Here is a 115,343-nt window from a genome sequence, read left to right on the forward strand (position 1 = left end):
GAGCCAAAGCCTGTGATCTGCCGGACACAGGTGATCTATCAGCCGGTTAAAATTGATGACAAGCTCACTATTGGTGAAGTTGAAACCATCGTTCTTCCGGGTATTGATAACCTTGCCCTGAAAGCCCGGATCGATACGGGTGCAGAAACCTCCTCCCTGCATATCACCAGCAGCCGCCTGTTTGAGCGGGATGGTAAGCGCTGGGTTGCGTTTACTGTTCCCCTGAATGAAAACGACAGTGTGACTCTGGAGCGTCCGCTATCCAGGACTGTGTTGATCAAACAGAAAGAGAATATGGAATCCATGCGTCGCATGGTTGTAGTACTCAGTGTTCGTCTGGGTACGCTGGAACGGAATGTAGAGTTTACCCTTGCTGATCGGGAGGGTTTTGAATTTCCTGCCCTGATTGGTCGCAACTTTCTCAAAGACATGGCTATTGTTGATGTGGGCCATGAGTTCCTTGCTACAGGATCCGGTGTTTCACCACAGTCCTGATCCGGTAGTTTATTCTCCTTGTTAATCTGAACGAGTTTCATGAAAAGTAACAAAAGCCAGGTGATGCTGGTGGTACTGTTTTTGGTACTGCTTGGCCTCACCGTTGCAGGCTATAAGCATTTTGTTTTGGGGTTCCCCCTGTTCCCCGGTGAGAAAGCGGAGATCTGGGATGTCGAAGCCCAGATACAGTTCCGTGGAGACAGTGGCCCGGTCAGCGTTTCTTTGGCGATGCCCGAGCCCGGCAGCAAGTTCAGCGTGTTGGATACTATGTATGCTGCTCCCGGTTATGGTTTTCGTACCATCGGGCAGGATGGCATAGAGCGTGCCGAATGGACCAGAAGGGAAGCTTCCGGTCGGCAGACCATCTATTACAAGATCAAGGTTGAAGACACTCTTCCCGAGCTTGCGCGGGTTGAGGATGAAGATACGCTGTCCGAACCGACAGAGAATACCGACGCTGTCTTTTTCTCTCCGAGTCTTGAAGGGGCATACAAGGCCGCAGCTGATGGCATTGTGGCTAATGCACAGGCGGAATCTTCGGACCAGTTGAGCTTTGTCGCCTTGCTGATTCGTGGACTGAATGAAGTGGAGTTCAGCCCGGAAGCCCGTTTTCTGGAAGACCTGTTAAGCGGTAACTCGGATTACACCCGGATCGACGTCACCATGCGTCTGCTTCAGGATGCCGGAGTGCCAGTACGCAAGGTACGTGGTGTGTTGTTGGAAGACACCCGTCGTAACCAGCCGCTGGTGGATATGGTGGAGGTGCATGTTGATGGGCACTGGACCATGTTTAATCCGGAAACCGGTGAGGAAGGTGCGCCAGGTAACTTCCTGCCCTGGCAGCGCGGAGGCGTTTCTCTGCTGGATGTGACTGGTGGCTATAACTCACGAGTGACCTTCTCTGCCATTTCCCGTTCTGTACCGTTGGAAGAGCTGGCGGTTGAGCAGGGGCGTCAGGCACGCACTGCATTGGTGGATTTCTCTCTCTACGCGCTGCCGATTGAAGAACAGAATGCCTACCGCTATATCCTGCTGGTGCCTATCGGTACCTTGATTGTGGTGTTGATGCGTATTCTGGTGGGCCTGAAAACCAGTGGTACCTTTATGCCGGTACTGATTGCCCTGGCCTTCCTGCAAACAAAACTGCTCCCGGGGCTGGTGATCTTCCTGACCATTATTGCCATTGGTCTATGGATTCGCTTTATTCTCAGCCGACTTAACCTGTTGCTTGTGGCTCGAATATCCTCGGTGGTGATTGTGGTTGTTGGCATTATGGGAGCCATGAGCCTGCTCAGTTATAAGCTGGGTATCCAGCAGGCTATGAGCGTGACTTTCTTCCCGATGATTATTCTGGCCTGGACCATCGAGCGGATGTCGATCCTTTGGGAGGAAGAAGGTCCAAAGGATGTGTTCGTCAGCGGTGGTGGCAGTCTGGCGGTTGCGGTTCTTAGCTACTTCGCCATGACTAACGGATTTGTTGAACATCTGACGTTTAACTTCCCGGAGCTGCTGCTGGTGATTCTGGGCTTTACTCTGCTGCTGGGTCAGTACACAGGTTATCGTCTGCTGGAACTGAAACGCTTTCGACCGATGATTGAGGAGCGCTGATTATGTGGCTCCTCGATATGCTGGAGCGGCGCAGAAAGCTCAAGGAACGTGGAGTGCTGGGTATGAACCGGCGCAATCATGCCTACATCGGGCGGTACAATGATCGTTCCCTGTATCCGGTGGTGGATGACAAGGTCACCAGCAAGAAGATGGCTATTGCTGCTGGTGTGGCTGTGCCCAAGCTTCTGCATATCATCGAGAGTATCCATGAGCTGGCGCTGTACCGTTCCGAACTGGAAAAACTCACCGAGTTTGTTCTGAAGCCGGCCAAGGGTAGTGGCGGCAAAGGCATCATGGTCATCACCGGGCGCGATGATAAAGGCTGGATCAAAGCCAGCGGCGGACGGGTGACCTACTCCGATCTTGAACGACACATCTCTAATAGTCTGGGTGGTCTGTACAGTCTGGGCGGGAAAAGCGATGTGGTGATGATTGAGGGGTTGATCAAGGCCGATCCGGTTTTTGATCGTTTCAGCTTTGAAGGGGTTCCTGATATCCGCACCATCGTATTTCAGGGCTATCCGGTTATGGCGATGATGCGCCTTGCGACGCGTCGCTCTGATGGCAAGGCTAACCTGCATCAGGGCGCCGTGGGTGTTGGACTGGATCTGGCAACCGGCCGGAGTCTCAAAGCCGTTCAGTTTGGCCGACCTGTGGTGAAACATCCTGACACCGGCCATGCCTTTGATGATCTGAAAGTACCGCACTGGCGACGTTTACTGGAGCTTTCCTCCGCCTGTTATGACATGACCGGACTGGGCTACCTCGGGGTGGATATTGTTCTCGACCGGGATCATGGACCACTGATTCTGGAGCTGAATGCGCGTCCGGGGCTGGCTATACAGATGGCCAATGGTCAGGGCTTGCTGCCAAGGCTGCAGACTGTTGAAGGGATTCCCCGTCACCACCCTTCCGTGGCAGAGCGGGTCGATTTCTCACAGACGACGTTTGCCCAGTATCGAACTGTCAGTCACGTTCACACGGATAGCGTACAGCCAGAGCTTCCAGGATGATTTTTGCCGGGTTCTCGGACTGGGTTTCGGGAACCTTGCTGGCATACTTTATCGCAACATCCATAGCGTACTCAGGGCTGACATTGTTTGGCAGGCAGAACTGCTTGAAGGCTGCGGTACGTTCGAGATCGTGGAGGGTGGCAAGGGTTGCTGCTGTATAGGTGTAGCAACGCTGCCAGCCTCTGGCGATTCTTTGCTGGGACAGATCCTGATTAATTTTCTGGTAGTTACCGCAGGCCTTGATGTAATCCTTCATGGTGACCATTGGACGGAAATGACTGGATGCAACATTGTTGATATTGGTCGGTGGAGCGGAATACGCGCCGGGAATGGTCAGCGGTCGTTCTGCCTGTACTGGTAAAGAGAATAAAACTGCCAGGCTGATTATCACTCGCAACGAGCTCATAGCGGACCTCCTCGTTATATTTATTGTTTCTGAAGCCGGCTGCTGCTCGATAAAACGCTCCTTGCATGGAGTGGCTTTTGCTTCATTGAGTCATGTCAAAAGGCTCTTATTTTATTAATAAATAACACCATTTCTTATCCCATAAATAAAGTGGGTGATTGTGTACTTCTCGTCTGAATTTTGAGTCTCAACCCCTCTGGAATAGGCTCTTTGGCAATGTTGGCTTGAACATCAGATCTTTTTAAACACCACCAGATTGGCCAGAATAAAATTAAAAATCAGGCCGATACTGATACCCGCCACCATCGCCAGAACAGGTTGCGCCGCCATAATGGGGACGAAGCTGACCAGCAGGGTAAAAACACCCCAGTTCGGGCAGAAGGCCAGAAGAGATACGCCCAGATAGCTGACCCATTGGGAGAGCGGGTGGTGGTGATCTCTGTCTTCAAAGGTAAACAGGCGATTGCAGAACCAGTTCCAGCTGGCAGCTCCCCAGAATGCCAGCGCACGGGCCGGAACCGGAGCAATATCCAGCCAGTGCGTCAGTGACAGAAACAGTACAAGGTCTACGATAAAGCCGCTCGCTCCCACCAGGCAGAAGCGAAGGAACCTGTCTCTCCCCGGTCTGATCTGAGAAACTTGAAGGGCGTGGGGAGTAAGACGTATGGACATAACGATGACTGTTTACAGCGGGGAAAGGGGCGGAAGTATAGGAGCCGGATTTTGATCGCTCCACTTCACCTGCTCTGGGGTTTGCTATACAGTCTGCGCCCATAATTCACCCAAAATACAAGCTGAGAAAAGCATGAAGCGAGAATTGGCAATCGAATTTTCCCGGGTTACTGAAGCTGCCGCGCTCGCAGCTTACAAGTGGCTTGGTCGTGGCGATAAGAACAAGGCTGACGGTGCGGCGGTACAGACCATGCGCACCATGCTGAACAAAGTCGCGATTGATGGCGAAATTGTGATTGGCGAAGGCGAGATCGACGAAGCACCGATGCTGTATATCGGTGAGAAGGTCGGTATTGGTGAAGGTGATCAGGTTGATATCGCAGTAGACCCGATTGAAGGTACCCGCATGACCGCTATGGGCCAGCCTAATGCGATTGCTGTTATGGCTGTAGCTTCCAAAGGTGGCTTCCTGAAAGCTCCAGATATGTATATGGAGAAGCTGGCTGTTGGTCCGGGTGCTAAAGGTGTTATCGATTTGGATCGCCCCCTGGAAGAGAACCTGCACGCTATTGCCGAAGCATTGGGCAAGCCGCTGGAGAATCTAACGGTTATTACTCTGGCCAAGCCTCGTCACGATGGTGTGATTGAGAAGATGCAGGATATGGGTATTCGGGTATTTGCCATTCCTGATGGTGATGTGGCTGCGTCCATCCTGACCTGTATGCCGGACAGTGAAGTGGATGCCATGTACTGCATCGGCGGCGCACCGGAAGGTGTGGTGTCTGCGGCAGTTATTCGTGCTCTGAATGGTGATTTCCAGGGCCGTCTGATGCTGCGTAATGAAGCCAAGGGTGATACCCCTGAAAATATCGAAGCCGGCAAGCTGGAACTGGCTCGCTGTGAAGAGATGGGTATAGAAGTTGGTAAGAAACTGGCTCTGGAAGAGCTGGTGTCTACCGATGATCTGACCTTCTCCGCAACCGGTATTACCAAGGGTGATCTTCTGCAGGGCATAAACCGGAAGGGCAATATGGCCACTACCGAGACTCTGCTGATCCGTGGTAAGTCCCGCACTATTCGCCGTATTCAGTCTATCCATTACCTGGATCGTAAGGATCCGGAAGTTTGCGCGCAAATCTTGTAACTGGTAATTCGTGTAACAGACCGCGTAACAGCTTCAGCCTGACCAGTTTCTCTGGTCAGGCTACTTTCCCCTCTTGTTCACTATCCGGCACCACTTCTTCTCTGCTGCTATTTTTACCGGTCTGGTTTTGATCCACTCCACAAGCAGTGAATGCAGAAGAATAATTTCACCGAGATCTATCTGGCTGACCGGCAAGGGTTGATGCCGGTGCAGGCAACTCTCCGACAGGGTGGTTTCTGGCCATTGTTCGCCCTGTTTTGTAACAGCATGATGAATCCGGCCACGCTGGTGACTTCCGGGCTGATGATCCAGACCGGCCTTCCTCTCGCATTAGTGGCTCTGGTGCAGACGCTGGGTGTCTGCGTAGGGATGTGGCCGTTTATTATTGTGGCGCGGGTCGGCAGCCAATACGGTGTGCCGGGGCAGGTGTTTTGTCGAGCCGTCTTTGGTTACCAGGGCAGTCGATGGCTGACCTCGTTGCTGCGCGTGATTACATCCGTATATTGGTATGCCTTCCAGACATTGGCCGCGATGATGGCTGTGGATGCCATTTTGGGGAGCTTGGGATTCTCTATACCTCTGGCCTGGCTGGGAGCCGGGTTTGTGATTTTGCAGGGCGGGATTGCGTTGTCAGGCTATGCCGGATTGACCGTTCTTTCTGGCTTAACCCTGCCGTTGAAGCTGGTGATTTTCATAGGTCTGACAATCTGGCTGATGCTTCATGTTCCTGATGGAGGTGCCTTGCCGGAACGGGTCTTCGCTTTTCAGGCTGGCAGCTGGTCATGGGCTATTGTGCTGTTCTGGATGAATGGTCTTGCTTCCAGCATGATGAGCCTGATGACAGATGCTGCGGACTTCAGCCGGTTTACCCATCAGAATCGCCGCTTTGGTTTTGGTGTGTTAGCCGGGGTAGCCTGTGGCACGGCTTTGGGAGCTCTGTTCGGCGGCTGGTGTATTGTGGCTGGTGGCGGCAATACGATTAATCCGTTTGATGTCATTGTGGCTTTAAATCCCGGCTCACCGGTTCTGCTGATGGTGTTGCTGGTGACAGTCTTTGATGCCTGGACGATCAATGTCATCAATCTTTATACCGGTGGTTTCTCGCTGGCGAATGCTTTCCCTCGGCTGGGGCGTCAGACAGCCACCCTGTTCATTATTGCTGGTGCCACTTTGTTGGCTTTTTTTCCCGCCATCATTGATCGCTATCTGGAAACCTTGTCGGCAGTGGGTGTTGTCTATGCTGCGACTTCCGGTGTGCTGCTGGGTTGGTGCCTGCGCTACGGGCAGTCGCTGGATGTTGATGCTCTCTATGAGCAAGAGGGACGTTATCGGTATTTTCGGGGCTGGAATCTGTTGGCGGTGGGTATCTTTGTATTCTGCATGTCTGTTACCAGTCTGATCGCTCCAGCCTGGTTGCCATCGATTATTGCCCTGCTTGGTGCCACGGGGTTGATGCTGATCTTTTCGCAATCCTCTCAGTGCCTACAATCAAAAGGTAAGAACTGAAATCTTGAGAGCAGGGATGCGCCGGAATCTGCGTTGGCTATTAATCTTTTTACTATCCAGTCTGGTGCTGCTGGGCGTACCGGCGGTGTTGCTGTTTTCCTGGAGTGTGCAGATTAATGAAACCCGGCAGTGGGCTGAACTGACCAGATTTGTATTAATGATTATGTTGCCGGTTCTGCCGCTGGTACTCTGGTACTCTAAACGCTGATAAAAAAACACCGCACAGTTGTTGGCGGTGTTTTTGTCTTAGACAGCAGTCGGAATTGCATCTTGTGGGGGAGGCGTCTGGCTGGAAACTGTCTGGTTCCGACCTCTCATTTTGGCCTGATAGAGGCACTCATCCGCCAGAGCTATTTCCTGTTCCAGAGTGGTTTGCATATCGGTGGTATGAATGCCAACGCTGACCGTGACCGTAAACGAGTGTTCGCCATATTTAACCGGGGTCTTACTCAAGACCGTGCGGATGCGTTCGGCAACATCTTTGGCGTCTTTGCTCTTTGTGCTGCCAAGCATGATCAGAAACTCTTCACCGCCCCAGCGGGCAATAAAGTCTTTTCTTCTCAAGTGGCGATTGAAGAGGTTTGATATCATAACCAGTGCCGCATCACCACCCGGATGGCCATAGGTATCATTGATCAGTTTGAAGTGATCAAGGTCGGCAATCAGGATGGTGTAGGGCTGATTGGTACGCAGGGCTCTGGATCTTTCCCGCTCCATCTGCTGATACATCAGGCGACGGTTGGCGAGCCCTGTCAGAGGATCGCAGCCAGCCTGGTTTTCCAGCTGATCGGTCAGCAGACGCATACGGTCATACGTCTGTTCCCAGATGTAATAGGCCGCAGATGACAGGGCGATTGAACCACCAAAGGCAAAGATTTCCCGAATCCGTCCCAGTACGTTGTAAACACCTGCAACAGAGTTGGTCACATTAAATATGCTCAAACAGGCTACGACCAGAATGGCGATCATTACCGGCAGGCCCCATTTCAGGCCCATGGAAAAGATCACGATAGGGGATATAAACAGCATCCATATCGTTGAGCCCAGAAAAGCATGGTTGACCAGCAGTCCATACACGGCAATGCAGGATAGCGAGAGTGCCATGGTGATGGAGCTGAATGTGTGCTTTCTGGTGATGAGGAAGTGGGTCATGCAGAAGGTTGTTATCCCCAGGCATGAAACCATAAGAGTGATAATTTCTTTGTCACCGGCAAAGCTGTGGATTGCCAGTAGAACCATTTCCAGGATGATAGCGATGACATAGCAGGAGACAAGCGCCATGAAAACTCGAGGGTCTTGAACCCCGGTGCTTTTCCATTCGCGAGGGTCGGAACTGGTAAGAGGCGGAATAATTTCACGCGTCGGTTTGGTACTGATTTCCGTCATAGATAGTCGACGAATCTAAGGCATCGATTTCCGTAGTGCTTATGAGGGGAGGTGGTACGATGGTGACTGCGGAGGAAAAATTGTAAAGAGTCCGTAGTTCGAGCGGATAATACTTCTTTTTCCCTACGGAGAGAAGCATTACCGCTAGGCAAAACCGCAGATTAAATGATGTTTCTCTGCGCCCTGAATGTGAGTGATACGTGGAATGTATTTTCTACAAGAGCGGGCTGAGAAGCTGGGCAACATTTTCACGTAACTTTTCCAGAAAACGGCGTTCTTTCCAGTCTTTTATCGACACCTTTTTCGATCGGCTGATGTATTCCTCAATCAGAGCTGCCATATGCTGGCCAAAGGCCTGATCATAAATAATCAGGGTCAGCTCAAAATTCAGCCAGACACTGCGCATATCCAGATTAACCGTGCCAAAGAGAACGGTCTCCTGATCCACCAGAACACACTTGGTATGCAGCAGGCCTTCAGTGAAGTGCATGATGGTGATACCGGCATCCAGAAGATCCTCGTAATAGGAGCGACTGGCATAGTGCACCATGCGGGAATCATTTTTTTCTGGCGTGATCAACGTGACCTGCACCCCTCTCAAGGCTGCAGCACAAAGCGCAGTGACCAGAGCTTCATCAGGAACCAGATAAGGCGTGGTAATAATCAGCTCTTTCTGGCTCTGGTAGATGGCTGCGAGTAAAACCATATGAATATTGGCTCGGTCGATGCCGGGGCCGGACGGCAGAACGTGCAGTGAAGCACTGTTGGGCGCGAAAGATTCCTGATATTCAAATGGCTGGTGATAGCGGGGAATAGTCTCTCCAGTTTCCATTGCCCAGTCATAGTGAAAGACAGCGCCATTCACGTGGGCGGCAGGGCCTTCAATCCGCACCATTGCATCCACCCACTGGCCAACACCGGCATCCTGTTTAAACAGCCCAGGGTCGGCCAGGTTCTGGCTGCCGGTCCAGGCGATGGCATCATCAATAATAACCAGCTTGCGATGGTTGCGAAGGTCCATGCGCTCAAACAGCATCCGAATCGGGCCTACAGGCAGTGAAGCTCGTACTTTTACCCCGGCTTCTTTAAGGCGGGCTGCGGCTTCGCTGCGAAAAAAGCTACTGCTGCCCACGGCATCCAAGAGAACCCGACAGGTTACGCCTCTCTGAGCTGCAGCCTCCAGTGCGGTGATCACATCATCAACCAACCCGCCAGCCTCACAGATATAAAACTCGAGGTGAATGCTGTCCTGTGCCTGTTCAATATCCTGAATCAGACCGCTGAATATGTCTGCCGTATTGTGGAACAGCATGAGCTGATTGCCCGGGATCGCGGGTATTCGGGTGGTGTGTTCGGTCAGGTTATAAATGCGGTTGAGATGGTGGGTGTTCTCCTGTCCATCTCTCAGGTCAGGCGTTAGCACCTGCTGCAGATGTTGTATCCACTCTGCGTAAGACGGGGCAAGTTCTTCGGCGCGCCTGAGTCGTTTGGTGCCAAGGCGTCGGGTGCCGAACATCAGGAACAGGATGATTCCGGCCACAGGCAGAGCAAACAGCAGTAAAAGCCAGGACAGAGATACGCCGACCGGACGACGACGCATAATGATAATCAGAATGAACAGAATAATCAGGGCAATATAGGCTGTACCCGCCAATGCACTGATAAGTGAAAACTGATCACTGTCTGTCACAAACTGTTCTCTGTTCTGGTCGTAAGTTGGTTCGATTATATCTGCAAAAACGCAGGATGCCCCAGCGGGTTGCTGCCAGTAGCAAGAAAGCCCACAATAGGCTCGGCATATTAGGGGCTAGCCTCTATTCATAATAACAAGATGAGAAGAATAATGAGCAGAGTCCGAGGTCGGTTGTTTTTTTGGCTACTGCTTGCCCTGACCCTTCTTTCTACATTCGCATCCCAAGCATGGGCGGCTGTTGTGCCGTCTGCGATTCTTCAGGTTTCCGAAGAGCAGCCTTACCAGCCTTTGGCCCGATATATGGATATCTTTCGGGTATCGGACCATGACCTGACCATTAATGACATTATTGCAAACCACGGCGATGATTTTTCCCGGGTCTCCGTGGATGAGCTAAATCTGTCTTATACCCGGGATGCGGTCTGGCTGCGCTTTACCCTAGAAAATCCTTCCGACGATCCCCTCAAGCTGTTTATTGAATCCGGTTTTTCCCGTTTGGATCATGTCTCTCTGTTTGAGAAAGACAAAGCCGGGCAGTGGCAGGAAAGCCGGGGTGGGGATCGTATTCCCTGGTATCAATGGCCCATGCAGACCCGATTGCTGACCTTTCCCATTTCGCTTGAAGCACAAGAGCAGCGTATCTGGTATGTGCGGGTCAGTAGTACCAGTTCAGTGATGATTCCTTTGGCGGTGATCAGTGACCGGGTCATGCTGGAAAATATCGAACAGCGCTTCTTGGCGGATGGTGTGTTTTACGGGCTGTGTCTGGCGGTGTTCTTTGTTGCCCTGATGGCGGCTCTGGTTATGCGGGAAGACCTGTATGTGTTCTATCTGTTCCATGTCGTAGCCAGCACATTTACGGTTATGGCATTGGATGGCTCAGGTTTTATCTTTTGGCCGGATGCGCTGGATTTTCAGGAATACTCGGTTGTTGTCTTCGAGTGTTTAAGTGGTGCTTTCCTCACGCTGTTTACCCGGCGCTATCTGCGCCTGCGGATGAATCTGCCGCGAGTGGATCGTATTAACCGCATCTTTATTTTCTATATGCTGGCCATGGTGCCGATAGCGCCACTGTTCCCCTATGGAATGGCATCTTTCCTGGCGTTGATTCCTATCTCTCTGATGGTGGTCGGACTATTTATGCAGGGGCTTTATCGGTCATTTATGGGGGATACTACCGCGATCATCTTCACCATGGCCTGGTCACTGGGACTGTTTATCTGTGTCTTTGTGACAGTTGCCAACTTGGGTGTCGTATACAGTTTTGAAACCTCAATTTATGGTTTGAAAATGACGTTTGTCACCAGTTACGTGTTCCTGCTGGGCGGTCTTGGGTACCGACTCTATATGCTGCGGCAGGGTGAGGAGATTAGCAAAATTCGTGCACTGACGGAGCAGGCGGAAAACACGGCCAAAAGTGAAGTTATGGCCCGGATCAGCCATGAGATCCGTACTCCTTTAAACGGTATTCTCGGGATTACCGACCTGCTTAGACGTACGACGTTGGACGATAAGCAGACACGTTATGTTGCCACGGTTTCTGATGCCGGCAAATCATTGATGACCATTATCGGGGATGTGCTGGATCATGCCCGGATTCGCTCGGGGCAGATTAATCTTGAACATATCCCTTTCTCTCTCGCTGATCTTCTGGAGCGTATTGTTGATATGTTTCGGCTGGAAGCGGAGCGTAACAGGCAGTTGCTGAATATCGAAATTGACCCTGAACTGCCTGATGAGGTTATTGGTGATCCAACTCGGTTCCGGCAGATCGTGGTGAATCTGCTTGGCAATGCCTGCAAATTTACCGGGAAGGGCGGAACGATCACCCTGCGCGTGCGTTGTGACTGGACTGATGATGATTTTGTCCGGATAAGAGTGGAGGTTGAGGATACGGGCATTGGCATTGCTCCCGAAATGCGTCCTGTGTTGTTTAAATCCTTTACCCAGGGCGGCACAGATACGGCCCGGCGCTATGGTGGCTCAGGTCTGGGGCTTACGATTTCCCGCCAGCTGGTTGAGTTGATGGGCGGGTCTATCGACTTTGAAAGTGAGCCGGGGGAAGGCAGTCGGTTCTGGTTCCAGCTAACCCTGGATCGGAGTATGGACGACCGGGATACCGACTGGCAGCAGGATTTTGATATCTCCGATTTCCGTTTCTATGGCCGGACCATTCTGGTGGCTGAGGATAATGATGCCAACTGGATGGTGATGTCGGCCTATCTTATGGAACTTGGGGCAATACCTATCCGGGCGTGTAATGGCAAGGAAGCTCTGGGGCTTTACAGGGCTCGAACTTTCGATCTGATCTTTATGGATTGCGCCATGCCGGATATTAGTGGCTTTGAGGTGGCAGAGACGATCAGAGCCATGGAGGATGGTAACGACAGCTTTATACCGATCATTGCCGTGAGTGCCCATGTCTCATCGGCTGTGAAAAATCGCTGCCTGTTGGTCGGGATGGATGACTTTATGTCCAAGCCCTTCAGTCAGGAGCAGCTGGCCCTGACATTGAAACGCTATCTTCTGCCTTTTGATGAGCCGGACTCACTCGCCGGTGAGACTGGCTCAGCAAAACGGGCAGCCACTCCGGAGAACGTTGCCTGAGATTAGGATAGTTGCCTGATAACAAGAAAGAGAACGGGCTTTCCATGAAAAAGTTGCTCCAAACACTTGGGTTGGCTGTGTTGGTTAGTGGCTGTGCCACCAATGTTGATCATCTTCCTTTGGTTCCTGCGCAACCAGTCACGCCTGAGATTCCAGACGACAATATCAGCGTGCAATATCTTGGTGTTGGCGGGTTCTTGATGCGTTATCAGGATGCAGCTGTTTTAACTGGACCTTCGTTTACCAATCCGGACTTTCTGGGAATGCCTCCCGCCCCTTTTCAGACGATCGAACCTGATAAAGAGCGTATTGATCGTCTTATGCCTGCAGCGGCTGATGCCTCGGTGATGTTGGTGGGGCACGCCCATTACGATCACCTGCTTGATGTTCCCCATGTGTTGAATAACCAGGCCCCCAATGCCCGTGTCTATGGTTCCGTAACCATGCAACATACGATTGCCTCTGAAGTTGATCTTGACCGTATCGTGGCAGTCAATGGGCGAGCGGCTGTTGGTAATACTGCCGGGGATTGGTTGTACGATGATCAGCGTCGGGTGCGGGTTATGGCCATTCGCTCAGAGCATTCCCCTCATTTTATGGGTATCAAGTTCCTGCAGGGCACTTACCAGCAGGAGCTTCAGGCTCTGCCAAAAAATGCCTTTGACTGGATTGAGGGGCAGACCTTTGCCTGGTTGATTGATTTTCTGGATGCGGAGGGCAGACCGGTCTATCGGGTTCACTATCAGGATGCAGCCTGTAATGCAGATAAAGGTATTCCGCCTGAGTTAAACGATGGCAAGCGTGTTGATCTTTCTCTGCAAACTGTGGGGGCGTATCAGGAAGTAGATGATTACCCGGAAGGTCTGGTGTCTGAAATTCAGCCGCGAGTCAGCATTCTTGGCCACTGGGAGGACTTCTTTGGTAATAATCCGGAAGGGCCTCACCGTGGTGTGCGGCTGGCAGATATTGATGCTTACATCGAAAGGCTCGAAGGTGCCCTGCCTGAAGATGGCGAGTGGCTGATTCCGGAGCCGCTGGCTACCATGCTGTTACCTGTGACCGATATTCAATCCGATTAATAATAAGGAGTCGTGTAATGGTGAGAGCGTTTGTTGCACCGAGTGCCATGACGGAAAATCAGGATTGGGAAGAAGCTTGGGAGTACGGGTTCTTTGCCTGGCATCGTCCGTCATGGAATCCCAGTCTGCTGCGGTTCTTTCCATTATTGAATCACGATGCCGGTACCAAGGTTCTGGTGCCTTTGTGCGGCAAGAGTCGGGATATGGAGTGGCTTTTGCGTCAGGGCTATCAGGTTGTCGGGCTAGAAATCTCTGGTGCAGCTATTGAAGACTTCTTTCGTGAGCGTGGGCTTGAGTACAGCAAAACGATTCGCTCCGGTGTAACGGTCTGGCTGGGCGATAATATTGAAATCTGGGAGGCTGATCTGTTTGCACTTCCGGACGCAATGACTGATGCAACTGCCTTTTATGATTGCGGAGCCTTTATTGCTCTCCCTCCTGCGCAGCATGGAGCCTATGTTGAAAACCTGATGAGACTGGCGCCACAGCTGCAATCTGGTCTGGTTATGGGGCTGGAGTATGATCAGTCGCTGGTCGCCGGGCCACCGTGGAGTATCAATCCAGAGTATGTCCGTGAGAAATGGGGGAGCTGGTTTGAATCGGCAGAGCTTGAAAGAGATTGGGATTCCAGCGAGTCGGCCCGGATGAATGATAAAGGTGAGCGTTATGCCCACCTTACGATCCGGCTGGACAGACGTTAATTGACTTAGATAGCTGTCTGACGCTTTTTACTGCCGCCTGGTGCACTGAGAATACTGCTCAGACGTGTGCGCCAAGCAACACGATCTTCACGTCCCATCTTGTTCAGAGTGTCCTGCATTACCAACAGGCATGCCTCCAGAACGGTCTCATTGGGGAAATCCAGATTTTCCATCTGACGAATCATATCGACGGCGAGTTGCACATGTTCTGGGGCATTATCGTAGGACATAGGTTTCTCCGGACTGTCATGTTCTTTTTACCATGAAACCTCGAATGTTCAGACTCTAAATCAATCAGAACATAGTGTTTCATGCAGGATGACTGCCCTATCGGCGAAGAAAGAAAGGCCTTTAGTTCTCTGGGGGGGTGAACGAGTGATAGCGATCACGAAGCTCTAGTATTTTTCCTGTTGAAAGCAGAGGTTCAAACCAATGATAATCGTTACCGATTCCCACAATAACTCGTAAAAAGCTTCTGCGCCTCTGGCTACCTCTCAGCCGTCAGGCTCTCTATTTGGATGCTCGTTTGATGTATGACCTTGATTCTACCCGGGGCCGGCAAATGCTGGTTGTTGTCCTGGGTATTCTGACCTGCCTTGGTCCCATGGCAATTGATCTGTACCTGCCGGCTTTGCCTGCCATTGCGAAAGCAATGGGTGAGCCGCTGGGCCGGATTCAGCTGACTCTCAGTGCCTACACTGTCGGTTTTGCCCTGGGCCAGATTGTGTTTGGTCCACTGTCCGATCGCTTTGGACGTATGAAGGTTATGCTGCCCGGTATTATTGGCTATGTGCTGACCAACTTCCTTGCGTCTCTGGCTGATACAGCTGTTGAGCTGATCGCTATTCGTGTTCTGCAGGCCTTCTCTGGTGCAGCCATTATGGTGTGTATCCCAGCGATGGTGCGGGATATGTTTCCCCGCAAGGAGTGTGCGCGGATTCTGTCATCGATTCTGCTGGTGATGACGGTTGCCCCGCTGGTAGCTCCGATTCTCGGTGGACAGATCCTGAAGTTCTTCGGCTGGCCAAGCCTGTTTTTGTTTCTGTCTCTGCTCGGGGGGCTGGCGTTTATTCTGGCCTTTACCCGTCTGCGTGAATCCCTGCCAGAAGATAACCGTTCACCGATGAAGCCGGCAGATCTGGGTCGGGCTTACTGGAATATTGTGAGCCATCGCAAAGCGATGAGTTACATTCTGGCTCATGGCTTCTTCTTTGGTGGTATGTTCGCGTTTATCAGTGGCTCACCTTTTGTGTATATCGAACTGTTTGGTGTGTCGGCAGACAACTATGGTTATCTGTTTGCCCTGAACGTGGTCATGCTGGGTATCTGCAACATGATTAACCTGCGCATGATGGGACGCTTTGAGCTGAAAAGCCTGTTGCTGTTTGGTTGCGGCATGGCCTGTCTGGCGGGTGTGATTCTCCTGCTCAATGCCTGGACTGGCTTTGGTGGTCTTTTCGGTATTGTGGTGCCGTGTATGTTGTTTATGGGCATGATCGGTTTTACCGGCCCTAACTCCAACGCGCTGGCTCTGGAGTATTTCCCTAAAACCGCAGGCACAGCGAATGCTGCGGCAGGCGTTATCCGCTTTGGCATCGGCGGTATTACTGCAGGACTGGCGGGGATGCTCCATGACGGAACTGCGGTGCCTATGACGGCGATTATGGCGGGCTGTGGTGTACTTTCTCTGGCGGTACTGGTGCTGATGGGCGGCCTGCGCAACGATGGCAGTGAAGAAACACCGGATGATCATGAAGGTGAACATACCGCTGAGCCTTTAAAGGCTGCCTGAGTTTCTAATTTTAAAGGTCATAAAAAAAGCCGCTTCAGTTTTGCTGAAGCGGCTTTCTTTTAACCGGATCTAATTGACCAGGCTAACGAATCAGAATCAAGCGATCAGGGCAGCAGTGTCCTGAGCGATCATCAGTTCTTCGTTAGTGGAAACAACCAGAGCAGTCGCGCGGGAACCGTCGGTGGAGATCACACCTTCGTTACCGAAACGGTTAGCCAGGTTCTTCTCTTCGTCCAGATCGAAGCCCAGGAAGCTCAGAGCTTTAACAACCTTGGCACGGATCAGATCGGAGTTTTCGCCGATACCGCCAGTGAATGCCAGAGCATCAACACCGCCAGTCGCAACAGCCATACCAGCCAGCTGCTTGGCCAGAACGTAGCAGAATACGTCCAGAGCCAGAGTCGCCTGCTTGTGGCCTTCTGCAGCAGCTTCTTCAACTACACGGCAGTCGTTAGACAGTTCGGAAATACCCAGCAGACCGGACTTCTTGTTCAGAATGTCGGTGATCTCGTCCAGAGAGTAGCCGTATTCCTTGTTCAGGAAGGAGAATACGTTAGGGTCAACGTTACCGGAACGGGTACCCATAACCAGACCTTCCAGTGGAGTCAGACCCATAGTGGTGTCTACAGACTCACCGTTCAGAACGGCTGCACAGCTTGCGCCGTTACCCAGGTGGGCGATAACGATCTTGCTGTTGCTGATTTCCATGCCCAGCATTTCACAAACGCGCTGGGAAACGAAACGGTAGCTGGTACCGTGCATGCCGTAGCGACGCAGACCTTTTTCGCTGTAGAACTTGTAAGGTACAGCGTAGGTGTAGGCTTCAGCCGGCATGGTCTGGTGGAAAGAGGTGTCGAAAACAACACTCATTGGCAGCTCTGGGAAGTGCTTCTGAGCAGCTTCGATACCAGTCAGGTTGGCTGGGTTGTGCAGAGGAGCCAGGTGGATGCAGTCCTTGATACCCTGGATCACTTCTTCAGTGATCAGACAGGATTCCTGGAAGGTCTCACCACCGTGAACAACACGGTGACCAACAGCTGCGATACCTTCTTTCAGGCCTTTCTCTTCCAGCATGTGCAGCAGAGCAGCAACAGCTGCGTCGTGTGCGCCACCATCCAGAGTGATGCTTTCCTTGTTGCCTTCAAACTTCCAGCGAATGAAGGACTCCTTCTCACCCAGACGCTCAGCGATGCCGCTGATGATCTCATCACCATTGCTTGGGTTGATTACGGCGAACTTCAGGGAAGAGCTGCCGCAGTTGATGATCAGGATATTTTCTTTGCTCATGGCCGTATCAACACTGAAATCTGCCCGAAGGCATAAAGGGGAAACAATACCAACAGGTCTAGTTGTGAATGCTGGCTTTTGCCAGAATTCGCTCTTTCCCTGTCAGCTTATAAAAAAACCGATGCAAATTATCAACATGTGTTGATTGCGGCAATGCGTAATTTCTGCAGTTATCAAACTTTACAGCTGATTGACATTGTTCGTCGATGTTCGCTGGTAAACAGACTTGGCGCATTAGTGGGGCGATGACTACTTTTGAGTCAATTCCCGTCTTCCACACAAGCCATCCGGCAGGAGCATGTCATGGGATACCACACCTCTGAAACCTTACCCACAAATGTTAAAGACGCTTCCGCACAGGAGCTGCAGAAGCTGGTTTACTGCGGGATTGATCTGAACATGCAGATCAAGGAATCCCACTGGACAATGGCAGGTCGGGAATTCCTCAGTATTCACCGGTTATTTGATGAGGTGTCTGAAGCCATAGAAGACACTGTTGATGATTATGCCGAGCGAGTATCCCAGTTGGGGCATAAACCGAACGGTGTGCTGCAGGTGGTGGCTGATAAAAGCCCACTGACGCCTTATCCAAAAGAGATAAAGGATATTGATGAGCATGTGGAGGTGATTGCTCATCGGCTGGCCTTCTTCTCGGACCTTGCCTATCAGGCAATCAATAAGATGGATGAGCATGGGGATGTGATCTCTGTGGATCTTGTGACATCACGCACCCGCGATATCGATAAGTTGATCTGGCTGGTGGAATCTCATCTGCCCAAGAAGCGTTGAGGGTTTGGAAAATCTGGCTCAATAGTACCAATTTATTAGTTGTAGGCTTATAGAAAGCATTTATTTATCGTAAAGCCACAGGACGTCTACTTTCTATTGCACATCATTAAATCAGATGAAGGTGTAATGGGTAATGCTGCGGATTACGCAACGGGTTCTGCTGGTGTTTTGCTGTGTTCTTTCTTTTGGTGTCTTGGCGGCGGGTGGTTTAAAGCAATATAAGCTGCCTGCCGGTTTGAGTTTGCCGGACGGGACAGAAGGGAAACTTTTACGACCGGATATCGTTTCACATTTTGTCGGTGCGTGGCCTGATACGCCCTCTCACTTCTTTTTTCTAAACCTTAAAGACAATGCCGGAGGAGTCGCTCGGGGTGTTGTCTATGCCTCCACCAAGAAGACGATCAATACTCAAGAGTCTGATTCAGCGACAAGTAATTCTGCTTCATACATTACTGCTGCGAATACCAAGGGGTATGCCGCTCTTGTCCATGGTGACGGTAACTCCTTTGCCACTCTGACCGATATTCAGCTGTATCGCCCGTTATCCGGAAAGGATACCCACGACGTTAGCAGCATTGAAATACCACCGGGAAAATATACAACCCTGCCCCTGGCGATCAGTGATGATGGGGAGGTGATCTTTGGTTTGCGCTATGACTTCAGCAAGGAAGGACATCCGGCGACCGGAGAGTATGTAATTTGGTTGAATGATGGGAGCGAAACCTATCACCTGTATAGCGGCAAGATGGAGCCAGCGCAGAAGAGTACAACGGATTACCGGCTGGTAGGCATGGATACGCTCTCGGATGGACGTATATCTGTGACCTTGGGAGGCTTTGATCCCAAAGCCAACCCTTCCGAGGGACCTGAAGAAACCATTTTGCTAACTCAGGAAAAGAAAGGCTCCGGAGTTTTTATTCAGAAACCACCGGAACGTCAGGGATATACCTTCGCCTCTTGCCCTGAATTATCTCTGAATACGACTTACCACTCTTTTGAGTTTCTCCGACCGACGACATCAACGACTCACGACAGCGAAGACGAGATGATGGAAACATCACTTTCGATGATCAGTATGGTTTCAACCAATAACTATGTAGCAGTGAAGCCGGGGCTGCGCTTTCCTGATGGCTTGATCCCTCCTGATTTTGTCGGACGAACCCTGAAGATGGGTAAGAGCAGTCACTCATTTGATGGTGGGCAGGCACCCATAGTCACGGCTCCTCCAGAGGTTATTAAAGGCTGGCCGGGAACCAGCTTTATGCATGGTATTGACCCGCCCTATGTGATGCCTTTCCAGAAATATATGGCGAATGAGCTGAGTATCGAGGAAGCGAAGGATTGGGATGAAAAGAGAGTTGCCTCGCAGTTCAGTACAAAGGATGAAGACGGTTACACCACATTTTATGGCATCAACTACGGGGCTAAGGATGGTGAATACCTGTTTATGGTCAATGATCGTCAGATGGACGCGATGCGTCGTGAGCAGCGGCGAAAGTACTTTGCTTTTCAGCAACCGACCTATCAGTACTCAGGCGATATTAAACGACAACCACTCGAAGAGGTTGAGGGTACAGTTTTCCGGCAGCTGAATATTGGCGACAAGATTGATCCCTCATCTCTGCCTATTCCGGCTCGCTGGTTTCGGCCAGTTTTACATGTCAGTGGTGATACCTTTGTTATCAACCGGGAAAGCCATGGTGTTTTGCAACCCATTCTTGCTCAGTATGACAAGTCAGCAACTCCCTTTCAGGTTCCAGATGACTTGGGCAAATGCCACATCCTGGTGACGGCCTACTCGATATCGGGTGATTCAGATCAGGGAGCGGGTTTTGTTGGGCTGGCATTCCCGATTGAGGAGGATGAGATATCTGATCAAGCCATGCAGGGTGAAAAGAAGGATATCAAAGTTATTCTTTGGGAGTCGCCTGACAAGCCCAAGGTTATTGATACGGCAGAAAAGTTCAATGATTCGGTTTTGGTACCTCAGGGGCTCTTTTATCATGGTCCGACCTGGTATTTGACTGCTGCTTTGGAGATCAGCAAGAAAACCGGAGAGGAGAGAAATGGTCTGGCCATCTGGCAGGATAACTATGAGTCTCCTCCGTTCCTATATACAAAGCTGGATGATGAAAAGGAACATATCATTAGTGGTATGGATAATCTGGGTTCACCCATCTACGTCAATACTGCCAAAAATGATGATGGCAGAACTGTGTATGGTCTGGATGTTTATGAAGTCGTTAAAGACAACCATGACCATCAATCCATAATGAAGCTGAATAAGGAGGACAATGGGCAGGGAGTGATGATTGGCTATGCCAATATCAGTAATGATGACCCAACTTTCCTGTTTATAACGCCGAACCTGTCTCATCAACCCGCTGTTTATACCCGCCAGCATTTCAATACGAGTGACAGACAGTTTGAAAATAAAGATCAACTGTTTACGCAAGCCTTTGACTCAGGAAAAACGCCTGGCCTGCTTCTACCCAATGGCGACTTGACCGACACCTTGGATATTCTTGGAGGCGCAAGTTTTATTGCATCTCAGGATGGTTCCTATGAGCCTGTAGGTTTCGTCTTTTCTCCACTAAGACAAGAGCTCCAGACAGTCGATGAGTTTATTGCTGATATTGGCATTCAGGAGCAGCTTAAAGGCTGCAAGGGCGTGCTTATCACCGGTATTACACAGTTGTCCGGCAGTTATGTTGTTTCCGGCTGGGCTGAAGATAATGGTTCCGATGCCAGCATTGTATTTACTGCTCAGGTCGATATGCCGAAGTCTGCGTCACCAGAGTTTGATGACACGATGTCTCACGAGGCAGTAGGTGTTCCGAGTGAAATTATGGACGACTGGGAAAATCCGCCACCGACTTATTCTGAAGTGGTTGAGCCTGCAAACACTCTAAGTCTGAAAGATGTGCTGGAGCCTGCGGCAAGAGTCATGTCGAAGAGTGAGTTGTTGAAGCAGGGTCTTGAAGACAAGGACTTCCGCTATATCGAACATGGCCTTGCCGTAAAATTAAATGAGCGTGCCTGGCAGGGGAGTGACGGACGATTTGTCACCACGATTGATGTGAATGCCCAGAAAGATCGAGCCGCTCCACGGGCCGTTATCATTACCCCTTCGTCTGATTACCCCGGGTATGCTGGAAACAGGGTGGTGCTTCCTGTGGTTGGGACAATGGATGGTCATATGGCGATAACCGCATCCGCTGACCTGAGATATATTCTGGGCGTTCAATTCAAACGGCGTGATGACCATACACTGATTTCCAGCGAATATGGTTTATGGCAGCAAGACCAGAATAGGCAGTGGATATGGGAGCCTGTGGCTGGAGGTCATTTTCCAAACGATCTTCAGACAAATGGTAAATCTGTCATGATGCCGGATCGTTATACCAGCGGTGACCCTTATATTACTCTGCGACCAGTCACTTTTCAGTATGACGGGCAGGAGCACAGCTTACATGGCCAGGATGTTAAGACTATGGGGCTTTACGGTCGTTTTCCGGAGGCTTATTTAGTCTGCGGCAAAAACGGCAGTGGCTGCTTACCTGTGCCTTCGCAGGCTGTTTATGGAGGGAAACGCCCCAGAGAGATAGGCGGCCTTCAGCAGTTGGTGACCAAAGCGGTGCATGGGATTGAAAGGTACAACTATAGGAGTGCCCAGAGTGAGGGATATTCTGAATATGTACGAATGCGCCTGGGGCGTTTGTCGCTAAAGGCAGAGTCGGAACAGGTTATGGCTGTTCTTCCACCAGTCAGTCATCAAACAAAAGGTATGGCTAAAGGCCTGCCTATTGTTCAGTCCTTACCTTTGAAAGGTTTGAAATAGAAAGGAAGGAGTCCGGTGTTGCACCGGACTCCTTCAAAGTGGAACAGAAAGCTATCTCTTACAACGATACCTGTCCGCAGGACACTTTGTGTTCGGCTGAACCTTGCAGGATCGGCTTATTCTTCGCACATTCCGGCTGTACTTTTGGGCAGCGCGTGCGAAACACGCAGCCTGATGGAGGGTTGATTGGCGAAGGCAGATCTCCTTCCAGCAGCTGGATGGTCTTGTTGCGCTCGAGGTCAGGATCCGGAATTGGTACCGCAGACAACAGTGCCTGAGTATAAGGGTGCGTAGGGTTGGCATAGAGTGAATCAGAAGTTGCCAGCTCCGCTTCGTTACCCAGATACATCACCAGAATCCGGTCACTGATATGTTTCACCACCGACAGATCGTGGGCGATAAACACCAGCGACAGGCCCATTTCAGCCTGCAACTCTTTGAGCAGGTTCACCACCTGAGCCTGAATGGAAACGTCCAGTGCGCTGACCGGTTCATCACAGATAATCAGTTTGGGCTTGAGAATCAGAGCCCGGGCAATACCCACACGCTGACACTGACCACCAGAGAACTCGTGAGGGTAACGGTTGATCACGTTTGGCAGCAGGCCAACGCGATCCATCATTTCCCGTACGCGCTTTCTCACCTCATCCTTGCTCAGATCAGGCTCGTAGTTACGCAGAGGCTCGGCAATGATATCGCCGATGGTCATGCGTGGATTCAGGGAAGCCAGAGGATCCTGGAATATCATCTGGATATCACGGCGCACGTCGTGGAAACCCTTGTCGTTCAGGCCGGCCAGGTTCTTACCATCCCAGATGATCTCACCGGAATGCGCTGTTACCAGACCGATCAGGGCTCGGGCCAGGGTGGACTTGCCACAGCCGGATTCTCCCACGACACCCAGAGTTTCACCCGGATAGAGATCAAAGCTGACACCATCCACAGCCTTCAGCATCGGGATCGGCTGCCATGGCCAGTCACGGGCTTTCGGAATAGGGAACTGCACCTTAACATCGCGAACGCTTAGCAGCGGCTCCTGCTGCTCCAGAGGAATCTGTTCAGACATCAGGCATTTCCTCCAGTAGCAATCAGTTCATCAGGTGTCCAGAAGCAGGCACGCTGGCGTTTATCAGCCAGAACATCCAGCGCCGGAGCCTCCTGGCGGCATTTATCCATAACGTGCGGGCAGCGTTCCTGGAACGGACAGCCAACCGGCAGGCTCATCAGGTTTGGTGGGTTGCCGGGAATGGTTGGCAACGCCTGAGTGTCGTCTGTATCCAGTCGTGGAATCGATTCCAGCAAACCAATACTGTACGGATGACTTGGCTTGTAGAAAATGTCGTTGGTCGTGCCATATTCCATGGTCCGACCGGCATACATCACCAGTACCTTGTCACAGATACCAGCAACAACACCCAGATCGTGGGTGATCATGATGATCGCGGTATTGAAGTCCCGCTTCAGCTCGTTGAGCAGTTCCATGATCTGAGCCTGAACGGTTACGTCCAGTGCTGTGGTCGGCTCGTCGGCAATCAGCAGCTTTGGACGACACATCAGTGCCATTGCGATCATGACCCGCTGACGCATACCGCCGGAAAATTCGTGAGGATACATATCCATACGCTTTTTGGACTCCGGCATTTTTACCGCGTCCAGCATACGGATAGATTCCTTGTACGCTTCTTCCTTGCCCATACCCTTGTGCAGCATCAGCACTTCCATCAGCTGCTTGCCGACTTTCATATAAGGGTTCAGGGACGTCATCGGGTCCTGGAAGATCATGGAGATCTTCTCGGCCCTGATTTTGTTCAGCTCTTTTTCTGGCAGGTTCAGAACCTGTTTGCCTTCAAACAGGGCTTCACCGTAGGTTTTGCCGTTCTTGGCCAGCAATCCCATGATTGAAAACGCAGTCTGGCTCTTACCGGAACCGGACTCACCCACAATGCCGAGGGTTTGCCCAGCCTCAAGAGAAAAGTTCAGATTGTTAACTGCGGTCACTTCACCGTCGGGGGTATCGAAGCGAACCTGCAGGTCTTTAACTTCAAGAAGACTCATCGTTTGGTCGCTCCCTTAACGGTCTTTCGGGTCGAGGGCATCACGCAAACCATCGCCCACATAGTTGAAGCAGAACAGGGTGACAACCAGGAAAGCAACCGGGAATGCCAGCTGCCATACAGCGACTTCCATGGTCTGTGCGCCTTCATTCACCAGTGCGCCCCAGCTGGTCATCGGTTCCTGCACACCCAGACCCAGGAAGCTCAGGAAAGATTCAAACAGAATCATGCCCGGTACCAGCAGGGAGGCGTACACGACAACGATACCCAAAACGTTAGGAACAATGTGACGCAGGATAATAGAAGAAGGTTTTGTGCCGGAGACCCGTGCCGCTTCAATAAATTCACGACCTTTCAGGCTGATAGTCTGACCGCGAACGATACGGGCCATATCCAGCCAGGATACTGCACCGATAGCGAGAAAGATCAGCATGATTGAGCGGCCGAACATGGTGACCAGCAGGATCACCAGGAACATGAACGGGAAGGATTGCAGGATCTCGAGAATACGCATCATGATGCTGTCTGTCCGACCACCTACATAGCCGGCCGCAGCTCCATAAAGAGTACCGATGATTACGGCAACCAGTGCGCCCATAATGCCGACCATAAAGGAAATACGGCCACCCATCAGGGTACGTACAAACAGGTCTCGACCCAGAGAGTCGGTACCGAACCAGTGGCTGTTCTCCATATTGGGAGCGCCAGCCATATAGCCCCAGTCGATGGCATCAAACTCATGGGGAGAGAGCCATGGGCCAATGATCACCAGGATGCCAACAAAGGCGAGAATGATCAGACTGGCGACAGCGGCACGGTTGCGGAAGAAGCGGGTCCGGGCATCGGCCCAGAGGCTGCGGCCTTCGATTTCCAGCCCCGGCTTCTCCAGTGCTTCGGCGAAATTTTTAACAGCGGACTTCTTATCCGCATCAGGGGTAATGGATGTCATTACTCACTCCTTACTGATAACGGATTTTCGGGTCGATCACCGCATACAGGATGTCGACGATGGCGGTAAACAGAATGGTCAGGCTGCCAATAATGATGGTCAGACCAAGAACCAGAGAGTAGTCACGGTTCAGCGCGCCATTCACAAAGTGCTGGCCAATACCGGGCAGACCAAACACAGTCTCGACAACAACGGAGCCGGTGATAATGCCGACAAACGCAGGGCCGAGATAGGAGACAACCGGCAACAGAGAAGGGCGCATGGCATGGCGGGTAATAATGATGCGCCATGGCAGGCCTTTGGCTCGGGCTGTACGGATATAGTTACTGTTCAGCACTTCGATCATGCTGCCCCGCTGGATACGGGCAATGGAGGCCATATACATAATGGCCATGGCCGTAACCGGCAGCACCATATGTTGCCACTCGCCACCATTCCAACCACCTGCCGGGAACCAGCCAAGGCCGATGGCAAATGTCAGAACCAGCAGTGGTGCGATAACAAACGACGGTAGCACGACACCCGTCATGGCCAGTGCCATGATGAAGTAATCAAGGAACGTATTCTGCTTCAATGCGGCTATTGTACCGATGGTCACACCAACCAGAACGGTCAGTACAAAAGCGACAGCACCAATCTGCAGGGATACAGGGAAACTTTGTTCAACCAGATCATTAACCGAGTAATCACGGTATTTGAAAGACGGACCAAGATCGCCCTGGCTCAGGTCTCTCAGGTAGTAAAGGTATTGCTGCCAAAGCGGCTTATCGAGGTTGTACTTGGCCTCGATGTTTTTCATGATTTCCGGGGGCAGATTTCGTTCACCTGTGAAAGGGCTACCCGGTGCAGCCTGCATCAGGAAAAAAGAGATTGTAATCAGAACCAGCAGGGTGGGAATCGCCACTGCCAGCCTTTTAATTATAAATTTCAGCATGAAGACCTCTGTCCCAAAGGCCGCTGCCGTCAAAGACGACAGCGGCAGTCAGACACATCAGCAACCGTAGTCAGGCGGCTTTAGTGCTTGATGATATAAATGTCGCGGGAGAACACATTGTCTTCTGGGTTATTCAGCGGATAACCACCCACATAAGGCTTCACCAGACGGCTGGAAACGTACTGATAGATTGGCGCCGCAGGCATATCCTTGGCGTAAACCTGTTCAGCCTTTTCGTAAACCAGACCACGCTTGCCTTCATCGATAGTGGTTTTGGCCTTTTCCAGCAGGGCGTCATACTCTGAGTTTTTCCACTTGGCATCGTTCAGGTCGCTGTAGCTGGCCCACAGGCTGAGCATGGTAGATGCTTCGTTGTAGTCGCCCAGCCAGCCGGCACGGGTAATGTCGAAGTCGCCCTGACGACGGGTGTCGAGGAAGGTCTTCCACTCTTCGTTACGCAGGGTGACTTTCACACCCAGAGCCTGTTTCCACATCTGGGAGATGGCGATAGCCACTTTTTTGTGGGATTCGCTGGTGTTGTACAGCAGCTCAACTTCCAGAGGGTTGCCCTTGTCGAAACCGGCTTCAGACAGCAGACGCTTGGCTTCGGTTTCACGCTCTTTCTGGTTCATCTTTTCCCAGGCCAGGTTTGGCTTAACAAAGCCATTCACGGAATCCGGGGTAAAGCTGTAAGTTGGTTTTTCGCCCTGGCCAACAACGAAGTTGGCAATCGCGTCACGGTTGATGGCATAGGCCAGAGCCTTACGCACACGAACGTCATTGAATGGTGCACGCTCAGTGTTGAAGGTGTAGTAGTAGGTACCAATCTGTGGAGTGATCTTCACTTCACCAGGGATATCCTTCTTGAGGCTCTTGAAGTGCTCCAGAGGAATCTCGTTGGTCATATCCACTTCACCAGCCTTGTAGCGGTTCAGCTCAGAGGTCTGGGAAACGATTGGCAGATAGTGAACTTCGTCAACAACAGTCTTGTCGTTGTTCCAGTAGTGCGGGTTACGCTTGGCGATAATGCGCTCGTTCACCACCCACTCTTCCATGGTGTAGGCACCGTTGGAAACAATGTTCTCGGCACGGGTCCACTGATCACCATGCTTCTCGATCACTTTTTGTGGAGTCGGGAAGGTAGTGTAGTGAGCCAGCAGTTTAGGGAAGAATGGCACAGGTGCTTTCAGGGTTACCTGGAAGGTTTTGTCATCAACAGCCTTTACACCCAGCTCGGATGGGTCCATATCGCCGGCAACGACTTCATCAGCATTCACGATGCCTGGGATCTGCATGTACCAGGAGTACTTGGAAGCTGTGGCCGGGTTAACAGCGCGCTGGAAAGCGTATACGAAATCACCGGCTGTTACAGGATCACCGTTGGACCAGCGAGCGCTTTCACGCAGCTTGAAGGTGTATACCAGACCATCGTCGGAGATAGTCCAGCTTTCAGCGGTACCTGGAATGGTATTGCCGTTACCATCCTGAGTTACCAGACCTTCAAAAAGGTCACGGGCAACATAGCCGCCAGGAGTACCTTCGATTTTTTGAGGGTCGAGAGAGGCCGGCTCGGAGCCAATGCCACGACGGAATACCTGATCTTCTGCCAGCTGGGTGCCCGCAGGTACTTCTGCGGCCTGAGCAGGCAGAGTTGCACTAATAGCCATCGCCAGACTGGCGAACGCAATCATTTTTTTCATTCTGCGCCTTACTTATCAATTTAGTTATATTCCCCACACACTGGTCTCTCGAAAACGCTGAGAGTAGGTAATGGGAGGTAGTTGGCTGCAGTGCGGCAATTCACGTGGTCCACACTTGCGTATCAAGTCATGAACAATCCCTGTTTCTCTAGACGCAGCATCTCGCAATACAACTGTTACAACAGAGGTGTATAGTCGCAGTGCGGAGCGCTGCGAAAAGGATGCAATTTGCGTCTGTACTACACACTATATCTTCAGAAAACTCTTACGAGCAAGCGGAAAATCTTGATAAAAATCAAAAAGCTGCATGTTTTCAGGGGATATTTTTGTAGTGGGGTTTTTATTGGCGCATTTTTCCGGTTTGATTGCTGTTTTTAGATAAAAGACGGCGTTTATCTATTGGGAAGGAGAAGGCTTGTATATGGATATTACTGATAATCAGCGATGTGGATGGTGTCACAGTGATGAGTTGTATCGTATATATCACGATAATGAGTGGGGTGTCCCCTGCCGGGATGACCAGACTCTGTTCGAGTTTCTGATCCTTGAGGGAGCGCAGGCGGGTCTTTCCTGGATTACCGTTTTGAGAAAGCGGGAACATTACCGTGAAGTCTTTGATCAGTTTGATCCGGTCAAAATTGCGGCCTATGGTCCAGAGAAAGTTGAAGAGCTGCTGCAGGATCCCGGCATTATTCGCAACAAGCTGAAAGTGAACAGTGCCATCCGCAATGCCAAAGCATTCCTGAAAATTCAGGAAAAGCATGGCTCATTCGCTGAATACATCTGGTCTTTTGTGGACGGAAAACCTATCCAGAACAATTTTGAGACTCTGGCTGATGTTCCGGCGTCTACCGAGATATCCGACAGAATGAGCAAGGCGTTGAAGAAAGACGGCTTTAACTTTGTCGGCTCAACCATCTGCTATGCCTTTATGCAGGCGACAGGAATGGTGAATGACCATATTCAATCCTGTCACCGTTATCAGGCATGCAAGGATTTGGCAGAGTCTTAAGCCGGCTCAACGTTGACGTGATTTTCACCCACGCTGAAGGCTATAAGACGACTAAGTTCACACAGGCTGCGGCCGCTTTGCTGCTGCAGCTCGTTAAAGAAAGCCTGAATTGCTTTCAGGCTGCGCTGACTGGTCAAACCGCCCTCAATCACTTCTTGCTCGCGCAGGTAAGCTTCTACATCTCGGCTCAGCAGGAAGGTATCTTTGCCGAGGAAGCGCAGGGCATAAGGGCCAATATTGCCCCCTAGGCGGCTACCGTGCTTTTTCAGGTAACTCCAGAGGCCAATGATGTCTGACTCCGGCCACTGGGCAATAAACTCGGCAAAGCTGCCTTCCCGTTCACGGACATCGTGAATAAAAAAGGCATTGTCCCGAATGCTCCAGACCTTTTTCAGGTTTCGGATAATGCGCGGGTCGGTGGCTTTTCGCTCCAGCATCTCGTCCGGCATCATCAGCAGTTTATCCACATCAAAGCCCCAGAATACTTCTTCAAAGGCGGGCCACTTGTTATCCACCACTCTCCAGACAAAACCGGACTGAAACACCTTGCGGGTAAACTCTGCCAGAAACCGGTCTTCAGGCAGTTTATTTAGCTGAGGGTCAGGAAGTGAGATGGTCAGCAGAGCTTCCAGATTGTCATCCCCGCCTTTGCGAATGGAGGCAAGCTGGTAGATCTTTTGAAAGTTGGTCAGTGGCATGATGGCGGCAATTGTTTGATGGTATACCGTTGATCATACCCGCAAATGAGGTAATAAAAAGCCGGTCGTGATGACCGGCTTTATGACACAGGAGACAGCGGTTTACTTCTTGCCGTTGTACTTCATGGAATCAAGAGCCACCGCGAATACGATGATGCCGCCTTTGATGATGTACTGCCAGTATGGGCTTACGCCGATGTAAGTCATACCGTAGTTGATGATGGTGAAGATAAATACACCGGTCACAACACCGGATACACGGCCTACACCACCGGCAAAGGATACACCGCCGACCACACAGGCTGCGATGGCATCAAGCTCGTACAGGAAGCCCAGGTTGTTGGTCGCAGAGCCGACACGGCCAGCTTCCAGCATACCTGCGAAAGCGTAGAACACGCCGGACAGGGCATACACAATCAGCAGAGTACGGGCAACGTTAACACCGGAAACCTTGGCGGCTTCAGGGTTGCCGCCAACAGCGAACAGGTTTTTACCGAAGGTGGTTTTATTCCACAGCACCCAGGTAAATACGATGGCAATAGCTGCGTAGAAGGTGATGTAGGAGAGGCGGAAGCCACCAATCCGGATAAAGCCCTGGGTAAATTCAGAGAACGCTGGATCAAAGCCGGCAATCGGTGATGCACCGACATAGTCAAAGTACAGAGAGTTGATACCGTAAACGATGATCATGGTGCCAAGGGTGGCAATAAACGGCACAACCTTGAGCTTGGCAACGATCAGGCCGTTTACCAGACCAATCAGAGCACCAATGGAACAAACGATCAGAATCACCACAGGAATGGGCACTACGCCCAGTTCCGGGAACACCTTGTTTACGTTGGACATCGCCTGCAGCAGGGTTGCGGAGATAACCGCAGCCAGACCCACCTGACGACCTGCAGAAAGGTCTGTACCCTGGGTCACAATCAAGCCGGCAACACCCAGTGCGATAATGATACGCACAGACGACTGAGTCAGGATGTTACTCAGGTTACGCAGGCTCAGGAAGGAAGGTTCCTGGATAATAATCACGGCCAGCAGGATCAGCAGTACCGCATAGATACCGCCTTTCTTTAGTAGCTCAAGCGGCTGATTTCTTTTTACAGCGTCCATAGCTTATCTACGCTCTTGGTAATTGAAATTAGAGGAAGCGAGAGGCGAGGTTCAGAATCTCGCTCTGGCTGGTTTCCCTGGTGTTCACAATGCCGGCAACACGACCGTTACTCATAACCAGAATGCGGTCGGTTACCCCAAGAAGCTCTGGCATTTCAGACGACACCATGATGATACCTTTGCCCTTGTTGGCGAGATCCAGCATCAGCTGATAGATCTCGAACTTGGCACCTACGTCGATACCGCGGGTTGGTTCATCCATCATCAGAATATCGGGCTGGGTCAGCAGGCTGCGGCCGATAACCACTTTCTGCTGGTTACCGCCGGAGAGAGAGCCGATAGGTGTGTGCTTACCCGGTGTTTTTACGCGCATAGAATCGATTACCCACTGGGTATCGGAATCCATCTTTTTGTTACTCAGCAGGCCGAACTTTTCCTTGTAGGCGGAAATGTTATTGATCAGCGAGTTAAAGGTGATGTCCAGCGTGGCGTAGATACCTGTCGCCCGGCGTTCCTCGGTAATCAGGGCAAAGCCGTTCTGCATGGCTTCGTGAGGATTGTCGTTTTTAACAACCTTGCCGTTATGGCTGATGCTGCCAGCGTTGGTGCCGCGCAAGCCAAACAAGGCTTCAACAACATCGGTACGGCGAGCGCCTACCAGACCGGCGATACCAAGAATCTCGCCATGACGCAGGTCGAAAGTCACATCCTGAATAGATGGCTGGTTGGACGCGGTCAGACCTTTGACTTCAAGTGCGATGTCGCCTGGCGTATTGGTCTTGGCCGGGAAGCGCTGCGTGAGTTCACGTCCCACCATCATATTAATAATTTTATCCATATCCAGTTCAGCGAGCGGGCGGGTATCTACCCACTGGCCGTCACGGAGGATGGTAATTTCGTCACACAGCTCAAAGATCTCTTCCATCTTGTGGGAGATATAAACGATGCCGCAGCCGCGATCTTTAAGCTTGTTGATAATGGTGAAGAGGTGCTTCACCTCTTTCTCTGTCAGGGATGAGGTTGGTTCATCCATGATCACAATCTTGGCGTTGTAGGAAAACGCTTTCGCAATCTCGACCATCTGTCGCTGAGAGACAGACAGGTCTGCGACTTTATCCTTCGGATCGACCCGGATATCCAGCTCATCAAAGATTGCTTTGGTGTCGTCGTACATCTTCTGCTGATCGACGAACAGACCTTTGAGCGGGTAACGACCCAGCCACACGTTATCCATAACGGTGGTCTGCAGTACCTGGTTCAGCTCCTGGTGCACCATGGATATACCGTTATCCAAAGCCTCTTTGGATGTATTGAAATTGACGGGTTTGTCCAGGAAAAGGATTTCACCTTCGTCTTTTTCATAAATGCCAAACAGGCATTTGAGCAAGGTTGATTTACCGGCGCCATTCTCCCCCATCAGAGCATGAACGGAATGGGGTCTTATTCGCAGGTTAACCTTATCGAGGGCTTTTACGCCTGGGAATGACTTACTGACGTTTGTCATTTCCAGCAGCCACTCGGACTTCATTTGTTTATCCATAGGGGGGAACCCTTGGTGTGCTTATCCAGGTCAGGCAGAAGGTCTGGGCTCTGGATAATAATCCAGAAGCCCAGAATCGGCAGGTCAGGTCGCTATGAGGTCAACTCTTAGAGAGAGCTCTTTTCAACGGCAACATAAGGAACGCGAACAATCTTGTTCTCGATCTTCCACTCGGTGCCTTCAGCGGCAGGTTTGCCGTTGGCCAGGTTACGGGTCAGTTCAACAGTGGCGCGCGCCTGGTTGTCACCGTCGTTCAGTACGGTACCGGCCATTTCGCCGCTCTTGATCATGGCGATAGCTTCAGGAAGAGCGTCTACACCGTAAACAGGGATGGAGGTCTTGCCAACAGCCTTCATGGCTTCAACAGCACCCATTGCCATACCATCGTTGTTGGAGATAACCACTTCGATTTTCGCTGCGTTAGGGCCGGAGAACCATGCGTCTACCTTATCCTTGGCCATGGCGGTATCCCACATACCGGTATCCATGTGCAGTTCTTCGGTAGCGAAGCCTTTATCGTTCAGGGTCTTGGTTACGTACGTGGTACGTGCTTCGGCATCTGGATGGCCTGGCTCACCTTTCAGCAGAACGTACTGGATCTTGCCGTCTTTGTTCAGGTCCCACTGTGGGTTGGCTGCCCACTGTTTGGCGATCATTTCGCCCTGGATGATGCCGGACTCCTTGGAGTCGGTACCTACGTAGTAAGCTTTTTCATAGCTGGCCAGTACGTCTGCGGAAGGTTCCTTGTTGAAGAACACAACAGGAACGTCGTCGTACTTGGCTTTCTGGATAATGGTTGGAGCAGCAGCCGGGTCAACCAGGTTGATTGCCATGGCCTTCACACCACGTGCCAGCATAACGTCCACCTGGTCGTTCTGCATGGACTGGCTGTTCTGGGAGTCGTTCATCAGCAGTTTGAGGCTGTCGTCCTTGGCGGCTTCAGCTTCAATGGCCTGACGCACGATAGACATGAAGTTATCGTCGTACTTGTAGATGGTAACACCAAGGGTGGTCGCTTGAGCGGAGCCTGCCAGCATCATACCGGCGGACAGGGCGGCCATAGCAAAGACTTTTTTCATTTTTTTGTTCCCAAAGTAATGACAGTTCTTAGTTGCTGCTCGTTGATTGACGGGATTTATCTTAAATGTTGGTGTTTTCCGAAATCCTGATGCAAATCAAAGGGCTGTGTGCGTTTTTATTGCTTTGTGTCAGCTTTTGCAGGATTTATGAAAACGTTTGCTTAATTGATACCACTTTTTCCTCTGTCCGACCAGAAGTGATCGTGATCGAACAGAGTACGTCATTTTTTTATGAGAGATATGCCTTATTTTGCGATCAGGCTCAGACCATATTGGTAATGGGTTTTCGTGAGCAGATAGGCGTCATGAACCGACTTGCTCCATGAATCATCACCACCAAGACCCATATGGAAACCATCAATCCATAACCAGGTTTTTCCTTCCGGCTTCAGCTCATGAATATGCAGAGCTTTGTCCAGAGTTTTCGTGGAATAAGGGCTGAGGGTCATCACCAATGGTTGCTTGCCAACAAAGGAAAGACGTTGGTTGTCGTTAAGCAGAGTCATTTCACGAACATCGCTGCGGGCACCGTTTTCCTGAGGAACAACGTATGTCGTTTGCATCTCGGAAAATGGCAGCTGGTAACAATCAATCAAAGCGCCACGACAGCGGTCAGGATAGTTCTCCCATGGCCCCCGGCCAAACCAGTCAACGGTATCAACGTTTTGGGTCAGAACCAGTTGGAGGCCCACTCTCGGGAGCGGTGGCAGGTCAGCACGCACCTCAACGTTGACAGCGATTTCACAGCGACCGTCCGCATAAATGCGATACTGGTGCTGGGTGTGAATTATGTTGCGGTCGGTGTCCGTGCCATAGGCTCTCCGGGTCTCAACCAGCACCTGCTGATTACCCAAAGGCCAGCATTGAATGCTGACGCCACGACCCTGCAGAGTGTTCAAACCGGCTTCCAGCCAGTCTTTGCCATACACGTCCGGAGTGAGCACTTCAAATGGCGCCAGATCGTTATCGGTCATGGCTCGGTAGAAGTGATCTGTCAGCGGTTGTGCCAGCTGATTCTGGTGATTGCAGTGCCACTGCTCCAGTGTTGCGGATGATCGGTTAAAGATGAAGCTAAAGTCCTTTCCGCTAATGGTGATGTGCTGTTCATCATCCTGCACTTTCAGCGTATCTGTGTTTGCCGGCGCAGTGATGGACAAAGGAACAGGCCAGTTAAGAGCAAACTGAGAGTGGGCGGTGATATGCCCGGCATCAGCCCAGTCGGTGGCTGTTTTTAGCTGCACTTCACAATGAACAAAATATTCTATGTCCGGCAGGAGTTTCGGTTGCTGAATAGTGAGTTCAAAAGCTCGCTCACATCCCGGCTTTGTGAAAATGTTTTCAATGACACCTGCTTGAAGTGTTTCACCATTGCTTTTCAAGCTCCAGTGCAGCGCCATATTGCTCAGATCATCAAAGTTATAACCGTTCGACAATGTCAGAGTATGGCTGTTCAGAGCGAACTGCAGATACTGATGAACATATTTCGCTTCCAGCAGTTGTGGGCGAGCAGTACGATCCGGTGACACAATGCCGTTGATGCAGAACTGCCGATCATTGATGTATTTGCCATCGCCCTGATCCGGGAAGTCACCGCCATAGGCCCAATAGGCTTGATCATTGTCGTCTGTGCGCAGAAAGCCCTGATCAACCCAATCCCAGACAAAGCCGCCCTGCAGTCGTGGCAGCTTGTGGAACGCGTCCCAGTATTCACCATAACCGCCAAGGCTATTGCCCATGGCATGGCTGTACTCGCAAAGAATCAGCGGGCGGGTTTCCCCGGGCTGGCTCAGATATTTATCCAGCGACCATTTATGCACAGTGCCCTGCCAGAGATCTTTGTGTGTCCGGGCATACATGGGGCAGAGAATATCGGTAATGTCGGTATCGGAGCCGCCGGCTTCATATTGGACGGGGCGGGTTTTATCGGTGTTCTTGATCCAGTGGTAAGCCGACTGAAGGTTGCGGCCATAGCCGGATTCATTCCCCAGAGACCAGATAATCACAGAGGCGTGATTGCGAGTGCGGGGCACCATGCGGGTGCTGCGCTCTACCACAGCCTGATGCCAGGCAGTATCGTTGGTAAAGCGGTTAAAAGGTTCGGCGCCGTGGGTTTCGAGGTTAGCCTCATCCATCATATACAGGCCAAGACGGTCACACAGTCGATACCAGAGCGGTGCATTGGGATAGTGGGCATTACGCACAGCATTAAAGTTATGCTGCTTCATCAGTCGGATATCCTGCTCCATGCTGTTCCTGCTCAGGGTATGACCGGTGAGCTGGTCATGCTCATGACGATTGACGCCGCGCAGCAGCAGTGGCTGGCCGTTCAGGCACAGCAGACCGTCTTTGATAACGATTTCGCGAAAACCCACTTCACAGCTTTCAATATCTGTTATTTGCCCTTCGTCGTTTTCCAGCCAGAGCAGGAGGCGATAAAGGTTAGGATATTCAGCAGACCAAAGCTGGATATCCCGAATCTGGACAGATGCCTTGAAAACCGGCTCGGCAAAATTGCGCTCATCTCGGTAGCGACTGGCTTCAACTGGAAGTCGCTCAAGAATGGTTGAGCTATTACCATCCACCAAAGACGCAAACACCTTCTGCTCTGGCACAAAAGTGTTCAGTTGCAGGGAGATGGAGAGTTCACCGTCACGGTAGCTGTGTACCGGTAAGGCTTCGATCTGAAAATCAGCAATATGGGTTTTGGCTTTGGGCAGGATATAGACATCCCGGAAGATCCCTGACAGCCACCACATATCCTGGTCTTCCAGATAGCTGCCATCACTCCAGCGTATCACCATCACAGCCAGAGTATTTTCACCATCAGCCAAAGCATGGTTCAGGGAGAACTCGGCGGGCAGTCGGCTGTCCTGCGAATAACCCAGATAATGGCCATTTAGCCAGCAATGAAAGGCCGAGTTCACGCCATCAAAAACAATCCGGGTATCTTGTTCCTGCCAGTTGTCCGGTGCAGTAAAGCTGACCCGATAACACCCCGTTGGGTTATCTGCTGGAACATGTGGAGGATTAAACGGAAACGGATAAACAACGTTGGTATAAACCGGGCAGTCATGGCCATGCATCTGCCAGTTGGAAGGAACGGGGATCTTGTTCCATCCGATGGTTTGAAAATCAGGTTTAATAAAGCTTTCAGGAACAGACTCTGGCTGATCAAACAGGCAGAAGTCCCAGTCGCCATTCAGATAAGTACGACCACTGTCTGTTTCCGGTTCGACTGTCAGGGCTGTGGCAAGATCATTCCACCCGGCTAGAGGCGCGTGAGCAGGCAGGCGGTGGAGGCCGGTGACGGACTGGTTTTCCCAGTCACGTCTTTGCAGGATGGCAGGAATATCCAGATTGGAAATCATAACTCTCACTATTGGCTGCGGCAGCCGAAGATCCAACAGGTATGGTGCTGATAGATTTCACCCGGTTGCAGGGTGATGGCAGGGAAGTTTGGCTGGTTGGAGGCATCGGGCCACCCCTGGGTTTCCAGACAGAAGCCTTCCTGGTTGTGCCAGACCTTGCCTTCCGGCGCAGGTGTACCTTCCAGATAGTTACCGGTGTAAAGCTGAACGCCGGGCTGGTTGGTATAGATGGTTAAGGTGCGGCCTGAAGATGGTTCCCACACTTCGCCCATACGTCGGGTTTCCGATTGGCCGTCATAAGGCAGACAGAAGGTGTGGTCGTAACCATTGGCCAGTGCCAGTTGCTGCTGACACAAACCGCTGCTGCTGATGCCGGCGATATCCTGCCCTATGGCCTTCGGGTGAATAAAATCAAAAGCACTGCTTTGTACCGGTTGAATCTGCCCGGTTGGGATAGCGTTTTCATCAATGGGCAGATATTCCGGCGCATCAAGCTGCAGAACATGATTGTGAATCGTTCCCGAGCCGGCCAGGTTGAAGTAGCTGTGCTGGGTCAGATTAACGACGGTGGTTTTGTTCGTTGTGGCACTAAAGCGAATATCAAGAATGTTGTCACTGGTCAGGGTGTAGATCACGCGAGCCTGAACATGGCCCGGGTAACCATCTTCACCATCAGGGCTGGTGCAGGTCATAGTGACAGAGATCGCATCATCATATTCCTCGATGCTCTGTTCCCAGACCTTGGTGTGAAAACCGTTCTCCCCACCGTGTAAATGGTTTGGATCGTTATTAATGGTCAGCTGGTAGGTTTGCCCTTCTAACTCCAGACGACCTTTGGCAATTCGATTGGCACAACGTCCAACGACGGCACCCAGATAAACACTCTGGCGTTCATAGTCTTCCAGGGAGTCGCAGGAGAGAACAATATTCTCCGACTGGCCATTCTGGTCCGGACAATGGATAGCCTGGATTGTGGCGCCATAGTCAATCAGGGCAACTTTCATGCCCTGATCATTGGTCAGAACGGTGCGGGTGACATCCTCACCCGCAGTCGTGCGGCCGAACAGGGACTGTTCGACCTTCATGGAAAGGCTGGACATTAACGGATAGCACCTTCCAGCTTGCTGGCGCCATCACAGGCCACACAGACATACATATCCGCTTTCAGCCCTGTACGGTCTTCGTAATGTTCTTCAACAGCCTGACGTACGGTTTCCACATCACTTTCAGGAACCAGCGCAACGATACAGCCACCAAAGCCACCGCCGGTCATGCGCACACCGCCATTGGAGATGGCAGCACCAACAATTTCAACCAGAGCATCAATCGCCGAAACGGTGATTTCAAAGTCATCGCGCATGGAAATGTGGGAGGCCGCCATCAGACGACCCATGTCAGCCAGGTTTCCGGAAGCCAAAGCTTCAGTGGCTGCCAGAGTACGGTCATTCTCGGTGATGACATGGCGTGCACGGCGGAAGGTGACATCATCCATCTGTGTGGAGTGCTGCTCCAACAGTGCCATATCGGCATCCCGCAGAGCTTTCACGCCCATAACCTGTGCAGCCTGCTCACACTGCTGACGACGAGTGTTGTATTCACTATCAACCAGGCCGCGCTTCACATTAGAGTTGATGATGACCACAGCGGAGCCGGCAGGAATGCTGATCGCTTTGGTTTCCAGAGAGCGGCAGTCCAGCAACAGCGCGTGACCTTCTTCGCCGGAGGCGGAGATCATCTGATCCATGATGCCGGTGTTGCTGCCGACGAAATTGTTTTCAGAGCACTGTCCGGCCAGTGCCAGCTCGCTGTTGCTGATAGCAATATCGCTCAGTGTACAGAGCGTCAGGCCGGTGACTGTCTCCAGTGAGGCCGATGAGCTGAGGCCGGTACCCTGTGGTACATTGCCGGCAATCACCAGATTCATGCCCCGCAGCTTGTAACCACTTTTGTGGAAAGCCTGTACCATGCCGCGCACATAGTTGCTCCAGAATTGGTCACCGGCCATCTTTTCCAGCGGCTGGTTCAGATCGAACTCGCTGCGACTGTTGTCGTAATCCGCAGCAACCAGAATAATTTTGTCGTCTTCCCGCAGGGACGCAGCTACGACAGTGCCGTAATCAATCGCACATGGCAGCACAAAGCCATCGTTGTAGTCGGTGTGCTCACCAATTAGATTGACTCGGCCTGGCGCCTGAAAAAAATGCTCAGCGGGCTTGCCGAAGGTCTCTTCAAAGGCTTTGGCTGTCTTTGCGATCAGCTGTTGATAACCAGCATTCATTGTTATTGCTTCCAGAAAAGTAAAATCAGGCGTCCAGATAATGTTGGTCAGGCAGATTGCGCAGACGTTCTGCGGCTTGCTCTGGTGTCAAATCCCGCTGCAGTTCGGCCAGCATCTCAAAGCCCACCATAAATTTGCGGACCGTGGCGGAACGCAGCAGCGGCGGATAGAAGTGCGCGTGCAGCTGCCAGGCTTCTTCATTGGCACCGTCGGTAAATGGCATGCCGTGCCAGCCCATGGAATAAGGGAAGGAGGTCTGGAACAGATTGTCGTAACGGGTGGTCAGGGCTTTGATAATCTCGGCCAGATTGTCGCGCTGGCTGTCGTCCAGTTTGTTGAGATGGGTAACTTTGAACTTGGGCAACAGCAGCGTCTCGAAAGGCCAGGCTGCCCACCAGGGCACCACGGCAATCCAGTCGTTGTTCTCAACTACGGTACGTTCACCGCTTGCAGACTCTTTCAGAGCGTAATCAAGCAGCAGACAGGAGCCTTTCTCTTCCAGCCACTGTGTCTGACTTTCGTTTTCTTTACGGGCTTCATTGGGGAGGAAACTGGTGGCCCAGACCTGACCGTGTGGATGCGGGTTAGAGCAACCCATGGCTGCGCCTTTGTTCTCGAAAACCTGCACCCATGCATGATTGTCACAAAGCTCTTCAACCTGTGCCGTCCAGGTATCGACGACATGACGAATCTCCTGGCTGGTCAGTTGCGGCAATGTCTTGCTGTGGTCTGGGGAGAAACAGATAACCCGTGCGACACCGGTTGCCGATGACATACGAAACATGTCGTCTTTGGTTTCCGCATCCGGGGTATCGGTCATCAAGGCCGGGAAATCATTCGGGAAAACATAGGTGGAGGCATAGTCTGGGTTGTTATCACCGGTTACCCGCTCATTACGTGGGCACAGATAGCACTCCGGGTCATGGGTGACCTTTTCCGGTTGCACAGGCTTTTCCTGAGCACCCTGCCAGGGACGCTTGGCGCGATGGGGAGATACCAGAATCCAGTCGCCGTTCAGCAGGTTCTGGCGGCGGTGAGGATGATCGACAGGATCAAACGCAGACGATGACATGTTCAACACCTGAGTGAGTAGTTGTTCGTATTCGGGTTCGAAGTGAAACAATCTTAAACGTCGTTTGTGATTGTGTTTGTTGATCTATGCCATTATTTGAATGTTTTTTGAAATCGTTTTCAAAGGTTTTTGTTGATGCATATTTGCGGGCAGGTGACATTTGGCCTGCGTCGGTGTTTTTGCTGTGAAATATGACAAAATATATGGATGCCGACGTATTCCTCTGCGGTATTGATTAAGTGACGGGCCAAGGATTTGTAGTGGTTACCATAAAAGATGTTGCTGAGGTGGCTCAGGTTTCCATCTCAACTGTGTCCCGGGTCTTGAATGGGACAGCCAAGGTTGCGCCAGGAAAAAAAGAAGCGGTGATGAAAGCGGTTGCCGATCTGGGTTACCAGCCCAGCACCGTAGCCCGGGCTCTGGTCGGCCATCGAACGGGTATGATAGGTCTGTTGGTTGGTTGTCTAGCAGACCCTTTCTTTGGCACCCTCATGCAGGGGGTTGAACGACAGGCTTGCGCCTATGGCCTGCAGGTTATTGCCGCGGAAGGCCATCATGATGCCCAGCGGGAAGAGGCTTCTTTGCGCTCTTTGATTGCCAGACGCTGTGACGCTTTGATCATCCATGCTCTTCAGCTTACCGATCAACAGATCAATGATATTATCGGTGATCTTCCGGTGGTGGTGGTCAATCGCCAGGTGGCCGGTATGGAAGACAGGTGTCTCTGGTTTGATAATTTTGAAGCCGGTTACCTGGCAGCCAAGCATCTTTTGAGCTGCGGTCATACCCGGCTCGGCTGGATCGGTCGTGATCAGGATATTGAAGATAACCATGATCGTTTTGCCGGATTCTGTCGGGCAATACGTGAACACGGCATCGCCCGCTCGTCCATCGCTATCAAGGAAGCTCCGGGAACAGCCGCAGGTGGTTATAAGGTTGCCAAAGCCCTGTTTGAGGAGCATCCGGATCTGACCGCGGTGCTGGCCTATAACGATGCCACTGCTGCCGGCTGCCTGCGCGCGCTTCATGAACGAGGTTGCCCGCTGCCACAGACTTGCTCTGTAATGGGGGTGGACGATGTCTATCTGGCTGAGTATCTGCACCCGCCGCTGACCACGATTCACTATCCCATCGAAACCATTGGTCAGACGGCCGTGAAAATGGTGAACAGCTTTTTCACCGATGAGCCGCTGGATATTGGACACTGCTTCAAGCCACACCTGGTTGAGCGGGGCTCTGTCGCCCAGCTCTCATAAAGCACCTTTCTTTCTGGCTGGCCAACCCTGTGCAGGATTTGGCCGGCCCGCCGATTTCCTTCCTGATATCCGCCGTTTGTGGTTTTGCTGGCCTATGCCCGGCATTTCTCCGACACAGGCAGCGGCTGGCGGCAAACAACAGGGCTGGAAGTCAATCTCATGTCGAAAAACAAGGATGTTTCGCAAAGCACGGAAAGCAAGCTCGGGTTTGGCCTGTCCCGTACACTGTTCAGCTGGTTTCTGGCTCTCTCCCTGATACCGCTCATTGCTGTGGGCATCATCGAATACAACAATGCCCGTAAAAATATTATTGAGAACCGCCATGAAGAACTCTCCACCATCAACCTGATGCTGAGCCGGCAGATCGGGGATTATTTTGATGACATTCTGGTTAACCTGCACTTTCGCAGCGGTAAGGCTGTTGAGCTGTTGACCAGTCTGCAGCGGCTCAGGGACGAAAAATATCCCGATGTGCAAGAGATGACGCGAAGCCCGGAGTATTACGAAATCATCGATAAGCAGGGAATCGAGTTTATCGACCTGATGCGATTCTATGATTACTCCGATGTGCTGATAGGCGACGCTGACGGTAATATCGTTTACTCGGTAGGCCGTTATAGTGATTTTGGAGAAAACCTGTTTACAGGCTCCTTGTCGGATACCAAGTTCGCTAAAACGGTCAGGAAGGCAATAGATACCAATGCTCGCCTGTATGCCGACCAGCACCTCTATCCACCGGCTGGTGATGAAAAAATCAGCTTCTTTGTGCTTCCTCTGGTGAATGATCGTGAACAGATCATCGGCTTTATGGCTGCTCAGATCTGGGCAGTTGACGATATCGGCTCCATCCTCAACCGAAGTCTGGATTTAAGTAAACATATTGAAGCCTATGTGATAGGCCAGGATAAGCTCGTTCGTTTCAGCCCCACCGGGGAACACAGTCACGAAGGGGAAATGCTCGATACCAAGCCAGTGAATGAATGGCTGGGGCATCTGACCTCAGATGGGCAGTACGTAGCAGAGTATGAAGACGAAAAGTCTGGTGCTAATGGCGGGAGTCATGATAACAATCAGTATGTAGAGCAGGCTGAGCTGGCTCAGGATAGCTCCTCTCACATCAGGGTTTATCCCTGCGTGGATGGTGACATTGTGATCGGTGTCTCCAGAAATCTGGAAATTGCCGGTACCAGTATGCTGATCCTTACCGAGATGGACTACGACAAGGCCCTTGCACCGGCGATCTGGTTTCGTAATCAGCTGATCCTGATTCTGAGTGTGACCAGTTTACTGGTACTTGTGATCGCAGGGCTGATTACCCGCCGTATCGTCAACCCGATCAGAACAATAACCAGCTGGGTGAATCAGGTAGCATCGGGTAATTATGTTGATGGGGAAGTGATCAACGAACGTAATGAAATCGGTGTGCTTTCCAGAAGCTTCCAGTCGATGACCGAACGACTGCGTAAGGTTAGCTCAGATAATCGCTCCCGCAGCTGGCATCAGGAAGGGCAGGCGCAGCTGAATAATGCGGTGCGTGGTGAGCAGGCTATGGCTGAACTGTGCCGCAATATTATCACTACCATCTGCCGCTATATGGATATCCCCATGGGGGCGATGTATGTCCTGAAAGACGGTCGTCGTTTACAGATGATGGGCAGCTTCTCTTTATCCATGCGTAAAAAGATGGGCAGTGCCTTTGCCTTGGGGGAAGGGCTTCCTGGTCAGGCGGCATTGGAAAAACAGTCCATCACCTTGTTGGTTCCTGAAGATTACTTTGCCATTGAATCCGGTCTTGGCAGCAGTGGGCCGGATCGAGTCTTTGTGATGCCGGTTATCTACGAAGGGGAAGTTCGTGGCGTGCTGGAGTTTGCTCTGCTGGGAGAGCTGGAAGAGTTGCATCAGGAGTTCCTTGAAGCGGCCAAAGAGAGTATCGCCATAGCCATAAACTCAGCTCTGGCTCGGGAAAGGGTGCAGGAACTGCTGGATAAAACCACTCATCAGGCGGAAACCCTGCAGCAACAGCAGGAAGATTTGCGTACAGCCAATGAAGAGCTGGAGCATCAAACCAAGATCCTTAAAGAATCGGAAGAAGAACTGAAAACGCAGTCGGATGAGCTGCAACGGGCTAATGTGGAACTGGAAGAGAAGAGTGAATCTCTGTTTCACCAGAAGGAAGAGATCGAGCTTAAAAACGAAGAGATTGAAAAGGCTCGTGAGGCCATAGAACGTAAGGCGGATGAGCTGGAGCAGGTCAGTAAATACAAATCCGAGTTTCTGGCCAATATGTCCCATGAATTGCGCACGCCGCTCAACAGTATGCTGATATTGGCGCGGATGTTGTCGGATAACGAAGAGGGCAATCTGGATGGCGATCAGGTCGAATCTGCTCAGGTTATCCACAAGGTGGGCCATGATCTGCTGGATCTGATCAACGATATTCTTGATCTCTCGAAGGTCGAGGCCGGCAAGCTGGAAGTGAATATCGAGCCGGTCTCCCTGCAGGATATGCTGGATCAGCTGCGTACACAGTTCACCCCGATAGCCGGTGACAAGAAGCTCGATTTTGAAGTGGTGGCCGCTACTGATACCCAGGTCAATCTTGAAACTGACGGCCAGCGGGTCATGCAGATTATCAAGAATCTGTTGTCTAACGCGTTCAAATTTACCGAGAAGGGTGGGGTTAAGCTGCGGGTCAGCCAGCAGCCACCATCACCGGCGTTTGCTTCCGATGCCTTGCGCCAGCATGGCGCTGTGTGTCTGGCGGTAGAAGACAGTGGTATTGGTATTCCCAGAGACAAGCAGGATGCCATCTTCAGTGCTTTCCAGCAGGCCGATGGTTCGACCAGCCGCAAGTATGGAGGTACTGGTCTGGGGCTTTCCATTGCAAGGGAGATGGCGGTACTGCTGGGCGGGGAGATGATCCTGACCAGCGAGGAAGGTAAGGGCTCAGTCTTTAGCCTGTTACTGCCGGCGAAGCTTTCTACATTCTCTTCTGCGCAGGCTGATGCCATGACCACGGTTACGCATACGGCAGCAAGACCCCAAACATCATCACCAGAAAAGGCCAGTGTCTGTATTCCTGATGATCGGGAAAAGCTGGAGGGCAGTCGTCCGATTCTGATTGTGGAAGATGATGCCGAGTTTGCCCGGGTACTCTATCGACTGGCCACCCATCATGGCTGCAAGGGTGTTGTCGCCTCGACAGGTGCGGATGCTCTGAGTTGCTCAGAACGTTATAACCCTCAGGCCATTATCCTCGATCTTGGGCTTCCGGATATGGATGGCCGGGATATTCTGCAGGCTCTCAAGCAGAATGCCGCCGCGGCTGAGATACCGGTGCATATTATTTCCGGGCGGGATAATGATGGCTCTCTGCTCACACTTGGAGCCTCGGAATATCTAACTAAACCGGTCAGCAGTGAAAAACTCGAAGGTCTGTTCAGTGGCTTTGAGAAAGACAATAGCGGTGGTGTACTTGTCGTCGATCCTGATAGTGAAACGGCAGCCGTCGTGCATGAGGTGCTTAATGATCGCCGCGAAGTGTTCCATGCATCAACAGCCGCAGAAGCCAGGGAAATTATTGGCTCCAACCATATCAGCCACCTGATCCTTGAACTGGCTCTTCCCGATGAGAAGGGCGATGAGTTGCTGGCAGCCCTGAAGTTCGAGCTGGGTGATGCCATGCCTTCGGTCATTATCAACACGTCCGAGGAGATAGACCGGGAGCGTTATAAATCTCTGGGTTCTGTATCCGGCACCATGGTTGTGAAGGGTGAAAACTCCTCGGCCCAGCGTTTGCAGGATGAAGTCGCCATGTTCCTGAACAGTGTGGCCCGACCAGCCAGTAAACGCAGCAAACCAGCAGCCATGCCAAGGAATGGTGATGGTGCGTTGAAGGGGCGCAAGATTCTGCTGGTGGATGATGACCTTCGTAATACCTTCGCGCTCTCCAAGGCTTTGCAGAAATATGAGCTGGATATTGTTCTGGCTGATAACGGGGAGCTGGCTCTTAAACAGCTTGAAGATGAAGGCGACGTTGAGCTGGTATTAATGGACATCATGATGCCGGTCATGGATGGCTATGAAGCCATGAAACGTATACGACAGATGGAGCGTTTCAAGGAGTTGCCGGTTATTGCTCTCACAGCTAAAGCGATGGCTGAAGATCGCGACAAGTGTATCAAGGCTGGCGCATCCGACTATCTCACCAAGCCGGTGGATGTAGAAAAGCTGGTGGCTATGTTGAGGGTCTGGCTGCAGGTTTAGGCTGGGCTAATACAAGAATCACAACCATGACCAGCCCACTGCCTCATCAACCGCAGGATACTGATCAGCTTTTGAAAACCATGGCTGATCAGTACGGCTACGACTTCAGGGATTACGCGCCGGCATCACTGAACCGGCGTATACGACAGCATGTGGAGCAACATCGCTTTCAAAACATCGGCGCACTGAATCAGGCCATAACGGATGATACGCAGGCCTTTGCTAACCTGCTTCGCAGCCTGTCTGTTCCCGTGACGGAGATGTTTCGTGACCCTTTGTTCTTCCATTATCTCCGTGAGCAGATTATTCCCTGGCTGGCGACCTTTCCCTTTATCCGGATCTGGCATGCCGGATGTGCGACCGGTGAGGAAGCCTGGTCCATGGCTATTTTGCTGCAACAGGCTGGCCTGCTGGATCGAACCCAGATCTATGCGACGGATTACAACGAAGAAGCCTTGGCAACCGCGCGCAGCGGTATCTACAGCAGTGGTCTTCTATCTCTATGGGAGCGTAATTATCAGGACAGTGGGTGTACTGGAAAGCTGGCGGACTATTGCCTGCAAAAGTACCGATCGCTACGGATGAGCAGAGAGCTGCAGAAGTCGATTATCTTCGCCAACCACAATCTGGTTACCGACAGCGTGTTTGGAGAGATGCATCTGATCCTGTGTCGCAATGTGCTGATCTACTTCAACCGTCATTTGCAGGATCGGGTCTTGAAGTTGTTCCGAGAAAGCCTTCATGCGGGGGGGCGGCTTTGTCTTGGCCCGAGAGAGAGTATGCGTTTCTCATCGACTGCGGGGGACTTTGACACTCTCCATGACGAGTGGCGGGTGTTTCGGCGCAAGGGTGGAAGCCAGTGAGGGTGATAGCCATAGGGGCTTCGGCCGGAGGCAGTCAGGCATTGGTTAAGCTGCTGGGTGATCTTTCTGCCAGCTATCCGTTGCCGATTCTTTTGGTGAAACACCACTCTGCCCGGGAAGGGCAGGGAACGGGTAAGGATATGGTGAGTTGGCTTGGCAGTCGTATTGCTCTGGATGTCCAGCTGGCTGACGACAAGTGTTTATTAAGCCCGGGCACTGTTTATGTTGCGCCGCCGGACTATCACCTGCTTCTTAATCGTGATGGTTCGTTAAGCCTGTCCCAGGATGAACCGGTTATTCATGCCCGTCCCTCGGTGGATGTTTTGTTTGAGTCGGTCGCCGATGCGGCTGGTTCGCAGGCAACAGGCATTATTCTTACCGGCGCCAGTACGGATGGTGCGGTGGGAGCGCAGGCGATTCGCAGAGGCGATGGTCAGGTGATGATTCAGCATCCTGAAACTGCAGAAGTGCCGGTAATGCCCAAAGCAGCCCTGAAGAAAGGCGACAGCAGCGAAGCCATGGAATTGGAATGTCTGACAGCCCGGCTGTTGGATCTGGCAAGGAAGGAGCCTGGCCAATGAGTGCAGAACAAATTAAGCCCAAGGTATTGATCGTTGATGACAAGCCGGAAAACCTTCTGGCGCTGGGTAAACTGCTCAAGCCGCTGGATATTGAGGTTATTAAGGCCGGATCTGGTGAAGAAGCCTTGTCTCAGGTCTTACGTCATCGTTTTGCGGTTGTGTTGCTGGATGTACAGATGCCAGTAATGGATGGCTTTGAAACGGCCCAGCTCATGCGAGCGAACAAAGCCACCGCCACCATTCCCATTATCTTTGTCACCGCGATCAGTAAGGAAGATAAACATGTGACCATGGGTTATGAGTCGGGTGCCGTTGATTATCTCTACAAGCCCATTAACCCGGATATTCTGCTGGGGAAGGTAAAGGTCTTTCTGCAGCTGGAAGAGCAACGTCTTGAGATGCAGGCCATGACCGAGAACCTGCGCGAGCTGAGTGAAAAAAACCAGCTTCTTCTGGATAGTGCCGGTGAAGGTATTATCGGTCTGACTCCCCAAGGGAATGTTGAGTTTATTAATCCCGCTGCGGTTGAACTGCTGCATGCGGAAGAACAAAAGTTACAGGGAGAGCCGGTATTCCCATGGTTTTATGATCCCGGTGTGGATGACTTTGTGAAAAAGTGGAGTCAGCCCGATGAGCAAGACAACCACAAGGCTATCTATCGTCAGACCAGCCGGATGAAGCGGTTTACCGGAGACAGTAAGCCGGTGGAGTTCAACCTTTCTCCCATGCATAACAAGCAAGGCGAGATTAACGGCGGCGTCCTGGTATTTCGGGATATTACCGAGCGCGTGCAGCTGGAAGAGCATCTGACCCAACTGGCCAAGTATGACAATCTGACCGGACTGGCGAACCGCAGCCTGTTTATGGAGTTTCTGCAAACCTCCCTGGCCCGCAGTGAACGACGGGAGCGCAGTACAGCAGTGCTCTTTCTCGATCTTGATCACTTTAAACAGATCAACGACACCCTGGGGCATGATGTCGGTGATGATCTGCTCTCCAGTGTTGCTGAACGTCTGCATGAGTGTGTCAGGGATGGTGATCTGGTGGCTCGGTTGGGAGGCGATGAGTTTGCCATTGTTCTTGATGATGTCGCCCGCACCGATGATGTAAAGCTGGTGGCCGAGAAGATTGTTGAATCCATCTCTAAACCCCATCAGCTGGCGGGGCGCGATCTGCATGTCAGTACCAGTGTTGGCGTGGCAACCTGGCCGGAGTGTGGGCAAGATCCAACCTCTCTGATCAAGGCAGCGGATACCGCCATGTATGTCACCAAGAAGGCTGGACGACACGGTTATCGCTTCTTTAGTTCGGATATGCAGGCAGAAGGTCAGCGTCGTGCAACTCAGGAACATGCACTGAAAGAAGCCATCCGACATGGCAGCTTCGATATTGTTTATCAGCCCATGGTGGCGCTGGATACCGGCAAGGTAGCGGGTTATGAAGCCCAGCTGCGATGGAAGCATGATGGCAAGGTTCTGCTGCCGGATGAGTTTCTACCGCTGGTGGAATCATTGCGGTTAATGAATGAGCTGGGCAGCTGGACGTTGAATGCCGTCTGTAAAGAGATGTCCCAGTGGCGCGGCAGTGATGAGCAGAGAAAGGACGTAATCTTTTCCGTTAATCTGGCTTTGAGTCAGTGTCGGGATACCGATGTGCAGCAGCTGGTGGAACAAGCTCTGGATAAACATAAGGTACTGCCGGAACAGCTGGAGCTGGCTGTCTCTGAACGTATCGTTGGGGATATGCCGGGTAAATTGATTGCCTCGCTACAGGCACTGCGGGAGAAGGGTGTTCATATTGCACTGGATAACTTTGGCAGTGGGGCTTCGTCGTTAAATTATCTGCGTAAGCTGCCGGTGGATGTGGTGAAGGTTGATCAGCTCTATATCCGGGAAATTGGTCGTGACAAGCGGGTCGAAGGTATTCTGAAAGCCATGACCAGGCTGGCTCACGATATGGGCATCCGAGCCGTTGCTGAAGGTGTTGAGTCACAGGAACAGCTGCAGTTTCTGTGTGAACTGGGCTATGACCGGGCGCAGGGCATGTTAATGGGCCGACCGGAAAGTATTGTGCGTATCGAACAGGATACGTTTGACCTGCCAGCGATGGTGCAGAACAGTACTTACAACGCTCCACCTTCTCTCTCTCCCTGAAAAGAAAAAGGCCGTGGACGAACATCCTGTTCATCCACGGCCTTTGTCAGAAAGCGATCTTAGTTTTTAGACGCTTCACGCTCGCAGGTAATACGAACGATATCCACAACCACCTTGCTGGCGGCTTTCAGAGAATCCACCGGCATGTACTCGTACACAGAATGGAAGTTGTGCGCACCGGTAAAGATATTCGGGCATGGCAGACCGTTCTGGGACAGGATGGAACCGTCGTAGCCACCGCGCATCGGGATGACGTTCGGCTCAATACCGTTGTGACGATAGGCTTCAAAAGCGATATCAATCGGGAAGCTGGCATCGCCCTGCAGGCTGTTGGAAACGTTCTCGTAGGAGTCGACCAGTTTGATAGTCACACTGCCTTCACCCCACAGCAGGGAACAGCTGTCGGACAGCTTCTGCAGGAAGTCCTTGCGGCTCAGGTAACCTGACTTGGTGAAGTCACGGATGTCGAGGTTCAGAATGGTCTGGGCGCTGTTGCCGGACATCTGCTTCACCCAGTAGTAGCCTTCGCGCTCGAAGGTGTACTCTGGCGCTTCACCGCCTGGCAGCATGCTGATGAATTTGTGGGCCATCAGCAGGGAGTTTTTCAACTTGCCCTTGGCAGACATAGGGTGCGCAGACTGGCCTTTAAAGGTCACTACCGCGTGGCCTGCGTTCCAGTTCTCACAAACAAACTCACCGATGCCACAGCAGTCCAGGGTGTAGCCGAAGTCGGCACCAAACTCTTTGGTATCAAAGGCCTTGCTGCCCAGCATGCCTTGCTCTTCATCAGGAACAAAAGCCACTTTAACAGGGCCGTGCTTGATTTCCGGGTTGTTCTTCAGGAACAGGATTGCATCGAGAATAGCGGCGATTGCGGCCTTGTCGTCTGCACCCAGCAGGCTGGTGCCGTCGGTATGGATAATGTCCTGACCGATGTAGTTTTCGATTTCCGGGAATTCGGAAGCACGCAGAATAACTTCCAGCTCTTTATTCAGAACGATATCACCGCCTTCGTAGCGGGTGATTTGTGCGTTGGTATCGGTTTTCAGCTCAGCACTGGTATCCAGGTGACCGAAGAAAGATACGACAGGCACATCGTAATCAACGTTGGCAGGCAGGGTAGCGGTCAGGATGGCATTGTCGCGTACCTTGATATCAACCAGACCCAGCTCTTCCAGCTCACGGGCTACAAAGCGGGCAAGTTCCATCTGGCCTTCAGAGGAAGGAACGATACCAGCCTGGCCTTTGGCGATGTCTGTAGTGGTGTTGATTCGGGTGTAGGCGAGAAAGCGTTCAATAATATCCATTAGCGGATTTCACTAGCCGTGAGATAAAGGGGAAAAGCGATGGTATCAACGGCAAAACCGAAATCTATTGATAAGGGTCACAAGAGCATATCAGTCACTTTTTGGACATTGTTGGCTTTTTAATCAAATGAAAACTGTCGTTGTATTAAAGAGCTATTGATTTTATTGGGCTCGAGCGAAGTGAAATGCTGGAATGCCCTTTGCGAACAAAGTGATTTGCGTGTTTTGCAAATCTCATCATTACATTTTGCATACAAAGCGACTGGATTTTTTTTACTGTTCTTTTTGTAGTCAATGGTCCAGATACCGGCACAAATCAACAAAATGGCTTCAGGGTTTCAGTACATTTCCGATCACGGATTTTTGGATGTTACCTCCCCTTCTGTTGGAGACCCCCCCTGTGACCGGAACCCTAGCTCTAATCGCGGGCATGCTGTGCGTGGCCGGGACCATTTATGGTCTGATTAAACGTTTGGAAACAAGACTTGTGCTGTTCCTGGCTGGTCTTGTTATGTGTACTCTGGCCTTCAACCCAATGGGCGCACTTGATGCCTTCGCGGGTCGAATGGTGACTGCTGGCCTGATTCAGGCAATCTGTTCTGTAATGGGTTTTGCATTCGTTATGCAATACACCAAGTGTGACCAGCAGCTGGTAAACCTGTTTACCGGCATGATGGGTAAACTGGGCATTTTCATCATCCCGGCTTCTACTCTGATCACTTTCGCAATCAACATTCCACTGACTTCTGCTGCTGGCTGTGCGGCTGCAGTAGGTGCGGTTCTGGTTCCTCTGATGATGTCCCGTGGTGTTCATCCTGCAACTGCCGCTGCTGCTGTTGCTCTGGGTACCTACGGTTCTGCGATGTCTCCAGGTAACTCCCACAACCCATTCGTTGCCAACCTGGCCAACATGGAACTGATGGAAGTTATCGCAATCCACGCTCCATACACCGCTATCTCTGGTGTGATCGGTGCGGTTGTGATCACCATCGTTGCTCTGGTAACCAAGACTCATACTGGTTACGTTTACGAAGGCGCTGCTGAAGCAGGTGAAGGCAAGCAGAAGGTCAACCTTCTGATGGCTATCGCTCCAGTATTCCCAATCGTCCTGCTGATCGGTTCCAACAGCGGCTGGTTCGGCGATATCAAGATCGGTGTTGCTCAGGCTATGCTGGTGGGTGCGGTTTACGCAGTAGCGATTACTCGCAGCAACCCTGCTGAAGTGACCAAGAAGTTCTTCGACGGTATGGGTAAGGCATACGGCGACGTTATCGGTATCATCATCGCTGCTGCTGTTTTCGTAGCGGGTATGAAATCCCTGGGCGTTATCGATGCGGCTATCACTTCTCTGATCGCTAACCCTGAAATTGCTGCATTCGGTGGTACTTTTGGTCCTATGCTGCTGGCTATCATCACTGGTTCCGGCGACGCTGCGGCCTTCGCATTCAACGAAGCTGTAACTCCTTTCGCTCCTCAGATGGGTATGGAAATTGCCAACCTGGGTTCTGCGGTACAGCTGTCTGGCGCTATGGGTCGTACCATGTCTCCTCTGTCCGGTGCTCTGATCGTACTGGCAGGTCTGGCCAAGGTCGACACCATGGAAGTTGCCAAGAAGACTGCTCTGCCAATGCTGGCGACTGTTGTCTTCCTGCTGGTGTTCTTCATCTAAACCCGCAGTGGTCTAGATACCAGAATAAAGATCCCCGCCTTGTGCGGGGATTTTTATGGAAGAGAGAAATACAAAAACACCGGCGGCTGCCGGTGTTTTTGTATAAATATTATTACCGTTTTATCAGGCGATCTGACCGCCGACTTCAGCGATATCGCTATCTACTGTCACGGCAGTTTCAGCACAGACACGCAAGCCTTTCACGATAGCTTCCAGCATCATGGATGGACGCTCGCCCTTGATGCTCTGCTCTGGAATCAGAGGGATGTGGATAAAGCCAGCTTTGATATTGGTATCTCTCAGGGCGTGCATCACACCGTAGAACAGGTGGTTGCAGACAAAAGTACCGGCCGTGTTGGAAACAGAAGAGGTTACACCGGCTTCGCCCATAGCTTTAACCATGGCTTTAATCGGCAGAGTCGTGAAGTAAGCCGCAGGGCCGCCTTCAACAACCGGTAAATCGATAGCCTGATTACCTTCGTTATCCGGAATTCGGAAGTCATCAACGTTAATGGCGATACGCTCCGGCATAACACCAATGCGACCAGCTGCCTGACCGACCAGAATAACGATATCCGGCTTAATTTCTTCGACGGCATTTAATACGCAATCAACGGCTTTGCCACGGACAACAGGTACGGTAACCGTGCGAATAACACCCCCCGGAATTTCCAGACCACTCAGTTGTTGGGCTGCTTCAAGGGAAGGATTGATTGCAGCGCCATCGAATGGCTCGAATCCGGTGATAAGAACAGTTTTCATGGAATTCTCAGATATTAAGAACGATACAGGGGATGAAAGCGGGATGCGATTGATCCCGATCTTTATAGGTATGTTCTTACGCTGTGAACATGGGGTAATTGATACGCATCAAGTGAACAGTTAATTGTTTTTTTACTGAATCGCAATAGCTTGTATATGGCTTTTTCAGCACCATAATGTGCCGATTTTGATAGCGTTCTGCGGGTTAATTCAGGAGTACCTGCGTTGGAAAAAAAGCATCTTGTAGGGGCAATTATTTTCCTTACCTACACTCTTTTCTCTATGTCCTGGGTCGCCGGTTCGATAATGACCGAAGACATCATGCGCTCCTATAATATTAACTCTCTGGCTTCGGCAGCCTGGATGACCAACGCCATTACTATTGCCAAGATTCTAGGCAACCTGTTGGCGGCGCGGGTGTTGATCTCTCTGGGGTTAAAGAAGGCAGTGACTTTGGCTTCGGTACTTTTGGCTGCCGGTGGTTTTGCCGCATTCAGCGAGAGCTATCCTGTTTATCTGTTCTTCCGTTTGATGATGGGCTTTGGCGGCGCATTTATTGTTGTTTACTTTAACCCCGTCGTTATTAATTACTTCAAACCTTCTGAGCGTCCACTTGTTAACGGCATTAATGCCAGTGCTTTTAACTTTGGTAATCTGCTGGCCATTCTCAGTACTGGCACGTTGTTGTCGATATTCCATAGCTGGCAGAATGTCTTGATGGTGATTTCTAGCATCAGTTTTATTTTGCTGGTGGCCTGGTGGTTGTTTAGTGATGACTTCAAACAGGCTGCACAATCATCTGATGCAAAAGCCAAAACGGATTACACACTGCGTGATGGTATGAAAGATCCGGTGAACTGGATTCTGCCTATTTGTTATTCGGGCTGGCTGTTCTGCTATCTGTCTATTTTCTCCCTGTTCCCGCTGGTACCGGACTTTGCGGTAGATAGTTCTATTATTGGTTCCATTATTCCGGTGGCAGCGATGATGGGTTCTGTTGTCGGTATTGTTATTGCCAAGCGTTTCCCACGCCGGGTGCTGGTGATTCGTTACAGTGGTCTGGTGATTACCCTGTGTGCGGCACTGATGATCAGCACCGGCAACAGTATGCTGGCCTGCGCAGCAGCGTTTCTGACCGGCTTCTTTATGTTTGTGCCGATTACCAGTCTGATGACGTTGCCTCAGGAGCTGCCGGGCGTTACGGCTGCGCGTGTCACGGTGATCTTCAGTATGTTCTGGTCCATCTCTTACGGAATTGAGACCGTATTAATGTTCCTGGCGGGCGTGCTGGCGGATATGACCGGTAATGTGTTCTACGCAGCGGCCTTTGCTGTGGCTTGCTCCGTAACCTTCTTTATCTCCAGCTTCTTCCTGCCGGAAACCGGTGTGCAGAAGGTGTCAGTAGAGGCAGTGCCTGCCAGGGCATAAAAGCCGCATCTGAGGATTGGGAATGGGCCAGAGGATAGAGATCCTCTGGCCCATTCTTTTATGACGTCTGGATTCGTAAAGCCATGCCGCTAAACAGCTTAACGGCCAGAACCATATCGGACTCATCGATATCGAAATGCGGTTTATGGTGACCCATTCCACCAAGGGAACCATAAGTCATATAGGTGGCTTTGCCGCCCTGCTGCTTAACCCGGTTCATCAGATAGGTGGCATCCTCGCTGCCGACCATCTCGAAGTTATCAACAACCTGGATATATTCAGGAATCTCCAGCGCGACCTGTCGTGCAATATCGGCCAGTTCGTCATCACATTCACAGCTCTCGGCAGAGCCTTGGTAGCTGATGGAAAGCTCACAGTCGTACATCTCTGCCGCAGCTTTCAGGATACGCAGGGTGTTGGCTTCCAGATAATCATTGATCGCAGTGCTGTGACCGCGGGTTTCAATCAAGAGAGTTGCGTCAGAACAGATACCATTGCGCATGGTGCCAGCGGTCACCTTGCCGACATTGGCAACGGAGTAGCCGCCAGCATGGCGGGGGATGGCATGGATATTCAGTATCGCAGTGGATGCCGCCAGCAGGGCATTCTTTCCATCCTGAGGTGCTGCTCCCGCATGGGCGGACTTTCCGGTAAACACGGCATCAAGTTTGGTGGTGGCCAGAATTTCACGGCTTTTTACTGATAAGTAGCCATTGTCACCTTCTTTGGAAGACAGGTGTCCGGCAATCAAATATTGGATGCCTTCCAGCTCGCCTGAGCTGGCCATGGCCTTGCCTCCGCGCACCCCTTCTTCTGCCGGCTGGAAGAATATTTTAACGGGAGCTTTAAGCTGCTCTTCAAAGTGTTTAAGGGTTTTACAAACACCTAGGCCAATAGCGGCATGACCATCATGGCCGCAGGAGTGCATGATGCCCTGATTTTCAGAGGCAAAGCCCTGTGCGGTGGGGAAATGGTCTGAGGCGGTGGATTCTTCAATAGGCAGGGCATCAATATCAAAGCGCAGGGCAATGGTGGGACCGTCACCGCTGCCAATGGTTGCGACGATGCCGGTAAACCCGTCTTTGAAGAGTGGTGCATACTCTGGATCAGCACCTTGCACCAAAGCCCGCTGGTAATTGGCATCCATCTCCTGCTGGGAAGGCAGGCCCATGCGGTCGTCTTCTTTAAAAACTTCCCGCCCGAGCTTGAAGGGAATGCCATCGGCTGCCAGTTGTCTGGCAATCAGTGAGGCGGTTCTGATCTCATGCCAGCCCAGTTCGGGATAGCGATGAAAGTTACGCCGATGGGCGATGACATCCGCCTCGATGCTATCAACAAAAGCATTTACTCGATTTTGCATAATCCTTTCCAGAACGGCTGCATGAATCCATACGAAAAGCCCCCGCACAATGCGAGGGCTTTAAGTCTTAAACGACTGTGACTTAAGCGGCTATAACTTAAGCGACTATGACTTAGTGAGTCAGGTAGTGCTTCAGCACTTCAGACACTTTCACCATGTCGTCAATCGCGATGAACTCTTCAGTGGTGTGAACCTTGGACATACCAGTGGAGATATTCAGGGTGGTCAGACCCTTGGCGTTGAAGTTGTTGGCATCGCTGCCGCCGCCAGTGCCCTTGGTGAATGGCTCGTGGCCCATGGCCTTGAAGGAAGCCATCAGACCGGCAACGTGTGGATGGTCGTCAGCAATAACGAACGCGTCGTATGCACGGGTGGATTCGATTTCAACTTCTGCGCCGAAAGCTTCTGCAGCGGCTTCAAAAGTGGAGATCATGTGAGCAACCTGCGCTTCCAGCTTCTCGGTGTTCAGAGAGCGGGCTTCAGCCACAACAGTCAGTTCTGGCATTACGATGTTGGTAGCCATACCGCCGTTTACGAAACCGATGTTAGCGGTGGTTTCTTCGTCGATACGCAGCAGCTGCATCTTGGTGATCGCTTCAGCAGCAACCTGAGCAGCGCTGATGCCGGCTTCTGGAGTCAGACCAGCGTGAGCAGCCCGGCCTTTGATCTTGGCGGAGATCTTCTGCTGGCCTGGAGCCGCAGTGATGATGGTGCCGATCGGGCCACCAGTGTCCAGAACGATGCCCTTGTCAGACTTGATGTAGGACATGTCGTAAATCTTGGAACCCTTCAGGCCGCCTTCTTCGTGAACGGTGAAAGCCAGCTCGATGGTTTTGTGTTCCAGGTTCTCTTCCTTGATGGTACGAACCGCTTCCATGATGGCAGCGATACCGGACTTGTCGTCACCGCCCAGAATGGTGTTGCCCTTGGAGCGGATGATGCCGTCTTCAATGATTGGCTCGATACCAACGCCAGGAACAACAGTATCCATGTGGCAGCTCAGTACGATGCTGTCATCAATGGTGCCTTCCATACGGGCATAGATGTTGTAACCGTTGGAGAGTTCTTCAGGAACTGGCAGGCTGTGAACGGTAAAGCCCATCATGCCCAGTTGTTCAGTCAGGGTCTCAGCGATGCGCTTTTCGTTACGGGATTCGCTGTCGATCTGGATCAGTTCGAGGAAATGCTCAACCAGACGTTCACTGTTAATTTGGCTCACTGTCGCTCCTTGGCAAGGATCAGTAACTGAGGGGCGGACCGAGGGGATCCATGGTCCGGAAAATGCGATTATAAAGTGTCCGATTTAGGTGCCACAGAAGCCAAAGTGGCTATCTCACGTTTCTTTGATGTAAGCCAAAAGAGGCTATTATCAATTGAAAATGTTGTGCAAATTAACACCGGTCCGGACAGGGTTTTCCGAGCTGTACCGTTTGGTACAGCTCGGAAAATGATTACTTCTGACTAATACGAATAGCCATGCCAGACACCAGTTTTACTGCACTGGCGATGGAGACTTCGTTAAAGTCAAAGCGTGGGTGGTGATGGTTCTCGGCAATCTCGGAACCGAACATCATGTAACCGGCTTTGCCGCCCTGCTTCTGCACCTTACTCATCAGGAAGGTGGCATCTTCACTGCCGTTGAAGTTCGGGTCTTCACTGATTTCGGTGTATTCCGTAATCTCGGCCGCGACTTCACGGGCAACATCAGCAACTTCGGAGTCGGAGTCACCGCTGGCTGCAGAACCTTCAAAGGTGATGTCCACTTCACAGTCGTACATATCGGCGGCAGCCTTGAGAATGCGCTGGGCCTTCTCTTCCATGTACTCGTTGATCGCACTGTCGTAACCGCGGGTTTCGATCAGCAGGGTAGCATCGGCACAGATACCGTTACGCATGGTACCGGCATTCATCTTGCCTACGTTGATCTGGGAGAAACCACCGGCATGGCGAGGAATTGCGTGCAGGTTCAGTACCGCAGTAGCAGCCGCGAGCAGAGCGTTCTTACCATCCTGTGGTGCAGCACCGGCGTGAGCTGACTTACCCTTGAATACGGCGTCCAGCTTGGAAGTGGCCAGGAAACCATCGGTGCTGACGATCAGAGTGTTGCTGCTCTTGGCCTTGAAGGCGATGTGGCCGGTCAGCAGGTAATCAATGTTATCCAGCTCACCGGAGTTGGACATGGCCTTGGCACCACGCACGCCTTCTTCTGCCGGCTGGAAGAAGATCTTCACCGGAGCTTTCAGCTCGCTCTCAAAATGCTTGAGGGTTTTGCAGACACCCAGACCGATAGCCGCGTGACCATCGTGACCACAGGAGTGCATAACACCGTCGTTTACAGAGCGGAAACCGCCAGCCTGAGGTACGTGATCCGCTTCATCGGATTCCATAATAGGCAGCGCGTCGATATCAAAACGCAGAGCCACGGCCGGGCCAGAGCCTTCACCGATAGTGGCAACAATACCGGTGAAACCATCTTTCAGCAGTGGTGCATATTCAGGATCGGCACCCTGTTCCAGCGCGCGCTGGTAGTTCTCATCCATTTCTGCCTGGCTAGGCAGACCCATACGGTCTTCAACCTTGAAGACCTCTTTGCCTAGTTTAAAAGCGATGTTGTTGCGTGCCAGTTCGGCAGCAATCAGGGATGCGGTACGAATCTCGTGCCAGCCCAGCTCAGGATACTGGTGGAAGTCGCGGCGCAGGGTAATCAGCTGATCTTCGAGGGTGCTGACGTAAGCATTAATATCGGATTGCATGGTCTTGGTTCCTTGGCTTATTCAGCGAGTCGCTCGATGGCGCGGGTCAGAATCTGAGAGGCATTCCAGATATCCTGGAACGGGGTGAACTCTTCAGGGTTGTGGCTGATACCATTGTTGGATGGCACAAAGATCATCGCAGTTGGCATGATCTTGGCCATGTACATGGCATCGTGGCCAGCACCGCTCAGCATGGAGCGATGGGTGATGTTTTCATCGATGCAGGCATCGGTCAGAACGCCGGCAATATCACGGTCCAGCTGAACCGGCTTCTCGGCAGACAGTGGAGTGACTTTGACGTCTACACCCTGAATGCTTTCAACGTGCGCCAGCAGGCCATCAACTACGCGCTGGATGCTCTCTTCCTGAACGCCGCGGATATCCACGCTCATGGTGACCAGACCAGGAATAACGTTCATGCTGTTCGGGGTTACGTCCAGCTGGCCAACAGTACCCACAGTGCCATGGCTTGCTTCGCTGGAAGCCAGAGCGTTCAGAGTGGTGACGATGGACGCGGCAGATACCAGCGCATCGTGACGCAGGCCCATCGGAGTTGCGCCGGAGTGGTCGGCAACGCCGTTCAGCTGAATACGGAAACGGGTAGGAGCAGCAATACCGGTCACAACACCGATGCTGATCTTCTCTTCTTCCAGTACACGACCCTGCTCGATATGGCACTCGAGGAAGGCTTTGTACTGGGAAGGATCAATACGGGCTTCGTCCAGACGATCCGGGCCGAAACCATTATCTGCCAGTGCATCAAAAACAGTTTTGCCTTCCGCATCCGGGCTTTGCTTCCACTTTTCCAGATCGGCAAAGCCGGTCATCAGCTTGCTGGCCATACAGGAGTGGCCGAAGCGGCTGGATTCTTCGGCACGGAAAGCGATCAGCTCAACCGGATGGCGCAGGCCTTTGTCTTTCAGGGTGATCAGGGTTTGCAGGCCGGCGAGAACACCAATGGTGCCGTCGTACTTACCACCATTAGGAACGGTGTCCAGGTGGGAACCGGTAGCGATGGCCGGAGCCTGCGGATCGGTACCTTCAATACGGGCAAAGAGGTTGCCGAAGGCATCAGTGCGGTGAGAGATATTCTCGGCATCGAGAATGGATTTTACGTAGTCGTAGGCTTGCTGTTCCAGATTGGTAAACGCGAGGCGCTGCATACCGGTAGCAGTTTCACCGATACGACCAAGATCCTGGAAAATTGCCTCAAGTCTGGAGGGGGATAAACCGGGCATTTTCTCTACTCTCAAAACAAAAAATATAGTGCTGCGAGAGAAAGGGAATCTTGATGTGGGTCACCCGAAACGTATGGTTTACCAATGATTTATAAAGTGTTTACAAAATGACCTGAAACTGTTGTTTAGACAGGTTTTCTGCAGAGGTGTTGGCAAATATAAATAACTGAAAAATGACTATTGATCTGCATCATTTTTGAGCCATTAGTAAGTCTGTATCTTTAGCCGCCCTCTCGCCGAGAGGCCTGCACTTTCTCTTCTTTACTCTTTATTGGATGGAGTCTCTATGCCCGTTGTTCAGGCCAGGGATGTTGCCCGCCTGTTGGTTGATATTGGCGTTTTGCTGTTACGTTCCGGGGCGCATACCGAGCGCACAATTCGTAACCTCAAACGCTTTGCTGCATCGTTTGGTTATCAGACAGAAATCTTTGTCGCTTTCTCTGGCGTAACCATTACCGTGCAGAACGAGGAAGGTGAAGAGTATACGACTCTGTTCGGGCGGGTTGAGAACCACGGTGTGCATCTGGCGACAGTGGCAGCCATCAGCCAGTTAAGCTGGCGGGTAGCGGATGAACCATGCGCCATTTCCGAGCTGCGTTCGGAAATTCGCCGTATCAAGGCTTTACCTCATTACCCCAAGTGGCTGATTGTGCTGATGATTGGCATCAGTTGCGGTGCTCTGGCTCGTATTGCCGGTGCTGACTGGCCGGTCGTGGGACTTACAGCTCTGGCTTCTTCAATCGCTTTGCTGGTACGCATGAAACTCCAGCAATGGCGGGTTAACAATCTGTTGGTGGTTCTGGCTTCGGCCATGGTGGCCAGTATGGTGGGCAGCACGGCACATATACTGGAACTGGGTTCGACCAGCGGTCTGGCGACAGCGGCTTCGGTACTGTTTCTGATTCCCGGTGTGCCATTAATTAATGCGGTGATTGATATGATCAACGGCCATATGACCACAGGAATAGGCCGTGGCGCGATGGGGTTGGCGATCTCTTTCTCACTGGCCGGTGGAATGCTGATTGGCATGCAGATGATGGGAGCCCCGGCACTGTGATTACTGATGCAACTTATATGCTGGAGCTGTTTGAACCTGTTGTTATGGCGGGTATTGTTTCGGCTGGCTTTGGTATTTTGTTCAGTCTGCCGATGCGTACTCTGTTGGCGACCGTCTTGCTGGGCGCAGTGGGGGTCTTTGTCCGCATTAGCCTGATCAATCTGGGCTGGAGCATTATTGGCGGCTCGTTTATGGCTGCGTGCACCATTGGCTTGCTGAGTATGTTTCTGTCATGGCGTTTTCATGCGCCCTGCGTGGTGTTTTCCATGCCGGCGGTGATTCCTCTGGTGCCAGGGGTTTTTGCCTACCGAACCATGCTGGGTATTCTGGCCTTTACCGAGAAAGGGGCTCTGGATATGCAGCTGATGACAAGCATTTCCAGTAACGGTTTGAATACAGCGTTTATGTTCCTGTGTCTGGCTGTGGGAGTGTCTCTGCCCAACCTGTTGTTGCGGGGTTCCAGTATTCGTAGTGTTCTGGGGCTGTATCGTTTGCGGTCTGATCAGAACAATAATCAGAACTAAAGGCTGTTCAGGTCCTTCAGCAGGGCATTGGCGTGTTTAATAATGCCCTGCTTTTCAGCGTTCTCTCTTTTATCCCAGCCTTTAAACAGCATTGAGATGCGGGGATTGTTCTCCAGCCGTTTGCGGTGTCGGTTCATAAAGTGCCAGTACAGACTGTTAAAAGGACAGGCGGTTTCGCCGGTTTTGAGTTTGACGTTGTACTGACAGCCTGAGCAGTAGTCACTCATCTTCTGGATATAGTTGCCACTGGCCGTATAAGGCTTGGAGGCAATCAGCCCGCCATCGGCAAACTGACTCATTCCCCGGGTATTGGGCATCTCCACCCATTCGATGGCATCGATATAAATGCCCAGATACCACTCATCGACCTGTTCCGGAGCAATGCCGGTCAGCAGACAGAAATTCCCAGTAACCATAAGTCGCTGAATGTGGTGGGCATAGGCGTATTCAAGAGACTGATCGATGGCCTGCTTCATACAGTTCATTCGAGTGTTGCCGTCCCAAAAAAAGGCAGGCAGTTTGTTGCTGGCTTTGAGTTCGTTCTTGTTGGCATAGTCCGGCATATTAGCCCAGTACATTCCCCGCATATATTCCCGCCAGCCCAGAATCTGACGAACAAACCCTTCTATCTGCGCCAGTGAAATATCTTTGGGGTTGTCCTGCCAGGCCTTGATGGCTTTGTTGATCACATCTCCAGGAGAGAGCATTTTGCTGTTCATGGCAAAGGACAGACGGGAGTGATAAAGGCTCCAGCTGTGAGGGCTGTTTGCGGTCATGGCATCCTGATAGGTACCAAACTGGCTCAGGCAATAATCGCAAAAGAACTTCAGCAGCTTAAGGGATTGCTGGCGGGTGGTAGGCCAGAGCAATGTGTCGGAACATTGACCAATGGTTTTTACCTTGTGTTTCTTGATGCGGTCGAGAATGGGACGAATATCGTTCTTAAAAATCAGCGGTTGAGGAATGTTCCTAAGCTCGGATGCAGGAATCTTTTTGCGGTTCTCGGTATCAAAGTTCCAGCGATTGCCAACCGGCTCATCGCCTTCCATAAGAATATTGAAGCGCTTACGCATTTTCCGATAAAAGCTCTCCATACGGATCGCTTTATTTGCCGGAAACAGCTTGCTGATCTCCTCCTCTGGCACAAGAAAGTGCTCAGTTTCGTAAGCTGTTATTTCCACCTTGCCTAAAGATAGAGCTTTCAGCTGTTTGCGCAGGCGATACTCATCAGGCAGCTGATACTCAAAATGTGCAACCTTGTGCTTTTTGCAGAGTTGCGCGAGCAGGTCAGGCAGATCTTGATAATCCGAGGTTTGATCCAGTGTGAGATGAATAACCTGATGTCCGGCTTTCTGCAGCGCTGTGGCAAAGTTATCCATAGCCTGAAAGAACGCCGCAACTTTCTGAACATGATGGCGGACATAGTCGGTTTCCTGCCGCAGCTCAGCAATGAGGTAGAGGCAGTTTTTATCTTTCTTCTTAAACCAGCTGTGGGACGCATTGAGCTGGTCGCCCAGTATCAGGCGTAGAGTCTGATAACCAGCCATTCCTTTTATCTGCCTGTTTTATTCATTATTAATGCAGATTAATCCGGCATGGCAGAGTTGTCATGCCGGGTTCGAAGTGGAGTGTTCGTGGCTTGGTGTTAGTGCGTCAGATAATGCTTCAGCGCTTCAGTAATCTTTTCCATATCACTGATCGCAATAAACTCATCAACGGTGTGAACCTTGGACATACCGGTCGACAGGTTAACAGTCACCAGACCTTTCTCGTTGAAGTTGTTGGCATCGCTGCCGCCGCCAGTGCTCTTCAGTTCTGGCTGCATGTCCAGAGCCTTGAAGGTTTCCATCACTTCCAGTACGTGCGGGTGGCCATCGGCAATCACAAACGCGTTATAGGCGCGGCTGGTTTCGATAACGATCTCGGCACCATGCTGTGCGCCGGCTTCTTCAAAGGTTTTCACCATATGTTCAACCTGAGCCGCCAGCTTATCGTCGTTCAGGGAACGGGCTTCGGCTTCCAGAGTCATTTCCGGCATCACGATATTGGTGGCCATACCGCCTTTCACCACACCAATATTGGCGGTGGTTTCTGCATCAATACGCAGCAGGTTCATATTGTTTACAGCATCGGCTGCAACCTGAATGGCACTGATACCCTGCTCAGGCGCCAGACCGGCGTGAGCTGCGCGGCCTTTGATGGTGCAGTGGATGGACTGCTGGCCCGGGGCGGAAGTGATAATGGTGCCGATAGGGCCGCCGGAATCCAGAACGATCGCTTTGTTGGAGGTGATGCAGGACATATCGTAATGCTTTGAGCCCAGCAGACCGCCTTCTTCATAAACGGTAAAGGCCAGCTCGATGGTCTTGTGCTCAAGGTTCTCTTCCTTGATGCAGCGCACCGCTTCCATAATCGCAGCGATACCGGATTTGTCGTCACCACCCAGGATGGTATTGCCTTTGGAACGGATGATGCCGTCTTCAATCACAGGCTCAATACCGATGCCCGGAGTCACGGTATCCATATGGCAGCTCAGTACAACGCTGTCGTCCAGCTGGCCTTCCAGGCGTGCGTAGATATTGAAACCGTTGGTGATCTCTGCGGATACCGGCAGCTTCTGAACGGAGAAGCCCATCATGCCGAGCTGCTCAGCTAGAGTCTCGGCAATACGCTTTTCATTGCCGCTCTCACTGTCGATTTTTACCAGTTCGATAAAGTGTTGTACCAGACGATCACTGTTGATTTGAGCCACTGCGTATCCTTGGTTGGTGCACAAAAAAATGACCCGGTGATTATAAGGAGGACGGTTGGTGCGCCCCATAAAGACAGGTACGGATACAAGGAAGGTGAGTTATCTGATTGGCCGCAGGGCGATGCGTTTTATAGCCTGGAGAGTGGGGGATTACGGATGGTTGCTGGAGGAACCGGATCAGCCCTTGAGCTGATCCGGTTTGCGGAAAGATTTAGATTTCCGGAGTCCAGGTTACGGAAGCCATTACGCCACGGGATGGTTCGTTGTAGCCAAGAACGGTTTCATACTTCTTGTTCAGCAGGTTAGTCAGCTTAACTTCAGTCTTGATCGTCTTGGTTGCCTGCCATGCACCGCGCAGGTCAACAACAGCAAAGCCGTCAATGCGTTCCTTATTAGCAGCATCATCATAGGAATGACTTTGTGCTCTCAGGCTACCGCCGAGGGTAAATTGCGCAATCTTCTTGTCGATATCGACGTTGAGATTCTGCTTGGCACGACGATACAGAACATTGTCAGTTTTCTTATCTTTAGGGTCGAGCAGAGTCAGGTTTGCAGCAACAGTCCAGTCGTTAAGTGCTGCGCTGATTGCCATTTCAACACCACGGATACGGGCAGAGTCCACATTCATTGGCTGGGACAGAGTCGAGCCCGGCTTTTTCGCCCAGGCAATCATATCGTCGATATCATTCTGGAAGGCGGCAACAGACCACTGACCCAGACTGTATTTGCCGCGCAGTTCCAACTCCGCATTTTTGGAAGTTTCCGGTTTTACATCCGGGTTACCACTGCCTGGCCAGTAAAGGTCATTAAAGGTCGGAGCACGGAATGCAGTACCGTAACTGGCAATAAGGCGCATATCAGCCGGGAGATTGTAGCCATAGGCAATGTTGCCGGTGGTCTTGTCACCGTAATCTTCATTTTTGTCACGACGAACAGCCAACTGCAGATCACTGCTGGAGAAGGTGGTCAGACTTTGCAGGAAGACTGCTTTATTGGTGCGGGAGGTTGCGGTGTAATTCTTGGCACTGTCGATCTCATCTTTGGAGTAGTCGAAGCCTGCTGTCAGCAAGGTATCCTCGGTCACAGAGATATCGTTCTGCCAGGTAGCCAGATGACGAGTGGTTTTATAGGTGCTCGGGTAATCCGTCTGCAGGGTTTCACTTTCATCAATAGTGCGGGACAGGCTCAGGCTGCTCTGCCAGATATCGTTAACATCGTAGCTGCCTTTGGCCGCAAGGGTTTGAACCTTGAAGTTGTAGTGAGGATCGAAGCCCGCTTTGTTGACGTCATATTCCGTTTTGCCTTCACCCTGATAAAAGCTCACACCGGCGTTCAGTTTTTGTGAGAACTTGTGGTCCAGCTTCAGGCTGACCGTAGTGTTGTCGTAAGCATCACGGTCATCGTTGTCTTTTGGGGTGTCGTTGGTGCGGTCGTAGCCATCAGTGATAAAGCGTGAAACACCAATGTGGTAGCTGGTGGTTTCGTTACCCGCACCGAAGTTGGCATTCAAAATACGAGTCTTGTCGCTACCATACCCGGCCTGCACGGACATGTGCTGGGCGCCTTTGCCTTTGCGGGTAATGATATTAACAACGCCACCGATCGCATCGGCGCCGTAAAGGCTCGCTTTAGGACCACGAACTACTTCGATACGCTCAATCTGATCCGGGTTCAGGTACTGAAGGGCAGGGGAGCCATTGGTTGCACTGCCAATACGCTGACCATCCATCAGTACAATAGACTGGGATGGTGAGGTGCCACGAATCAGCATGTCAGTATTGGAGCCGGGGCCGCCATTGGAACGGATCTGAACGCCAGGCAGTTTCGCCAGCAACTCAGGCACACTCTGAGCCTGAGACTGTTCAATATCCTTGCGAGTAATCACAGAAACCGAAGCCAGAGTCTGGTCAACAGTCTGTGCAGTACGGGCTGCGGTAACAACCACTTCGTCCATCTTGTAGACGTTATCTGTCGCGTGAGCGGAAACCGCTACCGCCAATGGCAGCAGGGTAATGGAAAACTTTTTAAGGTACATATGTGTCCGTCTGGTGTCGTGTGTGATTGCGACTAACGGGCAGGGGAAGGGGCGGTCAGACCTTCTTTCTTATCGAAGCAAGTCATCCCGGAAACCATGGTTATCCCGCCTGGCCACCGTTGGCATTTAAAGGCAGGTCTCCTGGCTCCAGGTTAAGCATCTCTACCTTCCTTCCCGGTTTCCCAGTGGATGACTCCGGCGTGTGTGTACCGGATAGATAGAGACTGGCCTGTTACAGTTGCGGGTACAGCTCAGGTCTTACACCTGATTCCCTCTTGCCGCTTCACAGAATAGTGCCAATTGGCAAAGTGAAGCAGACACCTTTAGCTGAGGAGGAATGTAAGGGAAGAATGATAGGCAAGTATATAAATTGTTTATGCGTCTATCCGTGTTGTGTGTAGGTGTTTTGCGCATGGTTGGTGGGTTGAAAAAAGCCCGCCCATTCATTTCTGAACAGGCGGGCTCTGTTGTGCTCAAGACGGGGAGTTAGCTGGTAAAGCTGGTCTCGATTTTGTGCTGAATCATCAGATCGCGGGCGGCAGGGGTGATCAGTGCGCCCCGACGAATAGTGATGGTGCAGGCGCCGCCGTGCAGAACCTTGCGGATATCGGCTTCGGAGATCAGCTTCTGGCCGCTGAAGTCGGCACCACCGTCAACAGTCTCCGCAGCTTGTGGCGCAGTCTGCTGGGCAGATGCAGGTGCTACAACAGTTGGCTCAGCCTTCGCAGTCTTGGTCAGGCTGGCACCCAGAATGGTGTTCAAACGGTTGCCTGCTGCCTTGTTCACCAGAATCTGGTGAGTACGCTCGGCAACCAGTGCGCCGGCTTCGATGGGTGGAATGCCGCCGTAGTAGATGTTGTTAACGACAGTGTCCTCAAAACCGATGGTGCTGTCGCCGGAGTATTCCACAGCCTTGCTACGGGTCTCTTCATCGTTGATGTTGTACACCATATAGGCGGACATGGAACGGGAAGAGCGGGCGTCGCCCCCTGGGCGTTCACCCAGCAGCATGATCACGACTTTGGCATTGATGGCTTCGGCAATGGATTCAGACAGCTTCACCCGGCCGTGTGGCACAACAATGGTCTGACCCAGAGTGTAACCACGGGCACGCAGACCATCTTCCAGAACCGGCAGCATATCCGGCACGCTGTGGTGAACCGCTTCTGCGGACAGACCATCGGTGACTACGATCTGGATATCCCTATTCTCGTGGGAGAGCTTGGCCAGACTTTCCGCGTTCAGGCGGGCACCCATATCCGGAGCGTTGTGGTGCTCTTCAATACAACCCGCTTCGGAATCCAGACGACGGAAGTTCAGTGCTGCAAACTCATCCATACGAATGGTGGAGCGAGCAGCTTCACGGGCGATAGCAATGTTGCTGCGCAGTTCACGGGCTACGGAGTTTTTCATCCGTGGGCCGGCAGTCGGTACACGCTTAACGGTCTTGTCAGTGTTGCTGAAGCCATAGTTCTGCGGCACGGATTCCATAAGTGCCTGGAACTCTTCGTCAGACTTACAGAACATGCGCGGGTTACCCCAGTTCTCACCGCGGGTGATGTTGCCTTCTTCATCTTCCTTGAAGATGCCTTTGGCCAGACACCACTGGTAGTGCTCTGGAGTGGTGCGGTAGTTGTAGATTTCCCGCATGGTCTGGTCATCGTGACCGCTGGTATCGAAGTACGCCAGCATACGGTCGGCACCCAGATAGACGTCCATGTAGTAGTTCGCGCCGGATGCAGACAGCAGGGAGGTTGCCATCTGCTGGCCTTCCATGGTGATGTCGGCATGCAGGGTGTAGCAAGGTGCCATACCCATAGGCAGGCCGATCAGCTTGCCCATGAAGTGATCCTGTAGGGAGGAGTAGATGCACTCGTGGTTGGTGGCGTGGGTTTCCGGGCCGATAAAGCCGGTCACGTTGTTCACCATGCAAGGATCGTAACGACGACACAAGCCGTAGGTCAGTGCCTCGGTGGTCGCCATATCAATGCCGTTGTGCTTGTTGTAGCTGAACTCAGAGCCCTGACCGGTCTCGAAGTAAATCTGGTGTACACCGCCGTCTTTCAGCAGTGGGCCTTTGGCAGCCATTGTGCGGCAGGCTTCGTCCAGCAGATCAACGGTAACGTCAAACTCTTCAACCAGCGTCGCATCGGTACCGGCCAGAGACTGGAAGATCATCTCAACCGGCGCGCCATTCTCCAGACACTGAAGCTGGGTCTTGATATGGGAGAGTACACAGATCTGGGTTGGAACACCGTGCTCACGACGGACCTTGTCAAACAGGTGCAGACAGGAAGAGATATTCTCAACAGTATCTTCTGCCGGGTTCAGACCAAACATCAGGTCACCGCTGCCCATGGACATACCGATGTACAGCTGGGCGGTAATCGCAGTCAGGTCATCGGTCGGATGGTTAGGCTGAATACGGGAACTCAGGGTGTTTGGCATACCAATGCTGGTACGGGCCTTGGTCGGACGACGAATCTTGCGGGTAGCAAAGATCATGTCGTGTACGTCCATGATCTTGGCAACGGCAGAGACCATCACGCCGGTCATACCGAAGCCGATACGGCGTACTTCCTGCGCATCTGCTTCCAGCAGGTGATCTTTCAGTTCGCCGATGGTCATGGCTGAGATCTCGTTAAAGATCGCCATGTCGATATCGTAGTTAACCCGCATAACGGAATCGACCTGACCCTTGTTATCGGTCAGTGGACGATCATAAAGATGTTGCAGGGTCATATCGGAGAGAATCGCGCGGGCGGCTTCGCGCTCAACTTCATCCCTGGCTGCCAGTCCGGCATTGCGATCACCGGACTTCTCCAGGTCGGCTGCGCCCAGCAGGGCTTTCAGACCGGTGAAGCTGTATTCCCGGTCCAGCATGGTGATGGTGTAGGTTTCATCAGCCTTTGGTGCAGGGACAAAGATTTGATCTAACGGGGTTAATTTTGCGCCCACAGATATCTCTCCATGTGAATAAACACGGTTGTGCAAAGGTAAAATTTGAAGCTCTACTGCATGCCGTAGAACGACACCGGAATAATGTGATGCTGCGGTGCACCAACGTTCACGAATGAGGCTGTGCGATCCGGAACTTCATCAATAACTGTCAGGTTGAGCGGAAGGTTGCGCCAGCGGCTCACATAGTTGCCGATCGCTTTGCCGTAATCATTGGGAACCAGCAGAGCCAGTGGCAGACTGGCCGGGAAAGCGGTGTCTTCCAGCACGGATGCCATACGATCCCCAAAGGCTTTGATATCACTCAGTTCCGGCGCCTTGGCTTCTTCCAGTGGCAGAATCTGCAGACAGGCGCCCCGGGAGCTTTTACGTGCCAGCTCCAGGGCATCCATCATCTGTTGTGCGCAAGCCAGGATCGGCAGTCGGGAAACAATCGGCAAATCCTGCAGCGGTAGATCGTCTGCATTGGTCAGGTAAAGGGTGGTGCCTGAGATTTCCGTGCTGTGCAGGGTCAGTCCGTACACTGTCGCACGACCACGATTGTCTGGTGTGTGGGTACGCAGGTTTTGAGAGAGTAAAGGATGTGCCGCAATGCGTTTACTCAGATCAATACCCAGATCACCAAAGAAGGTAGTGGAAGGCCATGGTTCACCAATGGCATGTTTGTAAAGCAGTTCGCCTACACCGCCGGAATAGGTGATAACCGGGTTGCTGTGACCTTTCAGATCAAAGCGCACCTGTTCATGCATCTGGCCGACAGGTGTGTTAAAGAGGCGGTAATCTCCGGTGACTGTGGCGACAAGCCCGGCAATATAAAAATCGAGAATCTGATCAAGCGTTGGTTGGGAAAGGGTATCCCCGGCTTTGATTGGAAGATTCAGAGCCTTAACGATCTCCTGGCCGAAGCTGGAAACCTCAATCAGTTCGTAAGTGCCCGGTTTGAACTTGAAGTGGCGGGCGCCAATAAAACTACAGCCAGTTGATATCACCTGACCATTAATACCGAGGGCCGGGTTGGTTGTGCCGCCGCCAATATCGAGGTTAATAATGGAGTCGTTTTTATGGAAGCGGGAAAGAACCGAAGTGCCGCCCATAAAGGCCAGCCAGGATTCCAATGATGGATCATCGGCTGTCGCAACAATAATGTCGCCAAACTTTGAACGGACATGGGAGGCAATAATCTCCGCATTATCATTACGGGCTGCCATGCCGGTAATCATCACACCGCCGGAAAACAGTTGTTCCGGGCGGAATCCACATTCATCCAGCCAGTTGCCCAGCAGCTTATCAATAGCCTGTTCCTGGATACGGCCATTGCTGTAAGGGGTAAAGACTGGTTCAGCCCGGTAAAGAATGTCCGGGTTGCTGAAACCCATGCGACCGGTTGTACAGTTCAGGCCGATCTTGGCCTTGGCCACCATGGCACTGGACGTCGTAGTGCCAAAATCAAGACCAATCATCAGGATGTCGTCCTGATGGAGTCTATCGATAGGGGAAGATGGTGATGACATGGACTCGTTCAGCCAGGTAATAACTAACCGCGAAGCAACTAGATGACCATGGTCAATGATCGCGGGACGAACACATTGATCTAGGGCCTGTTGTGATTTGGTGATCGGGCTCAGCTTTCCCGAGAGTTTTCAGGGCTAGGCGTAGCGATGCAGGAATACTGGTGGTCTTTCAAATCGCTACAACGACGCCATGGGAGCTCTCGGGAAAGCCCTTCGGGTGGAACGGAAAGCCACCCCTCGCTGCGTCAGGCTTGCTCAATGTAGGGCAACTACAATTTTCACAAGCCTTTCTAACGATGAATGGCTTTCCGTTTCACTGAGCCGCATCAGCAAATCACAACAGGCCCTAAGCGATGTTATGCCTCCCCTATTTATTGGACTTGATTTGCGTCATTGGTTGATTCCCGTGAAATCACGTTCGGTTGTGTTTGCTTGATGTAAGTCATAAACGAATAGGCGCTGGTAGCAGCCTCTATCTTATTGAATATCGGTGTTTTTTATTGATTTTGATCAGGCGGGGAGAATTTGATTTACGTCAATAACCGGCCGATGGTCGCCTCTGATGTATATCAAATCCGACGACGAACCTTTCCTTTAATCTTGGCAGCCAAATTTATTATCTCACCTCCCGCTTTTTTTAACCTGCGGTTTCAGTTGCGGAAGAGGTGTTTCCCTCAACAGGCAAAGGCTGTCTCATGCTTCTGAAAACCAAGCTGTATGGAAAGGTTTACTCCTTTTCCAGCATCAAGGAAGTGCTCGCCAAGGCCAACGAAAAGCGTTCTGGCGACGTTCTGGCGGGTGTAGCCGCTGAATCTATCACCGAAATGGTGGCTGCCAAGGATGTTCTTTCCCGGCTGACGGTTGCTGATCTGCGTAACAACCCGGTTGTTGCTTACGAAGAAGACGAAGTTACCCGTATCATCCAGGACGATATCAACGAGCGTATCTACGACGAGATCAAGAACTGGTCTATCGCAGAACTGCGTGAGTGGATTCTGGATTACTTCACCACTGGTGAAATGATCCTGCGCAAGAGCCGCGGTCTGACTTCTGAAGTTATCGCTGCTGTTGCCAAGCTGATGACTAACGCCGACCTGATCTACGCAGCCAACAAGATCGAGGTTCTGGCCACCTGTAACACCACCATCGGCCGTCGTGGCACTCTGTCTGCTCGTCTGCAGCCAAACCACACCACTGATGATGTGAACGGTATCCGTATCTCCACTCTGGAAGGTCTGTCCTACGGTATGGGTGACGCGGTACTGGGTCTGAACCCAGTAGACGACACCACCGACAGCATCTACCGCTGTCTGCACCAGTTTGAAGAGATCAAGCAGCGCTGGGAAATCCCAACCCAGAACTGTGTACTGGCACACGTACTGTCCCAGATGGAAGCGGTTGAGCGTGGCGCTCCAGCTGACATGATCTTCCAGTCTATCGCTGGTTCCCAGAAAGGTAACGAAGCGTTCGGTTTCAACGCCGGCCACCTGGCTGAAGCTCAGGACATGATGCTGAAGCAGGGTACCTGTACTGGTCCTAACGTTATGTACTTCGAGACTGGTCAGGGTTCTGAACTGTCTTCCGAAGCGCACCACGGCGCTGACCAGGTGACCATGGAAGCCCGTTGCTACGGTTTCGCCCGTCGCTACAAGCCGTTCCTGGTTAACACCGTAGTTGGCTTTATCGGTCCTGAGTACCTGTACGACGGTAAGCAGGTTATTCGCGCCGGTCTGGAAGATCACTTCATGGGTAAGCTGCACGGCCTGCCAATGGGTGTTGACGCCTGTTACACCAACCACATGAAGACTGACCAGAACGACAACGAGTCTCTGATGACTCTGCTGACCGCTGCTGGCTGTACCTACTTCATGGGTATCCCGTCTGGTGACGACATCATGCTGATGTATCAGACCTCCGGCTTCCACGACGTTGCCACTATGCGTGACATCTTCGACAAGCGCCCAATTCGTGAATTCGAACTGTGGTGTGAGCGCATGGGCATTATGGAAAACGGCCGTCTGACCCCGCGTGCGGGTGATGCGTCCATCTTCCTGAAGTAAGGAGCAGGCTGGAATGATTTCTGAAAACGAACTGAAAGACCTGATTGGCAAAGTCCTGCAGGAAATCGGTACCAACGAAGGCCAGCAGGCTGAAGTTGTTGCTAAGGTTGCTTCCGCCATGGCTTCCCAGCCTGTCGCCAACAGCGTTGTTGAAGACGTTGCTGACGCGGATCTGCCTGACATCACCGCTGTGGATATGTCTGACTACTTTGCGGTCAAGGGTGCAGAGAACGAAGCTGAATACCGCAAGCTGAAGAAGAACACCCCTGCGCGTCTGGGTATCGGCCGTGCCGGTCCTCGTTACACCACTGAAAGCATGCTGCGCTTCCGCGCTGACCACGCTGTGGCTATCGACGCAGTATTCAACGAAGTTCCTCAGGAATTCGTTGATGAGCACGGTCTGGTTTCTGTTCAGACCCGTGTTGACGACAAGGACATGTACGTGACCCGTCCTGACCTGGGTCGTCTGCTGAACGACGCCAGCGTTGACGTGATCAAGAGCAGCTGCAAGAAGAACCCTGATGTTCAGATCGTAGTCGCTGATGGTCTGTCTTCTTCCGCGATCACTGCCAACCTGCGCAACATCCTGCCAGCTCTGAAGCAGGGTCTGGAAGGCTACGGCTACAGCGTAGGTGACACCATCTTCGTTAAGTTCGGCCGCGTAGGTTCCATGGACCACATCACCGAAATCACCGGCGCCAAGGCGACTGTGATGCTGGTAGGTGAGCGTCCAGGACTGGCAACCGGCGAATCCATGGGTTGCTACATGACCTGGGAAGGCCGTGTCGCCATGCCGGAAGCGGGTCGTACCGTAATCTCCAACATCCACCGTCGTGGTACTCCTGCTGCTGAAGCAGGTGCGCATATCGCGAACATCGTTAAGAAGATGTTCGAGAACAAGTGCTCCGGCGTTGACCTGAAGTTGTAATCCACAATTTCACTTGATGGACAGTTGTCGTATTAATGCTCACGAAAATGAGTGCGGCAATTGTCCTAAACGAGTTTAAACAGCCGGGTGCCGACAGGGTTCCGGGCTGAGAAAGAGGAAATTGAGATGAAAGGTGATCGTCTGGGTGCCAGCGTACTGGCCGTTAAAATGATCCCGAACGTTGATGCTGCCATGGCTGAAAAGCTGGGCATGCCAAAGGGCTGGAAGAGCCTGGGTATCCTGACTGCGGATGCTGACGACGTAACTTACTGCGCGCTGGATGAAGCGACCAAGAACTCCGAAGTTGTTGTGACTCTGGGTAAGAGCTTCTACGGCGGTGCCGCCAACGCCAACTCCAAGCTGGCTGGTGAAGTTATCGGCATGATCGCTGGTCCTAGCCCTGCGGAAGTTCGCAGCGGTCTGAATGTGACCATCGACTGCATCGAGAACGAGTTTGCATTCATCAGTGCCAACGAAGATGACAGCATTGCGTACTTCGCACAGTGCGTATCCCGTACTGGCAGCTTCCTGGCCAACATGGCCGGCATCAAGGAAGGCGAGCCTCTGGCTTACCTGATCGCTCCTCCTCTGGAAGCTATGTACGGTCTGGACGCAGCCCTGAAAGCGGCTGACGTAACCCTGTGCCAGCTGTTTGAACCACCATCAGAAACCAACTTCGGTGGCGCTCTGCTGACCGGTACCCAGTCTGCCTGTAAAGCAGCCTGTGATGCCTTCGCGGATGCCGTGAAGTTTGTTGCAGAAAACCCTAAGCATTTCTGAGTGGCTGACGCAGAAACGGATATCAGGTGGCGACCATGAGTACTCTGGAAGGACAGAAAGTCCACAACTGGAATCGGGCGGCAGGATTTATTGAGGTCATCGGTTATCCCGCTGCCGTGGAAGCTGCTGATGCCTGCGTAAAGTCTGCGAATGTTGAATTAATCGGTTTGAGAAAAGCGGATGCCGGTCTGGTAACCGTGATTGTTTGTGGTGATGTTGGTGCGGTTAAAGCGGCTGTTGAAGCCGGTACCGTAGCGGCAGACCGGGTTGGTCGTGTGGCATCCAGCCATGTGATTCCACGCCCTGATCATTCTGTAATGGACGTATTTGAAAAGCCTTTCAAAAAGAAGGGCAGCAAGCCGGCCGAACCTGTTCGCACAGATTCTGAACAAAAAGAATCCGTGATCGAGCAGCCGGAGGTGGCTGAAGTCAATATCGAGCCAGAAACAGAACAGAAACAATCAGTGCCAATGACGGATGTCAATACATCCGAAACAGGTCCGCAGGAAACTGCCGGCTCTGCTCAGCACGACTCTGAAGGCGCAGTTCTCACTGCAGAACAGCTGCGCTCATATCGAACCGTTGAACTCAGGAATCTGGCTCGTCAGCTCCCGGGCATTGGTCTGAGTAAAAATCAGATCAAGTTCGCCAAGAAGGATGAGCTGATCAAAGCCATTACTGCTCATAACGAAGCCAACAATTGATGGCTCGGAAGAGCAAGGTGAGAAAAATTGGAACTGTTAGATAAAGATCTTCTTTCCGTACAGAACGTACGTACCCTGCTGCGTAAAGCAAAAGCAGCTCAGCTGGTTCTGGCAGAATACGACCAGGCTCGTGTAGACACCCTGGTTAAGGCCATGGCCGACGTTGCCGAGCTGCACGCTCGTGAACTGGCGGAAATGGCTCACGAAGAGACTGGCTTCGGCAAGGTTGAAGACAAAGTCACCAAGAACCTGCTGGCCAGCCGTATCCTGTGGGATTCCATCAAGGATATGAAGACTGTCGGCATTATCGCCGAGAAGCCTGAGCAGAAGATGTTTGAAGTTGGCGTACCTTTCGGCATCGTTGCCGGTCTGGTGCCTTCTACCAACCCAACGTCTACTGCCATCTACAAGGCAATGATTTCCATCAAGTCCGGTAACGCGATCGTTATCAGCCCGCACCCGTCTGCGCTGAAAGCCATCATCCGTACCGTTGAACTGCTGCGCGGCGCTCTGGCCCGTCACGGCGCTCCAGAAGATCTGATCAGCGTTATGACTGTTCCGACTCTGGAAGGTACTTCCGAACTGATGAAGAACCAGGACACCGGCATCATTCTGGCTACTGGCGGCTCCGCCATGGTTCGCGCTGCATACAGCTCCGGTACTCCGGCTCTGGGTGTAGGTCCTGGTAACGTTCCTGCGTTCATCGAGCGTACTGCTGACATCAAGAAAGCCGTACACCACGTGATTACCAGTACCACTTTCGACAACGGCACCATCTGCGCTTCCGAGCAGCACGTAGTGGTTGAACACGCTATCGCTGATCAGGTGAAAGCTGAGATGATTGCTCAGGGCTGCTACTTCCTGAACGAAGCCGAAATCGCCAAGGTTGAGAAGGTTATCGTAAACGAGCGTGGTGGTCTGAACGCCCGTATCGTAGGTAAGGCTGCCACTGTTATCGCTGAGATGGCTGGTGTGCAGGTTCCTGCTTCTACCCGCGTTCTGGTGGGCGAGCAGGGCCGCAACAACGTAGGCAAGAAGTTCCCGTTCTCCTGGGAAAAGCTGTCTCCGCTGCTGGGCTTCTACCGCGTAAACGATGCACACGACGCCTGCGAACTGTGCCTGGATCTGCTGACTTACGAAGGTGCTGGCCATACTCTGGCTATCCACACCCAGAACGATGCTCTGGTACGTGAATTCGCTCTGAAGAAGCCGGTTTCCCGTCTGGTAGTTAACACTCCATCTACCCACGGTGGTGTTGGTGCGACCACTGGTATCGCTCCTGCGTTCACTCTGGGCTGTGGTTCTGTTGGTGGTTCCGCGACTTCCGACAACGTGACTCCGCTGAACCTGATTACCAAGCGCTACGTGGCTTACGGTCTGATCGAGCCTGAAGAGCTGTCTCCAGCTCCTGCCGCTGCGACCGTTGAAGCGGCTGGCGTAGATATCGAAGCAATTACCCGCATGGTACTTGCTCAACTGCAAGGTCGTTAATTCGACCTTACAGAACTGAAACGTATTTATTCAATTCCTCTGAGGAGTAATCAAAATGGCTATTTCTAACGCTCTGGGCATGATCGAAACCAAGGGTCTGGTAGGCGCTGTTGAAGCTGCTGACGCTATGGTTAAAGCTGCTAACGTTACCCTGATCGGTAAAGAAACTGTTGGTGGCGGTCTGGTAACTGTACTGGTTCGTGGTGACGTTGGCGCTGTTAAAGCTGCTACCGACGCTGGCGCTGCTGCTGCTGAGCGTGTTGGCGAGCTGATCTCCGTACACGTTATCCCACGTCCACACTCTGAAGTTGAAGTTATCCTGCCTGCTTCCAAGGCTGAGTAATTTTTCTTCCTTAGCGGGACCTGTGCCTTAACGGCACAGGTCCCGTTTTGCCTTCCCCTTGAAAGTTAGCAGTACATGAATATTTCCGAGCAGCAGATCCAGCAGGTTATTAGCAAGGTGATGGCCGAAATGAACGGCGCTCATCTTGTTCCTATTGAAGCCTCCGCACGTCACGTTCACCTGAGCCAGGCAGACGTTGACCTTCTGTTCGGCGAAGGCCATCAGCTCACTCCTTCCCGTGAGCTGTCCCAGCCTGGTCAGTACCTGTGCGAAGAGCGTATTTCCGTTATCGGCCCTAAGGGTTCTTTCCAGAACGTTGCAGTACTGGGTCCGGTACGTCCTGATTCTCAGGTAGAAATTTCTCGTACGGATGCCCGTACCATCGGTGTTAACGCGCCAATCCGTGAGTCCGGTGATGTTGCTGGTACCCCAGGTCTGGTTCTGGTTGGTCCTAAAGGCGTATCCCGTATCGAGAGCGGTGTCATCGTTGCCCGTAACCACATCCACATGACTTCTGCTGACGCAGCGGCCATGGGTGTACAGGACAAGCAGCTGGTCAGCGTAAAAGTTGGCGGCGAACGTCCGGTGACCTTCCACAACGTTGTTGTGCGTGTGAAAGACTCTTTCGCTCTGGCCATGCACATCGACTATGACGAAGCCAACGCTGTTGAGCTGGGTCGTGACACCAAAGGTGAAGTGATTCACTAAGTAGTGATTCATTGCATCAGGTTTGAGAGATAGAAGACGATGACCGATCATCAAAAAGCCTCCGAAAACATTGCTTCCGAAAGCTCTGGGATGAGCAACTACGAAGCCAAGCGCTCAGATGCCATGATCGCAGCGGTAGAGCGTAGCCTGACCAAGACAGGCAAGGTTCGCAGTGGTGATGATCTGGTCGTCGGTGTTGACCTGGGTACCGCCTACATCGTACTCGTGGTTCTCGACCGCAAGCGTAAGCCGGTCGCGACCGAGATGCAGTTTGCCCAGGTTCTGAAGGATGGCGTAGTGGTCGATTATATCGGCGCGCTGCGTATTGTCCGTGAACTCAAACAGAAGCTTGAAGACCGTCTGGGTGTGGAACTGACCCGGGCGGCCATCGCCATGCCTTCCGGTACGCCGGAGTCCGAGTGCAAGGCGCACCGTCACATTGTTGAGAGCACCGGGATGGATGTGATCAACATGCTTGACGAGCCAACTGCAGCCAACCGGGTTCTGAATATTCAGAACGGTGCGGTTGTGGATATCGGTGGTGGCACCACCGGCCTGTCCATCTTCAAGGATGGTGAAGTGGTTTACACCATGGATGAAGCCACTGGCGGTACACACCTGACTCTGGTGCTGGCCGGCAACTACCACAAGTCCTTTGAAGATGCCGAGGCCTTCAAAAAGAATTCTGACAATCACCGTGAAGTCGTAGGTGTTGTACGTCCGGTGATTGAAAAGATGGGCACTATCGTCCATCGCCATATTCAGGGTTACGACGTGAACGATATCTTCCTGGTTGGCGGTACCACCTGCCTGCCGGAGTTTGAAGAGATCGTTGAAAAGCAGACCGGCGTTCGTACCCGCAAACCGAAGAATCCGTTCCTGGTAACTCCTCTCGGTATCGCGATCAGTGCTCTGGAAGCGCTTGAAGCAGAAGAGAAATAAAGAGTAAGGCAAGGGATAACGGACAAAGGAAATACGTGCATGAATACGGAAGCCTTGATTGAACTGATCTCCCGTCGGGTGATGGAGCAACTGCTTCAGGCAGGCACAACTATCGTGCCGGCCCAGGCTGCTGCGCGTAAAGAGAGCGTTCTGGTTCTCGGTCAGGATGGCCAGGCCGTACGTGAAAGCCTGTGGGGCCACTTTGAAGTGACCCTGCTGGAAGAAGTGGAGCAGCCAAGTGCTGCCGACTACGACCATATTGTTCTGGCCAACCTGCCAAACAAGCTGCTGGGCGAAATGGCTATCGGCCTTGAGCGTGGCGCAGATGGTTGTGTGATCGTTGAATCCCTGATGATGGGCAAGACCGTTCATATTCTGGACGAAGGTATTGCCTTCCGTCGCTTCAAGGCGACTGCCAATCCGGCTTTCTTCCAGGTGTTTGAAGACAAGGTCAACACTCTGGTGGGTTATGGCATGCAGGTTGTGAATCAGGCCTGTCTGAAAGATGTGCTGTCTGGCAAGGCTGTTGTTCAGGCTGCAGTCCGTTCTGCAGAGCAAGCCGCTCCTGTCGTGGAAGCCGTTCGTCCGGTTATGGCCGGTGCCATGAGCTTTGTCGGCAAGCGGGTGATCAGTGAGCGTGATCTGGAACGCGCCAATGAGCAGGGTTACACCGTGTTCGAGGTGCCAGAGACCGCATTGCTAACGCCGCTGGCGAAAGATTTTGTTCGTTTGAACCACCTTCATCTGAACAGAGTTTAAAGAAGTTTTCAGAACGGCCTTCGGGCCGTTCTTTCGTATATCTGTCTGGTAATTATCGTCGTTATGCGCACAGGGCTCATGGCGGCTGTGTTAGGAAGTGATTGATCGTGTCCAAAAGGCTGATTACAGAAAGCAATCTGGCAGAGTTCTGCACAGATGGTGTGCTTTACGTTGCCAAGGGTCAGATTGTTACCCCGGGTGCCCGGGATAAAGCGCTGCACAAAGGCATCCAGATTATTCATGGTGTTGCACCAAAAGCTGCAGAGCCTCAGCCGACTGGAGAGCCGGTTGTTGAGTGTGATGTTGCTGCTGAGCATGCCGCAGTGACGACCGCTATTGATGACTGTGCGATTGCCCGTCGTCTGGCCCAGGACAGCCACATGACCTTCCCGAAGGACATGGTGCTGGCCCAGAAGAGCGTGATGATGCCAAGCATCAACCTGCTCGGCCCAGGTTGTCTGGAGCAGGCTGCCAAGCGTGTTGGCGCCATGGGACACCGTAAAGGTCTGATCGTAACCGACGCCATGCTGAACAAGGTGGGTATGGTTCAGCAGGTGGTTCTGGTACTGGAAAAGTACGGTATTGCTACCGAAGTGTACGACGGCGTTCAGCCAAACCCATCCACAGCCAACGTTAACGAAGGTCTGCTCAAGCTTCGCAAGAAGAACTGTGACTTTGTTATCTCTCTGGGCGGCGGTTCTCCACACGACTGTGCCAAGGCGATTGCTCTGCTGTCTTCCAACGGCGGAACCATTGCTGACTACGAAGGTGTGGATAAGTCCACCACGCCGGCTCTGCCTCTGGTGGCTATTAACACCACGGCGGGTACGGCCTCTGAGATGACACGTTTCTGCATTATCACCAATGAAGAAACCAAGGTGAAAATGGCGATCGTGGACCCCCACGTGACCCCGGCCATCTCTGTTAACGATCCAAACCTGATGCTGGCTATGCCGGCCAGCCTGACTGCGGCAACCGGCATGGATGCCCTGACCCATGCGATTGAAGCGTTTGTGTCTACCAATGCCAACCCGTTCACCGATGCCATGGCCAGTAAGGCGATCAAGATGATGGTCGAATTCCTGCCTCGCGCAGTGGAAGACGGCAGTGATCTGGAAGCCCGTGAGCAAATGGCCTGTGCCCAGTTCATGGCCGGTGTCGCTTTTAATAACGCTGGTCTGGGTTATGTTCACGCGATGGCTCACCAGCTGGGTGGTATGTATGGTCTGCCCCACGGTGTCTGCAACGCGGTATTGCTGCCGCACGTTATGGCTTACAACATGCACAGCCGTATCAAGCGGATGAGCGATATTGCCCGTTATATGGGTTGTGACGTTCACGGTAAGGAACCACAGGATGCAGCGATCGAAGGTATCAAGCTGGTTTGCAGGATCCTGACTCAGGTTAATATGCCAACCACGCTGACCGAGCTGGGCGTGAAGGCTGAGGATATTCCTGCCATGGCTGCCAATGCCATGAAGGATGCCTGTGCTCTGACCAACCCGACCCGCGGTACCCAGGCGGATATTGAGCGTATCTTCCAGAACGCGATGTAAGCCTGATGAGGGTCAGAGAATACTCTGACCCTCTGTTCCTATCGTCGTGTAGACGACTATCATCCAACCTCGTTATTACTCTTCAGCCGGAAACAGAACCGATGCTTTCTCATGGCGGTAAATTGCGGGAAGCCTCCCGGACCTATCAAATACCACTGGATCAATGGGTTGATCTGTCCACGGGTGTGAATCCACGCTGCTACCCGATTCCTGAGATCTCTGTTCAAGCCTGGAATCGCCTGCCTGAAGACGACGACGGTTTAGTTTCTGCCGCCTGCGATTACTATCGTTGCTCCTCCCTGTTGCCGGTAGCCGGTTCCCAGGCTGCTATTCAGGCTCTGCCGCATATTCGCCGCCAGTTTCATCCTCAAAGCCGCAAGGTTGCCATTCCCCGTGTCGGTTACCGGGAGCATGGTCATGCCTGGCTGAAGCAGGGTTATGAGATTCTGGCCTATGACTTTGAGCCCACAGCCGAACAATTGGCAGAGGCTGATGTGGTCCTGGTGATTAACCCCAATAACCCGACCGGTTATTTTATCGATCCGCACAAGCTGCTGGGCTGGCATCAGCAGTTATCAAAGCGCCATGCCTGGCTGGTTGTGGATGAAGCGTTTATGGATTGTTCACCAGACTGGAGTATTAGCTCTGAATCCAACCAGCAGAATCTGGTTGTGCTGCGCTCTGTGGGTAAGTTCTTTGGGTTGGCCGGTATTCGTGCGGGGTTTGTATTGGCCCGTCCGGAAGTGCTGAAAGCGTTTCAGGAATATCTGGGGCCCTGGGGCGTACCGGGGCCGAGTCGTGAGGTGTGTACGGCGGCTTTCCGTGATGTGCCCTGGCAGGCGATGAACTTTGCTTTCCTGCAGGAAGGTAGTCATCGGTTGAAGAGTTTGCTTGAGCAGTACTTTAAGGATGTGGCCGGCACCATGCTTTTCCAACGTGTGCTTATTGATGGCGCCGATGAACTGCATCGAGAACTATGCCAGCAGGGTGTGTTTACCCGGTTGCTGGATGAGAAGAATGGGGTGCGCTTTGGTTTGCCGGGCAGTGAGACTGAGTGGCAACGGCTTGAGCAGTGTCTGCAAGCCGTTGCTATTAACCTGGGGTGAGCGTTTAGATCTGTAGCAGAAGAATTGTTGCTACCCAGATCCAGGTTCCGGTACTGACCAGTGAAACAGTCCGCTCGATATCCAGCATATTGGGCAGTTGTCCACAGCCCAGTACCGGGCTTTCTACCTCGACACCGTCATACACTGACTTGCCGCCAAGGGTGAAGCCCAAGGCTCCAGCGCCGGCAGCAATTACGGCACCGCCGTTACGGCTTTTGTACTGGCCAGCCTGCTTCCACCAACAGGACAGAGCATTGTTTAGATTGCCCTGAATACCGTAGGTTACTGCACCCAGTCGGGCCGGAATCCAGTTCAGGGCATCGTCCAGTCGTGCAGCCGCACGGCCGAAGTAGAGATAGCGTTCGTTCTTATAGCCCCACATCGCATCCAGTGTGTTGGCCAGACGATAGATAACCACACCGGGCGCGCCGGCTACGGTAAACCAGAACAATGCACCGAATACCGAGTCATTGCCGTTTTCCAGAACAGACTCAATGGTGGCGCGGATCATCTGATCCGGGGTGAGGTTCTTGGTTTCACGGCTGACCAGCCAGCCAGTCTTGGTGCGGGCTTCCTCAAGATCACCTTCTGCCAGTGGCTTGCTGACATAGCGGGCATGCTCGGCAAGGCTGCGGCCGCCAATAGCAAAGTAAAGGATCAGGACTTCAATAAACCAGCCGAGGTTCGGGAGCAGGGAGAGCAGCCAGGCCGCGAGGGCAAGTGGGAGAATGGCGGCGGCTGTCGCCAGTACGCCGGGAGGGAAGCGGTTTTCAGGCAGCTCTTCGGTAGGAGGATAAAAGAAGGCTTCCACTCTCTTGGCCAGTCGGCCAAAACCAACCAGCGGGTGCCAGCGGTTCACTTCACCAATACACAGATCCAGTACGACAGCGAGGAAGCACTGCGCACCAACGGAAAGCAGGAGTTCACTCATGTCATTCACGGGGCGGTTGAAAGATAACCCATCATAAACCAGAGCATCCGCTACAGTTCAGCAGACGCATCAGGTAACGAAAAAAATCTCACATTTTGTTGACTCAAGTCGATCTGATGACGCTGCTCAATTTGACCTGCGTCAATCGCCTTTCCCGGTACCGGTTTACCCTTTGCAATGCAAAATTCTCCCTCCGTGACCCGGTCCGTTCTGTTCAGATCTGGCGTTGTGTCTGTGTGAGATCGTGTTCTTAACCAACGACAGGAGTTCCGTTGTGCTGATTGGTAAAGTGGTTGGCAACGTCTGGGCAACACGTAAGCACCAGGGTCTGGATGGTTTCAAACTTATGGTTGTCCACATTCTCGATGCCGAAGGCCGGGAATCCCGTGACGCCAAAGTCGCTATTGATAACGTGGGTGCCGGTTTTGGCGACCATGTTCTGCTGGCCAGTGGCGGTGCTGCCCGAATGGTGTGCTCCGATCCGAAGGTGCCGGTTGATCTTGCCGTTGTCGGGATCATTGATGATCTCGATATTGTCAGCGCATAAACACCCCTCCACAGGATATTTGTTATGACCCAGATTACTGCTGAAGCTCTTGAGCAGATCGTCCGTAAAGTGATTGCTGAGCAGATGGCTGGCGTTGCCAAGCCAGAGTTTGAGAAGCACGTTGATGCGTCCGGCTGTGCCGTTGTTAAGTGCAACACTGTTAAGTGCAAGCCGTTCGATACCGGCAAGCCTGGCGACCAGGTTTTCATCACTGACCTGCTGGACCTGAACGAGAGCGAGCGTCTCGGCTGCGGCATGATGGAAATGCGCGATACCACCTTCGATTGGGAACTGCAGTACGACGAAATCGACTACATCATCGAAGGTACCCTGAAGGTGATCATCGATGGTCGTGAAGTTGTTGGTCACGCTGGCGACATGATGTTCATTCCTAAGGGCAGCAAGATCCAGTTCAGCGTAGAAGGCTTCGCTCGCTTCATGTTCGTTGTATACCCAGCGAACTGGGAGCAGATCGCTCGCGAAACCAACGGTTAATTATTCGCGCGGTTAAATTTTCACCAAAAGGCAGATCTCTGCCTTTTGGTGTTTCCGGTTTAAGGGCTAAAGCATGTTTGAAGAGAAAGAACGCGTCATACAGGAATACGTTCCTGGTAAACAGGTCACCATGGCACACCTGATTGCTAACCCGGAACGCAATCTGGTCAGCAAATTGGGTATGGACCCGGATGTCGTCAGTGCGATCGGTATTATGACCATCACCCCAAGTGAAGCCTCTATTGTTGCCGCAGATGTGGCGACCAAGGCCTCTGGTGTGGAAATTGGTTTCCTGGATCGCTTTACCGGCTGTCTGGTGGTGACTGGCGATGTGAGCAGTGTGGAATCCGCACTGAATGCCGCGATTGACCTTCTCTCAAACATGTTGAAGTTCTCCACGGCTGAGATTACCCGTTCATGAGTGCTGCTGAAGTTCTGACTGAAGAGCAGATGCACGACTTTGTTCCGGCTCCTCTGGGCAGACGCCTGATGCTGGTGGGTACCACCGGCTCCGGCAAAACCACGCTGATGCAGGCGCTGCTGGGTGAAGAACTGAAGTACATCAAAACCCAGGCCATGGATTACCGGGGCAAGATTCTTGATACCCCGGGAGAGTTTGTAGAGATGCCGCGTTTCTATAACGCCCTGACGGTGTCGTCTGCAGACTACGAAGTGGTCGCACTGGTGCACGACAGCTCCCGTCAAGTGAACTGCTTCCCACCCAACTTCAATGCGCTGTTTAATAACCGCGATGTTATCGGGGTTATTACCAAGGTTGATGTGGAAAAGTCCGGTCTGAGTTTTTCCCGCCGAATGCTGGAAAATGCTGGTGTGAAAAGAATTTTTGAAATCAGCTCCGTCTCGGGTAAAGGGATGCAGGAGCTGATGGATTATCTGAGCTAAGAGCTTGGCTTAAGTCCAGTCGATTGCCACTTGTCCGAACGGGACGATCAACAGCTTTAACGGGAAATGCACCTTCTTGATAAAGAACAGCCCATCAGGGCTTGGGCATTTCTCTGGTAACAGGAGAATACAAATGGATCTGATTACTCAGGTTCAAAACAGCGGTGTTGTAGGTGCTGGCGGTGCTGGCTTTCCGACCCATGTTAAGTTGGGGGCTCAGGCTGAGTACCTGATCATCAACGCGGCCGAGTGCGAGCCACTGCTGCAGACCGACCAGTACCTGATGCGCGAGCGTGCGGCAGAACTGGTTGGCGGCGTACTGCTGACCAAGGCACAGGTTCAGGCCGAGAAAGCTGTTATCGCTGTGAAGGGCAAGTATGGCGATGCCATCGCTGCCATGCGCGCGGTGATTGAAGAGCAGCAGGCCGAAATCGAAATTTTCGAGCTGCAGAACTTCTACCCTGCCGGTGACGAACAGATGACCGTGTACGAAGTGACTGGTCGTTCCGTTCCTCCTGGCGGCATTCCTCTGAACGTAGGTTGTGTGGTGTCCAACGTGGCGACCATGATCAACGTATTCGAGGCTTCCGAAGGCACAGCGGTTACTCACAAGTACGTGTCCGTGCTGGGTGAAGTGAACAACCCGCGTGTAATCCGCATTCCTGTTGGCGCAGCCCTGAGCGAGTGTCTGGTAGCTGCTGGCGGTACCACCATCGAAGACTTCGCCATTATCCGTGGCGGCCCGATGATGGGTAAGGTTGTTCGCAAGGACGAGCTGGAAGGCCTGTACCTGAAGAAGACCGACGGTGCCCTGATTGTTCTGCCTGCTGACCACTATCTGGTGCAGCGTTCCGAGCTGACTGAAGAGCAGATTCTGAACCGTGCCCGCAAGTGCATCCAGTGTCGTCAGTGTACCGATGGTTGCCCACGTAACCAGATCGGCCACGACCTGAACCCGCACAAGATGATGCGCGCAGTGATGATGGATGAGGTAGACGAGTCCGTTCAGGAAGCTCTGCTGTGCTGTGCCTGTGGTGTGTGTGAAATGTACTCCTGCCCGATGGGTATCGACCCACGTCAGGTGAACATCATTATCGCCAACAAGCTGCGTGCCAAAGGCATCCGTTACCAACACGATGGCAGTGAGATCATTGCCCGTGAAGGTCGTGAGTACACCAAGATTCCTCCTGCGCGTCTGATTGCCCGTCTGCAACTGGACAAGTGGGATCACCAGCATCTGGACAGCTTTGTAGATGTACAGTCCACCACTGTTCGTCTGCTGATGAGCCAGCATATCGGTGCACCAAGCATTCCTGCTGTTGCTGTAGGCGACGCTGTGACTGTTGGTCAGGTGGTTGGCACCATCCCTGAAGGTGCTCTGGGCTCCACTATTCATGCCAGCATCAACGGTACGGTTACCGCTGTTGAAAATGGCTACGTTGAAATCAGCACCCAGCTGTCGTGATCAGAAAGGATATAACCAATGAATAAAGCACTGGGTCTGCTTGAATTCACCAGCATCGCTTACGGTATGGATGCTGCTGATGCCATGGCCAAAGCTGCGGACGTACGTCTGGAAGAGTGTAAGACTATCTGCCCGGGTAAATTCCTGGTAGTGGTTTCCGGTCAGGTTTCTGCAGTGAAGTCTGCAGTTGATGCCGGCAAGCTGGTTGGTCGTCAAAACGTAATCAACGAACTGCTGATTCCTAGCATTCACGAAGAAGTGTTTGCCGGCATTCACGGTGTTGCCCGTAAGACCGAACGTGGTGCGGTCGGCATTCTGGAATTCTTCAGTGTAGCGTCTGCAATCGAAGCCGCAGATGCTGCTGCCAAGGCTGCTGAAGTAGTGATGATGGAAATTCGTCTGGCCATGGGTATCGGTGGTAAGTCGTATATCGTAATGACTGGTGAGCTGTCTTCCGTGAAAGCGTCTGTTGATGCTGGTGCGGCCGCTGGTGGTAAAGGCGGTATGCTGATCCACAAGGCGGTGATCGCATCCCCGACGCAAGCCTTCTTCAACAAGCTGAGCTAAGCTTTGTTGTGATGCTATCAACTGTTAAAGCAGTAGCAGCTTAAAGCACAATCAATGGGTCTGTTTCCTGATGGGAACAGACCCATTTTTCTATCAGATCTATTTCCAACCTTCTCGGCTAAGCGACTGATTATGTCTGATGCATTTCCTGTAGCGTTTTCTGTAAATCGGGATGCCACCTTCCCGGCAGCTGATGAGTCTTTTATTACTTCCTGGAGCGGTGGTAAGGATGCCTGCTTTGCATTCTGGCTGGCCTGCCAGCAGGGCGGATTACCTGCAGCTCTTTACACCATGCTGGACGAGCAGGGGACACACACCGGTTCCCATGGTCTGCACAAAGATATTATTGAAGCTCAGGCCAAGGCTCTGGGTGTGCCGGTACTGTTCCGTGCCGTTCCTCGCGGCAGTTATGAACAGCATATGAAAGATGTGGTTGCCGAGTCCCACGAACGTTTCAATACAACCAGTGTCGTGTTTGGCGATATTGATCTGGACGCCCACAAAGTCTGGCTGGATCGGGTAACGGATGAGGCCAATATCACTCCGCGCTTCCCGCTGTGGCACTACACCCGTCGTCAGTTGTTGGATGATGTTTTAAAGACTGGCTTCAAGACCATGATCGTTAGCCTCAAGCATGAAAAGATGGATGAGAAGTATCTCGGCCAGATCATGACGCCAGAACTGGCCAATGAGATTGAAACACTGGGTATCTGCCCAACGGCCGAAGATGGCGAGTTCCATAGTCTGGTGGTTGATGGTCCCTGCTTTACTGCACCGCTGGCCGTGAAGAAGGGCGAAGTGCGTTATGACAACCGCGGACACGCCATTATTGATATTGCTCTGGCGTAATCACCATTCCAGTCTGCTTCAAAGGATATGAAGCAGACTATTCCTATCTCCTATAAAACGACCTGAGCGCTTTCATCCCGTTTTGGATAAGCCTGCCTGAAGGCTATTCGCCACTGGCTTGGTGATACCTGAAACGCGCTTTTAAAGTATTTCCTGAACACACTCTCCGACCCAAAGCCTGACAGCTCGGCAACCTGTGATATGGAACTCTGGGTTGTTTCGAGCAGGCGCTGGCTGAGTAACAGACGCTGGTTGAGCAGCCAGGTGCCAAAGGTACAGCCGAAGGTGGCCTTGAACTGTCTGGTAAAGGTGCGCTTGCTCATGGCGCAGCGGCTTGCCACATCCTCCAGTGACCAGGGTTGTTTCAGGTCTTGTTCAATCTCTTCAATTACTCGGCTCAGGCTGCTTTCTGTTGGAGCCCTGGCACTAATGGGCGCCGGAATATATTGCTGCTGGCCGCCGGAGCGGAAGGGAGCTGTGACCATGGTTCTGGCCAGATCATTGGCAAATTCACTACCGCAATAACGGCGTACGATATGCAGGCAGCAATCGAGAGAGGCGGCAATGCCTGCCGAGGTGATGAGCTGTTCATGTTCAATAAACAACGGTTTGGGATCAACCTCAATCTTAGGGAAACGCCGCTGGAACTCATCGGCACATTCCCAGTGTGTAGTCATTCTCTTGCCATCCAGAATCCCCGCACAGGCCAGCACATAACTGCCAAGACACAGCCCCACCATTACCGCACCTCGCTGGTGGTGATACCGAATAGCTTCCAAAAGTCGTTCACTGGGTTGGGGTAAATCGCTGGGCCAGCTGGGGATGATAATAATCTCGGCGTTGTCCATGGCGCTGAGATCGTGCTCTACGGTGATGGCGAAACCGGAGCCGGTCGAGAGCTGATAGGCGTTCTCTGCACAAATCATCAGCTCAAACCTGGGAGCCATACGCACGAAAGCGTCCTGAAAAACCAGACAGGGCACGGACAGGTGAAAGGCACTGGTGCCTTCAAAGGCCAGCAGGGCAATACGGACAGGTTTCTCAGGAGTGGTCATACGACTTTGGCCATATTTGAGCGAACAATGACTTTAGGGACAGTATTGCACCTTTGGGCAACAAGACATACTGACATCACACAGTCACCGCTGCAGGCGTAACAGACGACAGGTCAGTTTCCACACCATGAAAATTCATCACCTCAGAAGCGCAACATTTCTCATCGAACACGGTGAGCACTTTATCCTGATTGACCCGATGCTGGGCAAGAAAGGCTCTCAGCCTCCTTTTTCCGTGATTCGGGCCAAAGCGCAGAAAAACCCGACGGTTGAACTGCCGTCAAATGCTGATGCTCTGCTGGAAAAGGTCACGCACACCCTGCTTACCCATAGCCAGACCTTTGGTATCAAAGCACTGCAGCATGGTGATCATCTGGATGCCGCGGGAGAATCCTTCCTGACCCGTCGCAATATTCCGGTGGCGACGCCGCAAAAAGATAAGGCTTATCTGGAAAAGTATGGAATCAACGTTGCGTGGGGTATTGAAAACTGGCAAACCATCGACTTCCTCGGTGGCAGGCTGACGGCAATCCCGGCTCAGCATGGTCATGGCTGGATCCACAAGGTTATGGCGAACGGTGTTGGCTTCTTTCTGGAACTGCCGGGTGCACCGAGCATTTATATCAGCGGCGATACCGTTCTGACTGATGATGTGAAGCGTGCGCTGAACGAACTTAAACCTGATATTACCGTTGTTGCTGCCGGTCAGGCGCAGATGGATGTCGGACAGCCATTGCTGATGTCGACCAATGAAGTGATGGAATTTATCCGACTCTCGCCCGGTAAAGTGATTGCCAACCATATGGAAGCCCTGAACCACTGTTCAATTGATCGAAAGACACTACGTGAGTCTTTGGAAGCGTATAATCTGAGCAATAAAGTGGCGATTCCGGCTGATGGGGAAACTCTGGAGTATTAATTGTGAGAGTGAGTGACAGATTACCCCGTCACTCACTCCTTTTACACAGCCGCTTTTAAACGACAGTTCTTGCCATTCTGCGATAGGTCGGCTCCCAGAATCTGGCTTGAATCCGGTTCTTGAGCTCTTCTTCACTCAACTCTGGTGACAGACCTTCCGCACCAGATTGCATGGCGACATATAGAGCGATATCCCGGGTTACTTGTTGAATATTCTCCATGGATGGCAGCAGTGCGCCATTAGGATCCATGGCTGATGGTGCTGCCTTTGCCAGAGTCTCCACCGCTTTATCCAGCATGCCATCCGAAATACGGGTTGCACCACTGGCCATCACGCTGAGGCCCAGCCCAGGGAAGATATAAATATTATTGCACTGGGCAATGGGATACTGACGACCGTTATATTCTACCGGCGCAAATGGGCTGCCGGTGGCAACAACGGCACGACCTTCGGTCCAGTGGATAATATCTTCCGGTGTTGCTTCAACCTGACTGATCGGGTTGGAAAGAGCAAAAATGATTGGACGCTCATGGTTGCGTGCCATCATCTCTACGATTTCCTGAGTAAACAGACCCGGCTGGCCGGATACACCGATAATCACATCCGGTTTGATATGTTCAACCACATCCTTCAGGAAGGCGCTCTGGTTCTGCAGTGCATCAGGAAGAGAGGCTGATTGTTGAACCAGCTTTTGCTGGAACGTATGCAGTTCCGTCATGTTATCTGTCAGCAGACCATGACGATCCACCATATAGAAACGGCTTCGGGCTTCTTCATCGCTCAAGCCACGGTTCACCATCAGACGAATAATCTGTTCGGCAATACCGCAACCGGATGAACCTGCGCCCAGAAAAGCCACGCGCATATCGGTAATTGATTTGCCAATCGACTGAGCAGCAGAAAGCAGAGTGCCGGCAGCCACAGCCGCAGTGCCCTGGATGTCATCGTTAAAGGAGCAGATTTCATCACGGTACTTTTCTAACAGAGGCGTCGCATGATGAATGGCAAAGTCTTCAAACTGCAGCAGGACATTAGGCCAACGACGTTTAACAGCCTGAATAAACATATCGACGAATTCATAGTATGCATCATCGTCGATACGGTTGTGACGCCAGCCCAGGTAGTTTGGGTCGTCCAGCAGTTCCTGATTGTTGGTACCGCAATCCAGAGTGATTGGCAGGGTCAGGTTTGGTGTTACGCCGCCCACTGCGCTGTAAAGGGAGAGTTTGCCGATACAGATACCCATACCGCCGATGCCCTGGTCTCCCAGACCCAGTACGCGCTCACCATCCGTCACTACGATAACTTCAACATTACGACGGAAGTTGGCCAGCATGGCGTCCATATGCTCTCTGTCCGGATAGGCAATAAAGAGCCCGCGCGGACGGCGGTACAGATCACTGAAACGCTGGCAGGCTTGTCCGACTACCGGCGTATAGATAATCGGCAGCACTTCCTGCAGATGACGCTGCAGCAAGGCGTAGAACAATGTCTCATTGGTATCCTGAAGCGCACGCAGGTAGATATGTTTCAGAATCGGTGTCGGTTTGATCGAGAACGATTTGTAGGCCCGGTGGCACTGCTCTTCCAGAGTTTCGATGCGTGGAGGCAGCAAACCATGCAGGTCCAGCTCGGTACGTTCCTCGTGAGTAAACGCCGTTCCCTTGTTAAGCAGGGAGTTCTCCAGCAGTAAACGTCCATTCAATGCTGTGTATGTATGATCAACAGGTTGCATAAGTTTTTCGGCAAAAAGAGAGCGGGCCCGGATGAGAAACCCGCGAGCGTTTACATAAAAGTGAGTTTTGAAGACAAAACTTTTTCTTTAATACGGATTTTGGATTGCCAGATTAACCCGGAACCGGAATGGGGAATCTTAATCTCACAGATCAACAACTATGGCGATCTGCAGAGTCGGCAGGATAAAGAAAGAAGCCTTGCTGAGTTTGATAGTAAATAGGCTACAGTCGGTTTTGTTTGATTTGCGTCAATTTTCAGCGGCTATTCACAGGCCATTAGGGATTACTTTAAGGCGTATATAAGGAAATGCTTTTAATAAAGAGTGTTTGGTTTTTCATTAGGATCTTAAAAATGGAGCAGCATTAGTTTTCTGTTTTATTCAGCTATTAGCCTTAACTAATAGCGTAATAATTTGATTGATTGTCAGTTTTTCTTAAAGATAAAATTACGCTGACGCTTGATGATTCTGAGCCGTTCCTGGCATTGCGTCGTGTCTTCCAATTTAGAAATAAACCACTCCTTTTACAGCAAGGTGCAAGGACCTTTACCCATGATTCTCATCAGGGAAACTGACGTTGTTGAGAGCATTGCCAGTGCGCTGCAGTTTATCTCTTACTACCACCCTGAAGATTTTATTCAGGCGCTGACCCGTGCCTGGAAAAACGAAGAGTCTCCAGCGGCCAAAGATGCCATGGCTCAGATTCTGATGAACTCGCGGATGTGTGCGATCGGGCACCGGCCTCTGTGTCAGGATACGGGAATCGTCACGGTGTTTGTGAATGTGGGTATGGGCGTAAGGTTTGATACGAATAAGAGTCTTGATGATCTGATCAACCAGGGCGTGCGCCAGGCCTACACCCATCCGGATAATATCCTGCGTGCCTCTGTACTCTCTGATCCGGCCGGATTGCGCATCAATACCCGGGATAATACCCCGGCGGTGATTCATGTTCGTTTGGTACCGGGTGATACAGTCGAGTTTTATGTGGTTGCCAAGGGCGGCGGCTCCGAGAACAAAAGCAAAATGGCCATGCTGAACCCGTCCGATAATATTGCCGACTGGGTGGTGAATGCCGTGCCATCCATGGGAGCTGGCTGGTGCCCTCCGGGTATTCTTGGCATTGGTATTGGCGGTACTGCAGAAAAGGCCGCACTGCTGGCGAAGGAATCCCTGCTGGAACCGGTTGATATCCATGAGCTGATACGCCGGGGTCCAGAAAACCGGGTAGAAGAGCTGCGTCTGGAAATCTATCAGCGGGTGAACAGTCTGGGCATAGGTGCGCAGGGTTTGGGCGGGATGACGACTGTACTGGATGTAAAAATTCAGGATTACCCGACCCATGCGGCGTCGCTTCCTGTTGTTATGGTGCCCAGCTGTGCCGCAACACGACATACTCATTTTGTTCTGGATGGCAGCGGCCCTGCGGTGCTGACACCTCCTGCTTTGTCCAGCTATCCGGATATCCCTCAGGTGAGTAATGCCCAGGCCCGTCAGGTGGATCTGGACACTCTGGATAAGGCGCAGATGTCTGACTGGCAACCAGGCGACACATTGCTGCTGAGTGGCAAGCTGCTGACAGCAAGAGATGCGGCTCATAAAAGAATGGTGGATATGCTGAACCGTGGTGAGACGCTTCCGGTCGATCTGCGCGATCGCTTTATCTATTACGTGGGGCCGGTCGATCCGGTGGCTGATGAAGTCGTAGGTCCAGCGGGTCCGACAACTTCAACCCGTATGGATAAGTTCACCCGCCCATTGCTGGAGCAGACCGGTGTTCTGGGCATGGTTGGCAAAGCGGAACGCGGGCAGGAAGCCATTGCAGCCATTCGTGATAACCGGGCAACGTATCTGCTTGCAGTTGGCGGTGCGGCCTATCTGGTGGCCCAGTCGATTAAAAAGGCGAAAGTTGTCGCCTTCCCGGAACTGGGAATGGAAGCCGTGTACGAATTTGAGGTGCAGGATATGCCTGTCACTGTTGCTGTGGATTCTCTGGGGAATGCCGTACATGAACAGGGGCCGGCAGAGTGGCGGCAGAAGCTTGTGCTGAAAGCAGACGCAGCGTAAAGATTCTCAAAAAGAAAAACGGCTCTTATGAACAGGATCAGAAGAGCCGTTAGGGAATCGAGTATTAATTAATACTCATCGGGCAGCGGTGCGATTCGGAAATCACTGTCGCTTAACCACGGGATAACACCTTCAACCGCTGGACGTATGGAGTCGTGCAATAATCGGTGAATGGACGTCTGCACACTCTGGACAAGATTGCGATCCAGATCATCCTGATAAACCAGCTGGAGTTCACGGAAGAAGCCCGGCTTGATCAGCGGAACAAAGGTGATGTTGCGAACGCTCTCAATACCCTGTGCCACCGTCAGAGGCGTGACCAGCGCCCAGCCCATACCTTCACTGACCATGGTGAGTACAGTGCTGGCCGAGTCAAACTCAAAACAGTTTTCCGGCTCCATGCCAAAGCGTCTTAAATAATTCTCCGGCCAGGTCGCACTGGGGGAGTGAGTGGAAAAGCGGATAAATGGCAGGTCTTTGGTCAGGGCCTGAAGACGAACCGGTTGCTCCTTATATTGAGCTGGCACAGCCAGACAGTAACTTTCGGTCAGCAGTGTTGTGCTGACAGCATCTTCATTAAATACGGCTGGCCCCATGGTGATGATCAGGTCCAGCTCTTTATCCATGAAGGAGCTTCTCAGGTTCGGCGCGATATCAGAGCGCACCTTGATCTTCTGAACCTGTGTGCCAAGCCCACGAACCAGCTCCGCCCCGGTGGTGGCAGCAAAGGATTCCACCATACCGATTCGCAGACGGTTGAGCTTGGGATCTTCGCCCACTTCAGGAAGGTTGATCAGCATGCGTGCGCGGGGCAGGATCTCCGAGGCAATGTTGTAAAACATTTCTCCGGTTGGCGTGAGCACAATAGAGCGTCCATTACGCACAATCAGCTGCCGGTTAATCTGCCGCTCAAGGGTTGAGATTGTCTGGGAAACTGCCGACTGGCTCCATCCGAGCCTGCGTGCTGCCGGTGTCATGCCTCCAGCATCGATGACCGTGAGGAAGGTCTCAAGTGTTCTGAAGTTAAAAGGCAGGAATTCGTACATCTGGGGTAACGTCACAGGATAGGAACGGATGGAAACCGGATTTTATAGCGCGAATCCATCTTTCACTAAGAGATTTACAGTGATAGACCCTCTCTGTATTCATTGCAGAGAGGGCGTACAGTGTCGTATCAGTAGGGTCAGCTGGCAATAGCCTGCTGCATACGTTTTCTTTTCTTGATGGTGGCCAGGATCAGGGCACCGGCAATGATCACCGCAAGAAACGGCAGGATTTCCATAACCTGTCCACTCATACCAAAGGTGATCAGCAGCATAATCAGCCAGCCGGCGAGCATCGGGATCAGGGTCCGGCGCACAATATCAAACGGGCTGAGACCAGCAATACCGGCAACAGCAATGATGACACCGGCAATCGGGGAGATGGTACGGCCAAAACCTGCAGACAGCTGGATAGGCAGCATCATTTCCGCCACGTTGGCACCAATCTTATCTGCGATCTGAGGCACCATCGGAGCAAAGGAGAAGAATGCCGCGTTACCTGAACCCATCAGTGCAGAGATAGAGAACGTCAGCACAGCCATAAACAGAACAATAATGCTGGCAGAGAAACCAGCCTGGCTGCCGGCAGTCAACAGAGCATCGATGGCACCAATGGACTTGAGGCCCATAGCAAAGGTTTCACCGGCAATGATCAGAGTCACCACGCTGGCAAAAACCTTACCCATATCATCAAAGAAACCCTGCAGTTTCTTGAAGATTGTGGTGATGTTTCGCAGGCGAACCAGTTCGCAGATAAGACTGATAAAGGTACTGATCAAAATAGCTGTAGGCAGGTTAACCCGAATGGTACCAATGCCCATCTTGCTGAAGGTCAGCATCAGGAACAGCGGCAGAATCGGCAGCAGAAGATAATACAGTGGCGCATGGTCTTCACTGTCCTGGCTTTCGGAAATTGTCTCATCGTTATTATTGATGGCTTCTTTGCTATCAAAGTAACGCTGCACTAAAGCGTGAATAACACCAACAATAATGATCAGCGCACTAATGACCGGCAGCTGCTTGCTGACAAAGTATTCGGCAATATCCATTCCCGCAGTCTGGGCCGCCAGCATGGAGTTACCGGAGCCCGGACCGAACTCAATGGCACAGGTACTGGCAAGAACAGAGGCCACAGCCGCTTTGCTGCATCCCAGACGAATCAGAACAGGGTACAGGGTTGCCATCAGCAGCAGACCCAGACCGGTGGCACTGGAGATAAACAGAGAAAGAGCCTGACCAAGAATAAAGGCGAAAGCCAGCATCAGGTAAGGAGAGTTCAGACGCATCAGCGGTTGTGCCGCCACACGCACCATGACCTGGCTCGCACCAATGGACGACATCAGTACAGCAAAGCCGCCAATAAACATGATCTGCAGACCAAGGCCACCGGCACGGTTAGAGAAGGTCTTGCTGATGTATTCAAAAATATCGAAGCCAACCCAGCCCGTTGAGGATGCGACCAGCGCGGTGCCCGTCAGGGGAATGGAGATAGCCATCATCACCATACCGGTAATGAACAGCACGCCCTGCGGGTTATAGTTCTTGAGAATCAGGCGACCGGCAAAGAGCAGACCGATCACAGCAATTAATAAGCTCATCACGAATCCTTATTCAAAGTTACCGGTAACCAGCAGCTCGTTGTTGTCCATCAGAGGGCGGCCTTTGGCGATAACACCCCGCAGGGTAAAGTCATCATTGAACAGGCAGAGATCAGCATCCTGGCCAACCTCAATACTGCCTTTATTAATGCCGAGGGAACGGGCCACGTTTGCGGTCATCATGGCGATGGCCAGTTCCGGTGCCACGCCTGCATTAACCAGTTGCGGCAGGAGCATCAGGTTGCTGTCCACATCGGCAGCAGAGAGACCGATCATCTCGCCTTTATCATTGAACTTGGGAATGCTGCCATTGCCATCGGAACTGATAGTAATCTGGCTGGCGGCGACTCCGGCTTCCAGCGCCAGCTTGATCGCCTGTTCTGGAGGCGTGAAACGACTGCCGCCGGAGGTGATGTCCATATAGCCACCTTTCAAGGCAAACTGGACGGCATCCTGGAACAGTGCTTCGGTACGGGCGACATGGGTCGGGGAGATATGGTGAATCGGCAGGCCCATTTCGAGCAGTTCATTAATTTGCGCAAAAGGCTGTGGTAGACCGCCCATATGAATGTGCAGCACACCCTTCTTGCCGGACAGCAGGCTGGCGATACGGATATCAGAGACGATACGGGAGAGCTCGTGAGTGCTAGGGAAGGAGCAGCGGTGATCAGCTAGAGCAATCTTTACACCGAGAACCGGTGGCAGGAACGCGAGATCGTCACGGATACTGCCGGTAATGGTTTTGGTGGGGACTTCGTAGGAGCCGGTATGCATGTAGGCGGTGATGCCTTCTGCGGTTAATCCGGCGGCCTTGGCGTAGAGATCTTTCGGAGATCGGGAGATACCATCAGTACCCAGCACACCAACAACGGTGGTGCTGCCGGCTTTGATCAGGCGGGACAGGGTTACCTGAGGAGTACGGCTGGAAAAACCGCCTTCACCACCGCCACCAATCAGATGAATATGCTGATCAATTAAGCCGGGCGTTACGATCGCGCCTTTGCAATCAATAACCTTAAGATTATTAAGACCGGAAAGAACAAGTTCCGGCTCAATAGCAAGAATCTTTCCCTGACTGATTAATATATCAACATTGCCAGCATGTGTTGGCTTATACAGGTTGGCGTTTTTTAAAACAATAAACATACAATCACCTGTTGCGAGATATTCGCAGATAAATTTCAACAAACTGACAAGTTAATATGAGTCGAATTGCTCATAACGTTATGCAAATAAAGAATTGTTTACATTTTTTGAGCAATTTTACCGAATGAAACTACGTACAAAGAGAAATTGTCAGCGAAAAAAATATTAACTTCGTCGTAAATCAAAGTAATTTGTTTTTTGGTGCTACTTTGGAATGATAATATGCGCCGAAAGCATAGATGGATATAAAGATGTTATCTCTCGATTTCAAATGGCTTGAAGATTTTTTATATCTTAAAGAACTGGGTAGTTTTTCTGCAGCATCCAAAGCACGGCATGTTACCCAGTCGGCGTTTAGCCGCCGTATTCAGGCTCTGGAGCTGTGGGTTGGCGTGCCGCTGTTTGATCGTACATCTTATCCGGTAAAGCTTACGGCTGACGGCAGGAAGTTCGTACCCTATGTGGAGAAAATGCTGACACTGGTGAAGGAAACGAGTGATGACTTTGCCTTGTCTTCATTGCAGACAGACCATTCAATTAGAGTCGTTTGTCTTCACTCTTTTGCGCTTAATCTGATTCCTAAACTTTTTCAGGTTATTAAAAATAAATTTAATGAACTCAACTTTTCATTAACACCATCTGTTCTTGGTGTTGAGAACCATTTCAATTCCATTCTTGATGGAACCAGCGATATTATTTTTGTTTATGATATGCCGGGTATGCGTCCGGCTTTTGTCCACGAGGACAAGTTCGAGAAAATTGTTGTTTGTGAATCTCGTATTATCCCTGTTGTTTCCAAAGCACTGTCATCCTCTCTTGTCGAAAGGGACCATCTTCCTTATCTGGCTTATGCCAAGCACACCTTTCTGCATCAGCCGGTCAATGATGTTATTGCCAGAAATGAATTGAATCTTGAGCAGGTCTTTGAGACCACTCTGAGCGAGTCACTGGTGAAAATGGCGCAGCTAGGAGCCGGTGTGGCCTGGATTCCATCACATGATATGGAAGAGGAGCTGGCGCGGGGTGATCTTGTTCGCTTATATCCAGAGAAGACTGATCTGGAAATCCCTGTGGATATCGTCTGTTATCGCTCGAAAGCGAGTAAACGACAGGCAGTGAATGATTTCTGGAGGGGCTTGCAGACAGTTTTGTGTGAATAAAAAAATGGCAGCCGGGTGGCTGCCATTTTGTATCAGTGAGCTTTCAACTTAGTTGAAACGCTTACCGTGGTACTTAGGGTTCATCAGGTTGTCGGCGGAGAAGATCACATCCAGCTCTTCTTCAGTCACCAGACCACGCTCCAGAACCACGTCACGTACGCTGCGGCCGGTCTGGGCGCATTCGCGACCTACCAGGTCACCGTTGTGGTGACCGATATGCGGGTTCAGGTAAGTGATGATGCCGATAGAGTTCATCACCATCTGCTCGCAGATTTCACGGTTGGCAGTGATGCCTTCCACGCACTTCTCACGCAGGCTGGTGCAGGCGTTGGCCATCAGAGTCAGGGACTCGAACAGAGCCTGAGCGATAACCGGTTCCATAACGTTCAGCTGCAGCTGACCGGCTTCAGCAGCCATGGTCACAGTGATGTCGTTACCGATCACTTTGAAGCAAACCTGGTTAACAACTTCAGGGATAACCGGGTTTACCTTGGCTGGCATGATGGAAGAACCGGCCTGCATTTCTGGCAGGTTGATTTCCTTCAGACCGGTACGTGGACCGGAGGTCAGCAGACGCAGGTCGTTACAGATCTTGGACAGCTTCACTGCGAAACGCTTCAGAGCGCTCTGCAGCATCACGTAAGCGCCACAGTCGGAGGTCGCTTCGATCAGATCAGCCGCAGGCACGTAAGCGTCGCCAGTGATTTCAGCCAGCTTGGCGATAGCTAGGGCAGAGTAGCCTTCACAGGCGTTCAGGCCGGTACCGATAGCGGTTGCGCCCAGGTTCACTTCCAGCAGCAGCTCGCGGCACATCTGGATAGTCTTGATCTCTTCACGCAGGGTCACTGCGAAAGCGCGGAATTCCTGACCCAGAGTCATAGGAACGGCGTCCTGCAGCTGGGTACGACCCATCTTCAGGATGTCTTTGAACTCTTCGGACTTGGCTTCAAACGCACCGATCAGTTGTTCCAGGTTGGCCAGAACAGAAGCGGTAGAGTTGTATACGGCAACACGGAAACCGGTAGGGTAAGCGTCGTTGGTAGACTGACTCTTGTTCACATGGTCGTTCGGGTTGATGATCTCGTACTCACCCTTTTCATGACCCATCAGTTCCAGAGCCAGGTTGGCCAGAACTTCGTTGGTGTTCATGTTTACGGAGGTACCAGCACCACCCTGGAAAGCGTCAACCGGGAACTGGTCCATGCAACGGCCTTCGTTCAGAACCAGATCACAGGCCTTAACGATGTTTTCGCCGATTTCACGTGGGATGGTGCCCAGTTCGGTGTTAGCCAGAGCTGCAGCTTTCTTGGTCAGCACCATGCCACGGATGAATTCCGGTGCATCGTTGATGGTTTCACGGCTGATTTTGAAGTTCTGGATGGCGCGCAGAGTGTGGACACCGTAGTAGGCTTCAGCAGGAACATCCATGAAGCCCAGCAGATCTTCTTCCTTGCGGAATTGCATATTACTCACCGGAGGAGATGTAGGTGAAAGCCACCGGTGCGTTTGTGTACCAATGGCCATTAAAGAATACGGTGCAAATTAAAAGATTGAAGAGACCTGTTTTTTGATCTGTGTCGTTATTTTTGCCGGAATTTTAAGCCGATAAATAAACGCTTATACCTGCAAATAACAAGATACTTATGTGTCCATGGTCGGATTGTTTAATTGCTTTTGTTTGGTGAAAGAAGGGGAGGGATTTTGACTGGTTTTGTTCTTCCTTGAACAGGGTTCAGGACAAGCAGAATCTCCAAAAATCCTACTTGTCCTGTCTGTATTAATCGGTCAGACCGTTCAATACAGATTCGATCATGGTGTCTGCATCGGTCACCAGTTTTGCCGAAGCAATATTGGCACGCTGCAGATGCTGGTACAGACTTTCAACTGAGGTATACACCGCTGCATCCAGCAGGCAGTTCGGGTTGTTGTCACCCAGTGCCCAGAAAGACTCTTCACTGTCCAGAATGGCAATATCGCAATCCGGCAGGTTGAAGCGCAGACGGGTTGGTACCTGAATAAAGCAGCGAACAACATCAACGCCTTCGCCCAGCTGCTCAGCTTCCGCAGCGCCAGCCAGAGTGATTGTGCCGGCACCCAGACCTTCCACATCACCGAACGTCAGTTGTTCAACTGCAAAGATACCCATGTCGTTCAATGCCTGAAGTGCTGAATCGGACGTTGCGGTAATGCTCTGCTGCAGGGAACGGGTATCCACCCGGTGCGCCAACAAGGCTTCCTTCCAGGAAACCACAGACTCCTTGCCGGTAAATACCAGACGGGAGGCGTTCATCACCCGCTGCAAGTCCTGGCTGCTGATGCTGTTGGTAAAACGTGGGGCTGGCAGATGAATGACCACACCACCCAGGTTTTCCAGCTGCTGACGAATGCGTTTGCCTTCCTCGCCCTGAAGGGAGAGCAGGATACGCTTGTTCATCAGAGGCAGCTGCTTGCGCCAGTGCAGACGATCACGCAGACGAATAACATCACCAACAATAATCAACGCAGGTGCATCAATATTGAGCTGCTCAACCATTTCAGGAAGAGTCGTCAGCGTACCTTCCAGCTCGTACTGACGGCTGGTGGTTGCGGCACTGATGTAGATCGCCGGAGTGTCGGCTCGGCGGCCTTCACGGATCAGAGTGTCGAAGTTTTCCCGAATCTTTTTGGACGCCATATACAGAGCCAGGGTTCCACGACCCTTGCCCATGGCTTCCCAGGACGCACCGCCCTGACCGCAGTGATGACCACTGGCCAGGGTGACATCCGTTGCCACGCCGATGCTGGTGAGCGGGAAACCAGCGTAGGCTGATGCACCCAGAGCGGTGGAGATACCAGGCACCACTTCAAACGGGATGTTGTGTTCGATCAGATCATCACATTCCTGGGTACCGCGCCCGAAAATGAACGGGTCGCCGGCTTTCAGGCGCAGAACATCCTTGCCTTCCAGCGCCATCTCGATCACTTCCGGATGCATGCCGTAGCCGATTTTGCTGTGGTAGCCACGATAACCGATAGCCACCATCTCGACTTCTTCAGGAATCATTGCCAGCAGTGCCGGACTGATCAGAGCGTCATAGGCGACAACGTCCACCTGGCTCATCAGGCTTTGGGCCCTCACAGTCAGCAGGCCGGGATCACCGGGGCCGCCGCCAACCAGATAGACCTTACCAATCTTTTGCTGGCTCATTCCGGGCATCTCGCAGTACGGAAATCGTGGGAAAAAGTTTTGTCGTACAGCTTGGAATCGTTGAAGTCGGTTTTACCCAGCACTTTGCCGACCACGATCATGGCGGTGGCACGGATATCCAGCTCTTTCACCTTGTCGTGAATGTCGGTGATGGTGCCGCGAATCACGCGCTGCTCCGGCCAGGAAGCCTTTTCAACGACAGCGATTGGGTAATCAGCCGGGTAGATAGTCTTCAGCTGGTTGCACAGCTTCTTCAACATGCTGATGCTGAGGTAGATGCACATGGTTGCTTCATGCTTGGCCAGCTCCAGAATGTTTTCCTTTTCAGGAACCGGAGTACGGCCCGGCATACGGGTCAGGATAATGGTCTGGCACACTTCCGGCAAAGTCAGTTCCTGACCCAGCGCAGCAGCGGAGGCCTGGAAGGAGGACACCCCCGGAATCACTTTCCAGTCGATACCCAGATCATCCAGGCGACGAATCTGTTCGGCAATGGCACCGTAGATGCTTGGGTCGCCGGTATGAACACGGGCAACGTCCTTACCTTCTTCGTGGGCCTTGCGCAGCACTTCTGTGGTTTCTTCCAGATCCATATCGGCGGAGCTGAGTACCAGTGCGTCCTTGTTGGCACGGGCTACCACTTCTTTCGGTACCAGACTGCCGGTATAGAGAACCACCGGGCACTGTTCAACCAGGCGAGCGCCTTTTACGGTGATCAGATCCGGGTCGCCAGGGCCTGCGCCAATAAAAAATACGGTCATGGTCTTAAATCCTTACAACTCTTCGTAAACAGAATCAGCGGTCAGTGGCGCGGTTCTGATCAGAAAGCGCCTCAACGTTAAGAGTGCGGCCACGCTTCTGGCCTTCGTAAATGGAGCCGTCAGTGATGTCATACTTCTTGGTATAACCACGTGGCGTCACGATCATGCCTTCAAACAGGTAACTGGAGCTGTTGCCCACGGTTACTGCAGCCAGCATGCCGATGTCGTAATCCAGGAAGTGTTCCAGATCGGTAATCACAATCTTCTGGTTGTCGCGGTAAGCGCCCTGCACGATAGCGACAGGAGTGTTGGCCGGACGATGCTGTAGCAGGATGTCACGGGCTTCAACAATCTGGCTGCGACGTCTTTTGGACTGCGGGTTGTAGAAGGTGATGGCGAAGTCCGCTTCGGCAGCGGCGCGAATACGCTTGGTGATCACTTCCCATGGCGTCAGCAGATCAGACAGGGAGATAGTGCAACTGTCATGGCCCAGAGGCACGCCAACCAGAGAGGCGCAGGAGTTGGCGGCGGTAATGCCTGGTATCAGCTCATAACCAATGCCATCGGCGCGGGTCCAGTTGCGTTCCTGCAGCAGTTCCAGAGCCAGAGAGCCCATGGCGTACATGCCGGCATCACCAGAGGAAATCAGCGCCACCTTGTAACCTTCTTCGGCCAGATCAACGGCCTGATTGGCACGTTCGACTTCCTGAGTCATGGCGGAACCCATCAGGGTCTTGCCGGAACACAGGTCTTCGATCAGCTCGATGTAGGTTTTGTAGCCCACAACATAGTCGGCGTTTTCAATCGCTTTACGGGCCATAGGAGCCATCAGGTCGAGGCTGCCGGGTCCGATGCTGACAACAGACAGTTGTCCTTTTGCTGTATTACCCATAATTCAAAGCTTCAGTTACAATCACGTTGCTTTCATTCCTCTGGGGTCTGCAGACACCAGAACAGCCGCTCTTGCCGGAGCGCACTGCGCCAATTCCTGTGATGGTTTGCCGACCAATCACACTCTCTCAGGCTGGAATTCCTGATAAACACTCTTTGTCGTGTGCGTTTGAATACGCCTGAAAGTGCTTATCACCAATCCCCTTTTCAGAGACTTACTCCCGGGAACCGCCATGAAACGATTCCGTCATTACGACAAAGACACGGCTATTGTCCTTGCCTGCTTTGGCTCCGTTGTTGAGCATGCCCGCTACGAACAACTGGCCGACACCGTGCGCGAAGCCTTTCCGGATTACCCGGTTGAGATCGCCATCACCTCCCGCATGGTGATCAAGAAGCTGGCTGCCGAACACGGTCAGTGGCTGAACCTGCCCCAGACCCTTGCGAACCTGGATATGCAGGGTTATCGCCGTATCATCGTGGCGTCCTGCTATCTCTACCCGACCGATGAACACGCCATGGTGATCAACACTGTGAAAGGGTTTGAGAACTTCTCCCTTTCCCGCTTTGGTGTGACCCCAAGCCTGATCAACAAAACCAACACCGCCACCAAGCTGCTGAAGGCCATCCATGACCGTCATCCTCTGGAAGACGACATGGCAAACCTTTACATCATTCACGGCGCACCGGAGCTGGATAACCCAGGCTACTCCGCCATCCAGTACACTGAAGAACTGCTGGCCCGTCTGGACCCTTACAACTTCAGTTGCTCTCTGGAAGGTGCTTTCCCGTTCAACACCATGAGCGATGGTCTGATTCGGGACATCCTCACCATGATGGATACCGACAAGCCGAAGCTGCGTCTGGTACCGCTGTTGCTGGTGAGCGGCAACCATTTCGAGAATGACCTGATGGACATCCGCGAAACCCTCAGCCCACACTTTGAAGTGGAACTCGCTGAGCCTGTCAGCGGTGACCGCTTCTGTCTGCTCGATATGCCGGAAGTTCCGGCACTGTTGATCGAACAGATCAAGACCGAACTGAAGAAGCTGCCTTAAGGGCGGCGACAAACAGCCATCGTCTGGTTCCCATGCTCTGCGTGGGAACCTATGTGCACTTATGCATTCCCACGGTGACCGTGGGAACGAGATGTGACCGAACTGAAGAAGCTGCCTTAAGGGCGGCGACAAACAGCCATGGTCATATTTTTACCCTCTTCCGAGAGGGTAAATTTGGTCTTGGGAACCAGCAGTTTCTTTGCGCCACTGGCGTAAAGGGCTGCTGCTTCACCCACCGAACTCACGCCCACACACTTGCGTACGACTTCTGACGGGTTTTCGATACCTTCCACACCGTCCAGAATCTCAGGTGCGAAAGTCTCGAATGGAATCCCGGCTTGTGCCGCATAGTCGATAAAGGCCTGCTCATCGCTTTTAATGCTGATACTGGTAATCCGCTCAATGCTGAGTGGGCTGATGCCGTTCTCTGCACAGATATGGCTGATACCTGCTTCAATCACTTCCAGTGGTGTATCGCGATCACAGCCCAACCCTACGACCAGTGTCTTTGGACGCCAGATCACGGTTTTGCCCTGAAGCTTTGGATAAGCCGCCAGAGGCTCAGCACGATCAGTAATCAGGACATAGCGTCTGGTTTCTGAATCGCTATCCAACATATCTAGCGTGGATACGTTATTAATATTGCCCGGCAGGGGCTGACCAGCCGGCCACCAGGTATTGCTGCCGCATTCCTGAATAACCGTGACCGGATCACCATTCACTACTGCACTGGCAACACCGGTAATGGCCTGTTCGCAGGTGGGATCAAGAGTCCAGCCCAGCGTCTTGCCCATAGTGTCTACCGACAGGGTTCCGGAAGAATCCGAGGCAGTGCTCAGTACCGCCTGTGCATCCAGCAAAGCAGCAATCTGCACAGCAGCATCGTTAGCACCGCCACGGTGACCAGACAGAACCGGAATGCACCAGTGGGCATTTTCATCCACACAGATAACAGCCGGATCTTGTCGTTTATCCACAAGCAGCGGTGCGATCATGCGCACAGCTATGCCAACACTGAAAAACATCACATGGGTGCGATAGCCGGAGAATAGCTCTGCGATTGGCTCTGCAATCGGCATGGCCAGTTCGCGGGCACCTTCCGGTGCTTCGGCAAACAGTTTGGATGAGACAAACAGATCAGCCTCATCCAGTTGCTTCCAGAGCTTTTCCGCCTGTTTCAGCCCCTTGCGGGTAATGGCATAGAGTGCGTATGACATAGACGTTCTCAGTCGTTCTTGCTGATGCCGGTACGCAGCACGCCTTTGCGCTGACGAATGGAGATCTGGACCATGGAGAAGTAGCGGTTCTCGGCCGGTACCTGATCCAGTGGGTAGATTTCCTGCTTGTCCATCAGGGCGTGGGATACATAGGTGGCTTTATCCAGCAGGTTGAGCTTGGTCAGCATCGCCTTCAGCTCTTCAACCATGCGGCCAGCCTTGATCAGCATGATGGTGTCGAACTCTTCCGCCAGACGCGGCAGCATGTTGATGCCGTAGGTCGCAGGCACAACACAGAAACGCTCTTCACCTTCCGCCAGCGGAATACCCGTCGCGGCAGGAACGGCAGTGATAGAGGTGATACCCGGAACCACTTCAACTTCAACGGTCGGCCAGCGTTCGTCTTTTTCGTCCAGAATGTAGTGCCAGGTGCTGTAAACAGAAGGATCGCCTTCGGTCACAAACGCTACGCTCTTGCCCGCTTTGATGCATTCGTCGATAGCGTCAGCGGCAGCGGTCCAGGCCGGAACAGTGATGGAGGCGTCCTTGGTCATCGGGAACCACAGGAACAGGCGTTCGCCCTGCATCTCTTCTTCTTGCAGAGCGCCAGTAATAATTTCCCAGGCAAAGGAGTCGCGGGCGCCCGGGTTCTTTTCCGGAATAGCGATCACATCAACAGTCTTGAGCAGGTTGATGGCACGCAGGGTCATCAGGTCAGGAGCGCCGGTGCCAACACCAACCGCGTAGAGTTTGCCGAACTTATTCTCGGACATGATCAGGAACCTTTAACGACAGTAAACAGATGAATAGGGTTTTCCGCCCGGTAGCCGGTGTAGCTGGCCAGAGGACGCCCACGGGAAATATTGATCAGGCTGACAGAGGGCTGATAACCCAGCTGTTTGAAGAAGGTAAACGCCTCGGACACGGTATCCAGAGTGACAGCACTCAGCAGCAGACGACCACCGGGCTGTAACGCCTCAAGGCAGTATTCGAGAATGCCTTGCATCTGGCCGCGGGTGCCGCCAATAAAGATGGCGTCTGGCGCGGGCAAACCGTCCAGAGCCTGTGGTGCCAGACCATGGATTACGGACAGGTGATCGACACGGTGTTCAGCGGCATTGTCACGGCTGAACGCCACGCACTCTTTGACGCTCTCGATGGCGTAAACCTCACCACGCCAGGCCAGCTTGGCGGCTTCGACAGAGATGGAGCCTGAGCCGGCACCGATATCCCAGACCACAGAGTCAGGATTCAGACCCAGACCCGCCACAGCAATGGCACGGATTTCCTGCTTGGTAATCAGGCCGTTGGCAGGCATACGCTTCTGGTAATCATCATCAGAGCAGTGCAGGGGATAGCCGCCCCACGCCTGATGCTGCTCATCAACCAGCACCATTACATTCAGGTTGTCGATGGTGGCCGGGTCAGCTGCGGCCAGATCAGCAACCGACCATTGGGTGACAGACTGCTCTGTACCACCCAGACGCGCGCAGATATGAATCTGCCAGTTGGTTTCGCCATAGGCTTTCAGATGCTGAGCGACAGCGACCGGATGATGGATATGGTCCGTCATCAGGGCGAACTTTTTGCCCTGCTGCAGACGGCTCACCAGTCCTTTCAGTGGACGACCGTGAACAGACAATACCGTGGCATCATCCCAGGCCATATTCAGGGCAGAAAACGCCAGCTGAATACTGGAAGGGGATGGAATAAAAGACAGATGCTCTGGCTCGACCAGTGCAGCCAGTCGGCGGCCCAGACCGTAAAACAGCGGATCACCGGAAGCCAGAACACACACAGTGTTCTCGTAGGACGCTTCAATGATGCGATCCAGATACGCCTGCAGGCCATCCTTGCCGAACGGTAAACGCTCACCGCTGAACTGCGGGAAGAACGACAGCTGACGATCACTGCCCGCCAGAACCTGAGCCTGCTGCACGGCATTGACAGCCTTGCTGCTCAGGCTGGCGCAGCCATCGTCACCCATGCCGATTACGGTAATGGCAGTCATTACTGAGCCGCCTGAATCAGCAGAGAGTGAATGCTGGATACAATCAGAGTGCTGCCGCCCTTACGACCCAGAGAGGTGATGTAAGGTACGATTTTGGATTCATGCAGCTCATCCTTGGATTCCACGGCAGACACAAAGCCCACTGGAATACCGATAATCAGTGCCGGTTTGATCTCTCCATCACGGATCATGCGCATAGCTTCCAGCAGTGCGGTTGGAGCATTGCCGACTGCGATAATGCCGCCATCCAGCAGACCCTTGTCGCGAGCCATATGCATGGCCTGAATGGAACGGGTATTCCCCAGTGCGGTGGCCTGGGCAATCACTTCCGGATCAGACACAAAGCAGTGAGCCGTGTTGCCGAACACGCCCATACGCGCTTTGCTCAGGCCGGACACGATCATGGATACATCAGACACAATCGGGCAGCCGTTGCGCAGGGCTTTGATACCTGATGCGATAGCGTCTTCACTGAACTGGAACAGCTTGGCAAATTCAAAGTCACCCGTCGTATGAATGGCGCGGCGAACCACATCCCATTCACCAGCGTTGTAACCATGCTCTCCACCGATCTGATCACGGACTTCCTGATCAATAATGGTGAAGGAGCTTTCTTCAATCTGACGACCCTGTGTCGTCATCTGTTTCATCGGATCCATAAGACGTCGATACCTAAGCAGTTAAAGCGGTGAAGGTGGGCTGGCGGGCGGAGCCCAGCAGCTGACCCTGGAAGTCGATCAGCAGGCACTCCACAGGGAAGGCATGGCGACCATAGGCTGCGGCAGCATCCACAACCTTTTCACAGAGGGCATCGTAGAAACCGGGCAGACCGGCCTCTTCGACCATTTCAAATACGTGACGGGCGGTATTGGCAGTGCGAATCTCGGCGCAGAGGGTTTCATCTGCACCGAACTGTGCGGCCAGATCGGCGAGCATGACGAAGTTCACCGCCGGGCCGCTGACGTGTGTCATCATCGCGCCATCAGCCAGCTTGGCGATCTTGCCGATCATGCCAACGATCATCACACGGCGTGCGTGATAGCGAGCCGCAGAGCGCAGACCAACCCCGACAAAGTCACCCGCCTGAACAAAGCTCTCTTTGGTCAGGGACGGGTAGTAATCAATACCGAACTTTTCAGTACGGCCGCCGGTGGTCAGAACAAAGTCGTGAGTACCGTTGACGGTGGCGACTTCAATGGTCTGACGAACACTGGAGGCGTAAGCGGATGTTGAGAAAGGCTTAACCGTGCCACGGGTTCCCAGAATGGAAATGCCATCGATGAGACCGAGACGTTCGCTGATAGTCTGTTTCGCCAGCTCGCGACCGGCCGGAACGGAAATAATAACGTCTGCGCCGATGCTGTTATTACCACGGGCCAGCGCATCCAGCTCCAGTTGAACCATCTCGATAATGTTTTTGCGGGGAACCGGATTGATAGCCGGGCCGCCGACCTCCAGACCAAGGCCGGGTTTGGTAACGCGTGCTACACCTTCACCACCTTCCAACTGAATACCCGCTTCCGGCAGTACACGAACCTGCGCGCATATTTCAGCGCCATGGGTGCAGTCCGGATCATCGCCGGCATCCTTGATCACTGTGCAGATCACGCTGTCGTCCTGCCATTCGGTGCGAACCACCGCAAAGGTGGCTTCCTGACCGATAGGCAGAGTAATGGTGATCTCTTTCAGCTCTTCGCCGGACAGCAGGGTCTTGGCTGCCGCACGGGCGGCAGCGGCAGCACAGGCTCCGGTGGTGAAACCGGGGCGCAGTGCCTTTTTGTCACGGTTACGGCTGATAACGGAATGTTTGGCCAGCTTCTCAGACATACTCAGCGCACCTGCTTAACCACAAAATGGCGGCTGTCGAGCAGTTCGGTGAGTGGACGACGCTCGTCTACAGCCTTGAAAATATCCAGCCATTGGTTGTCGGTCAGCTCATCGCCATGGGCAATCCAGGAGCCGTTATTTACCGCCATTTCACCGGGCTGCAGGTTTTCATAAATCACTGAAACACTGCCGCTGCGGCAGGCGCCACAGCAGTTGCTGCGGGTGATTTTCATGCGGCGGTCGCCGCTATCAAGGCCAATGCTTCTGGCCAGCTTACGCAGGCGGTGGGCAAAGGCACGGCTGTCTTCTTCAGGAATGCAGGGCTCGATACCGCAGAACACCATATGGCTGCGGTATTCAGCCAGAGGCTGATCCTTGATGCGGCACAAGGCGACAGCAATCGTGTGGCCATTAACTTCCATCAAGACCGGTTCCGCGTGCAGCTTTTTTCGACCACTGGTAAACAGGGCAACGGTTGCCGCCTGCCAGGCCAGACCTTCAACACCCAGATGAAACTTCTGGATGTATTTATCCATCGCCTGCTGCATGCGTTTGGAGCAGGTCGACACTTCCAGTGACATCAGACCAGCGACAATGGACAGGCTTTCCATAACCGGGTGGCCGCGCAGGCAGGAGACTTCGGTCAGCTTGCTGAAGTCGTGGCCGCCTGCCGTCATAAAGCGGTCAATCACTACTGCCAGATCTTCGCTGGAAACCGGAGCCTCAGAGGCCACAGCCAGCAGCAGGTTGGATGATTGCGCAGAAGCATGCTTACCGTGGTGAGCGTGCAGGGCTGAGCCGTTGGAGGCTTTGCTGTGTGCGTGATGAGAAGAACAGCTCATGAATGACCGCCACGATTTTTCATGTAAATAACCATAAAGACACTGCCGAAAGCGGCCGTAAGGATACCGACCGGTATCTCCTGAGGAGCGGCAATGGTGCGGGCCATAACATCGACCCAAATCAGGAAAATAGCGCCAGACAGTGCCGAGAACGGCAGCACCAGTCGGTTGTCCGCGCCAGATAGAAGGCGAACGGCGTGTGGCACCATCAGACCAACAAAGCCAATGGCGCCGGCAATAGCGACGATGGTGGCGGTGATCAGCGCCGCAATACCAAAGATCTGGTAACGCAGGCGTGGTACATCGACACCCAGAGTCAGGGCGCTTTCATCGCCGCACATCATGGCGTTCAGGGCATCGGCCTTGCTGAACAGGAACATCACGCCGCCCACCAGAGCAATGGCAGGAAACAGCAGCTGGTTCCACAGTGCGCGGTCCAGACCGCCCATCATCCAGAACATGGCCGAAGCAACGGCGCGGGTTTCAGCAAGAAACAGCATCAGGTTGGTCAGTGCCATCAAGACAAACGACACAGCCACACCAGAGAGAATCATACGCTCGACGCTGGTTTGCTGCAGGGAGCCCGCCATGGTCAGCACCAGACCAACCGACCCGAGCGCACCAATAAAGGCACCCAGAGGCAGAGTAATATCACCAAGGAACAGACCGGTCTGGGTTAATACCACCACGGCACCCAGAGAGGCACCGGAGGCGATGCCAAACAAATAGGGGTCGGCCAGTGGGTTGCGGTTGGCGGACTGCAAAGCGGAACCAACAGTAGCCAGACCAGCGCCGGCGAGTGCTGCCATCACTGTGCGTGGCAGGCGCAGATGCCAGATCACGCTGGCATCCACAGAAGCCTGATCGATTGTTCCCCGGATACCCTGAATCATGGCATCCAGCACCACCCCGGCGCTGATATCGGTCGAGCCGAAACCAATCGCCAGTACCAGACTGGCAAAGAGTCCGGTTACGAGGAAGATCAGGCAGGTAAGACTATGACCGTAAGACTTCATTACAGCGCGACAGCCTCATCAGCTTCTGAGGCTGCAAAAGATTCAGGATGAATTGTTCGGGCCACGCGCTCGATGGATTCAATCACTCGCACACCCGGCACCATTTCCGAGTAGGTCAGCGAGGTGTAGCGACCTTTGCGCACAGCTTCCAGGCGACCAAGAACAGGATGATCTTTTACCGACTGGATTGCCTGCTCCATACCGGCATCCTGACGGAAAATCAGATAATCCGGGTTCCAGCGCATCACCGATTCAATACTGGTGAAAGCCCAGCTGGTGGACATCTCTGCGGCAACGTTGATGCCGCCAGCCGCTTCAATAATCGCATGCCCCATGCCTTTGCTGCCGCTGGTTACCAGGTCATTAGGCGTACCATCGAACAGGAAAACCTTTGGCTTTGGCTGATCTGCAACCTTGTTCTGGATAGTGGCAATGCGGTTTTTAAAATCGGTCACAAGCGCCTCGCCATTTTCCGGGTGTCCGAAAATAAGGGAGAGGTTGGTCAGGTCATGGTAGAGCGTGTCCAGCGAGGCATCAGGTACATCATCCCGCTCACGGATACACGACTCCTCAAGGATATAGCTGTGAATGCCATATTGTTCCAGACGCTCAGGGGTAATGGCTCCGCCTGCATTCACGCCATAGGACCAGCCCCAGAAGAACAGGTCCGGCTTATGGCGAACCAGCAGTTCAAGGCCCGGGCCGCGGGGGGAAAGCTCAGGGATATCACCCATCTTCTCGGCAAAGTCAGTGTGCAGTTCGACCGGACCGGTTACGCCGGTCATGGCTTTGATATAAGGCTTAAGTCCCAGCGCATGCACCATCTCTGCCATATTGACGTTATTGACGATGGCATTGCGGACTGGCTTTTCAAAAGTCACAGTGCGACCGCAGTTCTCAATCGTCACCGGAAACTGGGTCTGTGCAGTCACGATTACAGATAGGCTGAGGCCTGCAATCAGGGTAAGTAAGTCGAGGGTCTTTCTCTTGATGTTCATCAGACGGCCATTGCTCGATAAAAACTGATACGAGGGCTGCCAGTCACCGGGTGATCATCGACATGGCTGTGGAGATTAAAGGCCTGCTCCAGAACACCGGAGCTGAAAACAGAACGGCAGTTGTCGTCGGCAACCAAGCGACCATGGTTAAGAACCAGCAGGCGGTCACAGAACTGCGCGGCAATATTCAAATCATGGATGCTGGCCAGTACCGTGATCCCGGAGTCCCTGGCCAGTTGCAGCATTTCCAGCTGATAGTTGATATCCAGATGATTGGTTGGCTCATCGAGAATAAGCAGCCGAGGCTTTTGAACCAGAGCTCGGGCGATCAAGGCACGCTGTTTCTCACCACCGGACAGGCTGATAAAGGATTGACGGGCTTTGTCGCCCAGATTGACTTGTTCAAGCGCTTCAACAATCTGCTGCTTTTCCGCAGCACTTTCCCAGCCCATCACATTGCGGTGAGGAATCAGACCCATCGCCACAACATCACGCACGGTCAGGCCGAAGTCGCCATGGTGCTCCTGCAGTACAACCGCCATCTGGCGGGCATTCTCCCGCGCAGACAGCTGCCAGACATCCTGCCCTTCAAACAGTACATGGCCGCTGTCCGGGCGACAGGCCCGGTAGATGCAGCGCAGCAGACTGGTTTTGCCGGCACCGTTGGCGCCAGCAAGACCAGTAAAGCTACCCGGTTCCAGAACGAAGCTGATGGAATCCAGGATTTGCCGGCCATTCACCGACCAGCAGAGCTTTTGTACCTGAAGGGCAGTCTGGCTCATGGTTATCCGAATGAGTAGGTGTAGGTCAGCTGAAGGTTGCGGGGCGCGCCTTTGGTTTTCAGCGGTGCCCGGTAATCAGCCGGAGCATCAGAGGCCGGCTTAAACACGTCTACGAAGTAGTCCTTGTCGAGCAGGTTTTCGATACGCGCTGACACCTTGTGCTGTTTCTGACCGTTAAGCAGCAGCCAGCCACCCAGATCGACAACTGCAGCATTGCCATAGTCTGTGTCGTGTTTCTTGATGTCGCCGGTATAAACCAGAGACGACCAGAGTCCCCAGTCTTTATCTGCATCGTCGTAGTTCACACCAGCTGTTGCGAACCACTCGGGAATACCGGTCAGCACTTCACCCTTATCGAGATCGGTCGTGTGGGCGCGGGTTGCGGAAAGAGATGTGCTCCAGCCGTTCGGGAAGCTCACCATGCCGGAAATCTCAAAACCTTTAGTTTTGATGACTTTGTCGATGTTCTTGTACTGATCGTTTTCAACACCGATCAGATCTTCCACTTCCCGCCAGAAGAGGGTGGAGCCCAGCTGGATAGAGGTACCGTTATTCAGCACGTGCTGCCAGGTCAGTCCGGCATTGCTGCTGGTGCCCTGTTCAGGTTTCAACTCACGGTTGCCCAAAGTGTCTTCTTTGGCGTACAGATGTTCAGCCGTTGGCAGGCGGAATGAGGTACCCGCAGAGAACTGAGCGGAAAGAGAGTCGGTCAGAGGGTGATCGGCGCTGATACTGAAGACAGTCGCGTCTTCACCAGACTCAATCTTGTTATAGCGTGCGCCAATAGCCAGATACGTATCTGGCAGAGCAGAGATATAAGGGCGGTATTGGCCGTATACAGCATGAGCGACTTCGGTATCGGACTTGAAGTTCATCACTTCGTCCTCGCCCTCATAGCGCTGTTGCTCGTAACCAAACAGAACCTGGTCCTGGCTGTCGAAGCTGTAGCGACCCATGACATTGATGCCCTTGTCGGTAAAGCCCCAGTAGTCGTTGTTGTTGATCAGATGCAGTTTGTCATCGGTCTTGCGGTACAGGCGGAAATAGTCGGTATCCCAGCTGTGGTAGTAAGCCTTGACCATCGTCGCCAGATTGTTATTCACCTGATGATCGAGCTTCAGGGTCACCAGGTTCTGGCTGCGTTTGTTTTCGGTCGAGACATTGTAATAAGGGCGGGCATATTCCAGATCGGCTTCATTGTGTTGAAGCAGCAGACTAACGCGGGTATCAGCAGAAACGTCATGTGCCAGCTTTACGCCAAAGTTCTGAACGTCATACCCACGCTCATGGTCGGTTGCTGTCCAGTGAAAGTCACTGCGGTCCCATGGCTCGTAACCATCGGTACTGTCGCTGGAACCAAAGAACAGCACTTCAGTATTGCCGATCTTGTCGGTGGTAAAGCCGCTGATGGTTTGTGCGCCAAGGGTATCTGCACTAATGCTGAATTGCCCTTCGGCTTTGCCTTTGTACGAGCGAGTGATGATATTAATAACACCGGCCACCGCTTCGGTGCCGTAAATCACACCCTGGCCGCCTTTCAGAACTTCGATCCTCTCAATCATGGCTGAGCTGACGGAATCCATATAGGCCGAGCCGAACAGGCGGTTATTCACCCGCACACCGTCGATCATCCACAGGATGTCCTGGCTGCGGGAACCCTGCAGGGAGTAAGAACCGTAATCAAAACGACCGGCGCCGCCTGTTACCGCCAGACCTGGCACAAACTTGCGCAGCAGACCATTGATATCCTCGATGCCGGATTCTTCTATCTGCTTGCGGTCAACGGTTTCCAGCTTGTAGCCGTACATGGCCTGCTCGCTGGACAGGGTTTCCTCGATACGACTGGCTTCTACAGTCACTTCCGGAAGGGTTGTGACTTCTTCAGCAGCTGCACATGGCAGAGCAAGTGGAAGAAGTAAAAAGAGACCTGATTTCTGCATAACTAACAACTCGAATCCTTGAGGGATTATTTCTTTGTGTTAAAGGCGCAGTACAAGTCGGGTATGGCTTGGAGAGAAGGTGTGCTTCATCCAATCGGGTATACCCGCCCGATACATAGAGATTTCATGTTCTGGCAGGTTTCCTGGCTTCAGGGTCATCACTGGTCGGTTGTCTTCCCGGATCATCAAAGATCCAGTGACCTATTAACCGGCAGCTCGCCTGTTACAGTTGCGGGTACAGCTGGGGATTTTCACCCCATTCCCTTTTCACCCTGTCTTTGGAGAAACAAAGAGCAAGGCACCAGAGCACGTTCGGCACAATCCGGAATGAGGTGGGCTGTGCCGGCAGAAAATTACCGGAGTGGGATGAGTTACAGAATGCGTACAAACACCAAAAGCTGGGGGTTTGTAGACCTGTGTCTATAAACGCGGGGTCGGTATGGTGTGAACAGGAACGTTTTTATTGGCCAGCAGCGTAGAAAGGTTGGAGCTTATGGTGATGAGGGATGCTGAATCGGCAGAGATGAAAAGCACACGACGGCCATTGTTTATATGTTCAATAATCAGAGCTTCATGCTCTGCTGCGTTCTTTACGGCAATCAGGTCAGCATCGCGGCGACAGAGCGCCATAATGGCTTTTGATACATCATCGGTGTAGAAGACGGTT

General features: G+C 52.4%; 95 protein-coding genes and 2 riboswitches (2 of these 97 running past the window's edge). Of the genes, 44 read left to right on the forward strand and 51 right to left on the reverse strand.

What is annotated here, in order from left to right; translation table 11 throughout:
* The 3 genes in view from EHSB41UT_RS14250 to EHSB41UT_RS14260 are tightly spaced (at most 39 nt apart) and all read left to right on the forward strand, a layout consistent with a single transcriptional unit that may run on beyond the window.
* On the forward strand, positions 1-495 hold the 3' portion of the coding sequence (locus tag EHSB41UT_RS14250) for a putative ATP-dependent zinc protease (RefSeq protein WP_087110982.1). The gene continues 216 nt to the left of window position 1, outside the view; 495 of the gene's 711 nt are visible here — the last part of the coding sequence; the start codon falls outside the window, past its left edge; it ends in the stop codon at positions 493-495.
* 39 nt (positions 496-534) lie between these two features.
* Positions 535-2,103: an inactive transglutaminase family protein gene (locus EHSB41UT_RS14255; protein ID WP_087110984.1), complete on the forward strand. Its 1,569-nt coding sequence runs from the start codon at positions 535-537 to the stop codon at positions 2,101-2,103.
* A 2-nt stretch (positions 2,104-2,105) separates the two neighbouring features.
* The gene (locus EHSB41UT_RS14260) at positions 2,106-3,116 is read left to right on the forward strand and encodes an alpha-L-glutamate ligase-like protein (RefSeq protein ID WP_242667315.1); all 1,011 of its coding nucleotides are present in this window, start codon (positions 2,106-2,108) and stop codon (positions 3,114-3,116) included.
* Here EHSB41UT_RS14260 and EHSB41UT_RS14265 read toward each other — a convergent pair.
* Together EHSB41UT_RS14265 and EHSB41UT_RS14270 are read right to left on the reverse strand one after the other, a co-directional pair.
* Positions 3,070-3,522, reverse strand: a complete 453-nt coding sequence (locus tag EHSB41UT_RS14265) for a Rap1a/Tai family immunity protein (RefSeq protein WP_087110986.1) — start codon at positions 3,520-3,522, stop codon at positions 3,070-3,072. The two genes, EHSB41UT_RS14260 and EHSB41UT_RS14265, sit on opposite strands and share 47 nt — an antisense overlap.
* 231 nt (positions 3,523-3,753) lie before the next feature.
* On the reverse strand, positions 3,754-4,194 hold the full coding sequence (locus EHSB41UT_RS14270; protein WP_087110988.1) for a GtrA family protein: 441 nt from the start codon (positions 4,192-4,194) through the stop codon (positions 3,754-3,756).
* A 133-nt stretch (positions 4,195-4,327) separates the two neighbouring features.
* On the opposite strand from EHSB41UT_RS14270, the gene glpX reads away from it, so the two are divergent.
* The 3 genes from glpX (at position 4,328) to EHSB41UT_RS14285 (ending at position 7,052) form a co-directional block, all read left to right on the forward strand.
* Positions 4,328-5,338: a class II fructose-bisphosphatase gene (gene glpX, locus EHSB41UT_RS14275; RefSeq protein ID WP_087110990.1), complete on the forward strand. Its 1,011-nt coding sequence runs from the start codon at positions 4,328-4,330 to the stop codon at positions 5,336-5,338.
* Positions 5,339-5,488: 150 nt separating this feature from the next.
* Positions 5,489-6,844 (forward strand): purine-cytosine permease family protein, encoded by a 1,356-nt coding sequence (locus EHSB41UT_RS14280; protein ID WP_087110992.1) that lies wholly within the window; start codon positions 5,489-5,491, stop codon positions 6,842-6,844.
* Positions 6,845-6,860: 16 nt separating this feature from the next.
* Positions 6,861-7,052, forward strand: a complete 192-nt coding sequence (locus EHSB41UT_RS14285) for a hypothetical protein (RefSeq protein WP_087110994.1) — start codon at positions 6,861-6,863, stop codon at positions 7,050-7,052.
* 38 nt (positions 7,053-7,090) lie between these two features.
* Here EHSB41UT_RS14285 and EHSB41UT_RS14290 read toward each other — a convergent pair whose 3' ends face one another.
* Positions 7,091-8,125 carry a GGDEF domain-containing protein gene (locus tag EHSB41UT_RS14290; RefSeq protein ID WP_165767268.1) on the reverse strand — a complete coding sequence of 345 codons (1,035 nt, stop codon included), beginning with the start codon at positions 8,123-8,125 and terminating at the stop codon, positions 7,091-7,093.
* Between the two features lie 319 nt (positions 8,126-8,444).
* Complete coding sequence (cls, locus tag EHSB41UT_RS14295) at positions 8,445-9,920, reverse strand: cardiolipin synthase (RefSeq protein ID WP_207626648.1); 1,476 nt, start codon at positions 9,918-9,920, stop codon at positions 8,445-8,447.
* Between the two features lie 153 nt (positions 9,921-10,073).
* On the opposite strand from cls, the gene EHSB41UT_RS14300 reads away from it, so the two are divergent.
* The 3 genes from EHSB41UT_RS14300 to EHSB41UT_RS14310 are packed head-to-tail and all read left to right on the forward strand — an operon-like array spanning position 10,074 to position 14,310.
* On the forward strand, positions 10,074-12,530 hold the full coding sequence (locus EHSB41UT_RS14300; RefSeq protein WP_165767269.1) for a hybrid sensor histidine kinase/response regulator: 2,457 nt from the start codon (positions 10,074-10,076) through the stop codon (positions 12,528-12,530).
* A 44-nt stretch (positions 12,531-12,574) separates the two neighbouring features.
* The gene (locus EHSB41UT_RS14305; protein ID WP_133060524.1) at positions 12,575-13,609 is read left to right on the forward strand and encodes an MBL fold metallo-hydrolase; all 1,035 of its coding nucleotides are present in this window, start codon (positions 12,575-12,577) and stop codon (positions 13,607-13,609) included.
* A gap of 17 nt (positions 13,610-13,626) precedes the next feature.
* Positions 13,627-14,310 (forward strand): class I SAM-dependent methyltransferase, encoded by a 684-nt coding sequence (locus tag EHSB41UT_RS14310; RefSeq protein ID WP_087111001.1) that lies wholly within the window; start codon positions 13,627-13,629, stop codon positions 14,308-14,310.
* Positions 14,311-14,315: 5 nt separating this feature from the next.
* Here EHSB41UT_RS14310 and EHSB41UT_RS14315 read toward each other — a convergent pair whose 3' ends face one another.
* Positions 14,316-14,540, reverse strand: a complete 225-nt coding sequence (locus tag EHSB41UT_RS14315; protein ID WP_087111003.1) for a DUF2496 domain-containing protein — start codon at positions 14,538-14,540, stop codon at positions 14,316-14,318.
* 332 nt (positions 14,541-14,872) lie between these two features.
* Between EHSB41UT_RS14315 and EHSB41UT_RS14320 the strand changes: the two genes are divergently transcribed.
* Complete coding sequence (locus tag EHSB41UT_RS14320) at positions 14,873-16,102, forward strand: Bcr/CflA family multidrug efflux MFS transporter (RefSeq protein WP_165767270.1); 1,230 nt, start codon at positions 14,873-14,875, stop codon at positions 16,100-16,102.
* A gap of 96 nt (positions 16,103-16,198) precedes the next feature.
* Here EHSB41UT_RS14320 and EHSB41UT_RS14325 read toward each other — a convergent pair whose 3' ends face one another.
* On the reverse strand, positions 16,199-17,389 hold the full coding sequence (locus EHSB41UT_RS14325; RefSeq protein ID WP_087111007.1) for an acetate kinase: 1,191 nt from the start codon (positions 17,387-17,389) through the stop codon (positions 16,199-16,201).
* Between the two features lie 255 nt (positions 17,390-17,644).
* On the opposite strand from EHSB41UT_RS14325, the gene dps reads away from it, so the two are divergent.
* Together dps and EHSB41UT_RS14335 are read left to right on the forward strand one after the other, a co-directional pair.
* Positions 17,645-18,178: a DNA starvation/stationary phase protection protein Dps gene (dps, locus tag EHSB41UT_RS14330; RefSeq protein WP_278248154.1), complete on the forward strand. Its 534-nt coding sequence runs from the start codon at positions 17,645-17,647 to the stop codon at positions 18,176-18,178.
* A 133-nt stretch (positions 18,179-18,311) separates the two neighbouring features.
* Entirely contained in the window at positions 18,312-22,019 is a 3,708-nt protein-coding gene (locus EHSB41UT_RS14335) for a hypothetical protein (RefSeq protein WP_087111011.1), read from the forward strand.
* Between the two features lie 58 nt (positions 22,020-22,077).
* On the opposite strand, the gene oppF is transcribed toward EHSB41UT_RS14335, so the two are convergent.
* The 5 genes from oppF to EHSB41UT_RS14360 all read right to left on the reverse strand — a co-directional run bounded on the left by oppF (position 22,078) and on the right by EHSB41UT_RS14360 (position 27,656).
* On the reverse strand, positions 22,078-23,085 hold the full coding sequence (gene oppF, locus EHSB41UT_RS14340) for a murein tripeptide/oligopeptide ABC transporter ATP binding protein OppF (RefSeq protein ID WP_087111013.1): 1,008 nt from the start codon (positions 23,083-23,085) through the stop codon (positions 22,078-22,080).
* A complete protein-coding gene (gene oppD / locus EHSB41UT_RS14345; RefSeq protein WP_087111015.1) occupies positions 23,085-24,074 on the reverse strand; it encodes an ABC transporter ATP-binding protein in 990 nt (329 codons plus the stop codon). Before oppD ends, oppF begins: the two co-directional genes overlap by 1 nt.
* A gap of 15 nt (positions 24,075-24,089) precedes the next feature.
* Positions 24,090-25,022 (reverse strand): oligopeptide ABC transporter permease OppC, encoded by a 933-nt coding sequence (oppC, locus tag EHSB41UT_RS14350; RefSeq protein WP_087111017.1) that lies wholly within the window; start codon positions 25,020-25,022, stop codon positions 24,090-24,092.
* Between the two features lie 10 nt (positions 25,023-25,032).
* Positions 25,033-25,956: an oligopeptide ABC transporter permease OppB gene (gene oppB, locus EHSB41UT_RS14355; protein ID WP_087111019.1), complete on the reverse strand. Its 924-nt coding sequence runs from the start codon at positions 25,954-25,956 to the stop codon at positions 25,033-25,035.
* Positions 25,957-26,036: 80 nt separating this feature from the next.
* Entirely contained in the window at positions 26,037-27,656 is a 1,620-nt protein-coding gene (locus tag EHSB41UT_RS14360) for a peptide ABC transporter substrate-binding protein (protein ID WP_087111021.1), read from the reverse strand.
* Positions 27,657-28,077: 421 nt separating this feature from the next.
* On the opposite strand from EHSB41UT_RS14360, the gene EHSB41UT_RS14365 reads away from it, so the two are divergent.
* Positions 28,078-28,668: a DNA-3-methyladenine glycosylase I gene (locus tag EHSB41UT_RS14365; RefSeq protein ID WP_087111023.1), complete on the forward strand. Its 591-nt coding sequence runs from the start codon at positions 28,078-28,080 to the stop codon at positions 28,666-28,668.
* Here the strand turns inward: EHSB41UT_RS14365 and EHSB41UT_RS14370 are convergent.
* From EHSB41UT_RS14370 to EHSB41UT_RS14405, 8 genes are all read right to left on the reverse strand, one after another.
* Positions 28,665-29,366, reverse strand: a complete 702-nt coding sequence (locus tag EHSB41UT_RS14370) for a DNA-3-methyladenine glycosylase I (protein WP_087111025.1) — start codon at positions 29,364-29,366, stop codon at positions 28,665-28,667. The two genes, EHSB41UT_RS14365 and EHSB41UT_RS14370, sit on opposite strands and share 4 nt — an antisense overlap.
* Positions 29,367-29,468: 102 nt before the next feature.
* Positions 29,469-30,479 carry a galactose/methyl galactoside ABC transporter permease MglC gene (gene mglC, locus EHSB41UT_RS14375; RefSeq protein ID WP_087111026.1) on the reverse strand — a complete coding sequence of 337 codons (1,011 nt, stop codon included), beginning with the start codon at positions 30,477-30,479 and terminating at the stop codon, positions 29,469-29,471.
* A gap of 28 nt (positions 30,480-30,507) precedes the next feature.
* A complete protein-coding gene (gene mglA / locus EHSB41UT_RS14380) occupies positions 30,508-32,019 on the reverse strand; it encodes a galactose/methyl galactoside ABC transporter ATP-binding protein MglA (RefSeq protein WP_087111028.1) in 1,512 nt (503 codons plus the stop codon).
* Positions 32,020-32,126: 107 nt separating this feature from the next.
* On the reverse strand, positions 32,127-33,098 hold the full coding sequence (mglB, locus tag EHSB41UT_RS14385) for a galactose/glucose ABC transporter substrate-binding protein MglB (protein ID WP_087111030.1): 972 nt from the start codon (positions 33,096-33,098) through the stop codon (positions 32,127-32,129).
* A 245-nt stretch (positions 33,099-33,343) separates the two neighbouring features.
* Positions 33,344-36,466: a beta-galactosidase gene (locus EHSB41UT_RS14390; RefSeq protein ID WP_087111032.1), complete on the reverse strand. Its 3,123-nt coding sequence runs from the start codon at positions 36,464-36,466 to the stop codon at positions 33,344-33,346.
* An 8-nt stretch (positions 36,467-36,474) separates the two neighbouring features.
* On the reverse strand, positions 36,475-37,566 hold the full coding sequence (locus EHSB41UT_RS14395; RefSeq protein WP_087111034.1) for an aldose epimerase family protein: 1,092 nt from the start codon (positions 37,564-37,566) through the stop codon (positions 36,475-36,477).
* Complete coding sequence (galK, locus tag EHSB41UT_RS14400; RefSeq protein ID WP_087111036.1) at positions 37,566-38,744, reverse strand: galactokinase; 1,179 nt, start codon at positions 38,742-38,744, stop codon at positions 37,566-37,568. The genes EHSB41UT_RS14395 and galK overlap by 1 nt, the downstream gene beginning before the upstream one ends.
* A gap of 25 nt (positions 38,745-38,769) precedes the next feature.
* On the reverse strand, positions 38,770-39,816 hold the full coding sequence (locus tag EHSB41UT_RS14405) for a UDP-glucose--hexose-1-phosphate uridylyltransferase (protein WP_087111038.1): 1,047 nt from the start codon (positions 39,814-39,816) through the stop codon (positions 38,770-38,772).
* A 260-nt stretch (positions 39,817-40,076) separates the two neighbouring features.
* On the opposite strand from EHSB41UT_RS14405, the gene EHSB41UT_RS14410 reads away from it, so the two are divergent.
* From EHSB41UT_RS14410 to EHSB41UT_RS14430, 5 genes are all read left to right on the forward strand, one after another.
* On the forward strand, positions 40,077-41,072 hold the full coding sequence (locus EHSB41UT_RS14410; protein ID WP_165767271.1) for a LacI family DNA-binding transcriptional regulator: 996 nt from the start codon (positions 40,077-40,079) through the stop codon (positions 41,070-41,072).
* Positions 41,073-41,231: 159 nt separating this feature from the next.
* On the forward strand, positions 41,232-45,338 hold the full coding sequence (locus EHSB41UT_RS14415) for a response regulator (RefSeq protein WP_133060526.1): 4,107 nt from the start codon (positions 41,232-41,234) through the stop codon (positions 45,336-45,338).
* 26 nt (positions 45,339-45,364) lie between these two features.
* Positions 45,365-46,201, forward strand: coding sequence for a CheR family methyltransferase (locus EHSB41UT_RS14420; RefSeq protein WP_087111045.1), 837 nt, complete (start codon positions 45,365-45,367; stop codon positions 46,199-46,201).
* A gap of 2 nt (positions 46,202-46,203) precedes the next feature.
* Positions 46,204-46,782 carry a chemotaxis protein CheB gene (locus EHSB41UT_RS14425; RefSeq protein WP_165767272.1) on the forward strand — a complete coding sequence of 193 codons (579 nt, stop codon included), beginning with the start codon at positions 46,204-46,206 and terminating at the stop codon, positions 46,780-46,782.
* Complete coding sequence (locus EHSB41UT_RS14430; RefSeq protein ID WP_165767273.1) at positions 46,779-48,935, forward strand: EAL domain-containing response regulator; 2,157 nt, start codon at positions 46,779-46,781, stop codon at positions 48,933-48,935. The genes EHSB41UT_RS14425 and EHSB41UT_RS14430 overlap by 4 nt, the downstream gene beginning before the upstream one ends.
* A gap of 59 nt (positions 48,936-48,994) precedes the next feature.
* Here EHSB41UT_RS14430 and pepT read toward each other — a convergent pair whose 3' ends face one another.
* Positions 48,995-50,242 carry a peptidase T gene (gene pepT, locus EHSB41UT_RS14435; protein WP_087111051.1) on the reverse strand — a complete coding sequence of 416 codons (1,248 nt, stop codon included), beginning with the start codon at positions 50,240-50,242 and terminating at the stop codon, positions 48,995-48,997.
* Positions 50,243-50,642: 400 nt separating this feature from the next.
* On the opposite strand from pepT, the gene dcuC (EHSB41UT_RS14440) reads away from it, so the two are divergent.
* Positions 50,643-51,911, forward strand: a complete 1,269-nt coding sequence (gene dcuC / locus EHSB41UT_RS14440) for a C4-dicarboxylate transporter DcuC (protein WP_242667316.1) — start codon at positions 50,643-50,645, stop codon at positions 51,909-51,911.
* Between the two features lie 123 nt (positions 51,912-52,034).
* Here dcuC (EHSB41UT_RS14440) and pcp read toward each other — a convergent pair whose 3' ends face one another.
* Positions 52,035-52,673 (reverse strand): pyroglutamyl-peptidase I, encoded by a 639-nt coding sequence (gene pcp, locus EHSB41UT_RS14445; protein WP_087111055.1) that lies wholly within the window; start codon positions 52,671-52,673, stop codon positions 52,035-52,037.
* Positions 52,674-52,898: 225 nt separating this feature from the next.
* Between pcp and EHSB41UT_RS14450 the strand changes: the two genes are divergently transcribed.
* A complete protein-coding gene (locus tag EHSB41UT_RS14450; RefSeq protein WP_087111057.1) occupies positions 52,899-54,101 on the forward strand; it encodes an MFS transporter in 1,203 nt (400 codons plus the stop codon).
* 58 nt (positions 54,102-54,159) lie between these two features.
* Here the strand turns inward: EHSB41UT_RS14450 and EHSB41UT_RS14455 are convergent, their stop codons facing one another.
* From EHSB41UT_RS14455 to EHSB41UT_RS14470, 4 genes are all read right to left on the reverse strand, one after another.
* Positions 54,160-55,461 carry an amidohydrolase gene (locus EHSB41UT_RS14455; RefSeq protein WP_087111058.1) on the reverse strand — a complete coding sequence of 434 codons (1,302 nt, stop codon included), beginning with the start codon at positions 55,459-55,461 and terminating at the stop codon, positions 54,160-54,162.
* A 112-nt stretch (positions 55,462-55,573) separates the two neighbouring features.
* A complete protein-coding gene (locus EHSB41UT_RS14460; protein ID WP_087111060.1) occupies positions 55,574-56,680 on the reverse strand; it encodes a M20/M25/M40 family metallo-hydrolase in 1,107 nt (368 codons plus the stop codon).
* Positions 56,681-56,912: 232 nt separating this feature from the next.
* Positions 56,913-58,214: an amidohydrolase gene (locus EHSB41UT_RS14465; RefSeq protein WP_087111062.1), complete on the reverse strand. Its 1,302-nt coding sequence runs from the start codon at positions 58,212-58,214 to the stop codon at positions 56,913-56,915.
* Positions 58,215-58,231: 17 nt separating this feature from the next.
* Positions 58,232-59,452, reverse strand: a complete 1,221-nt coding sequence (locus EHSB41UT_RS14470; protein WP_087111064.1) for a Zn-dependent hydrolase — start codon at positions 59,450-59,452, stop codon at positions 58,232-58,234.
* A gap of 286 nt (positions 59,453-59,738) precedes the next feature.
* On the opposite strand from EHSB41UT_RS14470, the gene EHSB41UT_RS14475 reads away from it, so the two are divergent.
* Complete coding sequence (locus tag EHSB41UT_RS14475; protein WP_087111066.1) at positions 59,739-60,509, forward strand: threonine/serine exporter family protein; 771 nt, start codon at positions 59,739-59,741, stop codon at positions 60,507-60,509.
* A complete protein-coding gene (locus EHSB41UT_RS14480; protein ID WP_087111068.1) occupies positions 60,506-61,033 on the forward strand; it encodes a threonine/serine exporter family protein in 528 nt (175 codons plus the stop codon). Before EHSB41UT_RS14475 ends, EHSB41UT_RS14480 begins: the two co-directional genes overlap by 4 nt.
* On the opposite strand, the gene EHSB41UT_RS14485 is transcribed toward EHSB41UT_RS14480, so the two are convergent.
* From EHSB41UT_RS14485 to EHSB41UT_RS14505, 5 genes are all read right to left on the reverse strand, one after another.
* Positions 61,030-62,580 (reverse strand): cryptochrome/photolyase family protein, encoded by a 1,551-nt coding sequence (locus EHSB41UT_RS14485; RefSeq protein ID WP_087111069.1) that lies wholly within the window; start codon positions 62,578-62,580, stop codon positions 61,030-61,032. The genes EHSB41UT_RS14480 and EHSB41UT_RS14485 overlap by 4 nt on opposite strands.
* 98 nt (positions 62,581-62,678) lie before the next feature.
* Positions 62,679-63,785 (reverse strand): M20/M25/M40 family metallo-hydrolase, encoded by a 1,107-nt coding sequence (locus tag EHSB41UT_RS14490; RefSeq protein ID WP_087111245.1) that lies wholly within the window; start codon positions 63,783-63,785, stop codon positions 62,679-62,681.
* Between the two features lie 211 nt (positions 63,786-63,996).
* Entirely contained in the window at positions 63,997-65,820 is a 1,824-nt protein-coding gene (locus EHSB41UT_RS14495) for a TonB-dependent receptor domain-containing protein (protein WP_087111071.1), read from the reverse strand.
* 114 nt (positions 65,821-65,934) lie between these two features.
* Positions 65,935-66,160, reverse strand: a riboswitch (cobalamin riboswitch).
* Between the two features lie 146 nt (positions 66,161-66,306).
* Positions 66,307-68,778 carry an ethanolamine ammonia-lyase subunit EutB gene (eutB, locus tag EHSB41UT_RS14500; RefSeq protein ID WP_242667318.1) on the reverse strand — a complete coding sequence of 824 codons (2,472 nt, stop codon included), beginning with the start codon at positions 68,776-68,778 and terminating at the stop codon, positions 66,307-66,309.
* A gap of 53 nt (positions 68,779-68,831) precedes the next feature.
* A complete protein-coding gene (locus tag EHSB41UT_RS14505; RefSeq protein WP_087111072.1) occupies positions 68,832-70,289 on the reverse strand; it encodes an ethanolamine ammonia-lyase reactivating factor EutA in 1,458 nt (485 codons plus the stop codon).
* Between the two features lie 695 nt (positions 70,290-70,984).
* Between EHSB41UT_RS14505 and EHSB41UT_RS14510 the strand changes: the two genes are divergently transcribed.
* The 11 genes from EHSB41UT_RS14510 (at position 70,985) to cobD (ending at position 81,666) form a co-directional block, all read left to right on the forward strand.
* A complete protein-coding gene (locus tag EHSB41UT_RS14510) occupies positions 70,985-72,349 on the forward strand; it encodes an ethanolamine ammonia-lyase subunit EutB (RefSeq protein WP_087111074.1) in 1,365 nt (454 codons plus the stop codon).
* 13 nt (positions 72,350-72,362) lie between these two features.
* Positions 72,363-73,277: an ethanolamine ammonia-lyase subunit EutC gene (gene eutC / locus EHSB41UT_RS14515; protein WP_242667319.1), complete on the forward strand. Its 915-nt coding sequence runs from the start codon at positions 72,363-72,365 to the stop codon at positions 73,275-73,277.
* A 126-nt stretch (positions 73,278-73,403) separates the two neighbouring features.
* Positions 73,404-74,057, forward strand: coding sequence for an ethanolamine utilization microcompartment protein EutL (gene eutL, locus EHSB41UT_RS14520; RefSeq protein ID WP_087111076.1), 654 nt, complete (start codon positions 73,404-73,406; stop codon positions 74,055-74,057).
* A gap of 35 nt (positions 74,058-74,092) precedes the next feature.
* A complete protein-coding gene (locus EHSB41UT_RS25030) occupies positions 74,093-74,761 on the forward strand; it encodes a BMC domain-containing protein (RefSeq protein WP_087111078.1) in 669 nt (222 codons plus the stop codon).
* A gap of 27 nt (positions 74,762-74,788) precedes the next feature.
* Entirely contained in the window at positions 74,789-76,252 is a 1,464-nt protein-coding gene (locus EHSB41UT_RS14530) for an acetaldehyde dehydrogenase (acetylating) (protein WP_087111080.1), read from the forward strand.
* A 55-nt stretch (positions 76,253-76,307) separates the two neighbouring features.
* A complete protein-coding gene (locus tag EHSB41UT_RS14535; protein WP_087111082.1) occupies positions 76,308-76,595 on the forward strand; it encodes a BMC domain-containing protein in 288 nt (95 codons plus the stop codon).
* Positions 76,596-76,670: 75 nt separating this feature from the next.
* Positions 76,671-77,303 carry a phosphate propanoyltransferase gene (pduL, locus tag EHSB41UT_RS14540; RefSeq protein ID WP_087111084.1) on the forward strand — a complete coding sequence of 211 codons (633 nt, stop codon included), beginning with the start codon at positions 76,671-76,673 and terminating at the stop codon, positions 77,301-77,303.
* A gap of 39 nt (positions 77,304-77,342) precedes the next feature.
* On the forward strand, positions 77,343-78,245 hold the full coding sequence (eutJ, locus tag EHSB41UT_RS14545) for an ethanolamine utilization protein EutJ (protein WP_242667320.1): 903 nt from the start codon (positions 77,343-77,345) through the stop codon (positions 78,243-78,245).
* Between the two features lie 39 nt (positions 78,246-78,284).
* A complete protein-coding gene (locus tag EHSB41UT_RS14550) occupies positions 78,285-79,004 on the forward strand; it encodes a hypothetical protein (RefSeq protein ID WP_087111086.1) in 720 nt (239 codons plus the stop codon).
* A gap of 107 nt (positions 79,005-79,111) precedes the next feature.
* Entirely contained in the window at positions 79,112-80,560 is a 1,449-nt protein-coding gene (locus EHSB41UT_RS14555) for an iron-containing alcohol dehydrogenase (RefSeq protein ID WP_242667321.1), read from the forward strand.
* 101 nt (positions 80,561-80,661) lie between these two features.
* Positions 80,662-81,666 (forward strand): threonine-phosphate decarboxylase CobD, encoded by a 1,005-nt coding sequence (gene cobD / locus EHSB41UT_RS14560; RefSeq protein WP_087111088.1) that lies wholly within the window; start codon positions 80,662-80,664, stop codon positions 81,664-81,666.
* Between the two features lie 4 nt (positions 81,667-81,670).
* On the opposite strand, the gene cbiB is transcribed toward cobD, so the two are convergent.
* Positions 81,671-82,597, reverse strand: coding sequence for an adenosylcobinamide-phosphate synthase CbiB (cbiB, locus tag EHSB41UT_RS14565; protein ID WP_087111090.1), 927 nt, complete (start codon positions 82,595-82,597; stop codon positions 81,671-81,673).
* Between the two features lie 274 nt (positions 82,598-82,871).
* On the opposite strand from cbiB, the gene EHSB41UT_RS14570 reads away from it, so the two are divergent.
* The 7 genes from EHSB41UT_RS14570 (at position 82,872) to EHSB41UT_RS14600 (ending at position 87,423) form a co-directional block, all read left to right on the forward strand.
* Positions 82,872-83,144, forward strand: coding sequence for a EutN/CcmL family microcompartment protein (locus EHSB41UT_RS14570; RefSeq protein WP_087111092.1), 273 nt, complete (start codon positions 82,872-82,874; stop codon positions 83,142-83,144).
* A 24-nt stretch (positions 83,145-83,168) separates the two neighbouring features.
* A complete protein-coding gene (locus EHSB41UT_RS14575; RefSeq protein ID WP_087111093.1) occupies positions 83,169-83,639 on the forward strand; it encodes a cupin domain-containing protein in 471 nt (156 codons plus the stop codon).
* Between the two features lie 73 nt (positions 83,640-83,712).
* Positions 83,713-84,060 carry an ethanolamine utilization microcompartment protein EutS gene (gene eutS, locus EHSB41UT_RS14580; protein WP_087111095.1) on the forward strand — a complete coding sequence of 116 codons (348 nt, stop codon included), beginning with the start codon at positions 83,713-83,715 and terminating at the stop codon, positions 84,058-84,060.
* The gene (locus EHSB41UT_RS14585; RefSeq protein ID WP_242667322.1) at positions 84,057-84,542 is read left to right on the forward strand and encodes a EutP/PduV family microcompartment system protein; all 486 of its coding nucleotides are present in this window, start codon (positions 84,057-84,059) and stop codon (positions 84,540-84,542) included. Before eutS ends, EHSB41UT_RS14585 begins: the two co-directional genes overlap by 4 nt.
* 133 nt (positions 84,543-84,675) lie before the next feature.
* The gene (locus tag EHSB41UT_RS14590; RefSeq protein WP_087111097.1) at positions 84,676-86,007 is read left to right on the forward strand and encodes a 4Fe-4S dicluster domain-containing protein; all 1,332 of its coding nucleotides are present in this window, start codon (positions 84,676-84,678) and stop codon (positions 86,005-86,007) included.
* 18 nt (positions 86,008-86,025) lie between these two features.
* The gene (locus tag EHSB41UT_RS14595; RefSeq protein WP_087111099.1) at positions 86,026-86,574 is read left to right on the forward strand and encodes a BMC domain-containing protein; all 549 of its coding nucleotides are present in this window, start codon (positions 86,026-86,028) and stop codon (positions 86,572-86,574) included.
* Between the two features lie 132 nt (positions 86,575-86,706).
* Positions 86,707-87,423 carry a Dph6-related ATP pyrophosphatase gene (locus EHSB41UT_RS14600; protein ID WP_165767274.1) on the forward strand — a complete coding sequence of 239 codons (717 nt, stop codon included), beginning with the start codon at positions 86,707-86,709 and terminating at the stop codon, positions 87,421-87,423.
* A gap of 50 nt (positions 87,424-87,473) precedes the next feature.
* On the opposite strand, the gene EHSB41UT_RS14605 is transcribed toward EHSB41UT_RS14600, so the two are convergent.
* Positions 87,474-88,478: a GlxA family transcriptional regulator gene (locus EHSB41UT_RS14605; RefSeq protein ID WP_087111103.1), complete on the reverse strand. Its 1,005-nt coding sequence runs from the start codon at positions 88,476-88,478 to the stop codon at positions 87,474-87,476.
* A 127-nt stretch (positions 88,479-88,605) separates the two neighbouring features.
* Between EHSB41UT_RS14605 and EHSB41UT_RS14610 the strand changes: the two genes are divergently transcribed.
* Positions 88,606-89,397: an MBL fold metallo-hydrolase gene (locus EHSB41UT_RS14610; protein ID WP_087111105.1), complete on the forward strand. Its 792-nt coding sequence runs from the start codon at positions 88,606-88,608 to the stop codon at positions 89,395-89,397.
* Between the two features lie 55 nt (positions 89,398-89,452).
* Here EHSB41UT_RS14610 and EHSB41UT_RS14615 read toward each other — a convergent pair whose 3' ends face one another.
* Complete coding sequence (locus EHSB41UT_RS14615) at positions 89,453-91,132, reverse strand: NAD-dependent malic enzyme (RefSeq protein WP_087111106.1); 1,680 nt, start codon at positions 91,130-91,132, stop codon at positions 89,453-89,455.
* A gap of 552 nt (positions 91,133-91,684) precedes the next feature.
* On the opposite strand from EHSB41UT_RS14615, the gene EHSB41UT_RS14625 reads away from it, so the two are divergent.
* The gene (locus EHSB41UT_RS14625) at positions 91,685-93,199 is read left to right on the forward strand and encodes a fumarate hydratase (protein WP_087111110.1); all 1,515 of its coding nucleotides are present in this window, start codon (positions 91,685-91,687) and stop codon (positions 93,197-93,199) included.
* Positions 93,200-93,267: 68 nt separating this feature from the next.
* Here EHSB41UT_RS14625 and EHSB41UT_RS14630 read toward each other — a convergent pair whose 3' ends face one another.
* From EHSB41UT_RS14630 to iadA, 3 genes are all read right to left on the reverse strand, one after another.
* On the reverse strand, positions 93,268-94,245 hold the full coding sequence (locus EHSB41UT_RS14630; RefSeq protein ID WP_087111112.1) for a LysR family transcriptional regulator: 978 nt from the start codon (positions 94,243-94,245) through the stop codon (positions 93,268-93,270).
* A gap of 137 nt (positions 94,246-94,382) precedes the next feature.
* Complete coding sequence (gene dcuC, locus EHSB41UT_RS14635) at positions 94,383-95,840, reverse strand: C4-dicarboxylate transporter DcuC (RefSeq protein WP_087111114.1); 1,458 nt, start codon at positions 95,838-95,840, stop codon at positions 94,383-94,385.
* Between the two features lie 9 nt (positions 95,841-95,849).
* Entirely contained in the window at positions 95,850-96,986 is a 1,137-nt protein-coding gene (gene iadA, locus EHSB41UT_RS14640) for a beta-aspartyl-peptidase (RefSeq protein ID WP_087111116.1), read from the reverse strand.
* Positions 96,987-97,225: 239 nt separating this feature from the next.
* Between iadA and EHSB41UT_RS14645 the strand changes: the two genes are divergently transcribed.
* Entirely contained in the window at positions 97,226-98,146 is a 921-nt protein-coding gene (locus EHSB41UT_RS14645; RefSeq protein ID WP_242667323.1) for a LysR substrate-binding domain-containing protein, read from the forward strand.
* 48 nt (positions 98,147-98,194) lie between these two features.
* On the opposite strand, the gene aspA is transcribed toward EHSB41UT_RS14645, so the two are convergent.
* From aspA to cobJ, 4 genes are all read right to left on the reverse strand, one after another.
* Positions 98,195-99,610, reverse strand: a complete 1,416-nt coding sequence (aspA, locus tag EHSB41UT_RS14650; RefSeq protein ID WP_415837423.1) for an aspartate ammonia-lyase — start codon at positions 99,608-99,610, stop codon at positions 98,195-98,197.
* A gap of 313 nt (positions 99,611-99,923) precedes the next feature.
* On the reverse strand, positions 99,924-101,333 hold the full coding sequence (gene cobA / locus EHSB41UT_RS14655; RefSeq protein WP_165767275.1) for a uroporphyrinogen-III C-methyltransferase: 1,410 nt from the start codon (positions 101,331-101,333) through the stop codon (positions 99,924-99,926).
* Positions 101,330-102,094: a precorrin-4 C(11)-methyltransferase gene (cobM, locus tag EHSB41UT_RS14660; RefSeq protein ID WP_087111120.1), complete on the reverse strand. Its 765-nt coding sequence runs from the start codon at positions 102,092-102,094 to the stop codon at positions 101,330-101,332. Before cobM ends, cobA begins: the two co-directional genes overlap by 4 nt.
* A 34-nt stretch (positions 102,095-102,128) precedes the next feature.
* Entirely contained in the window at positions 102,129-102,986 is an 858-nt protein-coding gene (gene cobJ, locus EHSB41UT_RS14665) for a precorrin-3B C(17)-methyltransferase (protein ID WP_087111122.1), read from the reverse strand.
* Between the two features lie 232 nt (positions 102,987-103,218).
* Here cobJ and EHSB41UT_RS14670 point away from each other — a divergent pair, with 232 nt between their 5' ends.
* Positions 103,219-104,043, forward strand: coding sequence for a sirohydrochlorin cobaltochelatase (locus tag EHSB41UT_RS14670; protein WP_087111124.1), 825 nt, complete (start codon positions 103,219-103,221; stop codon positions 104,041-104,043).
* Between the two features lie 116 nt (positions 104,044-104,159).
* On the opposite strand, the gene EHSB41UT_RS14675 is transcribed toward EHSB41UT_RS14670, so the two are convergent.
* From EHSB41UT_RS14675 to EHSB41UT_RS14725, 11 genes are all read right to left on the reverse strand, one after another.
* Positions 104,160-105,260, reverse strand: coding sequence for a cobalt-precorrin 5A hydrolase (locus EHSB41UT_RS14675; protein ID WP_087111126.1), 1,101 nt, complete (start codon positions 105,258-105,260; stop codon positions 104,160-104,162).
* An 8-nt stretch (positions 105,261-105,268) separates the two neighbouring features.
* Positions 105,269-106,033, reverse strand: a complete 765-nt coding sequence (cobI, locus tag EHSB41UT_RS14680; protein ID WP_087111129.1) for a precorrin-2 C(20)-methyltransferase — start codon at positions 106,031-106,033, stop codon at positions 105,269-105,271.
* Between the two features lie 2 nt (positions 106,034-106,035).
* A complete protein-coding gene (cbiE, locus tag EHSB41UT_RS14685) occupies positions 106,036-107,271 on the reverse strand; it encodes a precorrin-6y C5,15-methyltransferase (decarboxylating) subunit CbiE (RefSeq protein ID WP_087111131.1) in 1,236 nt (411 codons plus the stop codon).
* Positions 107,271-107,930 (reverse strand): precorrin-8X methylmutase, encoded by a 660-nt coding sequence (locus EHSB41UT_RS14690; RefSeq protein WP_087111133.1) that lies wholly within the window; start codon positions 107,928-107,930, stop codon positions 107,271-107,273. The genes cbiE and EHSB41UT_RS14690 overlap by 1 nt, the downstream gene beginning before the upstream one ends.
* A 13-nt stretch (positions 107,931-107,943) precedes the next feature.
* Positions 107,944-109,098, reverse strand: coding sequence for a cobalt-precorrin-5B (C(1))-methyltransferase (locus tag EHSB41UT_RS14695; protein ID WP_087111135.1), 1,155 nt, complete (start codon positions 109,096-109,098; stop codon positions 107,944-107,946).
* A 2-nt stretch (positions 109,099-109,100) separates the two neighbouring features.
* A complete protein-coding gene (locus EHSB41UT_RS14700; RefSeq protein WP_087111137.1) occupies positions 109,101-109,940 on the reverse strand; it encodes a hypothetical protein in 840 nt (279 codons plus the stop codon).
* Positions 109,937-110,956, reverse strand: a complete 1,020-nt coding sequence (locus EHSB41UT_RS14705; protein WP_087111139.1) for a FecCD family ABC transporter permease — start codon at positions 110,954-110,956, stop codon at positions 109,937-109,939. The genes EHSB41UT_RS14700 and EHSB41UT_RS14705 overlap by 4 nt, the downstream gene beginning before the upstream one ends.
* Entirely contained in the window at positions 110,956-111,954 is a 999-nt protein-coding gene (locus EHSB41UT_RS14710; RefSeq protein ID WP_087111140.1) for an ABC transporter substrate-binding protein, read from the reverse strand. Before EHSB41UT_RS14710 ends, EHSB41UT_RS14705 begins: the two co-directional genes overlap by 1 nt.
* Positions 111,954-112,736, reverse strand: a complete 783-nt coding sequence (locus EHSB41UT_RS14715) for an ABC transporter ATP-binding protein (protein WP_087111142.1) — start codon at positions 112,734-112,736, stop codon at positions 111,954-111,956. The genes EHSB41UT_RS14710 and EHSB41UT_RS14715 overlap by 1 nt, the downstream gene beginning before the upstream one ends.
* A 2-nt stretch (positions 112,737-112,738) precedes the next feature.
* Positions 112,739-114,676, reverse strand: a complete 1,938-nt coding sequence (locus EHSB41UT_RS14720) for a TonB-dependent receptor plug domain-containing protein (RefSeq protein ID WP_087111143.1) — start codon at positions 114,674-114,676, stop codon at positions 112,739-112,741.
* 116 nt (positions 114,677-114,792) lie between these two features.
* Positions 114,793-114,997, reverse strand: a riboswitch (cobalamin riboswitch).
* Between the two features lie 99 nt (positions 114,998-115,096).
* On the reverse strand, positions 115,097-115,343 hold the final stretch of the coding sequence (locus tag EHSB41UT_RS14725; protein ID WP_087111145.1) for a siroheme synthase. 725 nt of this gene lie beyond the right edge of the window; 247 of the gene's 972 nt are visible here — the last part of the coding sequence; its start codon lies beyond the right edge, outside the window; it ends in the stop codon at positions 115,097-115,099.

Source organism: Parendozoicomonas haliclonae, from assembly GCF_900174585.1.
In the GTDB taxonomy this organism is placed as follows: domain Bacteria; phylum Pseudomonadota; class Gammaproteobacteria; order Pseudomonadales; family Endozoicomonadaceae; genus Sansalvadorimonas; species Sansalvadorimonas haliclonae.

Excerpts from the sequence above, each read along its gene's own strand:
- EHSB41UT_RS14585 (WP_242667322.1), top strand. The coding sequence starts at position 84,057 with ATGAGTGCTGCTGAAGTTCTGACTGAAGAGCAGATGCACGACTTTGTT.
- EHSB41UT_RS14315 (WP_087111003.1), bottom strand. The coding sequence starts at position 14,540 with ATGTCCTACGATAATGCCCCAGAACATGTGCAACTCGCCGTCGATATG.
- cobM (WP_087111120.1), bottom strand. The coding sequence starts at position 102,094 with ATGACCGTATTTTTTATTGGCGCAGGCCCTGGCGACCCGGATCTGATC.
- EHSB41UT_RS14285 (WP_087110994.1), top strand. The coding sequence starts at position 6,861 with ATGCGCCGGAATCTGCGTTGGCTATTAATCTTTTTACTATCCAGTCTG.
- EHSB41UT_RS14645 (WP_242667323.1), top strand. The coding sequence starts at position 97,226 with ATGGATATAAAGATGTTATCTCTCGATTTCAAATGGCTTGAAGATTTT.
- cobA (WP_165767275.1), bottom strand. The coding sequence starts at position 101,333 with ATGAGCCAGCAAAAGATTGGTAAGGTCTATCTGGTTGGCGGCGGCCCC.
- EHSB41UT_RS14615 (WP_087111106.1), bottom strand. The coding sequence starts at position 91,132 with ATGCAACCTGTTGATCATACATACACAGCATTGAATGGACGTTTACTG.
- cobI (WP_087111129.1), bottom strand. The coding sequence starts at position 106,033 with ATGTCCGAGAATAAGTTCGGCAAACTCTACGCGGTTGGTGTTGGCACC.
- EHSB41UT_RS14395 (WP_087111034.1), bottom strand. The coding sequence starts at position 37,566 with ATGTCCAGCCTTTCCATGAAGGTCGAACAGTCCCTGTTCGGCCGCACG.
- EHSB41UT_RS14610 (WP_087111105.1), top strand. The coding sequence starts at position 88,606 with ATGAAAATTCATCACCTCAGAAGCGCAACATTTCTCATCGAACACGGT.
- EHSB41UT_RS14705 (WP_087111139.1), bottom strand. The coding sequence starts at position 110,956 with ATGAAGTCTTACGGTCATAGTCTTACCTGCCTGATCTTCCTCGTAACC.
- EHSB41UT_RS14510 (WP_087111074.1), top strand. The coding sequence starts at position 70,985 with ATGCTTCTGAAAACCAAGCTGTATGGAAAGGTTTACTCCTTTTCCAGC.
- EHSB41UT_RS14535 (WP_087111082.1), top strand. The coding sequence starts at position 76,308 with ATGGCTATTTCTAACGCTCTGGGCATGATCGAAACCAAGGGTCTGGTA.
- EHSB41UT_RS14670 (WP_087111124.1), top strand. The coding sequence starts at position 103,219 with ATGAAACGATTCCGTCATTACGACAAAGACACGGCTATTGTCCTTGCC.
- EHSB41UT_RS14405 (WP_087111038.1), bottom strand. The coding sequence starts at position 39,816 with ATGTCATCGTCTGCGTTTGATCCTGTCGATCATCCTCACCGCCGCCAG.
- EHSB41UT_RS14590 (WP_087111097.1), top strand. The coding sequence starts at position 84,676 with ATGGATCTGATTACTCAGGTTCAAAACAGCGGTGTTGTAGGTGCTGGC.
- EHSB41UT_RS14630 (WP_087111112.1), bottom strand. The coding sequence starts at position 94,245 with ATGTACGAATTCCTGCCTTTTAACTTCAGAACACTTGAGACCTTCCTC.
- mglA (WP_087111028.1), bottom strand. The coding sequence starts at position 32,019 with ATGGATAAACAAATGAAGTCCGAGTGGCTGCTGGAAATGACAAACGTC.
- oppC (WP_087111017.1), bottom strand. The coding sequence starts at position 25,022 with ATGACATCCATTACCCCTGATGCGGATAAGAAGTCCGCTGTTAAAAAT.
- oppF (WP_087111013.1), bottom strand. The coding sequence starts at position 23,085 with ATGTCTGAACAGATTCCTCTGGAGCAGCAGGAGCCGCTGCTAAGCGTT.
- EHSB41UT_RS14305 (WP_133060524.1), top strand. The coding sequence starts at position 12,575 with ATGAAAAAGTTGCTCCAAACACTTGGGTTGGCTGTGTTGGTTAGTGGC.
- EHSB41UT_RS14290 (WP_165767268.1), bottom strand. The coding sequence starts at position 8,125 with ATGGCGCTTGTCTCCTGCTATGTCATCGCTATCATCCTGGAAATGGTT.
- cbiE (WP_087111131.1), bottom strand. The coding sequence starts at position 107,271 with ATGACTGCCATTACCGTAATCGGCATGGGTGACGATGGCTGCGCCAGC.
- EHSB41UT_RS14495 (WP_087111071.1), bottom strand. The coding sequence starts at position 65,820 with ATGTACCTTAAAAAGTTTTCCATTACCCTGCTGCCATTGGCGGTAGCG.
- EHSB41UT_RS14600 (WP_165767274.1), top strand. The coding sequence starts at position 86,707 with ATGTCTGATGCATTTCCTGTAGCGTTTTCTGTAAATCGGGATGCCACC.
- EHSB41UT_RS14675 (WP_087111126.1), bottom strand. The coding sequence starts at position 105,260 with ATGTCATACGCACTCTATGCCATTACCCGCAAGGGGCTGAAACAGGCG.
- EHSB41UT_RS14575 (WP_087111093.1), top strand. The coding sequence starts at position 83,169 with ATGACCCAGATTACTGCTGAAGCTCTTGAGCAGATCGTCCGTAAAGTG.
- EHSB41UT_RS14365 (WP_087111023.1), top strand. The coding sequence starts at position 28,078 with ATGGATATTACTGATAATCAGCGATGTGGATGGTGTCACAGTGATGAG.
- EHSB41UT_RS14625 (WP_087111110.1), top strand. The coding sequence starts at position 91,685 with ATGATTCTCATCAGGGAAACTGACGTTGTTGAGAGCATTGCCAGTGCG.
- EHSB41UT_RS14715 (WP_087111142.1), bottom strand. The coding sequence starts at position 112,736 with ATGAGCCAGACTGCCCTTCAGGTACAAAAGCTCTGCTGGTCGGTGAAT.
- EHSB41UT_RS14720 (WP_087111143.1), bottom strand. The coding sequence starts at position 114,676 with ATGCAGAAATCAGGTCTCTTTTTACTTCTTCCACTTGCTCTGCCATGT.
- cbiB (WP_087111090.1), bottom strand. The coding sequence starts at position 82,597 with ATGAGTGAACTCCTGCTTTCCGTTGGTGCGCAGTGCTTCCTCGCTGTC.
- EHSB41UT_RS14415 (WP_133060526.1), top strand. The coding sequence starts at position 41,232 with ATGTCGAAAAACAAGGATGTTTCGCAAAGCACGGAAAGCAAGCTCGGG.
- EHSB41UT_RS14455 (WP_087111058.1), bottom strand. The coding sequence starts at position 55,461 with ATGCAAAATCGAGTAAATGCTTTTGTTGATAGCATCGAGGCGGATGTC.
- pduL (WP_087111084.1), top strand. The coding sequence starts at position 76,671 with ATGAATATTTCCGAGCAGCAGATCCAGCAGGTTATTAGCAAGGTGATG.
- EHSB41UT_RS14690 (WP_087111133.1), bottom strand. The coding sequence starts at position 107,930 with ATGGATCCGATGAAACAGATGACGACACAGGGTCGTCAGATTGAAGAA.
- EHSB41UT_RS14605 (WP_087111103.1), bottom strand. The coding sequence starts at position 88,478 with ATGACCACTCCTGAGAAACCTGTCCGTATTGCCCTGCTGGCCTTTGAA.
- iadA (WP_087111116.1), bottom strand. The coding sequence starts at position 96,986 with ATGTTTATTGTTTTAAAAAACGCCAACCTGTATAAGCCAACACATGCT.
- mglC (WP_087111026.1), bottom strand. The coding sequence starts at position 30,479 with ATGGACGCTGTAAAAAGAAATCAGCCGCTTGAGCTACTAAAGAAAGGC.
- pepT (WP_087111051.1), bottom strand. The coding sequence starts at position 50,242 with ATGGATATTATTGAACGCTTTCTCGCCTACACCCGAATCAACACCACT.
- EHSB41UT_RS14270 (WP_087110988.1), bottom strand. The coding sequence starts at position 4,194 with ATGTCCATACGTCTTACTCCCCACGCCCTTCAAGTTTCTCAGATCAGA.
- EHSB41UT_RS14320 (WP_165767270.1), top strand. The coding sequence starts at position 14,873 with ATGCTGGTTGTTGTCCTGGGTATTCTGACCTGCCTTGGTCCCATGGCA.
- EHSB41UT_RS14465 (WP_087111062.1), bottom strand. The coding sequence starts at position 58,214 with ATGCAATCCGATATTAATGCTTACGTCAGCACCCTCGAAGATCAGCTG.
- EHSB41UT_RS14310 (WP_087111001.1), top strand. The coding sequence starts at position 13,627 with ATGGTGAGAGCGTTTGTTGCACCGAGTGCCATGACGGAAAATCAGGAT.
- EHSB41UT_RS25030 (WP_087111078.1), top strand. The coding sequence starts at position 74,093 with ATGAGTACTCTGGAAGGACAGAAAGTCCACAACTGGAATCGGGCGGCA.
- cobD (WP_087111088.1), top strand. The coding sequence starts at position 80,662 with ATGCTTTCTCATGGCGGTAAATTGCGGGAAGCCTCCCGGACCTATCAA.
- glpX (WP_087110990.1), top strand. The coding sequence starts at position 4,328 with ATGAAGCGAGAATTGGCAATCGAATTTTCCCGGGTTACTGAAGCTGCC.
- EHSB41UT_RS14360 (WP_087111021.1), bottom strand. The coding sequence starts at position 27,656 with ATGAAAAAAATGATTGCGTTCGCCAGTCTGGCGATGGCTATTAGTGCA.
- EHSB41UT_RS14595 (WP_087111099.1), top strand. The coding sequence starts at position 86,026 with ATGAATAAAGCACTGGGTCTGCTTGAATTCACCAGCATCGCTTACGGT.
- eutL (WP_087111076.1), top strand. The coding sequence starts at position 73,404 with ATGAAAGGTGATCGTCTGGGTGCCAGCGTACTGGCCGTTAAAATGATC.
- EHSB41UT_RS14370 (WP_087111025.1), bottom strand. The coding sequence starts at position 29,366 with ATGCCACTGACCAACTTTCAAAAGATCTACCAGCTTGCCTCCATTCGC.
- EHSB41UT_RS14265 (WP_087110986.1), bottom strand. The coding sequence starts at position 3,522 with ATGAGCTCGTTGCGAGTGATAATCAGCCTGGCAGTTTTATTCTCTTTA.
- EHSB41UT_RS14470 (WP_087111064.1), bottom strand. The coding sequence starts at position 59,452 with ATGCCCGGTTTATCCCCCTCCAGACTTGAGGCAATTTTCCAGGATCTT.
- EHSB41UT_RS14485 (WP_087111069.1), bottom strand. The coding sequence starts at position 62,580 with ATGGCTGGTTATCAGACTCTACGCCTGATACTGGGCGACCAGCTCAAT.
- eutC (WP_242667319.1), top strand. The coding sequence starts at position 72,363 with ATGATTTCTGAAAACGAACTGAAAGACCTGATTGGCAAAGTCCTGCAG.
- EHSB41UT_RS14505 (WP_087111072.1), bottom strand. The coding sequence starts at position 70,289 with ATGTCATCACCATCTTCCCCTATCGATAGACTCCATCAGGACGACATC.
- EHSB41UT_RS14700 (WP_087111137.1), bottom strand. The coding sequence starts at position 109,940 with ATGAGCTGTTCTTCTCATCACGCACACAGCAAAGCCTCCAACGGCTCA.
- EHSB41UT_RS14430 (WP_165767273.1), top strand. The coding sequence starts at position 46,779 with ATGAGTGCAGAACAAATTAAGCCCAAGGTATTGATCGTTGATGACAAG.
- aspA (WP_415837423.1), bottom strand. The coding sequence starts at position 99,610 with ATGCAATTCCGCAAGGAAGAAGATCTGCTGGGCTTCATGGATGTTCCT.
- dcuC (WP_087111114.1), bottom strand. The coding sequence starts at position 95,840 with ATGAGCTTATTAATTGCTGTGATCGGTCTGCTCTTTGCCGGTCGCCTG.
- EHSB41UT_RS14550 (WP_087111086.1), top strand. The coding sequence starts at position 78,285 with ATGAATACGGAAGCCTTGATTGAACTGATCTCCCGTCGGGTGATGGAG.
- EHSB41UT_RS14260 (WP_242667315.1), top strand. The coding sequence starts at position 2,106 with ATGTGGCTCCTCGATATGCTGGAGCGGCGCAGAAAGCTCAAGGAACGT.
- oppD (WP_087111015.1), bottom strand. The coding sequence starts at position 24,074 with ATGAGTCTTCTTGAAGTTAAAGACCTGCAGGTTCGCTTCGATACCCCC.
- EHSB41UT_RS14300 (WP_165767269.1), top strand. The coding sequence starts at position 10,074 with ATGAGCAGAGTCCGAGGTCGGTTGTTTTTTTGGCTACTGCTTGCCCTG.
- EHSB41UT_RS14325 (WP_087111007.1), bottom strand. The coding sequence starts at position 17,389 with ATGAGCAAAGAAAATATCCTGATCATCAACTGCGGCAGCTCTTCCCTG.
- EHSB41UT_RS14280 (WP_087110992.1), top strand. The coding sequence starts at position 5,489 with ATGCAGAAGAATAATTTCACCGAGATCTATCTGGCTGACCGGCAAGGG.
- EHSB41UT_RS14390 (WP_087111032.1), bottom strand. The coding sequence starts at position 36,466 with ATGATTTCCAATCTGGATATTCCTGCCATCCTGCAAAGACGTGACTGG.
- eutS (WP_087111095.1), top strand. The coding sequence starts at position 83,713 with ATGTTTGAAGAGAAAGAACGCGTCATACAGGAATACGTTCCTGGTAAA.
- EHSB41UT_RS14710 (WP_087111140.1), bottom strand. The coding sequence starts at position 111,954 with ATGAACATCAAGAGAAAGACCCTCGACTTACTTACCCTGATTGCAGGC.
- EHSB41UT_RS14255 (WP_087110984.1), top strand. The coding sequence starts at position 535 with ATGAAAAGTAACAAAAGCCAGGTGATGCTGGTGGTACTGTTTTTGGTA.
- pcp (WP_087111055.1), bottom strand. The coding sequence starts at position 52,673 with ATGAAAACTGTTCTTATCACCGGATTCGAGCCATTCGATGGCGCTGCA.
- cobJ (WP_087111122.1), bottom strand. The coding sequence starts at position 102,986 with ATGGGTAATACAGCAAAAGGACAACTGTCTGTTGTCAGCATCGGACCC.
- mglB (WP_087111030.1), bottom strand. The coding sequence starts at position 33,098 with ATGAAAAAAGTCTTTGCTATGGCCGCCCTGTCCGCCGGTATGATGCTG.
- EHSB41UT_RS14695 (WP_087111135.1), bottom strand. The coding sequence starts at position 109,098 with ATGTCTGAGAAGCTGGCCAAACATTCCGTTATCAGCCGTAACCGTGAC.
- EHSB41UT_RS14475 (WP_087111066.1), top strand. The coding sequence starts at position 59,739 with ATGCCCGTTGTTCAGGCCAGGGATGTTGCCCGCCTGTTGGTTGATATT.
- oppB (WP_087111019.1), bottom strand. The coding sequence starts at position 25,956 with ATGCTGAAATTTATAATTAAAAGGCTGGCAGTGGCGATTCCCACCCTG.
- EHSB41UT_RS14420 (WP_087111045.1), top strand. The coding sequence starts at position 45,365 with ATGACCAGCCCACTGCCTCATCAACCGCAGGATACTGATCAGCTTTTG.
- galK (WP_087111036.1), bottom strand. The coding sequence starts at position 38,744 with ATGAATGCTGGTTATCAACAGCTGATCGCAAAGACAGCCAAAGCCTTT.
- EHSB41UT_RS14335 (WP_087111011.1), top strand. The coding sequence starts at position 18,312 with ATGCTGCGGATTACGCAACGGGTTCTGCTGGTGTTTTGCTGTGTTCTT.
- eutJ (WP_242667320.1), top strand. The coding sequence starts at position 77,343 with ATGACCGATCATCAAAAAGCCTCCGAAAACATTGCTTCCGAAAGCTCT.